Raw genomic sequence first — 113,036 nt, 5'->3', positions numbered from 1 at the left:
GGGGTGATCACAACCGGCGGCGGCCCGCCGGCCAGGGCGTGGGCCTTGCGGGCCTCGATCGCGACCAGCTCCGGGGAGACCGAGCCCGCCTCCAGGACCGCGCTCATCCCGGCGATGACCGCCTCGGAAGGCAAGCGGCGGTGCAGCAGCAGGACCTCGATCAGCGCGCGAGTGCCCTCCGCCCGGCCGTGGGCCTCCCGGGCGGCGGCCCAGAACGCGTCGTGGACCGGTGTGAACGAACCGTCCGCGCGGGCCGCCGCGAGACCGGTCGAGCCCTCCAGCGCGCCGGGCTTGGCCCGCAGGATCTCCAGGTAGTGGTCCAACAGGTCCCGGTAGCCGTAACGGCCGGGAAGTCTGGGGTGGCGGGCGACGATCTCGTGCCGGTCAAAGACCACGACCTCGTCCGCCCGCAGCGACACGCGCACATTGCGGCCGATGAACCGGGCCGGCACCGAGTAGTGGTTCTGCCGGATCGTGACCCGCGAGGAACGGTTGACCTTCGGCGTCGAGGTAAGCCCGACGTCGAACTCGTCCAGCGGGACCGGCCGCAGCAGCGGCTGTTCCTCGCGGAAGTCGAAGCCGACCGAGGTCGGTCGGTTGTCGATGTGCCGGGCATCCTGCTCGGCCTCGATCCGTTCGATGCGCTCGTTCAGGTCTGCGAGCGTGTCCACCTCGGGGACGGGGACCAGGTGGGTGCGGCGGAAGCGTCCGCCTTCCTGCTCAACACCGCCCTTCTCGTGGGCGCCCTCCTTGCCGGGCAGGCAGTAGAACGCGTCGAACCCGATCTTCCGTGAGTTCAGAGATTCTGAAGTGTCTGCCGGACGAACCCACGGAAGCTCAGGCGGTATTGCCGTATGGAGAGACCGAGTTCGGCCTGGAAGCAGTCCGGACTGGTGGGTCGGTGTCCGCGTGCTCAGCTCGTTGTCGGGCAACGCGTAGGGTGGCTCACCTCCATGGCAGCGGACGGCTGTGACGGTGCAGGCCACCCGCCCCGGCGTAGGCGTGGGTGGCCTGGTTGGATCGGCGCATGACGGATTGGTCGACGCTCAGTGACGCGTGTGGCTCGGCAGAGCATGTTCCAGCTCTGCTGGACCGGTTCGAAGCCGATCCGAGCGGTGTCTGGTCGGAACTGATGGATCACCTGTGCCCGCAGCTGGACACCGTCTTCTCGGCGAGTTTCGCGGCGCTACCCCGGCTTGCCGGCTTCGCATCGAGCGGTGGCGAGGAGGATCGCCGATGGGTGCTGCTGGCAGCTGGAGCGATCATGGCCTGCGCCCCCAGCGGTGACGAGGTGTTCGAGGTCTTCTCGACACCGATCGCAGACCTCCACCGGTTGACGGACCAGTGCCTTCGCGAGACCGCGGACGCGGAGAACTACATCTATCTGCTGCAGTCCCTGCTGTCCTTCGAAGGCGTCGAGATCTGGGATCGCTGCCTTGAGGGGCTGCAGACCGGCGAGTACGAGGTCGACTGCCCGTATTGCAGCGTCAACATGTTTATCGTGATCGGCGGCGACGACAACTTCGCTGCCAGTGACGATTACGACCTGCAAGAGGTGGAGAAGACACCTCTCCACCCATTGGCGGCGGATGAGCTGGAGGGCCAGGCGAAGCGCCTGCGAGACCGGGCCCTCGCGGACGGACAACAGCTCGTGGCGCGTGGCCTGGCATATCTGTTCGGGCAAGCGGACTGCCCAGACTGCGGGACCGTCTTCTCGGTTGCCGAGCGAGTCCTGGCACGCTGGCGCGTTGCGCCATAGCCAAGGATGTGTCCCTCAACCGCCGAAATGCGGTGCAAGACACGTCAGGAATCGGACACATTCACGCGTACGTGGCTGAGCACCTTCACCTGCACGCCGACAGTCGGCTCAGCGTCGTGCGGAGAACGGCATGGCGTCGGCCCATTCCCAGAACGCTCGGCCCTCCGCCACCTCGCGTTCCATGATCAAGAACAGTCGGGAGGCATCCGTATCGGGCGGGATGTCGACGGCGACGTGACGGTCACCGCTCCACTCACTCAGCAGTCCCGCCGTACCGATCTCGTTCTTGATGCGATCGACTGCCCCGTTCAGTTGTGCCGGGGCCAGGCCCGGGAGGAAGAGCAACCGCAGAACACGGTGGGAGGAGAGAGCGACCACCTCAGCGACCTCGTCAGCGTCCGACAGAACGACCTGGTCTCCGAAGACCAGCCCGTAGGTGCGAAACGGGATGCAGGCGATCGAGAAGGTCCCGTCGTCGAGAGGCTTCAGCCACAACTGCTCCTTCTGCCCGTCCAGCCCGAAGGGCGCCAGATCGGCATGGGCGATGTAGTTTCTCTGAGCGCGCCCGACCGGGTCGTCGTGGACGATGAACTCGATCACATGCTCTCCCTGGCTGATGTCGCTGCGATGACATGATGCCGCGCCGACTCGGTCGTGCTGCCAGCGGGGCGTCGAAGTGGCTGCTCAGGGCTTGCATCAGGTCTGTTCCGCGACGGACTCTGCGACCGCGGTGGTGTAGCGGAGGCTGGCCTTGGCGCTGAGGGCGAAGACGTGGGCGAGGTGGAGCGGGTCGGCTCCGGTGGCGGCGGCTTCTTCGAGGATTCGGTCCTGTCGGAGCCGGTCCAGGCTGACGGGGAGCCGATTGACCAGCCGGTCGAGCCAGAAATTGCCGACGGCCGTCTTGGTGGTGGCCGTGTTGCGGCTGACCAGGAGGCAATCCGCGGGTTCGCCTCGAACACGCCCGCCGCCTGTTCCTGACGTTGGAGGACATCACGCCGCTGGTGATCCTGGGAGTGGGGCTGACCGGCCGAAACGGGGAGACCATCAAGGAGCTTCCGGCCGAGCACCAGGTGCTGGACGGCAAGGCCGTCCAGGTCAGGCTGACCAAGCGCAGGCGCGGCCCAGATCACTGATTCACCTCGGCGCATTGGGAGATAGGCCCCGAGAGCCGGCAGCTGCACACTCCTGGAGGGTTCTACCTGCCGTTGCACGAGCTCTGCCGCCGTGGGCCGGGAGTTCAGCAGGACAGACATGGTCTGGTCGTGCCGGGCCAACGGCGACGTCCGCGGGAAGCTGGAACGGGGCGGCCACACCTACCCCTGGGGAACCGGGCTGGGCCGGGTCTCCCTGCACCTGAACAAGTGGGCGGCCCGGCCCGGACTTACGGGGGACGGGCAGCCGCTCGACCTGACCCTCAACCGCCTCAAGACCACCGTTGAGCGGCGTCACACCCGCGCGGGCCGGCGGGCACCTGCCGTCCTCGACCCGCACGAACACCCAGGACGTTCTGTTCGGCAGCTACCTGTCGGGCGATCCGACGGTCCGCGACTGGGCCGAGAGCGTGGTCGGGGAGGCGCTCGCCACGGCGGAGGATGCGGTGCGAACCGAGCACCAGCGCCTGCTTGAGGCCCAGGGCGGCCATCTGCACGTGATGGCGGGGCCGGCCGAGGCCGCCCGCCAGGACGTGGAGGCCGCCGCGGAGAAGGCCGGGATCTCCCCGCAGGCCGCCAAGGCGGCCTTGTCCGGTGACACGGACACCGCCTTCATGGCCTGCCAGGACATCGAGCACAGTCCCGTCACACCCGGCGGTGGAGCCTGCAAGGCGTCGTTCCTGGCCTGCTTCTCCTGCCGCAACGCGGTCGCCACGGAGGACCATCTGCCTGCCCTGCTGGCCCTGCAGGACGACCTGGCGGCCCGCTGGGAAGGCACGGACCGCGAGGCATGGTGGCGCCGCTACGGGCAGGCATGGGTGGCCATCGCCGAAGACATCATCCCGGCGTTCACCCCGGCGGAGAAGGCCCGGGCCGCGGCGCGCAAACCCACATCGACCCCGCTCGACCTGCTCGAAGGCCCGAAGGAGGACCAGTGACCACAGCTCTCGCCCCGCAACAACCACAGACCGTCCCCCTGGACACGCTGGTGTTCGCCACCAGGCCCCTGCGCGAGGGCTGGCAACTGGAGAACACCGCCCGGTTCGGCGACGACGAGTGGGACCTGTCGCCCGCACTGCTGCAGAAGCAGCAGAAGACCATCAAGCTGGCTTTCCACACCCTGCCTGCCGCCTACCGGCAGGTCGCCAAGGAGATATTCTACGCGATCTTGGCCCTCGAACCGCCGCCGGGAGAGGTCACGCTCGGCATCGTGTCGGCCCGCAGCCGGTTCAGCACGGTGAAGTACTTCCTGACCTGGCTTGAGAGCATAGGCAGCCCGCGCATGGACTCGCTCGACCTGGAGACGCTGGACAGGTTCCACCGCAAACTCATCAAGGAGACGACCGCCGGCCTGACGGCCCGCACCTCCAAGCGACGGGCCCTGCGGACGTTCTTCCTCTTCCGCCACCTGCTGCCCACAGACCACCTGGTGGTCGACCCGGCTGAACTGGAGGGCTGGAAAGACGATCCGATCGCCCACCGGAGGGCCCGGGAGAACACCACCGAGCGCATCCCCGAACCGGTACTGGCACCGGTGGTCACCTGGGCTCTGCGTCTGATCGACGACTTCGCCGAGGACATCCTGGCGGGACGGGACGAGTATCTGAGCCTCTTCAGGCGCTCGGACATCCGCCGCGACGGCCGGCTGGAACGCGGGGCAGGCACCAAGCGGCTGATCGCCGTTCTGGAGGACTTCCGGGTGAACAACCGGCCCCTGCCTCGAGCCGTCGTGGACTTCCGCGGAGAGGGCCGGGCTCGCGTCATGAAGCCGGTGGAGGTCAACTTCTCGCACCTGGCCCGGCTGGCGGACTGCGGCCGCGACACCGCCCACCGGGGGCTGCGGCACCTGGTCCAGGAGCTGGTGGCGGAGGTCGGCATCGACGACGACACCTACCTCAGTCACCAACCGTCCGCCCTGCTGGACGGGAAGCCCTGGATGGGGAAGATCCCCTTCCTGGAACTGCCCAAGCTGGCCCGGCTGCTGCACACCGCCTGCTACATCGTGATCGCTTACCTGTCGGGCATGCGCGACAGCGAGAACGGAGCGGAGTTGCATCCGATGCAGCACTCCGCAGGGTCCAGCAAACCGCGAATCCACAGGTGACAGGCGTCCGCTCCGCCATCCTCTCGCGTCCCGCAGGCGGTCTACCAGCGGCTCTTGCATCCAGCTGAAGTTGTCTCAACAATGTTGCACCTGACGCAACGGAGGCTGGAGTGGCAGAGGCTGCCGATTTGGCGGGTGCGGCTCACCTGATGCTCGTGGACGGGATCTCCCACCTGGACCCCGAGCCCGCGGTGTTCGAGGCGATGCTGGAGGGGTGGACCAAGCAGCAGCGGGCCCGATTCTTGAACTGGGACGGGACTATCAAGCCGCGGTTGTCGCTGGTCCGCCGGTTCGCCGAGTTCTCCGACCAGTACCCGTGGCAGTGGCAGTCGGCCGAGTTCGAGGCGTTCATCGACCACCTCCGGGCGAAGACGCCGACGTTCACGGTGTCGAGCGGCCGCAACTACCAGAACCACCTGCGGCTGTTCTGTGAGTTCATCACCGATCCGCGGTACGGCTGGATGTCCGTCTGCCAGGAGCGGTTCGGGCAGGTGCCGGTCCAGATCTTGCACGAGTGGAACACCGTCACCCACGTCAGCGAGTACGAGGGCGACCCGCGCCGCCGACCGCTGACCTACGACGAGATCCAGGACCTGTTCGACGCCGCCGACGGACGAGTCGAGGAGATCCGGAAGCGCGGCCGCAAGGGCGTGTTGACCGCGATGCGCGACTCCGCTCTGATCAAGACCTACTACGCCTACGGCATGCGGCGTCGGGAGAACGTCGGCCTCGACCTGGCCGACCTCCGGCGCAACCCGAAGGCCCCGCAGTACAAGCGCCACGGGGCGGTGTTCGTGCGCTGGGGCAAGTCCTCCAAGGGCAGCCCACCCAAGCGCCGCACCATCTTCACGGTCCCCGAGATGGACTGGATCGTCGACGACCTCGATCACTACCTGACCGAAGTCAGGCCCCGGTTCAACGCGGGGAAGCACCCCGCGATCTGGGTCACCGAGCGGTGCGGACGCCTGTCACGCCGCTCGGCGAACGAAGCCTTCGAAGCCGCCAAGCAGGCCGCCAGCCTGCCCGAAGAACTCGAATTGCACTGCCTGAGACATTCCTATATCACCCATTTGACCGAATTTGACTACCCGGAGCGGTTCATCCAAGACCAAGCCGGCCACGGCTACGCGAGCACGACGGCCCTCTACACCGGTGTCTCGGACGAGTACCGAAACCGGCTGCTGCACAAGAAGTTGGGCCAGCGATACCCCGGAATCTGGGAGGACCCGAAGTGATCAAGAAAATGGGCTACCGCTGGAGCCTGCGCAAGCTCATGGCCGACCGGGACATGTTCCAGACCAGTGACCTCGTGCCGCTGCTGGCCGAACGGGGCGTCAGCCTCTCGCGCGAGCAGGTCTTCCGCCTGGTCACACAGCCGCCGCAGCGGCTGTCGATGGACACCCTCGCGGCTCTGTGCGACATCCTCAGCTGCCAGCCCAACGACCTCATCGAGGTCCAGGTCGTCAACGAAGAGGTACGCAAGACCGCTGGCGGCGAGACACCGGGGCCGCTGCCGGCCGTGCGCCGGACCGCGATCCGACGGCCGGAGGGTCTGTGAACGCGTCCTCTCCGACTGCTCCGTCAACCGTCGCCCGGCTTGCCGCGCAGGCCGCCCGCATGGAGGCCGCGACGTCCGCCGCCATCGGCCAGCTCACCTCGATGCTGCCGTCGCTCGACGCCCAGGAGGCCGAGGCCGCGCTGGTGACCGCGGTCCCGATCCCCGTGCGCGGGGCGGCGAAGTTCCTGGAGGAAGTGGCCAGACATCTCGCCGCCCACCCTGACGCGTTGGCGTCGGACAGTTCGCTCTGCCCGCCGGTTCTGCTGCGGCTGATCCAGGTGCTGGACGAAGCCGGCCACCCTGTGGTCCGACCCGGGTGCGCTCACTGCGGCAAGGTTCGGACCGACCTGCGGGACCTGCGGGCTGAGGGACGGCTCTGTGGGACGTGTGGTGCCCGGAACCGTCTGGCGACTTGCGCACGCTGCCACCGAGATGGCCAGCGCGTCACCGCACGGCGCCCCGAAGGGCCGATCTGCGGCCGGTGTTACCGCACGGACCCCGCCACCTTCGAAGAGTGCGCCGGCTGCGGCCAGTTCCGGCACCCGGTGGTGCGACGGGACGACGGGCGCGGACTGTGCACCAAGTGCTGGAAGCGTCCGACGCACACCTGCGTGACCTGTGGAAAGACTGCCGCCGCCGCTCTCGTCGACGCCGACGGCGCGGTCTGCCACCTCTGCTACAACCGCCATCGCCGGCCACGGCGCCTCTGCGGCCGGTGCGGGCGGTTCAAGCGCATAGCCCGCAACGCACATGACGGGCAGCCGGACCTCTGCGACGGCTGCTACCAGGGCCCCGAAGCAACCTGCTCGATCTGCAGTCGCGTCCGCCCCTGCGCCAGCCGTGACGAGCAGGGGCAGCCGATCTGCGCCACCTGCTACCAGCGGCACCGCACCGGCGAGCCGTGCGCCCGCTGCGGCCGGATCAAGCCGAGCACCACCCGGTGGCCCATCGGCCCGGTCTGCCAGGTCTGCTACACCGCCGTGCTCCGGTCACCGGCCGAGTGCCCTCGCTGCTGCATGGTCCAGCCACTGATCGCACGAGACGACCACGGCGTCGAGGTATGCGGACCATGTGTCGGGTTCACCGCCGACTACACCTGCAAGCAGTGCGGCCGGGCCGGAAACCCCCACAGCTGCGGCCGATGCGCTCACTGCGTCCTCGCCGAGCGGGTCGACGCCCTACTGGCCGGGCCCGACGGCACGGTCGCCTCGCAGCTAAAGCCGCTCGCAACGGCGCTGGCAGCGGCCCCGTCACCCTTCCCGGCCATCCAGTGGATCAAGGAGAGCCCGAACACCAAGCTCCTTGCCCGACTGGTGACCGAAGGGCGCGAGCTCAGCCACGACTTGCTCGACGAGGACGATCGATGGCCGCTCCTCCAGCGCTGCCTGACCGACGAGGCCCTGCCCACGGACGTCCGAGCAGCCGGCGCGATCACCCTGCTGTTCGGCCCGTCCACCGAACGCCTCTGTCACCTGACACCCGAGCACCTCAAGGTCGGTGACAAGCACACCCACCTGGTCCTGGGCCGCCACCCCGTCGTGCTGCCCCCATTGCTCGCCGGCCTCCTTCGGCATCTCGCCGAACAGCCCCAGCTGAGGCCACAGCTATCGCGAGCCCATCCGGGCCCTCAGTGACTCTTCCCCGGCATGGTCCCCGGCAAGCCGATCTCGACGCACGGCATGACCCAGAAGCTGGGCCGCCACGGCATCCCGGTTCGCACCGCCCGCAACGCGGCGCTGGCGGCTCTCGCTGCCGATCTCCCCAGCCCGATCCTCGCCGACGTGACCGGCATGCACCGCCACACCGCACTCCGCTGGGTCGCCTACGCCAAACGCGACTGGGCCGAGTACCTCGCAGCACGGACCGAGGACCAGCAGGAAGGCAGACGATGACCGACTCGACCGGCCACAACGATGAGCGCTCGCTCCAAGAAGTGCTCGATTACCTGGTCAGGCACTTGAACGGCGCCCAACCGTTCGACATCCACCCCTGCGACGCGGTTCAAGCTATAAGCAGACGGAGCCCGAGATCTGCCGCGTCGAGGTCGGCGAGGACGCTGTTGCGCTCGGCCCACCGGCCGGAGTCGAGGTCGTCGCTCAGGCTTCGTACCGCCCGCTGCTCGGCCTCCGGCCCGACCCTCGTCCACACCGACATCGCACGGCGCACGTGATCCTCCAGATACGCCCCCGGTCGGCGCCAGTACGCCTCGAACAGGCCGTCAGCGCAGTCCCACGGGATGGGCACCGGCTCAGCGCGGGCGCCGATCGCGTCGGCCATACCGGCAAGCGAGGGAAATTCTGCGAGGACGGCGGCGAACTCGGGCAGGTAGTCGCGGGTGAGCCAGAACCGGTCCTGCCATCCGGGCTCGTCGGTGTCGAACGTGAGCACCACCACGCGGCGGGCCACACGGCGCATCTCGCGCAGCCCCGCTATCGGGTCCCCCCAGTGGTGAACGGTGGAGACGGCCATCGCGACGTCGAAGGAGTGGTCCTCGAACGGCAGGCTCTCCGCGGCGGCGGCCACGCACGGCGCCGAGCCGGCAGGCCGCTGCCCCCGCATGACCTCCGATGGCTCCACCGCGGTCACGTCGCGATCAGCAGGCTCGTAGGAGCCTGTGCCGGCCCCGACGTTCAGCACCGTCTGCGCGTCCCCGAGCGCGTCCCAGATCTGCGCGGCGATCCGCGGCTCGGTACACCGTGTGGCGATGTAGGCGCCGCCGATCGCGTCGTACAGCCGTGCACCGAGCATCTCCAGTTGCTCCTCCGGTGTCACCTTCAGTCCCTTCGCCCGTGCCTCAAGTTCCCTGTCGATGGCCGCCGCCATGGCCTCAGCGCGATCACGCCGCTCCAGCAGCAGGCCGCGCAGTCGGCGCAGGTGCGCGACCGCGTCGGTGGACGGGTCGCCGACCAGTTCCGCAACCTCCCGCAGCCCGAAGCCCAACCGCCGATAGGCCAGCACCTCCCGCAGCCGCTCCACGTCGCCCGCCGAATAGGCCCGGTACCCAGCCACAGTCCGCGCCGATGGTCGGACGAGTCCGATCTCGTCATAGTGATGCAGCGTTCGGACGCTCACGCCGGCGAGCTCGGCCACGCGCCCCACGGTCCAGTGATCCTCCACGGCACCGACTATGCAGCCTGACGCCACGTGAGGGTCAAGAACCTCACTCACGGCAGCAGGAGCCGACCGCGAAGCAACGGTCCGAGACGACTCATACGGCTTCACCTTCACGCCCGAGGGAGCCGCCCGTCGTTCGCCGAGCCCAGGCCTCACCGAATCCGAGATCAATCGAGGGAATAGTGCACGGTCGGAATAACCCCCTCCCGCCAGTAGTCAAACACATGCGCCGCGGCTGCCTGCGCACCGAGCGGGACGGCAGCGGCCTGATCGGCCGACGCCGGGTCACCAGCCAGGCGTTCAAGGGGCAGGGCACCCCGATGGGGGTCGAGACGACCTGGGTGGTCGCCGAGTCCGTCGCGAGGGCTATCGCCGTCGCCGAGCGCCTGCAGCCACCCCAGGAGGACTTGCTGTTCGCACCGTTGCCGACCGGCACCCAGTTCGCGCGGGCTCGCTCGCACGAGGCCCTGTCGAATCGGGAGACCAACGACCACATCGGCCGGCTCATCGACTGGGTGAACGAATACTGCAAGCAGCATGGCCGCGGCGACGGGATCCCGCTGGTGAACGGCCAGCGCTGGAAGCTGACCACACGGCAGTTCCGCCGCACGCTGGCCTGGTTCATCGCCCGCCGTCCGGGCGGGGCCATCGCCGGTGCGATCCAATACCGCCACCACAGCATCCAGATGTTCGAGGGCTACGCGGGCACCTCGCAGTCCGGGTTCCGCGCGGAGGTCGAGGGAGAGCGGGCGCTTGCCCGCGGTGAACACCTCGCGATGAAGGTCGAGCGGCACGAGCACACCCAACTCACCGGACCGTCCGCACAGGAGGCGGCCGACCGGCTGGAGGAGTTCGGCTCTCAACTGCGCTCTCGTGGCATCGTCCCCGACAACCAGGCCCAGTTCCGCCGACTGATCGCCAGGCACGACCCACACGTCTATCCGGGTGAGTTCGTCACCTGCGTCTGGCGGCCCGACCGGGCGCTCTGCCGCCACGAGGCGGCCCAGGCGGAAGGACCTGACCTGCCCGAATGCAAACCGCTGGACTGCCGCAACGTCGCCCTGGACGCGGAGAACGCGGCACGCTGGCGCGAGTTCTTCGCGAGGCTGGATGCCGCGCTGGCGGACGGGGCCACCCTGGCTCCCTACGTGAGGGCCAGGCTTCAGCAGCGGCGCGACGCTGTTGCCCGGTTTCTCGACAAGCACCAGTTGGAGGAGTCCGCGTGAAGACCGCTCAACCCACCCTCGCCGAGGTCCAGGCGGCCAAGGGCGAACTCCTCGCGAGGGCAGCCGAGGAAGGCCGTCGTCTGACGGTCGCCGAGCTGGCCGGGCACCTGGGCATGAAGCGGCCAACCTTCTACTCCAGGTTCCCCGAGATCGCGGCCGAGGTCGTCGGCGCCGCTGCTGAGGCGGGCCACAAGACCTCGGGCCGCCCGCGCAACGACCGGGCCGCCGAGTTGGAGACGAGGCTGACGCTGCTGCGACGCGAGCGCGATGACCTCCGCCGCCATCTCGACATCTACGCGGACCACATCCGGCGCCTGACCATGGAGAACGCCGGGCTTCGCCAGGAACTGGAGAGCCGAAGCGGTGTCACTGTCCTCTCGCAGCGTCGGCCGCAGTGACCCCGCCACGGGGGAGCCACCGTTGGCCGGCAGCGGCTTCGCCCGCAGCGGCCGACCGGAGCATCAGCTCCGGGGGCCGACTGACCGTCGAGGACCGCTTCGAGGAGTTGATGGCGCCGGGCTCGCTGGCGCCACCAACTGGCAACTACTCGTCCTGCTCGGGCTGGGCGGAGGCGTCGTCGTGAGGTTGTGTCCGGTCGTGACCGGTGTTCCGCCGGGCCGCAAGGACAGCGGTGATGAGCGCGGCCAGACCGGCGGCGGTGCTGCCGATCGCGGTGATCAGCTCGGTGACGTCGTGCATGAACAAGCGGTCCTTCTTGGAGACTCAAGGACCTGGTGGCCGACTACGCTGCAACGCTCCCTCGGGGCTTACGCAGCCGACCTCGGCCCTCGACGATGTGGACGGCGAGGGACCGCTCGGCGGACGGTCCCCGAGGGATCCGAGGGGCGGCGGTGATCAGCTGTCCGGGAGGGTCGTCCGGAGCGGGTCGCGGACCACTCGGATACTCCGGCGCCGCGGCGGCTTCGGTCTCCAGGTCCTCGTCGATGACGTGCCGCAGGAGATCGGTGATCCAGGACGGCACGACGGCCAGGAGGTTCATCAGGCGGAACAGCTGGATCGCGACGGTCGCCTCGGCCAGGAGACCGCTCGGGTCCTGCCCGTCGAGGGGCTTGATATCGGCCCGCTCGACGATGAGCGTCGGGGTCAGCTCGTCGAGTTCGTCCGGGTCGGCGGCGGACAGGACAGTCAAGGCCCACAGCGGGGCTCGGCTGACACGCCACAGACGCTCGCGGCCGGGGTGGTTCGCAGTGCGGGCGCCGCGAGCGCTGTCGATGCCGCTGACGGCCTCGGCGGTCCACTCAACTTCGTGGAACACGCTCATGGCGATGCTGGCCAGGTATGCGATCGCGGGCAATCTGGGCTGGTCACTCTCAGCGAGCGCCTGGATGTTGGCGGCCAGCTTTCGCATGACAGCGGCCAACCTGGTGGTTGGCGCGCATGCGGCGATGTCCAGTAGGAGACGGTGCATGGGCGCCGGGTCGAGATCCGCCGTCAGATGATCGACCTGCTCGGGTGATCCATACCGGAGCAAAGTCATGTTCTTGGTCATCTCGGCGGCGTCGACGGGCATGGCTAGGCGAAGCATCCGCTTCACCTGACTGACCGTGAGGTGCAGGGGAAGCGGGCTCTTGTGACGATATTGGCCGTCCGACTCCACGTTGGGAAGCTACAAGCTGAGCCCGCACCACGAGGTGATTTTCGGAAGAACACCGCGGCCGAGATGCCGATTGGGCTCAGGCTGTCATGGCCAGCTCCTTGCGGGTCCGGTGGAGGAACTCGGCGACGCGGGCCTCGCGCCGCCAAGGGGCAAGGGCGGTGTTGAACTCGCGGACGTAGTCCTTCGCCCTGCTGGACTGGACGCGGGCGAGGATGTCGACGGCCTGGTTGCCGAGCTCCAGGCCGTGGTCGAGGTCGTTCGCCTGGAGATGAGCGGTCCCGACGATCGCCAGGCGCATGCCAACCGAGCGGGTGAACACTCCGGTCGGCATGGCGGCGGCCTGCGCGTTCCAGGCCAGGGCGGCCTTGGGGTTCTTCAGGTCGCGGAAGATCTCGGCGGCGTCGGCGGAGAGCCGGGCGTGGTGATAGAAGTCGATCCAGGCGGGTTCGCCGGCGCCGTCGCGGGCCTGGTCGAGCAGGCTTTCGGAGGCGGCCAGCGCAGTTGAGGCGGCCTTGGCGTTGTTGTCGCGGGCATGGGCGCGGGCCTCGATGAGTTTGGTGAAGGCCAGCACCCTGGGGGCGGCCTGGCCCTTGGCCCGCTGGAAGGCGCCCTGGGTCATGTCGATGGCCTCGGAGGCGAAGCCCCGCAGCAGGGTCTGCATCGCCATCGTGGTGAGCACATAGCAGCCGAGCTCGACGTCGCGGCCGGCCCGCGCGAGGCGGAGGGCCTGGATGAAGTGCCGCTGGGCGGCGTCGTGCTGGCCGACGTCGAAGGCGGTCCAGCCGGCCAGGCGGGACAGCTCGGCGGTCACCGAGAACAGCTCGCGGCCCACGTCGTCGCTGAACGAGCCGTTCAGCAGCGGCACCGCCCGTTCCTGGAGGCAGGCGGTGACGGAGTTGGCCTTCCAGTTCCCGCCGCCGTATTTCGAGTCCCACCGCCGGGCGTCGGCGGCGGCCTCCCGCAGTTCGGCGATGTCGGCGGCGCCGACCCGGCCGCGGCCCCGGTGGGCGGCGTCGTCGTCTTCCGGGGTGACCAGCCAGCGGGTGACCGGGGTGGCGAACGCGGAGACGGCGAAGCCCGTCCCGGTCAGGAAGTCGCGGCGGTTCACAGTGCTCCAGAACGAAGTGGCGACGCGCACGGCGTCGGCGGGGTCTCGCGGGAAATCCAACCCCACCGCGGCGTCCGGCGTCTCGGCATCCGCCATACCGATCTCCGCCAACTGCACAGGCCGTCCCAGCCGTTCGCCGATCGCCTGGGCCAGCAGCTTGGACACCGGCCAGTCCGGGACCATGCCCCGGCGGCACCAGTTCGCGACGGAGGTATGGGTATATGTCGTGGTCAGCCCGGCTTCACGGGCGAGCTGGTTCACCCGCAGGGCCAGCGCTTTGTGGCTGGCCCCGTCACACTTTTCGATCATCCGGGCCAGCGCGTCGTTCGGCGGCTTGGCCCGGCGGGTGGTCGACGCCACAGCGTCCCCCTCTATCGGTCCCGCGCGGCTTGGCGCGGGGAGTCGTACGCGATTGGGCACGAGAAGTCGTACATCCGGCATCTGACGCCGGATCACCGAGGGTATTGCCTTCGCCGCTCGCGGTGAACCGCTTTCGCGAGTTGTGAGCCCCCTTGCGAGCCCTGCCCGGGCCCGGCCGGACGCGGTTGTCTGATGCCCCGGGCCTCCGCCGGGACCGGACCACAGACCTTCCGGCGGGGGCCTTCACCGATTCACGCTCGGGGGTGACAACCAGATGTGCGGAATCGCAGGACTGGCCGGCGCGGACGCCGCCCGCCACGAGACCACCGTCGCGGCGATGGGCCTGGCCCAGCACCACCGCGGACCGGACGGCACCCGGCACCTGATCTCGGCCGACGGCCAGGCGGTGCTGTCCATGAACACCCTGCTGATCGTCGATCAGACCGCTCAGCCCGGCCCCTACCGGGACCTGGCCAGCGGCATCGTCCTCACCTTCAACGGCGAGATCTACAACTACCGGCAGGTCGCGGCGGCCTGGGGCATCGACCTGGAGCCCGGCGACACGGACGCCCACCTGGTGCTGCGGGCCTGGGCCAAGCTCGGGCCCGGCTGCCTGGCCGGCCTGGACGGCATGTTCGCCATGGCCGTCTACGACCCGCGCGAGGGCCGGCTGTTCCTGGCCCGGGACCGGCTCGGGGAGAAGCCGCTCTACTGGCGCCTGGACGGCGGCCGGCTCGCGTTCGCCTCCGAGGTCACCACGCTGACCGGCTACGGCACCGCCCCGCTGGTCGTCCGCCCGGAGATGCTGTCCATCGAGACGCCGACCGGCGCCGACACCCCCTTCCAGGGCATCCAGCTGCTGCCGCCGGCCGGGCTGCTGGCCTTCGACGTCGCGACCGGCTCGCTGGTCCAGCGGACCTGGTGGCAGCTGGAGGGCTTGGAACCCTGGCAGGGCGACTACAAGACCGCGCTCGCCAGGTTCTCGACCCTGCTGGCCGACCGGATCCCGATGCGGGCGCCCAATTCGGACTTCGCGCTGCTGCTGTCGGGTGGGCTGGACTCCTCGGTGCTGGCCTACCTGATGCGCCCGCAGGTCTGCGTCACGGTCCGCTACCCCGGCCAGGACCGCCTGGACGAGTCCGCCATCGCGGCCGTCGTCGCCCGGGACATCGGCGCCGAGCTGGTCGTCATCGAGCCGACCGCCGCGGACTTCACCCGCACGCTCCCGGAGATCATGCACACGCTGGACTACCCCATGGGCAACGCCAGCACCTTCAGCGAGCACATGGCCTACCGGGCGGTCGCCGAACGCGGCATCCGGGTCGTGGCCGGCGGGCTGGGGCCGGACGAGTTCCTGATGGGCTACGTCCGTCACGCGCTCGTCCTGTTCGGCCCGCAGGCGGTGCTGGACGCCGGGCTGGACGCCTACCGGCCGCTGGCCTCCAAGCTCCTGGCCTCCACGGGGGAGCCGCTGGAGCCGGCCGAGGCGATCGTGAAGCTGGTCCTGCGCGGGCAAGACCCGGACGGCCGGCTCCACGAGCTGGTCTCCGATGCCCTCCGCCGGGCCGGCGGCGACCTGGCGCGGGGGCTGACGCTGGCGGACCTGGCCACGGCCTGGCGCCCGCTGGTGATGACCAGCGACAAGCTGGCCTCGGCGTTCGCGCTGGAGCGGCGCTCGCCCTACCTGGCCCGGGACCTGGTCGAGTTCTCCTACCGGCTGCCCGTCGAGCACAAGATCAGCGACCCGGCAGCGGGCAAGCGGATCCTGCGGGACGCCGCGAAGGCCCTGGGCCTGCCCCGGGAGGTCTGGGGCAGCCGGGACAAGCTCGGCTTCGCCTCCCCGGTCCCGAGCTGGCTGTCCGGCCCACTGGAGCCCTGGGCGACCGCCCAGATCAGCATGGCGCTGGACCAGGCGCCGCGCGGGCTGCAGCCGCTCCTGGCGGGCGGCCTTCGGCCGGGCGGGCGGTTCGACCGCACCCGGATGCAGGCCCTGATGGCCGCGGCCTGGTTCTCCGACCAGACCGTGGCGGCAGCCGCTTGACGGGCCGTCGGCTCACTACCGTGAGCGCATGGACTCCCAGACTCTCCCCACCAAGCCGTCCGCCGCCGAGCCGCGCGGAGCGGTCGCGATCATCACCAACCACCGCGGTGAACTCCTCCTGCACCTGCGCGACGACATCGACGGCATTGCCTGGCCCGGTCACTGGAGCCTCCTCGGAGGCGGCTGCGACCCCGGCGAGGACCCGCTCCTGGCGATCGACCGCGAGCTCGAAGAGGAAGCCGGCCTCAGCGTCGACAACCTCCACCGGCTCTTCGAGACCCGCGACGAGCACGGCTCCGGGCAGATCATCACGTTCTTCTCAGCCTACTGGGACGGCGACGAGACCGCGCTGCCGCTGACGGAAGGCGTCAAGCTCCAGTTCTTCGCCCCCGAGCACCTGCCCGTCCTGACCATCCCGCCGTTCATCCGCGACGGCATCCACCGCTACCTCGCCGCCCAGCCGGGCGCCTGACACCCCGTCCTCGAGGGGGGCCGGGGCACCCGGCCGGGCGGCACCCCGCCCCCTCGGAAGGACACGTTCGTGAAGCTCACCGTGATCGGCTGCGGCTACCTCGGCGCGACCCACGCCGCCGCGATGGCCGAACTCGGCCACCAGGTCCTCGGCATGGACACCGACACGTTCAAGGTCGAGGCGCTGAACAAGGGCCAGGCCCCGTTCGTCGAGCGCGGCCTGGACGACCTGCTCGCCAAGCACACCACCGCAGGCACCCTGCGGTTCACTGCCTCCTACGCCGAGGCCGCAGCCTTCGCCGACATCCACTTCCTGGGCGTCGGCACCCCGCAGCAGGACGGCAGCGGCGCCTACGACCTCACCCACCTGCACACCGCCGTCCGCCGCCTGGCCCCCCGGCTCGCCGACGGCGCGCTGATCATCGGCAAGTCGACCGTCCCGGTCGGCACCGTCGCCCAGCTGCGGCAGACCCTGGACGAGCACGTCCCGGCCGGGGTGAGCGTCCGCCTGGCCTGGTCGCCGGAGTTCCTGCGCGAGTCCTTCGCGGTCCTGGACACCCTGGAGCCGGACCGCATCGTGCTCGGCGTCGAGGACGGCGACACCAGCAGCGAGGCCGACTTTCGGGCCGTCTACTCCGACATCCTGGCCAAGGGCTCCCCGCTGATCGTCACCGGCATGGAGACCGCCGAGCTGATCAAGGGCGCCGCGAACGCCTTCCTCGCCACCAAAATCTCCTTCATCAACGCGATGGCCGAGCTCTGCGAGAAGACCGGCGCCGACGTCCAGCAGCTCGCCTTGGCTCTGGGCTATGACCAGCGGATCGGCGCCAAGGGCATGCGGCCCGGCCTCGGGTTCGGCGGCGGCTGCCTGCCCAAGGACCTGGCCGGGTTCACCCACCGCGCCGAGGAGCTCGGCGCCGACCAGGCCGCCACGTTGCTCCGCCAGGTCGACGTGATCAACCAGCGCCGGCGCGAGCACACCGTCGCCCTCGCCCGCGAGGTGCTCGGCGGCACCCTGGCCGGCAAGCGGATCGCCGTCTGGGGCGCCGCGTTCAAGGCCAACACCGACGACATCCGCGACTCCCCGGCCCTCACGGTCGCCGACGCGCTGCACCGGGCCGGCGCGGAGGTCACCGTCCACGACCCGGCCGCGATGGAGAACGCCCGCCGGGCCTACCCCCAGCTCGAGTACGCGGACGACCCGGCCTCGGCCGTCACCGGCGCCGCCCTGCTGCTGCACCTGACCGACTGGCCCCAGTACTCCGACGCCGACCCGGCCGACCTCACCCGGCACATCGCCGTCCCCAAGGTCATCGACGCCCGCGGCACCCTCAACGCGAACCGCTGGCGCGCGGCCGGCTGGACCTTCCGCGCCCTCGGCCGCTCCTGACCGCACCTCGGTCCACCCACAGACTCCCGGCCCGGCGCCGCACAGCACCGGGCCGGGCCCGGCACCACCCGAAAGAGGAGATCAAGGAGGAGCACCATGAGTGACACCCTCACCAGGTCGCGCGGCGCCGAGCTGCTGACCGGCGAGTTCTCCGAGTTCGCGGCCGACCTCGCCGCCGACGTCGCCAAGGAGAACCCCGGCTTCAGTGCCGACTACATCGGCCTGCTGGTCACGGCCTGGGCCGACTGGGCGACCCTCGTCGCCGACGACCCCTGGGCCGGTTACGCCCTCACCGTCGACATGGACGAGGTCTGGCACGCCGCCCTGCGGCGGACCCGCAAGAACTTCGCCTTCATGTCCCCCTGACCGGCGGCCGGTTCATCCACCACGAGCCCGCCGACGACTACGGCACCCCCGACAAGATCCGCGAGACCGTCGCCGCCCTCCAGGCGGCCGGCTACGGCGCCGCCCCCGAGGTCTACTCGGCCTCCGGCACCGCGGACTGCAGCGGATCCGACTGCCGCCCGGCCGCCCCCTGCCCCGGCAACGACGTCGGCCCGCGTTCGCGCCAACTGCCTGACCGACAGCTCGAGAGTGCCCCTGAGCCATCCGGACAGCTCAGGGGCACTCAGGTGGGCTGAGCCCGCGAGAACGATTCTCGAAGAAGATCGCTGGGTCGGTCCCCTCTCAGCCCTTCCAGTTGCTACCGACACCTACCCGACCTGGGGTGTCGGATCCGCCGCATGTCCCACCTCGAAGATCAACTCGGCTTACCCGGAGTTGGCTTGAAGCAACGCCCGAGCTGGCGTCAGATCCTGTTCTGCATATGTAGAGTTAGAGCTTGTGAGGACCCCATTTCGCATCACGTCGGCCACGCTCGACGTGCTCGAGGCGTTCCTGGTGTCCGACGAAGAGCTCCATGGCTTCGCGGTCGCCAAGGCCGCCGGCAAACCGACCGGCAGCATCTATCCGATCCTTGCCCGCCTCGAACAGGCGGGCTGGCTCGACAGTCACTGGGAGACGGAACACCCTGACGAGGGCCGTCCCCGCCGCCGCTTCTACTTCCTGACGCCCACCGGCGCCGAAGCTGCCCGCAGCATCGTGCTCGAACGCCGTGGGCAGCTCCCGAGCCAGGCAGCCGCTCAACCCCGCCCCAAGCCCGCCTTCGGGTTCCGGACGCGCTGGGCGGGCGCCTGGTGAACGACTTCTTAACCCAACTACTCATCCCCACCGTCCTCGGCATGGTCATTGGCGAGTTCACTGAAGTCTCCCCCTGGCTCGCACGACGGATCTTGCGGCTTGCAGCGCGCCGGCTGGGCAGTGCCGAAGCTACCGAGCGCTACGAGGCCGAGTGGGTCGCCTTGCTCAATGAGCGACCTGGCAAGCTGCTGAAGCTGTTCTGCGCGTCCTGGATCGCCCTCCGCGCGACCTGGACGCTGCGGGCCATCCATCGGCCCCTCGCCTCCGCTCCAGGAGCATCGAACCGGCAGGCGGAAGTTGCGCCCACCCCTGAGGAGCAACAGGCACGCTCCGCGACCGCCAGCGAGTCCGTCACCCCGCATCAGCGGCGCTTCTTTCCGTCCGCTCGTCAGCGACGCGCTCCCCAGGGCTACGTCTACCGTCGGGGACACCTGCGTCGCTCGCGGCGCCGGAACTCCCCAGTCCTGGCGGGGGCGATGGTCTGGATAAGCGTCATTGCCTTTCAGTCGAAGGGGGTAGTGGACTTCGCCGCCATCGGTGTCCTGCCGCCCTGCCTGGCACTGCCGGCCTGGTCCTACTCCGAGAGGACGATGAACAGGGTCCGCTCCCGCCTGGCTGCGGCATCGCTGCGGAAGGCGGACTGGTCCCTGGGCACCTTCCGGCTCCCCGCCGGAGCAGTCCGGCCGATCCGCGAGGCCCTGGCCAGGGGCGACGAGGTGCGTATCACCGACACCAAGCGAGGCGGCGACGCCACGGTGCGTGTCGTGGACGTCATCGGGGGCGGTCTCGCGTTCGTTGTCAGGCCCAAGCGCCACTCACAGCGCTGATCCAGGACAAGGGATGGGCTCCAGCACCGTGCTGGAGCCCATCCCTCGTCGTTGTTGCCGTCAGCGCGCCATCGAAGGCGCCAACTGGAGCAGACCCTCGCTGCCAGGATGGCGTCGGCTCTCAGGCTTGAGCCGTTCGGACGGTTCAGGGCGCTGCGGATCCCCAGACCAACATGCCCGCAGGAAGATGACCGAATGCCGACACGGCCCATTGTGCTGGGGCAGGCGCCCTCCAATTGGTCGCGGCAGCTGACATAGATGTCGCGCTGTCTGACCTTTTTACCCTGTTATGTCCCCTTCGGGGCTACACGGCACGGTTGCGAGCCTTCGAGCACCTGACCTTGAGAGCACTCGCATTCCCGGCCGAATTCGTCCTGACGGCCGAGAGGCCCCCAACGCTTCAGGTCGTTGAGCACGGCGCCGCCACACTCAGGCGTCCCCACCTGGAGAGCCCGGCCATGACCCCTGATGCCCCCGCACGCACGACGCTATGGTCCCTGAGGTCGCCAGAGATCGGCAGAATCCCCTGTCCGACCTGCGGGGCGAGACCTCGCCAGCAGTGCGTGACCTTGCGGGACCGACCGCTGACGGGTCATCACCGCAGCCGCATCACTCGCTACCTTGACATCCGCTTCGCTCTGCTCAGCCCGGCGCAGGAGGACCGGAAGGAGCGGCGGCTCGCGCCCGCCCTGACCGGCCCAGGACTGAGGATCGAGCGGGTTCCCGACCCTAACCCCTGGCGACTGCCGCTTCCAGACCTGGCAGACGTGATCAGCGCCAGCTTCATGGACCTCGTCAAGGTGGTGGTGGCCGAGTCATGCGGTGTCGAGCGCACCGGCCTCATTGATCTTCTCTATGGCCGGGACCGGATCTGCGAGTCGATCGACGCCCTCACCTACGGGCTCCATGACCTCCAACTGCGCAAGGAAGAGCACGTCCGGGCCGGCCTGGAGGAAGATCCCATTGTCGAGCGGTGGGACCATCAGACTCAGAGCGTTCGCCGCCGGCTCGGCGAGGCCAACGCAGAGCTGAAGCGCCAACGGGTGGCCGAACTGAGCCGCTACGGCCTCGTGTCGACCAACACCCCGCCGACCGACGATCCGGTCCGGTTCGCCAAGGGCCTGCTTGGCGAACTGTTCAGAGACGAACGAGCAGAGCTGATGGCGCAGGCCGCAGCCGCGGCCGGCTTGAGCCCGAACACCTCGATCCAGGTCGCCAACCAGTCGGAGAAGATCGGTTGGTGCATCGAGTGGGGGTCTTGAAAGCCCCGCTCACCCCCGAGGTCAGCACGGTCCTCGACATGGACGACGCCCAGTTCCGTCTGCGTGTCCTACGGGACGCCGGACGCCAGCAGGGACGCGACGACGTCCTCTGCCACCCGCTCGTGCTGCACCGGTGGCAGGACCAGCTTGAGGTACTTCGAAAGCAACTAGCGCCCGACCCTCAGAACCAGAGCCACCGCACGCTCGTCCCCCTGCCTCGGGCCGCCGCGCAACGCAGCCGACCTGACAACGCGGCACGTCGGCGCCTGTTCGCGAGCTTGGTCCAACGCACGCAGGAGAATGGCCGGCTGAAGCAGACCTTGTTCAATTCCATGACGATCGCCGAACGCTGCGATCCGGAGCACGAAGCCCTGATGCAGTTCGTCCAGCCGACCTACGACGAACTGGCCCGTCGGCACTCCCGCGTCTTCCGGCTGATTCGTGAGATGACCGCGCCCCACGAAACCCGCTACGGACGGTTCATCAGCTGCGACCCAAAGGAGCGCAGACGCCTCCGCAAGGAGATCATCGACCGCCTGCGGCAGCACCAGGATGCCGAAGGAGCTCGCCACTGAGACGACCTGCCCTGACTAGGGGCATTTCCAGTTTCAATGGGTTTCCAAGCAATGGAAACCGCACCAAACTGGAAACATTTCCTAGATCACATTCGATCCAGACGCTCTCCCCGCACTACGGAGAGTGAGAAGCGGTCCTGCCCTGACCCAGCCTCGTCGATCGGGGGACCGAGCACGGCTGCCGGAGACGCCGGGCAGGACAGATTGACATCTGACAGTTATTTGTACTGTCCATAACACGACCCAGAATCCCGTGAAGCTCATGCCGTGAACCTACGCCCACGGTACAAAGCCCCGACCGCGGTGGCGGCGAGCGCCACCCGGCGGGCCGTGATCGCATGTGCGGGCGGCCCTCGGGCGGGGTGGGGACGTGACGTCGGCGGCGGCCGGGTCAGGCGGCGGCGGTCGGGGCGGTGGTCGCGGCGGGGGTCGGGGCGGTGAAGGTCTCGCGCGGGCCGAAGTCGCTGTAGGTCACGGAGGTGACCGTGGTGACGGTCGACACGCGGGCGTCGGGGACCTTCATGGTCTGCCGCAGGGCCAGGACCCGGCCGCCCCGGTCGATCCAGATGTCGAAGTCGATGGCGGTGACCCCCTTCGCGCTCATCCGCTGGTGCTCCTTGGGGGCGAGGCTCTTGATCCGGTCGACCGTCAGGCGCCCGCCGAGGTGGTAGGCGGGCACGCCGTTCTTCTGCTCCATGCCCTTGCGGGCGGCGGGGCCGGACTCGGCGAGCGCCTTGGCGTAGGTGGTGGCGGTGTCGGACGCGGAGTCGTCGGAGGAGGTGCCCGAAGGAGTCCAGGTGCTTCCCGGCTTGGTCTTGTCGCGCATGAAGATGCCCTTGCCGGTGTTCACCACCTCCACCCAGAGCAGTGGCTCGTCGCTGCCGCCGACGAGCGTCTTGGTCTCCGTCCGGCTCTCGGTGACCGGGGTGTTGACGTTCGTCCGGCCGGTCGAGGTGATCGTGGACTGCTCACCGCCCGCGCCCGTCGCCACCACCGTCATGTTCATCGTCGCGGCGTACGGCGTCAGGTCGGGAGTGGTCAGTGCCTGGACGGGGTCGAACGCTCCCGAGGCGTCGACCGGCGCACCCGTGGCACTCGGGGCAGCCGTGGCAGTCGGCGTGACGCTCGCGGTCGCGCTGGGCGTGGCGGCCGGGGCGGACGTGGTCGCGCTGGGCGTGGGCGCCGGGGCGGGAGCGGACGTGGTCGTACTCGCGGCGGCCGAGGTGCCGGCCGCCATCGGGGCGGACTGCGTGTCGTCGTTGCAGGCGGCAACGGCCGACAGGGCGAGCAGCGAGGCGGCGGCGGTCAGGGTCGTGCGGCGGATCGTCAAAGTGGTCTCCGGTCGGCGGATTTCGTACGTGGACACACTTTCACGAAACATGCCCACCGATCGAAGGAATTTCCGCCCGGGCCCGTGCCGGAGGTGGAGGCGGGGGCGGGGGCGGGGCCCGGTGGGGGCGGGCCCCGCGGTGGGTGGGTCAGCCGATGCCTGTGGCCGAGAGGGCGGTGGTCCAGTTGGTGCGGATGGCGTTGCGGGCGGCGGCCAGGGTGATGACGCCGCCGCAGACGGCGTTCTTCAGCTTGGTCTCCACGCCGTCCTTGGTGGAGGAGTTCTTGGTGCCGTAGTGCGGCTCGGGCCACAGGTTGCCCGGGTCGCGGGGGGCTCCGCCGAGTTCGAGGGGGACGAGGTGGTCCTCCTCGTAGTCCGCCATGTTGGTGTCGCTGTAGCCGTAGTCGACGATGCCCTGGGCCTTGAGCGGGTTGGTGTAGGACGTCGGCGGGCGGACCGTGGCGGTCCAGCCCGCCACACATATCGTCGAGCCGATGGTGGCCTGGGTGACGGCGCCGTTGTACGAACCGGGCGTACAGCGCGGGTCGGGCAGCGGCAGGTAGGACTGCGAGCAGGTGGCGGCGTGCGCACTGCCCGTGCCGGCGACGAGCGCCGCGCCGGCCAGGGCGACCGCCGCGGTGGCGGAGACGAGACGTTGACGGGTCATCATGGAGCGTCTTCCCTTCAAGCCTGCGACCGGCCCCGCATATCGGGGATGTGCCCATGACAGCACCCGGCCGGGGCCGTCCGGCACCCACCGCGAGATGAACAACGGTCAACCGGCGCACGCGCGGACGGACCCCGGCCGGTCCGTCCCGGGGATGAGCCGCCGTTCCCACCGCAGACGGATGACCGCCCCGCTCGCCCCGGCGAAGCTTGAGCGGACACCACCGCCGCCCGGCAGCCCGCAGGCCCCACAGGAGACCCCGTGCGCGAACCGCCGCCCGCAACATGCCGTGTCACCGTCCACCTGCCCACCGACCTCGCCGAATGGCTCCACTGCTTCGCCGAGATCTCCCACCAGACCGACGACGACGTGGTCCGACGGCTCGTCGAGGCCGAGCGGGCCCGCGTCGAGGCGAACTGGGAACGGCCGGGGCCGGATGACGCCTGAACGAACGCGCACCGCCGAGGTGGTGAAGGGCGGCGTGAGTGAGGGCGGTGGGGGCGCGAGGCGTCATGCACGGCCGAGGGTCCTGAGCACGGTGGCCCGGGCGTCGAGGGCGTCCGTGAGTGCCGGGAACGGTGTCCCGGCGGGCAGGTCGGCGGCGAGCTGCCGGCAGATGCGCACGGCCGCGTCGGCGGCCCGCACCGCGTCCTCCACGTCGACGCCCGCCGCAGCCTGGATCACGGCGAGGTGTCGGAGCCCGAAGGCGTACCGCTCCATGGAGGCCGAGGGATCGGTGGCGGACTGGGTCCGGACCAGCTCCAACGCGCCCCGCAGCGCAGCGATCGCCTGATAGGTCCGGCCGGCCGCCGCCAGCCGCAGGCCGACCAGCATCACCCCGTCCAGCAGGAGCGGCCCGAAGGACTCCGGCTCGCGGGCGACGTTGCGTCTCATGGCGTCCACGGTCCGGACGGTCATCATCGCGGCCTCCAACGCCCTGCCGATGTCCACCAGGCAGGCACCGAGCAGGTCCGCCGAGTCCAGCAGCGCGGCCGCGTCGGCGGCCGTCCCGCCCTCGACCAGCCGCCGGCGGAGGGACACCGCCTCGGCGAGGTGCTCGACGGCCCTCTCCGGTTCGCCGGCGCGGGCGCGCCGACCGCCGGCGTCGTGCAGCGCGGCGGCCAGCTCCGGCAGCTGCGCCCCGCTCTCGCGCGCGGCCTCCCCCAGCACCACGATCCGCTCTTCCAGCGCCCCGACGGCCTCCTCCGGCCGGCCGGCGCGGGTGAGCCAGTGGTCGAGGGCGTACAGCGCGGTCGCGAAGTCGGGCAGGTGGGCCGGGTTGGCGGCCGCGAGGGGCCGCCAGAGGAGGATGGCCTCGCGCACGGGAGCGAGACCGTCCTCGGGCGTCGGAGGGTTCGTCGGAGGGTGCGTCCGCGCGGGCGTCTGCGACAGGCGGATGCTCAGATTGGTCAGCGACTTCGCCACGGCCGGCGCACGGAGCGGGTCACCGGCCGCCAGGCGCTCCCGGATCTCCAGCCCTTTGCGTGTCGCCTCCAGCGCCTCCTCGGGGCGGCGCAGTACGGCGAGGATGTTGCCGCGGTTGTCCCAGGCGCTGCCCAGGTGCGCCAGGTAGGCGGTGGGATTGATCCGGGCGAGCTCGTCGTAGAGCCCGACTGCCTCCTCCGTGAGCGCCAGGGCCTGCGCCGGATCGCCGCTCATCATCAGCCACTGGCCGCTGTTCAGCAGGGACATCGCCAGATCGGGCAGGTGCTGCGCCCGGTCGGCGCCGGTCAGCCTCCGGTGGATCCGAAGGGCCTCCCGGGCCAGGCCCACCCCGTGCGGCAGCTGCCCCGTCTCGGCCATAGCATTGCTCAGGTTGGTCAGCGCCCTCGCGAGCGCGGGCAGGTGCGCCTCTGGATCGCCGCCGGGCGGCTCCCGCAGCAGACCGGCCGCCTCCGTCGAAGCGGCCACCGCCTCGGCGGCGCGGCCCGTGCGCAGCAGTTGGACACCCAGGTTGTTCAAGACGTAGGCCAGAGCCACGGAATGGCCTACGGCGTCCTGCTCGGCCAGTCGGCGGTGGAGCTCGACGGCCTCCAGCATGGGTGCCGTCGCCTCTTCGAAGCGCCCGGTGGTGATGAGGAGGTCCGCGAGGCTGTTCAGCGCAGCCGCCAGAGCGGCCAGAGCGGTCGAGGTGGCCTGCGCCGAAGGCGCGGACGGCGCGGGGGGCGCGGAGCGGTCGACGGCGGCGAGCCGTCGACGCAGCTCGACCGCCTCCCGAGCCGGCGCCTCCGCCGCACCGAGCAGACCGGCGTTCGCGTAGCGCGAGGCCAGGGCGAACAGCAGGTCCGCCTCCTCCGCCGGGGAGACCGGGCCCTTGGCGAGCCGGTACCGGACCACTCGCCGCGTCACTGCCGCGACTCCCAGGTCAAGGTCGACGTGCCGGTGCCGGGGCAGCTGCGGAACGATCAATTCCAGTAAGCTGTCCGGTAGTTCGCTCAGCTCACAGAGCCGGCTCAGCGCCGCGCCCCCGGCCGCCGGTGCCAGGCCGGGCCACGTTGCCAGCAGCGGGACGAGATGACGGTCGATGACATGCGGCCAGCGGCGCGCCGCCTCGATCAGCACGGTGAGCGAATGGCGGGTGGCCGCAGGCGGGTCCGTGCCCTCGGCGTACCGCAGCAGCATGGCCGGGGCCACGGCCGCCCAGTCGTCCGTGGCGTGATACCGGTGCCGTTCCTCGAAGCCGGGCAGCGTCAGCGCGAGGAAGTCCTCCGCCAGCCGGTCGGGGGCCAGGCTCTCCAGCAGGCGGTCCGCCGTCTGCGGCGGATAGCAGTGAGCGTGGTCGCGCACCACCTGGTCCGCCTCGGCCGGCTCGGCTGCCCCGGTGCGTACCAGCGCCGCGGATGCCTCCGTCCCGGCCAGCGGCGGGGTCAGGGTGGCGACGTACACCGCGCGGCGCATCACCCGCTCCCGGGTCGGCACCGGGCCGCGCCCCTCGTCGTGGACCGAGCGCCAGTGGTCGTGCTCGCGGTCCAGGAGGTAAGAGGAGAGCCCGGCGAGGTCCCGGCCCGACGGGGGTTCGACGCCCCGCGCGGCCGCGTCCACGTCGACGAGCGCCTTCATGTGCGTGGTCAGCGTCAGGCCGTAGCGGGGCGCTTCCAACCCGTCCGGGACGGCCACCGCCGCGGAATCGGCCAGCCCGAAGACGGCTCCGAAGGCGTCCCGGGCCGAGGTGTAGGCCTCCGCGCGCGTCTGCGGGTCGTCGGGCAGGGCGGCCAGGCGGACGGCTTCGCTGTCCACGATGTCGAGCTTGCCCAGCTGATGGGCCAGCGCCTGCCACCAGTCCCCCGCCGGTCGGGAGAGCAGGAGGATGCGCAGCCGGTCGCGGGCCGCGTCGCGGTGCTGGCGGATCAGTGTGATCAGATCCGCCGTCGGCCAGCGCTCCGCGTAGTCGACGACCATGATCAGGCCGGGCGGGCGCACCGCCAGCGTCTCGTCCCCGCCACCTGCCGAGGCGACCTCGCTGCGGTGCCGGGCCTGGGCGACGGTCCAGCCGCCCCGGGCCGAACGGGCGGCGAACTCGGCCGCCAGCCGCGTCTTGCCCTGCCCTCCCTCGGCGTACAGGAGTCGCACGGACAGCCCGGGGACGCCGGCGTCCCGCCATCGTTCCAGGGCCCCCAGTTCCGGGCGCGGGGAGAAGGGCACGATCCGGTGGCGCGCGGTCAGCAGCCGGCTGGGCAGCCGCTCCAGGCCGCCGGGCCACGTCCCCCCGGGGTTCAGTGGGTACGGCTCGACCCGGTAGGGCGGGGTGTCGCGGTAGATGTAGTTGTACTGGTCGCCGCCGTGGACGGTGTTGATCGTGACCGTGCGCGCGAGGACGTTCTGGGTGAAGACCGTGCCGTCGCCCGATCCGTCGTTCATCCGCGGACTTCGCCCGCGACCGGGCCCTCGCCCTCGGCTCCGCGTCGGGAGTCCATGTAGTTGTTGACCTGGTTGCCGCCCACCACCGTGTTGACGACGGCGTGGCCCTCCGCGTTGATGGTCTGGATCCAGTTCCCCGACTCGCGCGGCAACCCGGTGTCGACCTGCGCGATCAGGGCCGCCAACTCGGCCACCACCGTGGGATCCGCGTCCACCAGCGCCTGCAGGCGCCGCCGCCACGGTCCGACGAGCTCCGCACGGATCGTGTCGGCCTGCTCCCCGGCCACCAGGGCCGCGTCACCGTCCAGTTGGCTCTCGATCGCGCCCGCGTCGTGCCCACGGCGCTGGAAGACCGATCCCACCCCCGTCCGGATCAGCTCCCAGATCCCGGTTCCCATCGCCGTGGCCAGCGAGTTGGCCGCGACCAACGCCACCGACTCCGCGTCCAGCGCGCTCTGAACGTCGGGCATCGTCTCCCCCTCCGGTCGCCGCCATGGGGTGGAACGGCGGCTTCGCTCCCCCAAATCATTATTCCATTCGGGGAGTTGCCGGGCGCGAGGTTCTCCGGTGTCGTGCGCCGGAGATTGACGCGCCGCGGTCCGCCCCGGCCGGCGCGGGGGCGAGGTAGCGGCGGCCGGTTACGGCGTGGTGGGGGCGCTGTCGCCGCGGGTCCGGACGGCGACGCCCAGCCGCCACGCCTCGATGTCGCGGTACCGGATCGGCCCCGGACCGCGGCCGATGTTGCTGCCGACGAGGTGCAGGCGTTCGGCCGACCATGTCCGGCCCGCGAAGACGGCGAGGCCCGCCGCGAGGCGCGGCACGCTGGTGGGATCGTCGCGGCGGGCGCGGGCCAGCGTCAGGTGGGGGTGGAGCGCGCGGTCCCTGAAGCCGATCCCGCAGGACCTGACCTGCTCCCGGACGTCGGCGGCGAGGGTGTGCAGTCCCTCCAGGTCCCCGTCGATCCCGCTCCACAGCAGACGCTGGTCGAAGTGGCCGCCGCCCCGCAGGCGCAGGGCCGGGGCGGGGTGCGACGCGGCGGTGCCGGCCAGCACGGACCGCAGCGGCGGCACGGCCGTGGAGGGCAGCTCGCCGAGGAAGGCCAGCGTGATGTGCCAGTCCTCGATGCGGTTCCACCGCAGCCCCGGGTACGCGGCGTAGGCGGGCTGCAGGGCCCGGGCCAGTTCGTCCTTGGCGTCGTCGGGCGGGGCCAGTGCCACGAAGACACGGAGGGTCGGGGGCTCGGGACCATCGTTCACGAGGGGAGGCTAGCCGAGGGCCGGCCGCCCCCGCGCGGGCGGGGCCGACGGGCGCGGCCGGCGGGCCCCGGCGCCGGTCCGGGGCAGGGCAGGGCAGGGCAGGGCAGCAGCGTGTTGTCCGCCAGCACGCCGCCCTGCAGCCCTGCCTGGCCCTGCGGGGCCACCCCCGTGGACTGCACCCGCCGCCCAGGAGTATCCGCCGCCCGTTCGTGCCCTGGCCCACTGAAGCCGCACCCGCCGGGTGCGCCGCGAGTGCCGGACGGCCGCGCAGCACCAGCGGCTGCCCGACTTCGCCGCCGGTAGCAGATCAGGTTGTTGTTCACCGGGGCCCGGTGCACATGGGCGTCCGGCTCGTCCGGGCGCACGGCCGCCCGGGCCGAGGGATCACCGCGGGCCGGAGCGGAAGGCCCGGCGGTAGGCCCCTGGTGTGGTGCCGAGGGTGCCGAGGAAGCGCCTGCGGAGATTGGTGGCGGAGGACAGTCCGACGCGGCGGGCCACGGTGTCCACCGGGAGATCGGAGGACTCCAGCAGTTCCCGGGCCGCCGCGATGCGCTGGGCGAGCAGCCAACGCCCCGGGCTGGTGCCGAGCTGCTCGACGAAGCGCCGGGCCAGGGTGCGGGCGGAGCAGCCGGCCCGGGCGGCCAGGTCCTCGACGGCCAGCGGTTCGTCGAGCCTGGTGGTCGCCCACTCGAGGAGCGGCGCGAGCGAACCGTCGATGTGGGCGGGGTGGGGCGGCGCGGCGTACTGCCGTTGCCCGCCCTCGCGGTGCGGCGGCATGACCATGTTCCGGGCCACCTGTGCGGCGTACCCGGCGCCCTGGTCGACGCGCACCAGGTGCAGGCACAGATCGATCCCGGCTCCGGAACCCGCACTGGTGGCCACGTCGCCGTGGTCCACGTACAGCACGTCGGGGTCGAGGCGGACGGCCGGGAAGCGCGCGGCGAAGTCGCTCGCCAGCGCCCAGTGCGTGGTCGCCGAGCGGCCGTCGAGCAAGCCGGCGTGGGCCAGGGCGAAGGCACCGGAGCAGATGCTGATCACACGTGCGCCGCGCTGGTGCGCGCTCCGCAGGGCCTCCACGACGGCAGGCGACGGGGGCTCGCCGATGGGAAGCCAGCCCGGGACGACCACGGTGTCCGCCCGGCCGAGGGCGTCCAGCCCCTCGGTGACGAGCAGGTCATAGCCGGCGCGCGTGGCGACCGGGCCCGGCTGCTCGGCGCACACACCGAACGCGTACCGGGTGGCCAACCCGCGCCGTTTGATGCCGAACACCTCGGCCGCGCAGGCGAGTTCGAAGGTCGACTGCGGCGCATGGACGAGTGCCGCGACACGGTGCATGGCAGAAAAGTACCGCAGGACGTCAATCCCGACACTGGGCGGGTCGGCGGCCGTCGACGAGGCTTGTCCCATGTCAACGGACGCACGGCGAACGGCACAGGTGACACAGACGGCGGGCGTGACCGCGCGCATGGGCGGGCAGGTGCCCGGCTACGCGTGGGCGGCCGTCCAGGACGCGCCCACGCGCGAACTCTTCCCCGGCATCCGGGCGCGGCCGCTGTGGAGCGGCGACGGCGGTGCGAAGGCGCACGTGCTGGAGATGGACCCGCACACCTGCTGGGAGGGTGTCGACGTCCACGACCCCGGGCCGGAGGAGGTCTTCGTGGTCTCCGGCGTCTTCAACGACGGCGAGCGGGACTATCCCGCGGGATCGTTCATCCACGCACCCGCCGGGTCGTCGCACGTCCCGCAGACGACGGAGGGCTGCACGCTCTTCGTCTTCTACCCCGAGGGGTAGCCGGCCCACGGCCCGGACGGCCAGGACGGCCCGGACGTCTCGACGGTGGGGTGGTGGGGAGGTGGTTCGGGAAGGGGCTGAGGGAAGAGCGTCGACCCCGACGGCGTGGCCGGGGCGCCGTCGGGGTCGGGGGTAGGGGGCGGCCTGCGCTTCGGTCAGGGAGGCGTCGGCGGCCCGGGCGGGGCGGGGCCCGCCCGGGTGGTCAGCTGAACCGGAAGAGGGCGGTGTGGGTGGTGCCGTCGGTCAGGCCGAGCGTGAACAGCCGGCAGGTCCCGGCGTAGGAGGACGAGGTCTTCCAGACGAAGGTGTAGGTGTCACCGGCCGGGTCGTAACGCAGGGCGCTGCCGCCCGGAGTGGCGGCGGGCGCGGGCGGGTCGAGCGGGGCGCCGGTGACGCAGTCGACGTTCCGTGCGGTGGGGTAGCCGCGGGCGATGACGTCCGGGCCGCGGTCGCCGCCGAGGCTGAACTTCATCGGGAACGCCCGGCCGGCGTGGCCCTGATTGACGGCGGGCGGGTCGGCGACCGGCGGTTGGAACCCTCCGAAGGGGTACGCGTAGGTGTACCGCGCCGCGACACCGGTGGCGCTGCTGCCGGCGGGGGTGGTCACCGTGACGTCCACGGTGCCGCCGACGCCTGCGGGTACGGTCGCCTTGACGGTGAAGTCGTCGACGACGGTGACGCCGGTGGCCGGCGTGGTGCCGAACCGGACCGACCTCGCACCCGCCAGGTGGGTACCGGTGATCGTGACGGTGCCGCCGCCCGCCGCCGGACCGTGACCGGCCCGCACCCCGGTGACGGTGGGCGCGACGGTGGCCGTGGCCACCGCGTAGGGGCTGCTCCCGGTGGCGGCGGTGCCGGTAACGGTGTTACCGGCGGTTTCGATCACCGACACCGTGTTGGAGCGGCTGTTGGTCACATAGACGGCGCCGCCGGCCGGATCGGCCATCACACCGACGGGCGTCGCACCGACGTCGACCGTGTCCGTGACGGTACCGGCCGCGGTGTCGATCACCGACACCGTATTGGCGTTCTGGTTCGTCACATAGGCGTGCGCGCCGTCCGGGGCGACCGACACTCCCCCGGGACCGGACCCGGTGGGGATGGTGCCGGTGATGGTGTTGGTGGCCGTGTCGATCACCGAGACGTTGCCGCTGTTGAAGTTCGCGGCGTAGGCGCGGGAGCCGTCCGGGGAGACCGCGACCGCCATCGGCATCCGGGCGTTCGCGCCCGCGATCGTGGCGCTGAGCGTATGGGCGGCCGTGTCGATCACCGAGACCGTGCCGCCGATCAGGTTGGCGACGTAGGCGCGCGTCCCGTCGGGGGTCACGGCGATGCCGAAGGGCTGGCTGCCGACCAGGACGGTCGCGGTGACCGTCCGGGTCGCGGTGTCGATGACGTCCACGCCGCCGGTGCCCGGGCTGACGTAGTGGCCGACGTAGGCGCGGGTGCCGTCGGGCGAGAACGCCACCGGTCCGGGCAGCCGGCCGACGGGGACGGTCGCGGCGACCGTGTTGGCGGCGGTGTCGATCACGGACACCGTGCTGCTGCCGTTGTTGACGACATAGGCCTGGGAGCCGTCCGGGGAGACCGCCACCCCCTGGGGCCCGGTGCCGACCGGGACGGTCGCGACGGCCGTGCCGGTCGACGGGTCGAACGCCGTCACCGAGCTCGACCGCAGGTTGGCGATGTAGACCAGCCGGTGCGCGGGGGCCGGGTCGGCCAGGTGCGCCCGGTCGGCCTGGGCGGCGGCGTGGGCCGACGACACCGGTACGACCGCGCCCAGGGCGCCGAGCGCGCCGGCCACCGAGGCGGCCAGTGCCCGGCGCCGTAACCGTCGAAGGCGGCCCGGGGATCCGGTCCGTCCGCTGGGGACCACTGTCATGCCATCCACCTCTCTGCACGACGGCGCGGGGCGGGCGGGGCAGACCCTGGTCACAGCAGGCCGCCACCCTCCGGTCGGCGTGCGCATCCTCTGACGGCGAACCCGGCCGGCCGCCGGGCCACCCCGGGAAGCTTGACCGCCCGCGCCGGACCACAACAGGGCGCGCGTGGACGGCGTGACGCACGCCGGGCGCACGACTGCTCCGTGCCTGTGCTCCCCGCCCGGCCCGCCATGCCGGGCCTCCGCCGACGCGGGCTACGCTGGGACCGCTGATTCCTCCGACGACGGTGAAGTGAGCGGCATGCGGCTGACGAAGGCACAGGACCGCGCGCTGAATCCGCGAAGGGCCAACGGATACGGACCGAGGTCGATTCCGAACGATCGGGACCGGGCCCTCCAAGAGGTCATGCGGGCCGCTTCCGGCCCCAGTCGACTGGCGGAGGTCCTCCCCCTCATGCATCCCGACGCCTCGGAGATTCTCGGGGCGTTCGCCGGGCGGATGGCCACGCTGGCCGTGCGCACCCAGGACGTGCAGGCCGCCCGCGACGGGCTGGCGGCCGTGCAACTGGCGATGGCCACCACCCAGGATGCCCGCGAGATCATCCCCCGCATGGCACTCCTGTACCGGGCGCTGGAGCTCATCGGCGCAGATCCCGCAGCGGAGTTCCGCACGGCCCACCAACCGCTTCCCGTCGCCCTGTCCCACGACCTCCCCGGGTTCGCCGCGAGGGACCCGGAGATCCGGTCGCTGCGGAGCATGCTGTACCACGAGGAGGGCGAAGGAGCCGACTTCCGGTTCGTTCGCGACCGGTAGCGAGATACCCAGAGCCTCGAACGGCGCGTGGGCTACGGCCGCCCTGCCAGCTCGCGCCGGTACCAGGTGCCCGGCTCACCGCCGAGGTCGGCGGGGTCCGCGGGGCCGGCCGGGACGAACCCGGCCTTGGTCAGCACCTTCCGGGACGCGGCATTGGCGTGGGTGGTGGCGGCCCGCAGTGTGCGCAGCCCGTGCCGGTCCGCCGCCAGCCGGCACAGCTCCCGGACGGTCGCCGTCGCCACGCCACGGCCGGCGACGTGCTGCGCGACCCGGTAGCCGAGGCCGGCGGCGCCGTCCTCGAGGTCGTACAGGTTGAACCGGCCCAGCACCGCGCCGTCCTCGGCGACCAGCACGTAGAAGGCGCAGATGCCGGCCTCCTGCTCGGCCAGCAGGGCGCTGTACCGGTCCGCGAAGTGCTCGTAGAACTCGTCGCCCCGGTCGGGAACGGAGGCGGCGAAGTGGGCGCGGTTCGCCAGCTCGAAGGCCAGCACGGCCGGGGCGAGGCCGGCGTTCAACTGCTTCAGCTCGGGCACGGCGCAACTCTATCCGGACGGGACGCCGGGGCCACCGGGGTTTTTCATCAGCGGCAGACCGCCCCGCACCGGGGCGTGGGCGGTGCCGGGGCCGGTCGGATGTGCGGCCGGCGTCGGCACCGCCCTCTCCGGGTGCGGGGTCAGCTCACGCAGGTGACGATGACCTGCCAGTAGCCGGGCGAGATCACCTCGTTCTCCTGGCCGCACTGGGCGTCGGTGTACCCGGCGGCGTGGGCGGCGGCCCAGGCGCGGGGGGCGGCGACGGCCGGGTTGGGGCCGTAGGCCTTGAAGTACCTGATCGTGGTGGCCGACGCGCTGGTGGCGGTACCGGCGAGGCCCAGCAGGGCCGCCGTGGTGAGGGCGACGGCGGCTGTGCGGCGGGGAAGCGAACCCATGGCTGTGCTCCACTTTCTCTGGTGGATCGAGGGGAGTCCGGGCACGTGCGGTGTGGTGGCAAGCAGGGACTGTAGCAACGGAGGTGAAGGACCGACAGGTGCGCGACAACTGCCATCGATCGGGAATCGTGAGCGAACGCCCGCGATGCGGCGGTCAGGCTCCGGAGGACTCGCGCACCGTCAGGTCCGGCAGCAGGTCCAGGTGGTGCACCGGCAGGGCGCTCCCGGTGGCGGTCAGCCGTCGTACCAGGAGGTCCACCGCGGCGGCGCCGACGGCGCGCTTGGGCGGGGCCACGGCGGTCAGCGGCGGGGCGCCGAGGGCGGCGAACACGTCGTCGTAGGCGACCAGGGCGAGGTCCTCGGGGACCCGTACCCCCCTGGTCCGCAGCAGCGGCAGCAGTTGCAGGGCGTCCTGGTCGTTGTGCACGAGTGCGGCCCCGACCCCGTCGGCGACCGCCTCGGCGAGCCGGTGGGCGACGTCGTCGACGCCGGCGGCCGGGGTGCGGACGTCGACGACGGGTTCGGCGGGCAGGTCGAGCGTGCGGCAGGCCTCGGCGTAGCCCAGGCGGACCTGGTGGGCCGTCCAGGTGTCGGTGCGGGCCGCCAGCGCCACCCGGCGGTGGCCGAGGGCGACGAGGTGGCACAGGGCGAGCAGGACGCCGTGCCGGTGGTCGGAGCCGACCGCGTCGAGGGCGGCGGCGGGGCTGCCGGGGGCCGGGCGGCGTTCCAGCAGGACGGCGGGGACCGGGAGTTCGGCCAGCCAGACGTGGTCCTCGGGACGGTCGGCGGCGGTCCAGTTCGGGGCGAGCAGCAGGCCCTGGACACCGGAGGCGAGGAGCTGGTCGACCTGGACGCGGTCGGCGCTGGCCTCGTACGAGGAGATGCCGAGGACCAGGTGGACGCCGGCCTCGGCGGCGGCGGTGCGCGCGCCGGCGATCACCTCGTCGAAGTACTGCACGACGGCGGGGACGAGCAGGCCCAGGGTGGGGGCCTCGGCGGGGCGGACCGGTTCGGGGGCGGGGGTGGCCGTGGGGCCGCCGAACGAGACGGAGCCGTGCGTGCGGCGCAGCAGACCGGCGTCGGCGAGGGTCGCGACGTCCCGGCGGACGGTGACGGCGGGCAGGCCCAGCCGCTCGGCGAGGTCCACCACCCGGACGGTGCCCAGGCCGCGCACCGTGTCGAGGATGCGGGCACGACGATCGTCCGCCGGGATCGGCATGGCACTCCCTGTCGGTGGACCGGTCTGTCGAAGTGGACAGGAACCTACCACTCGGTCACCGGACGGGCGGACGGGCGGCCCGTGCCTGGTCCCCGCGCAGGCGGACGGCCCCGCGGGCGCGGGCCGGAGGGGCCGGCGCGCGCCCGCGGGGCGACAGGGGGTCAGGAGCCGTAGCGCTCCTCGGGGACGACGGGGCCGAGGTCGGGGCCCTCGACCAGTGCGACGTGGTCGCCGGGGCTGTGGAGTTCGAGGATCAGCAGTTCGTTGGCGCCGGCCCGCCAGAGCGGCGCCGGGGCGTAGAGGGTGCGCTGCGGGCCGAGGTCCCAGTAGCGGCCGAGCGCGAACCCGTTCAGCCAGACCATGCCCTTGGTGAATCCGGGCAGGGCGAGGAAGCCGTCGGCGGGGGTGTCGACGGTCAGTTCGGCGCGGTGGAAGGCGGGCCCGTCGGCGGTGGAGGGCGCGCCGAGGGCGAGGGTCGTCGGGTCGTCGAGCGGCAGCGGGCGCACCTCCCAGCCGAACTGGTACTGCCGGTCGACCCGGACGCCGCCGGTGATGCCCTTGGGGTCGTGCAGCAGTGGGCCGTAGTTGATCCGGCCCAGGTTCTCGACGAGCAGGTCGAGCACGGCGCCGCCCTCGGGGACCCGCAGCGGGAGCGCCTGCTCGGGGTGGTTGCGGTCGAGGACGCCGAGGGGTTCGCCGTCGAGGAAGACCTGGGCGCGGTCGGCGAGGCCGTCCACCCGCAGCTCGCCGTGGGCGAGTGGGCCGCGCAGGCGGGTGCGGTAGTGGATGAGGCCGAGGTTCTGGCCGAGTTCCTCCATCGGGCGGGGCTCGGGGAGGTGGTGCGCGGTGGAGAGCTCACCGAGGGCGCCGCGGTCGCCCAGCAGCGGGCGGCTCGCGGTGACGGGGGCGGTGCGGGGGGCGAGGCGTGCGGGCAGCGGCGGCAGCGGGTGGGGGTTGGGGCCGAGGTGGCGTTCGATCACCGCGCGGAAGAGGTGGAACTTCTCGGTGAGTTCGCCGGCCTCGCCGACCGGGGCGTCGTAGTCGTAGCTGGTGACGTCCGGCTGATAGGTGGTGCCGTCGTGGTTGGCGCCGTTCCACCAGCCGAAGTTGGTGCCGCCGTGGCCCATGTACATGTTGACCGAGGCGCCGGCGGCGAACTGGGCGTCGAGCACCTCGGCGGCGTCCCGGGCGTCGCGCACGTGGTGCGGCGTGCCCCAGTGGTCGAACCAGCCGCACCAGTACTCCATGGTGACCAGCGGGCCGGCCGGCTGGTGGCGGCGCAGGCAGGCGAGGGACTCCTCGGGGCGGGAGCCGAAGGTGCCGGTGGTGAGGAGTCCGGGCACCCGGCCGCCGAGCTGGAAGCCGTCCTCGGCGCCGTCGGCGGTGAACAGCAGGACGTCGACGCCACGGGTGACCAGGGCGTCCCTCAGGTGTTCGAGGTAGGCGGTGTCGTTGCCGTAGCTGCCGTACTCGTTCTCCACGGCGACGGCGACCACCGGGCCGCCGTGGGAGGAGAGCAGCGGGAGCAGCACGGGCACCAGGTGGTCGAACCAGGCCTCCACGGCGGCGAGGAAGGGCGGGTCCAGGCGGCGCAGCCGCATCGCGGGGTCGGCGAGCAGCCAGCCGGGCAGGCCGCCGAACTCCCACTCGGCGCAGATGTAGGGGCCGGGGCGGACGATGACGTCGAGGCCGAGGTCGCCGGCGGCGCGGACGAAGGCGGCGAGGTCGCGGTCGCCGGTGAAGTCGGCGCGGTCGGGCGTGGGCTGGTGGAAGTTCCAGGCGACGTAGGTCTCGACGGTGTTGACGCCCATGGCCCGCAGCCGGGTGAGGCGGTCGGTCCACTGTTCGGGGCGGATGCGGAAGTAGTGGACGGCGGCGGAGACGATCCGGTGCGGACGTCCGTCGCGCAGGAAGGTGTCGCCGTCGGTGGTGAGGGCGGGGTGGGGGGCCTGGTGGGCCATCGGGTCCTCCGCGGGAGGGGAGCGGGAGTGAGGGGCGTGGGACCTCGGGTGGGTCCGGGTGGGTCCGGGCGCACGGCTGCGCGGGTGGCTGCGGGCGGGTCGGCGGCGGCCACCGGGGTCACCCTAGGAGTTCGGCGATCGCACGGTCAATCGATCGGCGATCATCGGCATTATTGATCAATTTTCGATCGAACGATACTCTTCGATCGGAATATCATCGGCAGACCGCTTCCGGGCGACGCTTCCGCGGGCACGACAGAGGGAGGCCGGGATGGCCATTTCGGGGGAAGAGCGCCGCAGGCTGATCGTGTCGGCCGTCGGCGAGCTCGGCGGGCGGGTGCGCCTCACGGAGCTGGCCGACCGGCTGGGCATCCCGGCCGTGACGGTCCGCCGTGACGTCGCCGCGCTCGCCGACGCCGGCCGGCTCTCCCGCTCGCACGGCTTCGTCTCCCTGGATCGCCCGGACGCCGCCGGAGCGCCGATCGCCCCCGGCCCCGGAGCGGGCCGCGCCCTCGGCCTGCTGGTGCCCTCGGTCGGCTCCTACTTCGACGAGGTGATCGCCGGTGCCCGGGCCGCCGCCGCGGCCGCCGGTGCCCGACTGGTCCTGGGCATCGCCCCGTACGGCGCGGGCGGCGACCGGCTGCAGACCGAGCGCCTGCTGGAGTCCGGCGCCGAGGGCCTGCTGCTGGCCCCGGGGCTGGTCCCCGGCCGGGCGGCCGAGGACTACGCCTGGCTGGACACCCTGCCGGTGCCCGCCGTCCTGGTGGAGCGCCGCTCCCCCACCCCGGACGGCCCCGGCTCCGGGCTGGACGCCGTGGCCTCCGACCACCGCCACGGGGTGCTGAGCGCCCTGCGCCACCTGGCCGGGCTCGGCCACGGGAGCGTGCTGCTGGCCGCCCGGGGCGACTCCTGGACGGCCGCCGAGGTGCGGGCCGGGTACCGGGAGGGCACCCGGCTGCTCGGGCTGCCCGACCTGCCGGCGCTGGACACGCTCGGGCCCGGCAACGTGCCGGCCGACCCCGAGCCGCTGGTGGCGCGGATCGCCGAGGCCGTGCGGTCCGGAACCCGGGCGGTGCTCGTCCACAACGACCAGGACGCGCTGCGGCTGCCGCCGCTGCTGCGCGCGCACGGTCTGTCGGTGCCCGCGGACGTGGCGCTGGTCGCCTACGACGACGTCTTCGCCGCGCTCGCCGCGCCCCCGCTGACCGCCGTCGCCCCGCCCAAGCGCGCGGTGGGCGCGGCGGCGGTCGATCTGCTGCTGCGCCGGCTGGCGGCCGGCGCCGAACTGCCGGTGCACCGCACGGCGCTGCTCCCGGTGCTGCACGTGCGCGCCTCCTGCGGGGCCGAGCAGGCGGCGGCACGAACGGGCGCCGCGCCCCTGGGGTGAGGGGCGCGGCGCCCGCCGCGGAGCTTCGCCGTCGACCGGCCGATCCGGCGAGTCCGGCAGCCCTGCAGCCCGAAGGCCCGGCCGGTCCGGCTACCCCGGCAGCAGCGCGGACAGGTGTCGCGCCCCCGGGCCCAGCCGCGGCGCGAGGGGCGCGGCACGCGGGTGCCAGGGGGCCTCGTACTCCCAGGCCGCCCAGGAGCCGGGCGGCAGCAGGCGCAGGCAGTCGGCGATCGGCAGCACGCCCGCGCCGAGCGCCAGCGGGGTGAGGTCGTCCGCCGAGGCGACGTCCTTGACCTGCACGTACCCCAGGTGGGGGCCGAGCGCCCGATGGGTCTGCGCCGGGGTCTCACCGGCGAGCCAGGTGTGCAGCAGGTCCCAGAGCGCGCCGACGGCGGGGTGGTCCACCCGGTCGAGCAGCGGTGCCAGCGCGGCGCCGGCGCGGTGCGAGTCGTGGGTCTCGACGAGGATCCGCACGCCGAGGGCCGCCGCCCGCGGGGCCGCCGCGCGCAGCCTGCGGACCGCGCGCTCGTCGGCCTCGGCCGCCGCTCCGGGGCCGCCGTGCGGGAAGACCCGCAGGTACCGGCAGCCGAGGTCGGCGGCCAGCCGCAGGTGGGCGGTCAGCGCGGCGAGCACCGGCGCGTCCGGCCCGGGGGCGGCGACGCCGACGTAGGAGGCGAGGGTCAGCGGGAGCAGGCCGGCCCGGGCCAGTAGCCGGGCGGTGCGTCGGCGCTCCTCCGCGTCCAGCCCGAGGCGGACCGGCTGGTCGTCGGCGCAGCGCAGTTCGAGGCCGTGCCAGCCGTGCTCGGCGGCGAGGGCGGCGGCCCGGTCGAGCGGGAGCCCGGGCAGGCCGAGGGTGGCGAGGGCGAGGGGCACGGCGCTTCAGTCCTGTGCGGCGGGGTGGACGGTGACCGCGCCGGGCGCCAGCCGGATCCGCAGGGCCGGGGCGCCGGCGGGGCGCACGGTCAGGACGACGGCCGCCGGGTCGCGCTCGTCCGGGCGGGCCTCCAGGGTGACGGCGTCGGCGAGGGCGGGCGGGTGCTCGGCGGCGGTGAGCCGGGCGGCGCAGGCGAACAGGGCGGGGCCGTCGGCGGGCAGTTCCCCGGTGAGCCGGGGCAGTGCCGCCTCGGGGCCGAAGGCGGTGCCGCCGGGGACCCGTTGGCTGTCGGCGGCGGTGAAGCCGTGCAGGGCGCGCAGCTCGGAGGCCAGCCGGCCGTCCGCGCGGACGCCGGCGGCGGCGTGCTGTGCGGCGGCGGCGTCGGTGCTGAGGGGCCGCCCGGTACCGGCGACGGCGGGCTGCTCGGTGCGCCGGCCCGCGACGGCCCAGCCGGTCTGGGTGACCGGGGTGCCGGCCGGCCCGCCGGTCACCAGGTGGGCGCGGACCTCCTCGGCGCCGTGGGCCAGGGTGAGCGAGGTGACGGTGACCCCGGGCAGTTCACGGCCGCCGACGCGGGGGTGCCAGCGGGAGGCGGCCCAGCCGGACCCGGTGCCCAGGGGGTGGATGCGCCCGCGTTCGGTGGGTCCGGCGTCGGTCAGCAGGGCGAGGTGGTTGTCGGCGGGTCCGTCGAGGGACGGCCCGGTGGCGGTGGAGTGGGCGAGCCGCGCGTACTGCGGGTCGTCGGGGCCCACGGCGTCCGCGGGCTGGTCGTCGCTGCCGTGGTTGTGCAGCCGGACCAGGCCGTCGGCGGCGGTGGACTGCACCAGCCAGCCGGGTCCGGACAGGGCGAGGACGGTGTCGCGCCGCTCGGCGGGCGCGAGGTCCTCGGGTGCGGTCCACACCGGGTGGCCGGGCGGGAGCAGCAGACCGAGGAAGGCGCTGCCGGCCCAGTACGGGGAGGCCGGGCCGGAGTAGGGCTGGACGAGCCGCAGGTCCGGTCCGTGCCAGCCGAGGGTGAGCAGGCCCCGCTCGTCGACGGCGCCGCGGTCGAGGAAGTGGCGCAAGGCGCCGGAGGCGAGGCGGCGGGTGGTGCCGGGGGCGAGCGGGGTGTGGCCGGTGAGGGCCCCGGCCCAGAGCGGGGCGGTGGCGGCGAAGCGGTAGGTGAGCGAGCGGCCCTGGTGGACGGGCGCGCCGTCGGCCCCGAAGGTGTGCGCGTAGCCGGCCAGGTGGGCGGCGAGGCGTTCGCCGTACACGGCGCGCAGGGCCCGGTCGTCGGCGAGGTGGGCGTGCAGGACGGGGTAGAGGTGCAGGGCCCAGCCGTTGTAGTGGTCGAAGGCGCGGGGGCGGCCGTCGGTGTACCAGCCGTCGCCGAGGTACCAGCGGTCGATGTTCTCCAGTCCGCGGCGGACCGCGGCGCGGGCCTCGCGCTCGGCGATGCCGGCCTCGGCGAGGAAGCCGCCGACGGACATCGGGAAGAGCCACCAGTTGTTGTCGTTGGGCGCGCGGTGCAGGGCGTCGGCCAGCCAGCGGCCGACCCGGTCGCGGACGGGTCCGGGCAGCCGGTCCCAGAGCCAGGGGCGGGTGAGGCGCAGCGCGAAGGCGATGGAGGCGGCCTCGACCATGGCCTGGCCCCGGTCGGTGATCAGCGGCCAGGACTCGAGGTCGCCGTCGGCGAGGTCGCGTTCGCCGGTGGGGGTGCGGGTGCCGGCGTCGAGTCCGGCGGCGTAGTGCGCCAGCAGGCCGTGCGGGTCGGCGCCGCCCGCGCCGGCCACCCGCAGGGCGGCGGGCAGGAAGGTGCGGGCGAAGCCCTCCAGGCCGTCCGAGCGCCGTCCGGACCAGCTCGGGCGGGGGCCGGGCAGGTCGATCAGCGCCCCGGCGGGGCCGGCGTACGGGCGGACCGCGGTCAGCAGGGCGTCGGCCACCGCCTCCCAGTGCTCCCTGGTCCAGCCGGTGTGCGGGCTGAGGTCGCGGTCCTCCGGGGGCAGGCGCATGAGGTCCTCCGTGATCGGGTGGTGAGCCGGAATCTAGGCAGCGCCTGATCATTCGTCAAGCCGGGGCGATCAAATGAGCGGCTTGATCGGATTGTGACCTTGCCGTCGAGGTGGCCGATTGCCCCGATTTTCCGGCATTTCCGGTGCTCACAGGGGTGCCGCCGGGCGCCGGTCAGGCCGATCAGGTCGGATCATTTGATCCAAATCTCTTGACTCCGATCGCCGACCTGCTCAGGATGACAGCCAATCGCCCCCACCCTCTGCGGGTTCCGGTCGGAGCCGACCGTTCCGCAGCCCGCGCACCCTCGCCCTAAGGAGCCCACCGATGCGCTCGACCCCCCTCTCCCGGCGCAGAGCCCTCCGCCTCGCCGCCGCGGCCACCGCCACCGCGCTCGGCGTCACCGTGCTCGCCGCCTGCGGCAGCAGCGGCGACGGGGCCGGGTCCGCCGCCGCCACGGACGACGGCAAGCCGGTCAGCCTGACGTTCTGGGGCTGGGCGAAGGGCACCAAGGACGTGGTCGCCGCGTTCAACGCGAGCCACCCGAACATCCAGGTCACCTTCGAGGAGATCCCTGCGGGCGCGGCCGGCGGCTACGCCAAGATCTCCAACGCGGTCAAGGCCGGCAACGCCCCCGACGTCTTCAACATCGAGTACCCGCAGCTGCCGGACTTCGTCAGCCAGGGCGCCGTCCAGGACATCGGCAAGCTCGTCGGCGCCGACCTCAAGGCCAAGTACCTGCCGCAGGCCGTCGAACTCACCTCGCTCGGCGGCCGGACCTGGGCCCTGCCGCTGGACGCCGCCCCCCAGGTCTTCTACTACCGCAAGGACCTCTTCGCCAAGGCCGGCATCACCGTCCCCAGGACCTGGGAGGAGTTCCGCACCGCCGCGCAGCAGCTGAAGGCCGCCCAGCCCGACACCCGCATCGCCACCTTCTTCCCCGACGACCCGACCACCTTCGAGGCGATGGCCTGGCAGAACGGCGCCCACTGGTTCACCGCCGCCGACGAGTCCTGGAAGGCCGACCTGACCGGGCCGGAGACCCGCAAGGTCTCCGAGTACTGGCAGAAGCTGGCCGACGAGGACCTGGTGCGGGTCATGCCGTCCTTCAGCCAGCAGTGGACCGCCTCCCTGCAGAAGGGCGAGACGGCCGGCTACCTCGGCGCCACCTGGGGCGGCGGCGTCCTGAAGGCCAACGTCGGCACCACCCCCGAGGTCAACGGCACCTGGGCGGCCGCGCCGCTGCCCAGCTGGGACGGCACCCCCGCCAGCGGCATGCTCGGCGGCACCACCTTCGCGGTGTCCAAGGACAGCAAGAAGGCCAAGGCCGCCGTCGAGTTCGCCACCTGGGCGACCACCACCGCCGACGGCTTCAAGGCCCGGATCTCCTCCGGCACCTCCTCCGCCTACCCGGCCGCCACCGAGCTGGTGCCGGTCGCCAAGCAGGCCTTCAACACCGACTTCTACGGCGGCCAGGACCTCTACGCCCTCTACTCCGACGCCGCCAAGTCCATCAAGCAGGGCTGGACCTGGGGACCGGCGATGGGCGTCACCAACGGCTCGCTGAAGGACTCCTTCGGCAAGGTCGCCGGCAAGAGCGGCACCATCGACGAGGCGCTCACCACCGCGCAGCAGGCCACCGTCGCCGAGTTCAAGAACCGCGGACTGAAGGTCGCCCAGTGACCTCCGGCACCCATCCCGGCCGTACCGCCCGCGTCGCCGGCCGGCGACGCGGGCGGTACGGGGCGCCCGCCGTGCTGCTCGCCCCCTTCCTCCTGCTCTTCACCGCGTGCACGCTGATCCCGATCGGCTACGCGATCCGGCTCAGCCTGTTCACCGAACACCGCTCCGGCCTCGGCTTCGGCGACGCCGAGACGGTCTTCACCGGGCTCGGCAACTACACCCGGGCGCTGAGCGACGAGGCGTTCCGCGGCGGCTTCCTGACCGCCGCCCAGTACTGCCTGATCTACATCCCGCTGATGACCGGCCTGGCGCTCGTGCTGGCCCTGCTGCTGGACTCCACGCTGGCCCGCGCCCGGCGCTTCTTCCAGCTGACGCTGTTCATCCCGCACGCCGTACCCGGCATCATCGCCGCCCTGCTGTGGATGTACCTCTACACCCCCGGCATCAGCCCCGTGCTCGACGCGCTGGAGTCCCTGGGCACCCAGCCCGACCCGCTCGGCCACCCGCTGCCCGCCGTGGTCAACATGGCGCTGTGGCAGTGGACCGGCTACAACCTGGTCATCTTCTACGCCGCCCTGCAGGCCATCGACCGCTCGGTGCTGGAGGCCGCCGTCGTCGACGGCGCCGGACCGCTGCGCACCGCCCTGAGCATCAAGGTGCCGCTGATCCGGCCGTCGATCGCCATGGTCGGCCTGTTCACCGTCATCGGCTCGCTCCAGCTGTTCACCGAGCCGATGATCCTCTACGGCACCTCCCCGGGCGTCACCTCCTCCTGGACCCCCAACATGTACGCCTACACGGCCGCCTTCGAGCGCCACGACTACGGGCTCGCCGCCTCCGCCTCGGTGCTGCTGGCCCTCGCCGCGGCGGGACTCTCCTTCGCCGTCACCCGGCTCACCCGGGGCCGCTCCGACCGCCGGCGGGAGGCCGACGCATGACCACCACCGCCACCCGCCCCGCCGACGCCCCGCCGCGCCGCCCGGACCGCGCCAACCGCCCGCGCCGCCCCTGGACGCTCTCCAAGGCCGCCGTCAACGGCACCCTGGTCCTGGCCACCGTCTACACCCTGTGGCCGCTCGGCTGGCTGCTCACGGCCTCCGCCAAGAACACCGCCGACCTGCTCGGCGGGAACGCCCTGGGCGCCGACAACTTCCGGCTCGGGCAGAACCTGCACGACCTGGCCACCACCGGCGACGGCATCTACTTCCGCTGGTACCTCAACTCGCTGCTGTACGCCGGGATCGGCTCCGTGCTGTGCGCACTGGTGTGCGTCGCGGCCGGCTACGCCTTCCACGTCTACCGCTTCCCCGGCAAGGAGAAGCTGTTCGGCCTGGTGCTGCTGGGCGTGCTGGTGCCCACCACCGCGCTCGCCCTGCCGATGTACCTGCTGGCCTCCGAGCTCGGCATCGTCAACACCTTCTGGGCGGTCTTCCTGCCCTCGCTGGTCAACCCCTTCGGCGTCTACCTGGCCCGGGTGTTCTGCGCCGGCTACGTGCCGAACGAGGTCCTGGAGGCCGCCCGGATGGACGGCGCCGGGGAGCTGCGGACCTTCTGGTCGATCGGGCTGCGGATGGTGATGCCCGGCTTCGTGACCGTGCTGCTGTTCCAGTTCACCGCCATCTGGAACAACTTCTTCCTGCCACTGGTGATGCTCTCCGACAGCAAGCTGTTCCCGGTCAGCCTCGGCCTGTTCAGCTGGAACGCCCAGACCAAGGCCTTCCCCGAGTACTACCCGCTGGTCATCACCGGCTCGCTGCTCGCCGTCGTGCCGCTCGTGCTCGCGTTCGTGCTGCTCCAGCGGCACTGGAAGGCCGGCCTGACCGCAGGGAGCGTCAAGTGAACCCGAACCCCGCCACCGCCGCGGACACCGCCGCCGCGACCGCGTCCGCCCCTACGCCCGACCGGGAGACCACCGTGCCAGACGGCCGGCCCGCCTGCCGCCCCCGCGCCGTCCTCGCCATGCACCGCGAGCTCGCCGGCCGCCTGATCGACCCGCACACGATGGCCCGGCTCACCGCGCTGGCCGACCTCGACCCGGCGCTCGTCCTGGACGACTTCACCACCCCCGAGGCCCGCGCCGCGCTCGCCGACGCCGAGGTGATCGTCTCCAGCTGGGGCTGCCCGCCGATCGACGAAGAGGTGCTGGCCGCCGCCCCGCGGCTGAGCGCCGTGATCCACGCCGCCGGCTCGGTCAAGCACCACGTCACCGAGGCCTGCTGGCGCCGCGGCCTGCAGGTCACCTCGGCGGCCTGGGCCAACGCCCTGCCGGTCGCCGAGTACACCGTCGCCGTCGTACTGCTCGCCAACAAGCGGCTGCTGCCGATCCGCGAGGAGTACCGCAGCCGCCGCGCCCCGTACGACTGGCAGCTGGCGTACGCCACGGCTGGCAACTACCGGCGCACCGTCGGCATCGTCGGCGCCTCCCGGATCGGCCGGCGGGTGCTGGAACTGCTGCGCCCGCACGACCTGGACCTGCTGCTGCACGACCCGTACGTCGACCCCGCCGAGGCCGCCCGGCTCGGCGCGCGCTCCGTCGGCCTGGACGAACTCTGCGCCGCCTCCGACGTGGTGAGCGTGCACGCCCCCGAACTCCCGGCCACCCGGCACCTGATCGACGGCCGCCGGCTCGCCCTGATGGCTGACGGGACCACCCTGGTCAACACCTCGCGCGGCTCCCTGGTCGACCAGGAGGCGCTGGTGCGCGAGGTCGCCTCCGGGCGCCTCGGCGCCGTCATCGACGTCACCGAGCCCGAGGTGCTGCCCGCCGACTCCCCGCTCTACGACCTGCCGAACGTCTTCCTCACCCCCCACGTGGCCGGCTCGCTCGGCGGTGAGCTGCACCGGATGGCCGCCGCCGCCGCGGACGAGCTCGCCCGCTACACCGCCGGGCAGCCCTTCGCCCACCCCGTCCTCGCCGAGGACGTCCACCGCACCGCGTGATCGCGCGCCGCGCCCCTGTGCCGCGCGGCCCCCTCACCACACGCACCGCCGCACGTGCCTCGCCACGCGCCCCGTCACGCGTGCCCCCGCACTACGCGCTCCCCGCACCAGCAACGAATCGGAGAACCCCCATGTCCCGCAGGGTGATCGGCATCGTCATGAACGGCGTGACCGGCCGGATGGGCTACCGCCAGCACCTGGTCCGCTCCATCCTCGCCATCCGCGAGCAGGGCGGCCTGCCGCTCGGCGACGGCGAGACGCTGTGGCCCGAGCCGATCCTGGTCGGCCGCAACGCCGACAAGCTCAAGGACCTCGCCGACCGGCACGGCCTCACCCACTGGACCACCTCCCTCGACGAGGCCCTCGCCCACCCGCTCGCCGAGATCTACTTCGACGCCCAGGTCACCCCCGCCCGGGAGACCGCGCTGCGCACGGCGATCGCCGCCGGCAAGCACATCTACACCGAGAAGCCCACCGCCGAGTCGCTGGAGGCCGCGCTCGACCTCGCCCGGCTCGCCCGCGAGGCCGGCGTGTGCAACGGCGCCGTGCAGGACAAGCTCTTCCTCCCCGGCCTGCGCAAGCTCAAGCGGCTGGTGGACGGCGGCTTCTTCGGCCGGATCCTCTCCGTGCGCGGCGAGTTCGGCTACTGGGTCTTCGAGGGCGACTGGCAGCAGGCCCAGCGGCCGTCCTGGAACTACCGCGCCGAGGACGGCGGCGGCATGGTCCTCGACATGTTCCCGCACTGGCGCTACGTGCTGGACGGCATCATCGCCCCGGTCCGCTCGGTGTACGCCCACACCGCCACCCACATCCCGGAGCGGACGGACGAGCGCGGGCAGGTCTACCGGGCCACCGCCGACGACGCCGCGTACGGCGTCTTCGAGCTGGAGGGCGGCATCACCGCCCAGATCAACTCCTCCTGGGCGGTCCGGGTGGACCGCGACGAGCTGGTGGAGTTCCAGGTGGACGGCACCGAGGGCAGCGCGGTCGCCGGCCTGCGCGAGTGCCGCTTCCAGCACCGCGCGGCCACCCCCAAGCCGGTCTGGAACCCGGACCTGCCGGTGACCGAGCCGTTCCGCGCGCAGTGGCAGCGGGTGCCGGACAACGAGGAGTTCGACAACGGCTTCAAGGCGCAGTGGGAGCTGTTCCTGCGCCACGTGACCACCGGCTCCCCGTACCACTGGGACCTGCTGGAGGGCGCCAAGGGCGTGCAGCTCGCCGAGCTCGGCCTGCGCTCCGCCCGCGAGGGGCGCCGGCTGGACGTTCCCGAGCTGTCCCTGTGACGGCCCGCCGGCCGCACCCCGGCCGGCCGCCCCGCACCCGGCCGCCGGGGAACCGACCGCCCCGCAGCCGCCCGCCGACGAGACGAATGCGCTGACACCATGACCGAGATCGACCTGCCCGGCCACGGCCGGATCCGGCTGCGCGAGCCCGCCGTGCTGCCCGCCTCCCCCGACGCCGCCCGCTCGCGGACGGCCTTCGCCGCCGCCCACGTGGTCGCCGACCCGCTGGGCGACAACGCCCCCGGTGCACCCGCCGCCGTCGACTGGGACTCCACTCTCGCCTTCCGCCGGCACCTGTGGTCGCTGGGCCTGGGCGTGGCCGACGCGATGGACACCGCCCAGCGCGGCATGGGCCTCGACTGGCCGGCCACCCGCGAGCTGATCACCCGCTCCGGGGCCGCGGCCCGCGCCTGCGGCGGCCGGCTGGCCTGCGGCGTCGGCACCGACCAGCTCGCCCCCGGCGCCCACGCGCCGGCCGCCGTCCGCGCCGCCTACGAGGAGCAGCTGACCGTGGTCCAGGAGGCCGGCGCGCAGCCGATCCTGATGGCCAGCCGCGCCCTGGCCGCCGCCGCGCGCGGCCCGGAGGACTACCTGGAGGTGTACGGCGGGCTGATCGCCGGCTCCGACCGGCCGGTGCTGCTGCACTGGCTCGGCGAGATGTTCGACCCGGCGCTGTCCGGCTACTGGGGCTCCGCCGACCTGGACGAGGCCACCGCCACCGTGCTGGAGCTGATCGGCGCGCACGCCGACCGGATCGAGGGCATCAAGGTCTCCCTGCTGGACGCCGACCGGGAGATCGCGCTGCGCCGCGCGCTGCCGCCCGGCGTGCGGATGTACACCGGTGACGACTTCCACTACCCCGAGCTGATCCGCGGCGACGAACGCGGCCACAGCCACGCCCTGCTGGGCGTCTTCGACCCGATCGCGGCCATCGCCGCGGCGGCGCTGCGGGCACTCGACGAGGGCGACCTCGACCGCTACGAGGAGCTGTTCGCACCGACCGTGCCGCTGGCCCGGCACCTGTTCGCCGCGCCGACCTTCCACTACAAGACCGGCGTGGTCTTCCTCGCCTGGCTGGCGGGCCACCAGGACCACTTCACCATGGTCGGCGGTGCGCAGAGCGGGCGTTCGCTGCCCCACCTGGTGGAGCTGTTCCGGCTCGCGGACGCGGCCGGGGTGCTCCCCGACCCGGATCTCGCGGCCGACCGGATGCGCCGGCTGCTCGCGGTCGCGGGGGTGGCGGCATGAGCGGCTCCCCCGCGGTGACCGGCCTCGACCGGCTGTCGCTCAACCAGATCACCACCAAGGGCTGGAGCCTGCCGGAGGCCGTGCGGGGCTGTGCGGACGCCGGCATCCCGGCCATCGGGCTGTGGCGCGACAAGGTCGCCGAGACCGGCCTGGCCCGCTCCGCGAAGCTGTGCCGGGACGCCGGGCTCGCCGTCAGCAGCCTCTGCCGGGGCGGTTTCCTGACCGCCGACGGGCCCGAGCAGCGCCGGGCCGCGCTCGCCGACAACCTGCTGGCCATCGAGGAGGCCGCCGAACTCGGCACCGACACCCTGGTGCTGGTCGTCGGCGGCCTGCCGGCGGGCAGCCGCGACCTGGTCGGCGCGCGCGCCGCCGTCGCCGACCTGCTCGCCGAACTCGCGCCGCACGCGGGCGACTTCGGCGTTCGGCTGGCGATCGAGCCGCTGCACCCGATGTTCTGCGCCGACCGCGCGGTGGTCTCCACCCTGGGCCAGGCGCTCGACCTCGCCGCCCCGCACCCCGCCCGGCAGGTCGGCGTGGTCGTCGACAGCTACCACGTCTGGTGGGACCCTGCGCTGCCCGAGCAGATCGCCCGCGCCGGGCGGGAGGGCCGGATCGCCTCCTACCAGGTGTGCGACTGGACCCTGCCGCTGCCCGCCGACGCCCTGCTCGGCCGCGGCCACGTGGGCGACGGCCACATCGACTTCCGCGCCCTCACCGGCCTGGTCACCGCCGCCGGGTACGAGGGCTGGATCGAGGTCGAGATCTTCAACCAGGAGATCTGGGACACCCCGGGCGAGCTGACGCTGCGCACCCTGATCGAGCGCCACCTCACCCATCTGGCCTCGCCGTGAGGGTGGTCGTCGCGCCCGACTCCTTCAAGGGCACCGTCGGCGCGCGGGACGCCGCCCTCGCCCTGGCCGCCGGCTGGCGCTCGGTGCGGCCGGACGACGAGCTGCTGATCCGTCCGATGGCCGACGGCGGGGAGGGCACACTCGACGCACTCGCGGCGGCCCTGCCCGGCGCCGTCCTGCACCCGGTCCCCGGCTGCACCGGCCCCGACGGGCGGCCGGTCACCGGACGCTTCGCACTGCTGCCGGACGGCACCGCGCTGGTCGAACTGGCCGACACCGGCGGCCTGCCGCTGCTCGGCGGCGCCCTCGCCCCGCTCACCGCCGGCACCCGCGGCACCGGCGAGACCATCGCCGCCGCGCTGGACGCCGGTGCGCGGCAGGTGACCGTCGCGCTCGGCGGCTCCGCGTCCACCGACGGCGGTGCCGGGCTGCTGGCCGCCCTCGGCCTGCGGCTGCTGGACGACACCGGCGCCGACCTCCCGGACGGCGGCGGCGCCCTCCCCCGGGCCGTCCGGCTCGACCGCACCGCCCTGCGCGCCGCACCGGCGGGCGGTGTCCGGGTGCTGACCGACGTCACCAATCCGCTGCTCGGCCCCGGCGGAGCGGCCGCGGTGTACGGGCCGCAGAAGGGCGCCGACCAGGACGGGACCGCCCTGCTGGAGGCAGGGCTGCGCCGCTTCGCCGCACTGCTCGGGGGCGACCCGGACCTCCCCGGATCGGGCGCGGCCGGCGGCACCGCCTACGGCCTGGTGACCGCCTGGGGCGCCCAGGTGGTCCCCGGTGCGGCGGCGGTGGCCGGGCTCACCGGACTCGACGAGGCCCTCGCCGGGGCCGGCCTGGTGATCACCGGTGAGGGCCGGTTCGACGGCACCAGCCTGCTCGGCAAGGCGGTCGGCGAGGTCCTCACCCGCGCGCGGCGGGCCGACGTCCCCGCCCGGGTCGTCGCCGGCGAGTCCGCCGACCCCGCCGCGCTCACCCTCACGGAGCTGTCCGGCGACCCGGCCGACGCCCGCCACCGGGCCGCCCACTGGCTCACCACCGCCGGCGCCCACCTGGCCCGCACCCACGCCGCCGGTTGACCTCTTGCCCCGGCCCGGGAACCACCACGTGCTCCCCGGGCCGGGGCAACGCCTCACCCACGCTCCGCCGCCGTCCCGGCCCGGGCCCTCGCCGGCGAGGCCACCGACCCCGGCACACTCACCCGCACGGAACTGTCCGACGACCCGGCCGACGCCCTCCACCGCGCGACCCACCGGCTCACCATCACCGGCACCCACCTGGTTCGCCCACCGGCACCCCTCCCCCGGCGGAGCACAGGAGCGGGAAGCGGCAGCGGAGGGCCGTGGCCGAGGCCAGCAGTGACCGCAGTGGCCCGCGCCCGGTCACACCGGACGGAAGCGCAGGGCCTGCCCGGGCCGGGTCTGGGCGGCGAGCGGGAGATCGTCCTCGTGCACGGTCGCGACGACGGGGTAGCCGCCGGTCACCGGGTGGTCGGCGAGGAAGAGGATCGGCTGCCCGTCCGGCGGCACCTGGAGCGCGCCCGGAACCGCGGCCTCGGAGGGGAGTTCGCCCGGGCGGGCGCGGCGCAGCGCGGCCCCGGTCAACCGCATGCCCACCCGGTCGCTCCGGTCGGTGACGCGGTAGGGCCGGGCGCACAGAGTGGCGAGGGACCCGGGCGTGAACCAGTCGTCGCGGGGGCCGAGCAGGATCCGCAGGACGGGTTCGGCGGGCAGCGCGCGCTGGGGGGCGAAGTCCGCCGCGGGCCAGCCGGCCGTGAGGTCCCCGACCGGCAGGAGGTCGCCGGCGGCGAGCCGGGCGGGACCGATTCCGGACAGCGTGTCGGTGGATCGCGAGCCGAGGACGGGCGGCACGGCCACGCCGCCGCGTACGGCGAGGTAGACCCGCAGGCCCTCGTACGGGACGCCGATGGTCAGCCGGCTGCCGGGGGCGAGCCCGACCGGGGCGTTGAGGTCGACGGCGCGGGCGTCGGCGTGGGCGGGGCAGGGCGCGCCGGTGAGGGCGATGGTGGCGTGGTGGTCGAAGTCCAGCACGAGCCCGCCCAAGGGCGCCTCGACGGCCGCGGCCCCCTCCCGGTTGCCGACGAGCCGGTTGGCCAGGCTCAGGCTGCGGCGGTCGGCGGCGCCCGAGCGGCCGACCCCGAGCGCGGCGTGGCCGGGGCGGCCCAGGTCCTGGACGGTGGCTCCGAAGCCCGGGTGGATCACTCGTACACGGCGCGTGGGTGCTGTGGGGCTGCCCGTCATCAGGTCCTCCGTGAGGTGCTGGTGGGTCGGTGGGTGGCCGAGGCCCGCAGGGCCCGCCGCAGGCCCCCGGGGGTCCCCGTCCCCGGAGCGGCCGGCTCCGGGGACGGGTCCGCCGTGGCGGGTCGCGTCACGGGCGGCGTGGCGGGGCCTGCGGGTCCGGCGGGCCGGCCGGCGTGAAGCGGACGGTCGTGCCGGGTGTGAGCGGAGTCGGCGGGTGGGCCCCGGGATTCCACAGCGACACGCCGGTGGTGCCGAGCAGGTGCCAGCCGCCGGGGGACTCGCGGGGGTAGACGCCGGTGAACTCGTCGGCCACGGCGACCGAGCCCGCGGGGACCCGGGTGCGCGGGACGGTGCGGCGCGGAACCCTGAGGGCGGGGTCGGCCCCCGTCAGGTAGGCGAATCCGGGCGCGAATCCGCAGAACGCCACCCGGTAGGTGGCGGCGCAGTGGCGGGCGATCACCTGGGGGACCGTCAGACCGCAGAGACCGGCGACCTCCGCCAGGTCCGCGCCGTCGTAGCGGACCGGGATCTCGACGGTCACCCCCGCCCCGTTGGCGCCCGCGGTGGTGGAGGCCCCCGGGTCGACCGTGCGCAGGTCGACGGTGCGCAGGGCCGCGGTGAGGCGGGCCCGGTCGGTGGTCCGGGGGTCGTAGCGCAGCAGGACGGTGCGGGCGGCGGGAACGAGTTCCCGCACCCCGGGCAGTGGGTCGCGCAGCAGCGCGGTGTGCAGCCGGGCCGCCTGGTCGAGGTCGCGGACCTCGACCAGCAGGGCCCGGCTGCCGTACCGGAGGATCTCCATGAGGACGGTTCAGCCCCTCTCGGCGAGCAGGTAGTCACGGTCGAACCGGTCGGTCACGAACATGTGCCCCGGCGCGTGGGTGATCGCGAAGGGCGGACGGGAGGCCATCAGGGCCGACTGCGGCGTGACGCCGCAGGCCCAGAACACCGGCACGTCGTCGGGCCCGATCACGGTCGGGTCGCCGAAGTCGGGGCGCCCCAGGTCGGCGATGCCGAGCTCGGCGTTGGAGCGGTCCCCCGGCTCGCCGACGGCCACCGGTGCCCCGTGCACGGCCGGCATCCGGGCGGTGATCGCCTGCGCGTCGGCGACCAGGTCGCGGGGGACGGGACGCATGGAGACCACCATCGGGCCGTGCAGCCGTCCGGCGGGCGCGCACGGCCGGGTGGTGCGGTACATCGCGACGTTGCGGCCCTCGGTGACGTGGCGCAGCGGTATGCCGGCGTCCAGCAGCGCGGACTCGAAGGTGAAGGAGCAGCCGATGAGGAAGGTGACGAGGTCGTCGCGCCAGTGCGCGGAGACCTCGGTGTGCTCCTGGTACCGGCCGTCGTGCCACACCCGGTAGCGGGGCAGGTCGGTGGCCAGGTCCGCGCCGGGGGCCAGGGCGCTGGTGCGGGCGCCGGGAGCGGTCTGTTCGAGGACGGGACAGGGGGCGGGGTTGAGTGCGGCGAAGCGGGCCACGTCGGCGGCCCAGTCCACGGGCACGCTGATCAGGTTCGCCTGGGTGCGGCCCAGGCACCAGCCGGCCGTGGGCACCGCGGTGCCGGCCCGGAACAGTCCGCGGGCGCGGGCGGGTGCGAGGGTGGCGTGGTTCTCGGTCATGGGAGGGATCTCCTTCGTCGGCGGGGCGGGGTTTCTCGACAGGGGAATGCCGGGGCGGTTCGGCGGGGTGTGTCGCGCGGGGTCGGTTGCGCGGGGGAAGCGCGGGGGAAGCGCGGGGGGGGTAGCGCGGGGGCGGCGACCGGCGGGTCAGCGCGCAGAGGGGTCCAGCAGGCCGGAGAGTGTGGTCATCGGCGACAGGGGTCCGAGGACCGCGGCCATGCCGACCCCGCGGTCGCCGAGCCGCACCCCCACCGCCAGGTGGCGGGCGGGCCCCGGCCCGCGGCTGACCGACAGGCTCAGGCCGCGGGCACCGGCAGCGCGGTAGCGTCCGGCGAACAGCGAGAGGGGTCCGGTCACGAGCAGCCGGCCTCCGAGGGTGAGCACCACGGCGGTCGCGGCGACGGCCAGTCGTAGGAAGGGATGGAGGTCCAGCCCCGCGTCGATCACCGCCGCGGACAACGCGGCCACGACCGGCGAGCGGTCGTACCGGGCGGTGCGCTGAGGTCGGCGGGTACGTCTCCGAGCCGGGCGGCCCTGTCGCGATCGTGGCATGATCTTCCCCCAACTGCGGTGTGGTGAAGGCTCTTTCGTCATCGACAGTGGCAGCCTCCCGAATCGGCCCGCAAGGCATCGTCGGCACCCGATCCACTTTGCCGGAAGGAGGACGATCCACCAGGAGGATTGTTGAACAATTGCATTGCACCTCCTGGGACCTGACGGGACGTCGCCCGAGGTGGTACGAAGGTGCGACACAGGTGAAGAGCCGGGAGGGGCGCCGTGGACAACGCCATGGACCGCGAAGCGGGCAGTGCGGTCGAGGACTGGGCCGAGGAACTCGCCCAGGCGGGCTGGAGCAGCAAGGCCGAACACATCGCGTCGATCCTGCGCAGGCGGATCTCCGAGGGGAAACACCTGCCCGACAAGCGGCTGCCCGAGGACACGATCAGCCAGGGACTGAAGGTCTCCCGCAACACCCTGCGCGAGGCGTTCCGCCTGCTGGCGCACGAGGGGATCGTCGAACACCGGCACGGCCGGGGCGTGTTCGTCCGCCGGCTGACCGTGGCCGACGTGACCGACCTGTACCGGCTGCGGCGGGTGGTGCAGCCGGCCTCCATCAGGGACCTGAAGGGCCGGGCCGTCGACCTCGGTCAGGCCCGGGCGGCCGTCGAAGAGTCCGAGGCGGCCGGGCCGGAGGCCGACTGGAGGGTCCTGGGCACCGCCAACCTGCGGTTCCACCTGGCGCTCACGGCGCTGGCCGGCAGCCGCCGCCTGGACGAGCTGATGAGCCGGGTACTGGCCGAACTGCGTCTCGTGTTCTACGCGATGTCGGACCTCCGCGAGTTCCACGTCGTCTACGGCGCGCGCAACCGGAGGATCCTGGAGCTGATCGAGGCGGGGGCCTTCACGAAGGCGGCCAACGAGATGACCTCCTACCTGCGGGACGCCGAGCGCGATCTGGTCGAGCGGTACGTCGCGGCCGCGTGACACCCGGTCCGCCGCCGTCGCGGTGGGCCTCCCGCCGCCCACCGCCGCCGGCTGCCATACTCCGCAGATGGGCAACACGGACGACGACCCGGGGAAACCCGTCGCGGCGGCCGGAAGGCACCGCGGCGAGCCGCACGAGGCGGGCGGCCTGGGCGGCCGGCTGAACTGGCTCCGCGCCGCGGTGCTGGGGGCCAATGACGGGGTGGTGTCGACGGCCGGGCTCGTGGTGGGCGTGGCGGGCGCGCAGGCCACGTCGAGCGAACTCCTGACCGCCGGTCTGGCCGGGCTGCTGGCCGGATCGCTGTCGATGGCCGCCGGGGAGTACGTCTCGGTCAGCACCCAGCGGGACTCCGAGCGGGCGGCGCTGGCGCAGGAGCGACGCGAGCTCGCCACCGCGCCCCAGGAGGAGCTCGACGAGCTGACCGGCCTGTACGTCGCCAAGGGCCTGACGCCCCAGCTGGCACGGCAGGTCGCGGTGGAACTGACGGCACACGACCCGTTGGCCGCACACGCCGAGGTCGAGCTGGGCATCGACCCCGAGGAGCTCACCAACCCGTGGCACGCCGCCGGGGCCAGCTTCGCGGCGTTCACGGTCGGCGCCCTGCTGCCGCTGCTGGCCATCGTGCTGCCGCCGGCCGACGCACGGATCGCGGTGACCGTGGCCTCCGTGCTCGTGGCCCTCGCCGCGTGCGGCTGGGGTTCCGCACGCCTCGGCAGGGCGCCCGTCCGGCCCGCCGTCCTGCGCAACGTCGCCGGCGGCGCCCTGGCCATGGCGATCACCTACGCGGCCGGAGCCCTGCTGCACGCCTCCACACTCTGAGATCGCGTGGTCCGGAACACTCCGTCCCCTCCGGAGTTCAGTACTCGTTCTTGATGACGAAGAACGATCCGCGGATGGTGCCGGCGAGCTTCGACTTCTGCCGTGCGAACTTGAACCGTGGGGCGAGTTCCTCGGGGACCTCCATCCCGTCGGAGAGCTTGAACCCGACCGCCCGCTTCCCGGAATCGTCCACGGTGTACATCACGTTGACCGACAGGCCGCTCTCGTAGAAGACGTAGGCCATCCGGATGTTCTCGACCTGGAACGCGGTGGCTTCCAGCGGCCTGGACGCGATGACGATCTCGCGTTCCTCCCGGAGGATGCGGTGCACCCAGTCGACGACCTCCGCGGCGTCCTCCGCGCGTTCCACCGTGAAGACGTGGTCGTACTTGTTCTTGAAGTAGCGGGCCTCGTTGGCGCGGAGCCCGGCGAGCGCTTCCGCGACGGGTGACGACTCCAGGCCCACGGTCGACACGGTGGCGAAATCCACGGTGTAGGTCATGACGGACTCCCTCTCAACGGCCTCGACGGCATCAACGGCGCCGCGGGCCACGGAGCGGCCCGTTCGGGGTGTGCCTCTGCACCGGTCCGGCGACGGCGGGGGCGTCGATCGTAACAATCCGCCGCCTCCCGTCCCGGGAACGGCCGGACGGCGTGTCCCCCGCGGCGGGGCCGGCCCCGGCCGGCGCGTCGGCACCGGTCCCGGTCCCGGTCCCGCGGTGGAGGGCTTCCCGCTTCTCACACACCCGTGACGCCGTCGACGCACTCCCGGATCAGGTCGGCGTGACCGTTGCCTCCGCCATGTGCTGGACCAGGCCCAGCAGGGTCATCGAGGACGGCGGCATGGCGGCCGGCCGCAGCCGGCGGTCGTCGAGCCCGTCGCACGGTGGAAGTCCAGCCAGCTCTCCAGCACGGCGCGTTCATCGGCCCGCAGGGGCGGGACGGCGGCGGGGCCGCGCCGTCACCGTCGGCGCGGTTGGCCGTTGACCGTACGGCGGGCGAGCGGCACCGGTAGCGTCTGCGGTATGGGAACGACCGAACGCCTTTGGGCGGCAGTGGTGTTGACGATCTCCTGCCTGGCAGTGAGCGGCTGCTCCGGGGGCAGCACCCCGGCCGCGGACACGGCCTCGGGCTCGGCGGGGAGCACGACAGGGAGCGCGGCGGAGGACATCGAGGCCGGCGAGTTCGCGTCCGGCCACCTCCGGAACATCGTCGAGTCGGTGTACATCTCCGGAACCGCGGGGCTGCGCGGCGGCCAGGTGTTCCGTCCCGAGCCGGGAAAGCCGCTGACCCTCTCGCCCTGCCGGCTGGAGCAGCCGCAGGTCGGCGTGCAGATCGCCGACAAGGACCGCGCAGGGGTTCCGGCCGTGCCCGTTCCGGCGCTCTACGAGTTGCGGGTCCCCGCCGAGGCCGACGGTCTGTGGGTGAGCGTGTACGTGCTCGCGCGCGATGCGGACAAGACCAAAGTGCTCACCGACCTGGTGACGGCCGGCCGCGCGTGCGAACCGCGCAAGGTCACGAGCACCGACCACCCCGCGACGGCGACCGCGCCGGCACTTTCCACGGCGCCGGTGCTGACCACCGCGGGGATCACCTCGGGACCGGACGGCCCCGGCGTGGCCGTGCTCAGCAGGTCGGCCCCCGCCACCTCGGCCGCCACCACCCCGCCGAGGACCCCGGGCTGGACCATCGGTCCGGACGGGAGGCTCGCGCCCGACGGCGATCTGCTGGCCGCCTCCAAGCCCGGCCCGGCGCCCGTGGACTACGGCGAGGCGGTGTTCTACGGCACCAGCGGCCGCGTCCTGGTCGAAGTGGTCAAGGTCGGCAAGAACCACGTCTCGACGAGCGCGTCCGAAACCCCCGCCGCCGAGGAGGCGTATCCGGCCGCGCAGCGGGCCCTCGCGGCGCTGCTCGGCGGCTTCAAGGGTCTGCCGGACTGACCCGGCATCCGCCGGAAGCGGAGTATCCAATTCCTTGACAGGCCATGTGACTTATCACACCATGAACAGAGGTCGCCCCGAGCCCCGGACGACCACCCCCACACCGAAGGAGACAGACATGCGGAAGATGACGATCCGTAAGTCCGGCACCGTCGCGCTGACCGGCAACACCCGCCGGCTCTGGTTCGAGTGGTGCTGGTAACTCCGGCGCACCACCACTGACACCGGTGGCGTGCCGGGCGTTCCAGGAGCCCCGGCGCGCCACCAGGCGGCCGCCGTCCCGGAAGCGACAGCCACCGACGGCCACCCGCAGCCCGCAGCGGGCGCGGCGGGCCCGTCGGCGCGAGGAGGAGTGAGTCGAGCATGCGGCACGTCTGGCTGGAGGCACCCCGGCCCCGGGACCGGCGCGCGGCGGCCGCCGGAGCCGAAGGGCTCCTGGGCACCTTCGACTGCCGGGTCTGGCAACGCGGCCCCTACGGCGGAGTCGGTGAGTTCGTCCGCCGCCTCGTCCTCGACCAGGGGCACTCCCCACTGGTGGCCCGCCACCAGGTCGAACTCCTCTGCGCGGTAAGGGACTTGAAGCCAGCGATGCCGTGGGCCACCGAGGCCGTCGCGGCCCTGGACGTCGCGGACGTCCAGATCAGGTTCCACCCGGCCCGGCGCACCCGCCATCTCGCCTACGGGACCGGCGAGTTCGTCGCGGCCTGGGCGGCGGAGCGCAGGGCGCCGGCCGCCGTCGTGCTCGACCGGCTGGACCAGGCGGACGCCACCACCGTCGAACTCGTCGACGTCCTGCTGCGGCGCGTCGACCCGTCCCGGCTGAGGCTGTACGTCGGTGGCGCCTCACTGCCCGACGCGCTCGCGGAGACCGTCGCCGAGTTCGCCCGGCCCCTCACCGTCGCCCCGTCCGGGCCGGCCACCGAGGACGCCGCCCCGGCCCACGACCCCGCCTGGCACGACGAGCGCGCCGACGAACTGGCCGCCACCGGCGACTGGTCCTGGCAACTGGGCGCGATCCCCTACCACCGCGAACGCGGCACCCGCCCGGCCACCGACGGTGTCGACGCGCTGCGCACCGCCCTCGGCTCGGCCCTGAACAGCGGCTTCTACGAGCACGCGGTCCGGCTGGCCGAGCGCGGCCTGCCGCTGGTCACCCCGTCGGCGAACACCCGGAACTGGTGGGCCTTCACCACCATGCTGGCCACCGCGCTGACCGCCCTGGACCGCCCGGCGGAGGCGCTCGCGCTCTACGACCACGCCCGCCAGGTCACCGACGAACCGAGGATCCACCTGTCCGCCGCCTACTCCACCGCCATGCTGCACGCCCGCCACCTTCCGGCGCCCGCCCGGGACCTGGCCGCCGCCCGCACCTGGCTGGAGCGCGCCCTCACGCTCGCCGGACAGATCGACGACCCGCGCGAGCGCGCCGTCACCACCGTCTTCCACCGCCAGGGCCTGGCCCTGCTGGACAGCCGGGCCGGTGACCACGCGGCGGCGCTGCGGACGGTCGAGGAGGGCATCGCGAGGCTCGCCGAGACCCTGGCGCCCGGCGAACGCCCCCAGGACCGCGCCCGGCTGGTGCACAACCGGGCCCAACTGCACCTCGCGCTGGGCGATCCGGACCGCGCGCTCGCCGATCTCGACGCGGTGATCGCGCAGGACCCGCAGAACGCCGAGTACTACGTCGACCGGGCCGCCCTCCACCGGGCCACCGGGCGGCCGGACGATGCGATCGCCGACTACGGCACCGCGATCCGCCTCGGTCCGCACCTTCCCGAGGCGTACTACAACCGCGCCGAGACCCACACCGACCTGGGCCGGACGCAGGCAGCCCTGGCCGACCTCGACCGGACCCTGCGGATCGCACCCGACCACCTCGACGCGCTGGTCAACCGGGCCGGCCTGTACCTGGACAGCGGCGAACCCGACCTCGCCGAGCGCGACGCGAACGCGGGCCTGAGCCTGTCCCCCGGCCAGCCCCACCTGCTGTGCGTGCTCGGCCTGGTCGAGTCCGAACGCGGCCGCCTCCCCGAGGCCGAGGCCCTGCTCACCCAGGCCGTCGAGCGCGCCCCCGAACTGCCGACCGCGTGGGCCAACCGCGCGGCGGTCCGCTTCGAACGAGGCGACGTCCCCGGCGCCGTCGGCGACCTGGACCGCGCCATCGCCCTGGACCCCGACCCCCTCGCCCTCTACAACCGAGGGCTGGCCCACCGTCGGCTCGGCAACCGGTCCGCCGCCGTCGAGGACTTCACCCGCGCACTTGCCGCCGCCCCCGGCCCGGACCCCGAGCTGCGGGCCGAACTGCGCGCCGAGCTGGCCCGGGAACGGGCCTGCTGAACCCCACCCCGGGCCGACCACGGGCCGGCCCCGGGACGCCGCTGCTCAGCCGCTACTCGATGGGGCCGATCAGCCAGTTCCCCGGTGCGTTCTCGTCGGTGCTCAGGTAGAACTCGGTGATGGCCGTCCTGAACTCCTCGTGGCTGATCGCCCCGTTGCCGTCCCGGTCGAGCCGCCGGAAGGCGTCCCCCGAGTGCTCGGGCGGGATTCCCAGGGCGCTGTACATGCGCACGTACTCGTCCTGGCTCAGCTCCCCGTCACCGTTGGTGTCCAACGCGCGCATCAGGGCGTCGGCGATCGCCAGCACCGCCGTCCCGAAGTGCTCCGGAGCCGTGACGTTGACCTCCATGACGTCGAGGAACTCCTTGCGGGTGATCCTCCCGTCCCCGTCGGCGTCCCCGTGCGCGAGCAGCACCCGCCACCACTCCTCGAACGCCTCCCGCATCGCCGAGGCGTTCTCCCGGTCGTCCTCCGCCGCCAGCCCGCCGAAGAGATCCCCCATCGCCCGGAAGTCGTCCTGCGTGAGCAGGCCGTCACCACCCTGGTCGAACCAGTCGAAGAGCATGGTGAACTTCTGCTTCTTCACCTTGGCCGGCATGCCTTCTCCCTCGCTCCCGCCCGACGGCGCAGCCCGCCGCTCCACCCAGGCTCCCGACGCACGTTAGGTCGAAGGCGAACGGCGGGGCCATCACCCGGGGGGAAGTTCACACCTTCGATGGAACAGCGCTCCGTCGACGCATGATCCGGGCACCGGTCCCCGTCGGTTTCATGGTGCAACTGTTCCTGTGCCTGACCGCCGGCATGGTTGCGTACTTCGTGATTCAGCCGTAGGAGCGGGGAGGAGCCGTGCGAACCCCCTGGGACGGTTCGTCCACAGCTGGGCCGAGGATGGAACCGAAACGGACAAAGTAGGATGAATAAACTCCTGCGCTATGCGCGGATAGATCCATAAATGATCCATTTTGCCCGATTCATCTCCCGCTTCACATGCACGGAGCCACCCTCATGGACAATCTGTCCACCGCCGACACCGGCGGCGCCGTAGAGACACGCGGTATCGAGCCCGTCCCGGACCACGAGCGCCGGGGCAGGGTCCGCGAGCTCTTCCCGACCTGGGTCGCGGCCAACATCAGCGTCCTGCTTCTCACCATGGGTGCGGCCCTGGTGGTGTTCAACCGGTTGAACTTCTGGCAGGTCCTGGTCGTCGCCGCGTGCGCCGCACTCGTCTCCTTCGGCCTGGTCGGCGTGGTGTCGGTCTCCGGGAAGTGGGGCGGCGCCCCCGGTGCCACGCTCTCCCGGGCCACCTTCGGGGTGCGCGGCAACCTCTTTCCCGGCGCGATCCTTTGGATCGCCCGGTTCGGCTGGGAGACGATCAATGCCGTCACCGGCGCCTACGCCGTGCTGACCGTCCTCGACCTGCTGTTCGGTGTGAGGAGCAACACCGCGCTGATCGTGGTCACGCTCGTCGCCTTCGTCGCCGCCACCTTCCTGGTCTCCGGGCTGGGCCGCAAGGCGCTGAACATCTGCAACACCTGGTCGACGTACCTCTTCGGCGTGTTCAGCGTCCTGGTGCTGGGCTACCTGATCGCGACCATGCCCTGGAGCGACGTCTTCGCCAAGCCCGCGGGGACCACCGCGATGATGATCGCCGGCATCGGGACCATCGCCGCCGGCGGCATCAGCTGGGTCCCCACCGGCCCGGACTTCGCCCGCTACCTGCCGCACTCCGCCTCCGGCCGGAAGATCGTCGGCGTGACGGTCTCCGGTGCCGGCCTGGTGATGGTGCCGATGGTGCTGATGGGCGCCGTGATGGCGGTGGCCTCCCCCGGGCTGGCCGACGCCGCGGACCCGGTCTCCTTCCTCGGCGACCTGCTGCCGACCTGGCTGGCCGTGCCGTACCTGCTGACCGCGATCGTGGGCATGCTGCTGATCAACAGCCTCTCCATGTACTCGGCCGGCTTCACCGCGCAGACCATGGGCGTGAAGCTGCCGCGTGCCATGGCCGTCAGCATCAACGCCGTGATCTCGCTGGTCGCCGGCCTGCTGCTGATGCTGGTCGCCAAGAGCTTCCTGGGCTCCTTCATCACCTTCCTGATCCTGCTCGCCGTCTCCTTCTCGGCCTGGATCGGCGTCTACGCGGTGGACATGTTCCGGCGCCGCAGGCGCGCGGTGCGCTACGACGCCGATGCGCTGATGGACACCAGCAGGAACAGCCGCTACTGGTACACGGGCGGCTTCTGCTGGCAGGCCATGGTGTCCTGGGTGCTCGCGCTGCTGACCGGGCTCGCCTTCACCAAGTGCGACTGGTTCGCCGGCCCGCTGTCCGGTACGCCCATCGGCCGGTACGGGCTCGCCTGGGCGGCGACCATCGTGATCTCCGCCGCGATCATGGCCGTGCTCCCCACGCCCCGGGAGAAGACCCCGGCCGCCGGGTCGGACACCGAGCCGTTCACCGAGCCGGCCGCCGACCTCCAGGCGGAGCGGAGCGAGGCGGTCACCGTCTGACCTCGGACACCCCCGGACCGCCCGGCAGCAGCCTCGACCGAGCCTGCGACCGGGCGGTCCGGTTTTCTCACGTGTGCGCAGCGCCCACTGCGGCGGGGTCAGGCCAGCGGGCGGCAGAGCAGGGCGTCCGGGACGCCGTAGTGGAGCCACTTCCAGGTGTAGGCGACGCCCGCGACGTACTCGGTGTCGGCACACTGGCCCTTGTAGTGCCCCGGGGCCCAGTCACTGGCGGTGGAGCCGCCGGCGGCCGGGCGGTTGTCGCCGTGGTCGAACCAGACGGTCCGGCCGGTGCGGGGCAGCGGGGTGGCGGACGGGGCGCAGAGCAGCGCGGACATGGCGTTCCGGTTGACGCTGTAGCCGACGGCGAAGGTGCCGGCGGGGCACTGGAGCTTGTCGTAGCCCGGAGCCCAGTCACCCTCGGTGACGTAGCGCTGGTCGGCGACGGTGACCCAGGTGCCGCTGCCGGTGGCGGGCGAGCCGGCGTCGGTGCACAGGCCGCGGCTGTCGCTCCGGCCGAGGCCGGCCAGGCGCTGGCCGTCGGGGCAGTTGCCCTTGCGGTTGCCGCTGCTCCAGTCCGGCAGGGCCAGCATGCGACCGGAGACGTTCTGGTCGCCGTGGTCGAGGTCGAGCATGTTCCAGTGGTTCACCGGCGCGACCCGGCCGCGGTACGAGGGCGCGTCGAGCAGCTTGTTCCAGTCGGCGGCCCGCCAGTCGCCCGGGTCGCCGAGCCCGAGCCGCCGGCCGTCGGCGTCGTAGGAGAGCAGGGCCCAGTTGTCGTTCGGGACGCCGCCGCTCTGCCAGCCGACCAGCGGCCAGACCGCGAAGTCGGTGTCGTTGGCGGCGAGGATGTCGGTGAAGCGGTCGAACCAGCCCTGTTCCGCGGTGTTCGTGGAGCCCCGTCCGGCGGCGCCGAACTCGCTGATCCACACGGGCGCGGTGAAGTGCTGGCCTGAGCGGGTGACGAAGAGCGCCTCCTCGTCCACCACGCGCGCGAGCTGCTCGGGCGTGAAGTCCTGGTAGCGCGGGTCGTTCGTGGCACCCGCGCCGCCGGCCGCGCCGGTGTTGGCCGGGCCGGTGTAGGCGTAGAAGTGCGCGGCGTAGACCAGCTTGTCGGACCGGACGAGCGTGTTCGACAGGGTGGCGACCGGGGCGAGCACCGGCCGGCCGTGGGAGAACCCGGCGGCGGGGATGCCGTACCAGTTGATCCCCTCCATGATCACCAGCATGTCCGGGTCGGCCCGCAGGATCCGGTTGCCGGCCTCCTCGAAGGCGGCGTACGCGTCGTGGCCGTCGCCCATCCCCCAGTTGGGGTCGTCCCAGACGTCCCGGCGGACCTCGTTGCGCAGGTCGGCGCCGACGACGCGCTTGTCGGCCTCGTAGCGGTTCACCATGAACAGCCAGTCGTCCTCCCACTGCTGGGTCGTCTGGCCGCTGTTCCACCGCTCGTTGCCGTCCAGGCCGCAGCAGAACCGGTAGCCGGTGGTGTGGTTGTTGAGGATCACCGCGAAGCCGTCGGCGGTCAGCGCGGCGACGACGGCGTCGTACACCTGGAGCGGGGTCCTGCCCCTGAGCTGCGGGTTGGCGGTGACGGCGGCGTCCGGGACCGGGGTGGTGTCGTGGATCATCGCGTTGGCGAACGGGAGCCGGACGCTGTTCAGGCCCAGGCCGTGGAGGTCCGCGAGAATCCGGCCGATCGGCGCCCGGTCCAGACCGAGCGGGATGTTGTACGACACCTGGCGGGCCTGGTTGTTCGCCGGGTCCGTGGTCGAGCCGTTGCCCTCCCAAGTTCCCTGGGCTCCGGCCCAGTTGCCCGCCTTCAGCTTGAACCGGTCGCCGTTCGCGTCGACGATGTAGCGGCCTCGGGTGCTCAACGGGCCGGTCCAGGAGGCAGCGAGCGCGGCGCCGTCCAGGACCGGTGTGGCGGGCGCGGGGGCGGGCGCGGGGGCGGGCGCGGCGGCGTACGGGGCCGCGGCCGGAAGCGCGGTGGCCGGGGCGGTGGCCGCCGTCCCGGCGAGGAGGGCCGCTGCCGCGACGGCGGCCGCGACGCATCGGGGCCGGATCCGCGGCACGCGGGCCGGACTGCTGGGGTTCACGAGGTCTCCATGGGTGGAGCGGGGGGCAGGGAGTGCTGACGGTACGTCTGACCGGCACCCGGGAACAGGGGAGCCGCCCGGCGAGCCAAGCCTGCCCGACCGGTCGGATCAATCCGGGGCCGTCCCCATTCATTGCCGGACGGCGGGCGGAAAGAATAGGTAGTCCGATACGCCCGACGGTGCACACGGAAATCGGGCCTCGGCATCATCTCACCGTTGCGTACCCGAATGTGACTACTGGTCGGATCGCCCGAATTCGCCTCGTCGGAGCATCCGGGACCGAATCGCCCGGCGCGCCGCATTAACCGCAGGGGAAAAGCCCGTTCCCGAATCGTGAAATCTCGGTAAGGGCAATCCGAGAACCGTGCGAACCGGTCAGCGGCGCCCTGGGCGGCTGCTAAGTTACCCGTCGGTCAGGAGCGGCGTGCGGCTGCTCCGGGCCGTCGTGCCCCACCGCAAGTCACCACTGCTCCAGCACCGTTGACCGGAAGGGACCCTCCACGTGACCGTGCGCAAGCTGACCCTGTCAGCAGCCGCGACAACCACCGTGCTCCTCCTCTGCGGCACCGTCCTGAACGGGGCGGCGGTGGCATCGGCCGCCGCCGTCACCACGACCACGGCGGCCACTGTGGCCGCCGTGAACACCGTGGACCCCGCTTCGCCCGCGTCGCCCGGCGTGCCGGCGACCCTGGCACCCCCGAGCTCCGACAGCGCCTCCGACACCACCGAGACGGCCGCGGCCACGGTGGCGAACCCGGCGCAGGGCAGCGCGCCGGCCACCGCCACGACCGCCCCCGGCCTCACGCTCTCCGCGTACGACGCGAGCACCGGCACCGCCGAACTCGCACCGGTCGCGGCCGATGCGCAGTCACCGTCCGGCCCGGCCGCGACCCCCGGCGCCGCCGAGGCCGCCGCGGCCGCCGTCCGGCCCGGGCAGCTGATCGACAGCCCGCCCACCGCGGCGGCGCCGCACGGCGCGCTGGTCGCCGTCACCGGCGTGCAGCCGACCACCGACGGCAAGGTGGCCGTCACCACCCGCCCGGCCACGCTCCCCGAGCTGCTCGGTGCGACCAGCACCAGCCTGCAAAGCGCCGTCAGCCCCAGCGCGTTCCAGGTCCAGCCGCAGATCGGCGGCGTCCAGGTCACCACCGACCTCGGCGCCACCGCCGGCCGGGGCTCCGTCTCCGGCAGCCTGGGCCTCAGCGCCGACACCACCGTCCCGCTGCCGAACGGCTCCTCGGCGCGGCTCTCCGGCTCGGTCTCGCTCACCCCGGCCGTCGACTTCTCCTACCGGGGCGGCCTCGGCCTGATCGACCCCCAGCAGGCGCGGATCGGCTTCAGCCTGGGCGCCCACGCCGACTGGCACGTCAGCGCGGACCTCACGGCGAGCGCCACGGGCATCCGGATACCGCTGGCCACGTACAGCGCCAGTCCCGTGGTGATGGTGGGCCCGCTGCCCGTCGTCATCAACCTGAAGTTCACCCTCTCCGCCGACATCGCCGCCGACGGCACCGTCACCCTCGACGCCGAGCAGGCCTACGACGGCCAGTGGGGCGTCCACTCCGACTACGTCAAGGGCCCGGGCTGGACCACCACCACCGACCCCGGGACCTCCACCGTCACCCCGCTGCGCCTCAACCTCAAGGGTTCCGCCTCGGCGAAGGCCGGCCTGCTCGCCGAGGGCTCCATCGCCCTGTACGACACCATCGGCGTGAAGGCCTCGATCGAGCCGTACCTGCGGGCCGCCGTCAGCGGCTCGGTCGTCCTCGGCGGCGCCGGCGGCACGCCGGAGGTCAACGGCACGGCCGCGCTCTACGGCGGAATCGACATCAACGGGGCGCTGACGGCGCGGCTCGCCGTGCTCGGCACGCCGATCCTCTCGGCCGATCTGCCCTTCCTCGCCTTCCACCGCGAATGGCTGCTCACTTCGGCGAGCACCGGCCCGAACCCGCCGCGCCTGGTGGACTGGACCGCGCTCAGCTCCGGTCTGGGCGACGACCAGCACTCCGTCCACCTGAGGACCCGGCCGGACTGGGACCCGTACGCCCTCAAGGCCTCCTGCCCGGACGGCAGCCGGCTGATCGGACTCAGCCACGGCGGCGACGACGGCCTGTGCACCGACGCCACGAAGGCGGACCTCTGGGACGCCGGCCACGCGTTCGTCGTCGACCACGGCGGCACCTATGTGACCACCGACTGGGCGCCGGGCTATACGAAGGCCCAGTGCCCCGCCGGATCCTTCGTGTCCGGATACGGCCGCAACGGCCGGACGATGAGCGTGTTGTGCGCCAAGTCGGCGACTCCGCTGGGCACTTCGAGCCGCACGGTCTGGTTCGACAAGGGCGACGACCGCCCCGCGGTGGCGGGCGGCGGTGACTTCGCGTACGGCTTCGCCAAGGGCCAGTGCGCCAACGACGAGTTCATCGCGGGCGTGGCCTACAGCCAGCCCTGGTGGCAGCTGTGGGCGGCGCGGCCGTACGCGCTGCTCTGCCAGAAGCTCGCCTGAGCACCGCCTGAGCGCCTCCGCTCGGTCGAGCGGAGCGGTCCGGCCCCGAGCGATCGGGGCCGGACCGCAGGCGGACCCCCGGCCGACGCGATGCCACATGCTCTCGTCGAGCGGATTCACCCGCCCGGTCGGCCTGGGACACCGCGAGACGCTACCGCCGCCCGTCGCCGAGGCGGCCCTGGCCGACGCCCTCGGTTTGTTCGGCAACCTCGGCTGGCTGTCGCCGGCCCGGCTGGTCGACGCCAACGCCGACCTCGCCCCTCTGCTTACGGCGCCGAGGCTGCAGGGCCTGGATCTCTCCCAGGCGGTGGTCCAGGACCTGACCGTGCTCGCCGGCCTCCCGCAGCTGCGCTACGTGGCGCTCACCGGCGGCCAGTGGGCCGTCCTGCTGGACGGGGGCAAGGTGCCGCCCACTCCGGCCGCCGCCCGGCTGGCCGGGCGCGACGTGCCCCGGGCCGAGGCGCTGGCCTGGGAGAAGCCGCTCGGGCTGCCCGCCGGGGCGCCCTTTGCCGTCTCCGGGACGCTCGCCGCGGACGGTGGCGCCGACCGCGCCGAATGACACCGCGACGAGTCGGATGACGGCCGGGGCGGGCCGCTTCCGGCGACGGCCCGACTCCGGTGTGGGGTAAGCAGGTTGACGTATTATTCGCCACCGAACGCGCCCGGGCGTTGACCGCGGGGCGCACCGGGGATTGGCTTGCCCGGAAAGCCCGCCACCGGGAGGGAGCCCGGCCGGGCGAGCAGAGGGGAAGACCTCATGACACGTACCACCCGGACGATCCGCAACCGGTGGCGGGCGGGCGGCGGTCTGCTGGCCGCGGCCACGCTGGTCGCCGCGACCGCCGCCACCGCGATCGCTGCCCCGGCCCAAGCCGGCCCGGTGCCACGCGGCACCGTCCAGGTCAGCATCGGGTTCAACGGCGCCGTGCCGGACGGCCAGTCCTCCAGCCGGGGCGTCAGCGCCGACGGCCGCTACGCCCTGTTCACCTCCTGGGCCACCAACCTGGTGGAGCAGCCCGGGAAGAGCTGGCGTGACGCCTTCGTGACGGACCTGCGCACCGGCCGCACCGAGCGCGTCAACCTGTCCGACTCGGGCGAGCCGCTGGCCGGTTTCACCGACTACGTCGCGATCAACGCCAACGGCCGCTACGTCGCCTTCGACAGCGACGCCGAGGGCGTGGTGCCCGGCGCGCGGGTGGCGGGACGCGACGAGGTGTACGTCCGCGACCGCTGGACGGGGCGCACCGAGCTGATCAGCGGCAGCCTGGCCAACACCGACACCGACCAGTACCACGCCTCGTACGCGCCGTCGATCAGCGCGGACGGCCGGTACGTGGCCTTCGTGTCCTCCCGGACCGACCTGGATCCGACGGTGGTGGACACCGAGCCCTCGCTGAACAGGCCGTACACCTGGAAGTACAACGTCTACCTGACCGACCGCCGGACCCACACCACCCGGCTGGTCTCCCGCGACGCGAACGGCAAGCCGGGCGAGAGCCTCTCGCTGCACCCGACGATCAGCGCGGACGGCCGCACCATCGGCTTCTCCTCGCTGTCCCAGCTGCTGCCGGAGGAGCAGGCCCCCGGCCTCGCCGCGGCGTCGGCCGCCGCCTCGGCCTCGTCCACCGCGTCCGCCGACACGGAGCTCACCCCGAGCGCCGCCGAGGCCGCGCGGCGCAGCACCCCGCAGGGCCCGGCGGAGACGGTCCTCTCCCACCCGACGTCCGCCGTCTACTACACGTACGACGTGCGCTCCGGGAAGCTGACCCCGGTGAGCGCGGGCCTCGACGGCACGCTGGGCTACTCAAGCTTCGACGCGACGATCAGTCCGGACGGGCGGCGCGCGATCTACACCCTGCCCGAGCCCGGCGGCTCGACCAGCGGTCACCGCTACCACACGGTGCTCCACGTCCGGGACCTGAGGACGGGCACGGTGACGAAGGTCAGCGGCGGCCTGCCGGGCACCAGCTCGGTCGGTTCCTCCGACCACGGCGCGATCACCGCCGACAACCGCTGGGTCTACTTCGAGTCGGCGGCCGACAACCTGGTGCCCGGCCCGCAGCACCCGGGCTGGGACGTCTACCGCCAGGACCTGCGCACCGGCCGCACCGAGCGGGTGTCCACCGCGCCGGACGGCTCGCTCGGCAACGGCTCGTCGACGGCGCCCTTCGTGGACGCCGCCGGCCGCGCGGTGGTGTTCGGTTCGACCAGCGGCAACCTGGTGGCCGGCACCGACGCCCCGCCGACCGAGAACTCGCAGGCCTTCGCCGCGTTCGTCGGGCGCCACCGGGGTGGCGGCGGCGACGACCAGGGCGAGAACGAGGACGGCTGACCGGTTGCCGTGCCCCGGCGTGCGTGCACGCCGGGGCACGGCCTGGGGCGGCGGCGTGCGCGGTGCGGTGGGGGTGTGTGCGACCGGCTCCGCTCCCCCGGACGGGGCCGTGCGGGGGACGGCGGGTGGCCGCGCGGCACCGTCCGGGGCGGGACAACCACCTGGTTCGACGGTTCAGGCCCGGCCAAACCGGCGCGCGAGAGCCCGGCGGCGAGCCCGGTGCGACACCGGGCGCCCGGCCTCCGGCCTTGGCAGGGATCACCCGAACGGCGGACGCTCGGTGCGCAGCCGATCCGGCTGACCCCGTCCACCAGCCCCAGGAGGGCCACCCATGCCGTTCCCGCGTGCCCGCATCGCCGCCGTCGCCGTCCTGCTCGTCGCCGGAGCCACCGCCGTGGCCGTCCCGGCCCAGGGTGCCGACGGCCACCGTGCCCTGAGCCGCTTCGACGACGGCAGCTTCGAGACGCCCAAGGCCCCGGCGAACAACTTCGTCGAGCTGAACGCCGGTCAGACCATCGGTCCGTGGACCGTCATCGCCGGCAGCGTCGACCTGACCGGCGCCGGCTTCTGGCAGGTCGCCGAGGGCGACCAGGCGGTGGACCTCAACGGCAACACCACCGGCACCATCGCCCAGAGCTTCACCACCGTCCCGGGCACCCTCTACTCCGTCACCTACGCGCTGGCCGGCAACCCGGCCGGGGGAAACCCCGTGCGGACCGGCCGGGCGCTGATCGACGGCCAGAACTTCCAGGACTTCTCCTTCGACGTCACCGGCAAGACCAGGACCGCCATGGGCTACGTGGGACGCCAGTTCAGCTTCGTCGCGCAGAACACGTCCACCACCCTGAGCTTCGCCAGCACCGTCGCCGGGGCGTTCGGCCCGGTCATCGACAACGTCCAGGTGAAGGAGTGCAAGCCCTGTTCCGGGTGACCGGCCCGGTCCGTCGCTGACGGGCCACCGTTCGACCTGTCCCGCGACCTGATCCGCGACCGGGCCCTGCCGAGGGCCCGGTCGCGGGCGTGTCGGCCGCTCTGCCCGTCCCCCGGACGGGGGCGGTCAGCGGGTGGCGGGGGTGCGGATGGCGAGGATGGCCATGTCGTCGTGGCCGTCGCTGGGGTGGTGGTCGGCGAGGGCGCGGACGAGGTCGTCCAGGGGGTCGGCGGCGTGCGCGGCGGCGAGGGCGGCGAGGGCGTCCAGGCCCTCGTCGATGGAGCGGGCGGGGTCCTCGACGAGGCCGTCGGTGAAGAGGACGACGGTGCTGCCGACGGGCAGGGGGTGGGTGTGGTCGGGGCGGTCGACGGCGACGTCGACGCCCAGCGGGATGCCGGGTTCGCCCTCCAGGTACCAGGCGCGGCCGTCGGGGGTGAGCACGAGGGGCGGCAGGTGGCCGGCGGTGCTCCAGTGGAGGATCCAGCCGTCGGCGACGGGTTCGATCCGGGCCAGGCACGCGGTGGTGACGGGCAGGTCGGTGATGGCGTGCACGGTGTGGTCGAGCTGGGTCAGCACCGAGCTGGGCGGGGTCCGGCGGTCGTAGAGCAGCGCGCGGAGCATGTTGCGGGCCTGGGCCATGGCTGCGGCGGCGTGCAGGTCGTGGCCGACCACGTCGCCGATGACGGCCACGCAGGCCCGGTCGGGCAGCACGGCGGCGTCGTACCAGTCGCCGCCCACGCCGGCCGGCTCGGCGGCGGTGCGGTAGACGGCGGCGCCGGAGAACGGGGCCAGGTCCGGCAGCGTGGGCAGCAGCAGCCGCTGGAACTGCTCCGCGCTGTCGCGCATGTAGCCGAACAGGCGGGCGTTCTCGATGGCGATGCCGGCCGCGCCCGCGAGGGCTCGGACGATCTCCTCGTCGTCCTCGTCGAACGGCCGGCCGTCGACGCGCTCGGAGAGGTAGAGGTCCCCGTAGATCTCGCCGCGGACGGTGATCGCCACGCCCAGCAGCGTGCGCATCGGCGGATGGCCGGGCGGGAAGCCGACCGACGCCGGGTGGGAGGGGATGTCGTCCACCCGCAGGGGTCCGGGGTGACGGATCAGGTGGCCGAGCACGCCGCGCCCGTGCGGGAAGTCGATCCCGGCGAGGGCCGCGCGCTCCTCGGGTGTCAGACCCGCGGTGATGAACTGCTCCAGCCGGTCGCCGGAGGGGCCGAGCACGCCGAGGGCGCCGTAGCGGGCGCCGGCGAGGTCCATGGCCGTCGTGACGATGCGGTGGAGCACCACGGGCAGCTCCAGGTCGCCGCTGATGGCCAGCACCGCCGACAACAGGCCCTGCCACCGGTTCTTCGCCCTGGCCAGCGCGTGCAGCTGCAGGGCGACGCCCTCCAGCCGGCCGCCCGGCTCCAGCCGGTCCCCCGCTCCCGGTGGCCCGGCCGGCTCCGCTTCGGCGTTCACGACATCACCTCGCTCATCACCACCCACGCTACGCACGGCGGTGCCACCCGGGCGGGTGCATGCGCCCGCCCGGGGCACACGGATCGACCGTGCGGGCCCCGGCGGGTCGGTCGGCCGGGTCAGCCGACCGGGCCGGACCAGGTGACGTGCTTCAGCACGGAGCCGTGGTTGAACTCGACGGAGAACGACTCGCCCGCGGTGTTCGGCACGGCGTAGGCGGTCAGGCTGGTGACCTCCTGGCCGACGGCGAGCGACCCGGTGGGGACCTGCATCCGCGAGCTTCCGTCGATCAGCACGAGGAGGAGGCCGCCGTTGGCGTCCCGGACGAAGGGCAGGCCCGCCCCCTCCAGTGCGAGGTTCGCCGAGCCGGTGTTGACGATGGTGATCCTCACCTGGACGAACCTGGAGTTCTTGGGGGCCCGGAAGACCGTCTCGTCCGGGACGTAGCGCTCCGGCTTGCCCATGGTGACCTTCAGGCCGTCCGGGTAGGTGTAGGACTGCCCGAACGACAGGCGCCGGGCCTTCTCGTCCGCGGCCGCCTTCTCGCGCTCGGCCTCCAGCCGCTTGCGCTCGGCCTCGATCCGTTCGCGCTCCTTGGCCGCCCGTTCCTCGGCCTCCCTCATCGCGGCGTCGTAGCGGGCCTGGTCGGCCTCCTCCGCCGCCTTGCGCTCCTTCTCGACCGCGCGCACCTCCGACACCACGAACACTCCGGCGCCGGTCGAGACCAGCAGGCCCAGCACACCCAGGATCACGCCCGCGAGCGCCATCCCGCGGTTGGTCGCGATGCCCTTGCGCACCTGCACCAGGCCGACGGCGCCGAGGATCACGGCCAGCAGGGCCGGCAGCCAGGACAGCCAGAACAGGAGGACGGCCAGGCTGAGCACCAGGCCGACGACCCCGACGACCATGGCCGCGATGCCCACGCCGTTGCGCGGCGGCGGCGCCGGCATCGGGTACGGGAACGGGCCCCAGTACGGCGCACCCGGGGTCGGGGGCACCGGGGACCAGCCCTGGCCCGGGACCCCGCCCGGCGCGGCGCCGGCGCGGTCGCTCGGGTCCGGGCCCGGCGGCGCCCAGGGGTTGGCGCCGGCAGCCTCCTCGGCGGGCTTGGGACTGTCGGACGGGGCGGGGAGGGTCATCCGGGTTCCTTCGAGAAATGGTGGGACGAGGCACGGCCGGCCACCTCCGGCGGGTGATCAACATACCGGTGCCCGGTGGCGTTTCCGCCACCGGGCACCGGCCGAGGACGGCAGGAGGGGCGACGGGGGGGGTGACGGAGGGAGCGGATACGGCCATTTCCATCGAACCCTCAAACCAGATGCTCTTCATGCGATCTGACTTGCAGTGCCACTTATTGGCCGTGCACAGAACACAATGGCGAGGTCTTCGTCAACCGCGGCCCCGTCCTCCTCTCCAGCGCGCAGGTGCCCGGCTTCACCCCGGGCCAGACGGTCACCCTGCGAGTCGTCACCCGCGGCTCAGTGCTCGACGTGTACGCGGGCGCCAAGAAGCTGATCACGGTCAACGACCCGGGCTACCCCGTCGGCAACATCGGCCTCGCCACCGGTGGCGCCGCCCGCTTCGACAACGTCCGGCTCAACCCCGGCAGCGACCCCGCCGAGGCCGCCGACGTCTCCCCCACCAGCAGTTACGAGTCCGACGGCTGGAGCGCAGCCGCCTGACCGACGGCCGCCGGGGCCTGCCGACCGGCACCCGGCTGAGCACCGACCAGTTCGGTGACCACTACCTGCAGCTCGGCGAGGTCGCCGTCTCCTGACCCGCCGCGCTCAGAGCGCGGTGCGGTAGGCCTCCAGTCGCTCGGCCACCTCCTCGGGGTGGCCGAGCATCGGGCAGTGGTCGCCGGGCATCTCGTCCGGCTCGAAACCGAGGCGCTCGACGACCAGGCGCCGCATGAACCCGGCGGGGAAGAAGCGGTCGTCGGCGGAGAGCAGGAACCTGGTCGGCACGTCCGGCCAGGAGGCCGCCGGCCATGGCCGTCCGAACGGGGTGGGCGCCTGCCGCCGCTGGTGGTCGGCCAGGAACGCGGCGGCCAGCTCCGGCGGGGTGTCGTGCAGCACGAGGGAGGACGCGTCCTCCTCGGTCCCGGGTACGACACCCCGCAGCAGGTCGGCCTCGGCCCGCGCGGCCGGGTAGCCGGTCTCGGCCCACCACGCGCCGGGCGACTCGCCCGGCGCCGGGACCTGGGCCTGGAGCATCACCAGCAGGTCCACCGGGACCCGCTCGCACACCAGCGGGCCGGTGAACCCGCCGAAGGAGTGGGCCACGACGACCAGACCGGTGCGGTCGCCGATCGCCTCGACGACGGTGTCCGCGTACTCCTGGAGCCCGGCCGACTCGTCCTCGCACGGCAGGTCCGGGGCCACCACCTGGTGGCCCCGGGCGCGCAGTTCGGCGGAGAGCGGCCCCCAGTACCAGGAGTCGACCGCCGCCGCGTGGATCAGTACGTAGGTCGCCATCGGACGCATACCTCCCGGATCGTCGATACGGCCGCAGCCTAGACCCGGGCACCGACAACGAGGTCCGGGCGGAGTCAGGGCCGGGGCGAAGCCTGGTCCTGGACCCGCCCCTGCAGCGCCCTGGACAGGTCCGCGACGCAGGCGGCGAGCTGTCCGGTCGTCAACTTCGCCGGGTCACCGCCGCATTCGCCCGCCGGTACGGCCGGGGGCGCGGTCGCGGACGAGGACGAGGACGCGGACGGAGCCGGAGTGGCGGACGGGCTCGCGGAGGGGCTCGGGGACGCGGACGGCTGGCCGCCCGGCGGGGTGATGCTGCCGTTCAGCGACACCAGGTTGGGCGTCACCCCGGCGTCGCCCGACAGGTCGATGTAGTCCTGGGTCTGCCCGTTGAAGTCCACGAAGCCGCGCCACTTGTCCCGGCCGAACGGGATGATCTCCTGCAGCGCCCCGTCCTTCCCGGCGCTGATGGTGATCGACGTCTGCTGCGCCATGTACGTCACCATCCGGCCGGCCAGCACGTCCAGGTTCACCGGCGGCTCGTCGTCCCCGCGCACGTACACGTGCAGGTCGCCCAGGCCCCCGCCGACCCGGTCGGCCTGCAGCACCGCGAAGGCCACCACCAGTTGCGAGGAGCTCTCGCGGGGCACCAGCGGGGTCACGTAGTACAGGTGGCCGTCGGCCTTGGAGCGCAGCAGGAACTCGCCCGGGTTGGTGGCGTTGGTGGCCGCCGAGGTGTGGTCGTAGCCGAAGCCCCGGTCGTCCTTGGCGCCGCGCCCGCCGAGCCACTGCACCTCGTGGATCTGCGAGCGGACCACCGAGGCCGGGTACACCGCTCCCGGCAGTTCGCCCGGGGCCACCTCCGCCCGGTAGGTGACGTCCGGGCGGCCGTCCGACGAGCCGCGCAGCACCAGCACACCGGCCGGCTCCAGCACCGTGCGCTGCCGGAAGCCGGTCTGCCGGGCCACCGAGATCACCACCACCGGCCGGGCGGTGCGGGGGTCGGTGCCGTCGCAGTAGCCCCAGATGTCCTGGTCGCTGTAGACCAGGTCCGGGAAGCGCTCGGCGAGCAGGTTGCGCAGACTGACGGCGCCCGTCCCGCCGAAGGCCCGGCCGAAGGCGTGGTCGCCGCGGAAGGCGCAGCTGACGACGGAGTTCGAGCGGCCGTCCCAGACGGCGACGCCCTCCATCGGCTGCTCGCCGGAGCCGTCCAGGACCGCCGTCCACACGCCGCCGCCCGCCGAGCCGTCGGGCAGGTAGTGCAGGCTGTGTCCCAGCAGGTTGATCCCGGAGGTCAGGCCGGCGCTGTCGGTGAGCGCCTTGGTCGCCGCCGCGTAGGAGGCGGTGCGCGCCTCGAAGTCGAAGTCCGGCATCGGCGCGGTCTTCACGCAGGCGGGCACGTCCGCGGTGCCGAGCAGGTCGCAGCGGGTGCCGTCGCCCGGGCGGGTGTGCTCGGTGACCGGCAGCACCGAGCGCGGGGTGCCCGCGCCGGAGGCCGGGACGTCGAGCACGGTCGCCGCCGCGTAGAAGCGGCCCGCGTCCTTGTCGTCGTCCCACAGTCCGGTGCCGGCGCGCACCAGCGAGCCGGCCACCGCCAGCACCACGACCGCCACCGCCAGGCGCGTCCGCCGGCCGTGGAGGGCCGCCCCGGCCTCCTCCGCGATGTGCACGACCGCCCACACCGTGCCGCACAGGCCCACGGCGATCCAGAACCAGAACAGCGGCGCGGCGTCCAGCGGGCCGCCGTTCGGGAAGAACTCCCGCTCGATCAGCAGTACATAGCTCTGGTCCTGTTGTCCGAAGCCGCCGAAGGCGAAGTGCTTGACCAGCCACACCAGCAGCGCGACCAGTGGCATCCACAGCCACCAGACGGCCAGTGCGACGGCACCGCTCCGTATCGCATGGGCTGCACGCTTCGTCACACGACCCCCAGTTCCGCGCCCCGGTCCTTCGTCCCGCCCCCGCCTCTTCCCGCCCCACCCGTCCGTCAACCGCGCAGATGGTGGTTGTTCAGTCGGAGTTGGGGCGCCGTTCCCGGTGGTCGGGCTTCCCTCGTACAGGGGACGGCGCGGCGGGGTGCCCGGTTCCCCGCGGGACGGCACCGGAATCGCTCACCACGGCGCGGGCCGGCCCACCCTGGTGCGGTGGGCCGGCCCGCGCGGTGTGCGGGTCGGGCTAGTGGCGCTGGGTCCGCCGGTGCCGCAGGCGGCCCGCGAGCTTCGTCGCGGCGCGCAGGGCCAGGCCGATCACCGGTGCGAGCAGCAGGGTGCACCAGGTGCGGGCGGTGGCGTCGGCGGTCAGCCGGTCGGCGAGCAGGAACGCGGCGAGGAACGACGGGGCGAGCCAGGCCCCGTTCGCCGCGGCGAGGCGCAGCGGGCTCGCGCCCCGCGCCGGCGGTTCCTGCCCGGGTGTCACACGAACCTCCGGACCACGCCGATCACCTTGTCGATGATCTTCTGGGAGACGCCGCGGTCGAAGACGAAGCCGGCCAGGCAGCCGGCCACGGCCCAGACGATGCGCTGCTTCCAGTTGCCGCTGCCGAACAGCACGCCGGCGCAGGCGCCGCCGGCGCAGTTGCCGATGTGCAGCGCCCACGGCGCGAGGAACGGGACCCAGGCGGCCACGGCCGCGGTCACGGCCAGCTGGACGGCGCGGGAGACGGCGGCCTTGAGCGCGGCCTTCAGCCAGCCGGGCATCCGGCCGTTGAGGTCGGTGCAGTTGACCGGGTCGGCGTTGCAGTAGTCGTAGGCGTTGGCGCTCGCGCCCTGGACCGGGTCCGGGGACAGGAAGCGGCCGGTGGCCGGGTTGTAGAGGCGCACGCCCATCAGGGTGAGCGCGCCGGGGGTCTCGTCGGAGCGCTGCTTGTCGCCGAGCCAGGCGTAGCGGGCGCCGGGCTGGCCGGCCCGCGGCTGGCCGTACTCGTCGTAGTCGAGCACGGTCGGCGCGACGGCGGTGTCCAGCGGCAGGCGCAGGGTGATGTCGCCGTGCAGGTTGGCGAGTTGCAGCACGCCGCCGCCGGTCCTGGTGGTGGTGGCGGCCAGGGTGCCGGTGGGGCCGGTGACGTTGCGGGTCAGGTTGCCCGCGGTGTCCTCGGTGGTCCAGCGGGGGGTGTCGGTGTCGGAGCCGTAGTGGTTGGTCCTGGTGCCGGTCTGGGTCCAGGTGCCGGCGTTGTTGGCCTCGGTGGTCCAGGCGCGGAAGCGCTGGGCCGAGTCGAGGGTCCAGGTCTGCCGGTTGTTGCCGCTGGTCTGCTGCTGCACCAGGTCGGTGGTGAAGTACGCGACGGTGCTGCCGGGCAGCGCGGTGGTGCGGCCGAACGCGTCGTAGGTGTAACCGGGGTTGACCAGGCGGTCGGCGGTGTCGTAGCCGCTGGTCTGGCTGCTGCCTCCGGTGGTGGTGCAGGTCTGGCCGCGGGCGGCGTCGGCGGTGGCCAGGCCGGTGCGGTTGGTGTTGCGGTCGAAGGTGTAGGTGCGGGTGGTGCAGACGGCGTCGGTCGAGGTGTCCTGGACCTGGACGAGCCGGCCGGCCCGGTCGTAGCTGTAGGTCTGGGCCGCGGTGACGCCGGGGGTGCCGGTGTGGGTGGCCCGCTGGCCGTGGACGGTCTCGGTGATGCCGTCGGAGACCAGGACGGCGCCGTCGCCGTCACGGGTGTAGACGCGGCTGACGGTGGTGCCGGCCGGGTCCTTGGTATCGGTCTGGGTGTAACCGCCGGGCAGGCCCTGGGTGAGCGGCGTGCCGTCCGCGTCGTAGCGGGCGGTGAAGGTGCCGGCGACGGAGTCCGTCACCGAGGTGGCCAGGCCGCGCGGGTCGACGGCGGTGTCGTAGGTGTAGGTGGTGGTGGACGGGGCGGTGTCGGTGACCTTGGTGGGACGGTTGAGGGCGTCGTACTCCGTGGTGGTGACGGCGCCGTCCGCGTCGGTGTAGGAGATCAGCCGGCCCAGCTCGTCGTAGCCCTTGGTGATCGTGCCGCCGGTGGCGGAGGTCTGCTGGGTGACGGCGCCGGTGCCCGGGTGGTAGGTCGTGGTGGTGGCCGGGACGGCGGTGCCGAGGCCGTCGGCGACGGTGACGGTGGTCGGACGGCCGGCCGCGTCGGTGTCGGTCACGGTGGTCCGGGTGACGCCGTTGGCGGTCTCGGTGGTCCGGGTGGCCTGACCGAACTGCCCGTACTGGGTGGTCCGGACGGGCAGCTGCGCGGGGTTGGAGCCGCCGCCGGTGACGGCCGCGGCGGGCCCGGTCTGGCAGACGAGGTCGGCCCACTCGGGGCGGTTGGCGCAGACGCCGGTGCCGTCGGCGGTGTAGTAGCTGGTCCAGGCGGTGCCCGCGTCGGCGCCGGTGGAGGCCGGCTGCTGGGTGGAGACCATCCGGCCCTGGGCGTCGTAGCCGGTGGTGGTGGTCAGGGCGAGGCCGCCGCTGTCCTTGGTCTGCGCGGTGGGCACGCCCAGCGCCCAGTTGTAGGTGCTGCGGTCCTGGCGGGCCTCGGTGAGCAGGTCGGGCCAGGCGCGCAGGCGGGCGCCGGTGGTGGTGAGGGTGACCTGGTTCTTGATCTTGGCGGTGCCGTCGGTCGGCCGGCCCTCGTCGTAGGTCTTCACGGTGTGCTGACGGGCGGGCAGCTGGGTGCCGGCCTTGGCCAGGACCGTGCCGCCGGAGACCGCGTCGGCGGCGAGGGTGATGCGGTGCAGCGGGTTGTCGACCTCCGTCTCCTGCTGCCCGTCCGCGCTGTAGACGCTGCTGCTCGACAGCAGCTGGGCGCGCTCGGCGGACGGCAGGGTGTCGATGCCGAGGTCGGCGAGCCGGGCCTTGGCCGCGGGGGTGCCGCCGAGGGCGAGCTCGCGGTTGGCCGCGGTCAGGCTGCGGACCTGGTGGCCCTGCTTGTCGTGCTCGGTGGTGGTGACGTGGTGGCCCGGGGTGAGCTGGTTGACCTGGCGGCCGGAGGCGTTCAGGTAGCCGACGGTCGCCCTGGTGTAGTCACCGGCGCCCAGGTCGGCGCCGTTGTTGGAGGCCGGGACCTGGTCGGCCGGGAACACCGCGGTGGCGTCGGTCGGCAGGTCCCGCTGGCCCCACGCGGCGGCGGCGGAGGCGCCGAGGTCCTCGGGCGCCTTGGCGCCGGTGAGCGGGACGCCGTAGACGACGGTGGTGGTGGCGGTGCCGTTCACGGTGCCGGTGGTGCCGGGGGCGAGCGTGTCGTGCCAGGCCTTCGTCAGCATGCCGGGGCCGGCGGCCGGGTTGGAGGCGACGGTGCCGTACGCCAGCGAGGTGGCGCGGGTGCCGCTCAGCTGGACGGAGGCGAGCAGGCCGTCGTCGGCGCCCTGGGTGTAGTAGGTGTACTGGTTCTGGCTGCTCTGGCCGAGCCGCGGGTCCCAGGTCTGGCGCAGCCGGCCGGCGGAGTCGTAGCGGTAGACCGCGACGTCGGTGGCGGTGGCGGCGGCGGCCCCGGGGGCGGTGCTCCACAGCTTGATGGCGCTGACCTGCCCGGCGACGTCACCGAACTCGCTCGCGCCGTTGACACCCGTGGCGGTGGTGGTGGCGGCGTAGACGAACTGCAGGACGCGGCAGCCCTTGGCGGTCGGGTTCGCGGCGCAGACGGCCGGGGTGACCGCGGAGGTCGGCGCGATGACGAGCTTCGGCCGGGTCAGGGTCTTGCCGCCGACCACGGTGGCCTCGGAGACGACCGTGGTGGTGGTGTTGGCGCGCCCGTCCAGCAGGGTGGAGGTGACGGTCCAGGTGGCGGCGGCCGGGTCGGCCTTGCCGAACGCGGTGACGGTGCCCTCGGCGCCGGACAGGGTGAAGCCGCCGGCGAAGGAGCCGGCCAGGGTGAGGTCCTCGCTGCCCGGCTCGGGCGCCCAGCCGTTGCCCGCCGCGTTCGAGGTGAAGGAGACGGCCGAGCCGTCGGCCGCCATCACGCTGAGCGAGGTGTTGGAGGTCCTGCGGATCTCGGTGTACTCCGAGGAGGAGAGGTTCGAGGACACGCTGGACACCCAGTTGGGGCCGAAGATCGCCGCCTGGCCCTCCTGGCCGGCGGCGGCCCGCGGGTCGCGCGAGGAGTGGGTGCGGCCGACCGTCATGCCGAACAGCGACACGTCGGTGGCCGGGACCCGGAGGTCGCCGGTGAGCAGGTTCAGCGCGCCCGGGCCGACGTTCTCCGTCGCGGCGTCGTCGGCCTTGCGGTCGACCACGACCCGGACCGGCTCCGAGGAGACGGCCGCGGAGGCGGGACCGGTGAAGTCGGCGCGCAGCTGGACGGTTCCGTCCGGGGTCACGGTGGAGGTGGCGTTCCAGGTCAGCGCGGGGCTCTTGCCCGCAGTGAGGGCCACCGGCCAGGCGGTGAGCGCGGTGCCGCCGGCGGTGACGTCGCCGGCCGGGACCGGGGTCCAGGCGTCGGCGTCGGAGCGCCGCCAGGAGAAGGACACCTTGTCGTACTTGGCGGCGTCGGCCTCGGCGGCCAGCGGCAGGCGCGCGGCGGTGCGGGTGCCGTCGTTCGGCGCGGTGACGCCGCCGGCGCCGACCTGGAAGGTGTAGGACAGGGCCTCGGACTTGTTCTCCGCCCGGTCCACCGCCCGCACCTGGAGGGTGTTGGTGCCGGCCTTGGCCGGGGTCACGGTGAAGTTGACCGGCGCGGCGGAGCCGTTGGTCGCGACCTTGGTCCAGGTCGCGCCGTCGAGCGACCACTCCAGGGCGTTCTGGTCGCCCGCGGGCGGGGTCGCGGTGAAGGTGCCGGGCCGGCCGGCGCCCTTGACCCACTGGCCCGACGGGTAGTCGGCCGAGGAGAGCGCGGCGGGCGCCGACGGGGCGGAGGTGTCGACCGTGAAGGTGGCCCAGGCCGACCAGTTGTTGTTGTAGTGCAGGCCGTCGTACGGCGAGGTGCGGAACTTGTAGGTCTTGCCGTTGGTCAGCACGCCGGCCGGGACCGTGACGGAGGCCGGGGCGCCGCTGGGCACGTACGGGGAGACCAGGACGTTGCCCACCTGGGTGTCGGTGGCGGCGTCGAAGATCTGGAAGGTGCCGTCGACCTTGTCGTTGTTGGGGTCGACGAAGGTGTCGCGCAGGGTCGGGGTGGCCGAGTTGACCCACCAGGTGCCGGCGGTGTCCTTGTAGAACGGGGAGCCGGCCTGCTGGTCGGTGCCGGTGCGCGGGCGGTAGTTGTACGTCACCGTCAGCTTCGGCACGTTGCTCGCGGCGTTGGCGGAGTTCACCTCCTTCCAGTACTTGGTGTTGGTCTCGTCGGGGGCGCGCAGGCCCATGCCCGAGGTGGCGTTCTTCGCCGAGGTCCAGGTCTGCACCAGGTTGGTGACGTCGGCGGTGATCCAGCCGTCGCCGCCGCAGGCGTCCCGGCCCTTGGTCTCGGTGCCGGTGGCCTTCTTGGAGTTCCAGGACGGCTGGGCGGTCCACCGCGAGGCGGTGGAGGCGAGGCCGGTGTCCCAGATGTCCCACGCGTAGGGCAGGCAGTCGCTGTTGCCGGAGTGGAAGTTGTACAGCGACAGGGAGGCGTTGGTGATCAGCGCGTCCGCGATCGGCGCGGTGTTCCAGTTGATGAAGGAGCGGGCCTGGCGGGAGGAGCCGTCGGCGTTCTTGGTGCCGGAGTTGCCCCAGTAGATCTCGGTGTCGGCCGACCAGTCGACCGTCTCGCCCTGCTGCACCCGGGTGTCGAAGGCGTTGCCGAGCGCCGTGGTGGACGGGTCGACCGTGACCGGGTAGCGGGTGTTCGGGTCGGCCAGGAAGGCGGCGTCCGGGGTGAAGACGAGGTCGATGCCGTTGCCGTGCTGGACGACCTTCAGGTCGACCTTGGCCTGGCGCGGGTGCTCGCTGGACCCGGGGACGGTGGTGGCGTCCCACATCACCGGGGCCGGCAGCACCGCCTTCTTCTCACCGGACTTCTTGTCGGTGAACAGCACGCTGCCGTCCGGCTGGGCCTCGGCCTTCAGGCCGTCGGCGCGCAGCGGCATCGTGTACGAGAAGCCCGCGGCGGTCGGGCGCTGCTTCAGTACCGTGTACTGCTCGAAGCCGGTGCGGGTGGCCTCGACGACCAGGTCGGCCGCGCCGTCGGCGATGGCGTCCCGGTAGGTGGCCCTGGTGCCGTCCAGGACGGGCTTGGGCAGGCCGCCCTTCCACTGGAGTTCGACCTGCTCGTCGCCCTGACCGAGGGTCACCAGGGTGCGGGCCTGCTCGGCCGCGCCCTGCGCCTCGGCCAGGGACTTCGCGCGGGTGCCGCCGGCACCGGCGAGCCGCAGCGCGTTCGGGTGGGCCTTGGGCGCCACCGACCCGTCGGCGGCGGCCTGCAGGCCGAGGTCGACGTCCACCCACTGGCCGTCGCGCTGGAAGCGGACCGGGCCGGCGAACAGCTCCGTGGTAAGCGAACCGTCCTTGTTGACCCAGGTCGTCGACGTCTCGGTGCGCTCGGAGAGCGCCTCCACCCGCTGTCCGGAGAGCCGGGCGGCGATCCGCGCCGACGGAACGTCCGCGGCGGAGCCGGCCCACCGGTCCGTCCCCTGGCCGGCCGGGGCGGCGGTCGGCGAGGCGGCGAGCGCCGCCTCGGACCCGGCCAGCAGCGACACGGCCACGGCGAGCGCGAGCGTCCCGCTCAGCGCCCGCATGCCCACGGGCGCGCGGCGCCCGGGCCGTGCGGGTATGTCCCTCTTCATATCGACTCCTTGACTTACCGTCACTCGACGGTGCGCTCGGAGCTTAGGAGGGGCCGGAACGATCAAAATTGACCAAACGGCGTCAAATGATCACCGGCCGACGCGATTGTTCGACCAGGATTCATTTGCTCGTGATCATGAAGCGGCGGGATCGGCCCGGAGGGATCCGTTCCCGCGATTCTTGACGGAACTTGCCAACCCCGGTCACCCCTTGCGGCACTCATTGACCGGAGCATGACGTCGTGTGAGGGTTCGAGCACCCGAGCGCGGACGGCCCGCACGGCCGTCCCCGAAACACGGCCCTGCGGTGCGCCATCAGCCATGCCTTCCGCGGTCGAGGACCCCCACGTTGCTAGGAGCCTCGATGAAACGCAGTGCCACCGCGGGCCGGTTGCTGACCGCCGCGACCACCCTGACCGTGCTGGCCGGCACGATGGCCGCCACCGCGGGCCCGGCCACCGCCGCGGCCACCCCCGCGCCGCCCAGCGCGCTGGCCGCCGCCGTCAACGCCGCCGACCTGGCGGCCTCGGCGGGCCTGGACGCCCTGGCCAAGGGCCCGGACGAGACCTACGAGCGCCAGTCCGTCACCCCCTGGGTCGGCGGCCTCTACTCGGTCTCCTACGAGCGCACCTACAAGGGCCTGCCCGTCGTCGGCGGCGACGCCGTCGTGCTCGCCGACGGCCAGGGCAAGGTCCGCGGCGCCCAGTCCGCCTCCACCGGCCGGATCGGGGGCGCCACCAGCGCCAGGATCAGCGCCCAGAAGGCCGAGAAGACCGCCCGCACCAAGCTGGCCCGGGTCGACTCCGTCGAGTCGCGCCGCCTCGTCGTGCGCGTCAAGGACGGCGACAACGGCCGGCTCGCCTGGGAGACCGTGCTCACCGGCAGCAACGGCAGCGCCCCGAGCACCCTGCACGTCTTCGTCGACGCCACCTCGGGCGAGGTCGTCGACAGCTACGACGACGCGCGCGCCGGAACGCTCAACTCCAAGTGGAACGGCCCGAACCCGACCATCAACACCACGGGTTCCGGCAGCTCCTACTCGCTGCGCGACCCCAGCCGCCCCGGCCTGAGCTGCGCCGACAACGCCACCGGCCAGGTCTTCACCAAGTCCTCCGACTCCTGGGGCACCGGCAGCCCCACCAGCAAGGAGACCGGCTGCGGCGACGCCATGTTCGCGGCCCAGAAGGAATGGGACATGCTCCGCGACTGGCTCGGTCGCAACGGGCACAACGGCAACGGCGGCAGCTGGCCGATCAAGGTCGGCCTCAACGACGTCAACGCCTACTGGGACGGCTCGTCCATCTCCATCGGCCACAGCAACGCCAACGAGTGGATCTCCTCGATCGACGTCGTCGGCCACGAGTTCGGCCACGGCATCGACCAGTTCACCCCCGGCGGCGCCAACAACGAGGCCGGCCTGGGCGAGGGCACCGGCGACATCTTCGGCGCGCTGACCGAGGCCTACGCCAACCAGCCCGCCCCGTACGACAGCCCGGACTACCTCGTCGGCGAGATGATCAACCTCGTCGGCAGCGGCCCGATCCGCAACATGTACAACCCCTCGCTCGTCAGCAACAACCCCAACTGCTACTCGGCCTCGATCCCCAACACCGAGGTGCACGCGGCCGCCGGCCCGCTGAACCACTGGTTCTACCTGATCGCCGAGGGCTCCAACCCCGGCGGCGGCAAGCCCACCAGCCCCACCTGCAACAACTCCACCGTCACCGGCGTCGGCATCAAGGACGCCGGCCGGATCTTCTACGGCGGCATGCTGCTCAAGACCAGCGGCATGACCCTCAAGCGCTACCGCACCACCACCCTGACCGCCGCCAAGCAGCTCGACTCCACCTGCAACCTGTTCAACCGCACCAAGGCCGCCTGGGACGCCGTCAGCGTCCCCGCCCAGACCGGCGACCCGACCTGCACCAACAACGGCGGCGACGACTTCTCGCTCGCGCTGAACCCGTCGTCCGCCTCGGTCAAGCCCGGCGCCTCGACCACGGCGACCGTCAACACCGCCGTCACCTCGGGCAACGCGCAGACCGTCGCCCTGACCGCCTCCGGCCTCCCGGCCGGCGTCACCGCGGCCTTCAGCCCGTCGTCGGTCCAGTCCGGTGCCTCCGCCACCCTGACGCTGTCGGCCTCGTCGAGCGCCACGGCCGGCACCTACCAGATCACCGTCACCGGCACCGCCGGTGCCACCGTCCACACCAGCCAGTTCAACCTGACGGTCGGTGACGGCACGCCCAACCCCGGCGGTGGCACCTGGGCCGCCGGAACCACCTACAAGGCCGGCGACATCGTGACCTACAACGGGGTCAGCTACCGCTGCCTCCAGGGCCACACCGCCTACGTCGGCTGGGAGCCGCCGAACGTCCCGGCGCTCTGGCAGGCCGTGTGACCGGCAGGCGCTGACGCCCGCTGAAACCGCCGCGCCGCGGTCCGTCGAGGGGACGGACCGCGGCGCAGCTGTGTGCGGGGCCGGGGTGGATCAGTTGTACCACCACTCCTGGTTGCTCCTGCTCGCGCAGTCCCACAGCTGGACCGCGTCGCCGCGGCCCCAGTCGTAGATGTCCAGGCACTGGCCGGTGACCATGGGCAGGGGGTAGGAGCCGGGGAACTGGGCGTTGATGAGGTGCCAGGGGCCACCCGTCGTGGACAGGATCCAGGTCTGCGTCTTGCTGTTGTCGCACGGGAGCTGGACGACCTGCTGCCCCCGGCCGCGCCAGCCGTCGATGCACTTGCCGCTGGCGTTGCTCTGGATCTGGTAGCCGTTGCTGACGCTGTTGAACGAGACGTTCCAGGACTGGTTGCTGCCGCCGTGACAGCCCCACATCTGGATCCACGGCCCGTTGCCCCAGTCCCAGACGTCCAGGCACTTGCCGGCGGCGTCGGGGCTGTTGCTCACGAGTGTGAAGGTCCGGGCGAACGTGCCGGCCGACACGCTCGCCGCCGGGCTCGCCGCGAGGGTGCTGCCGGACACCGCGGGTGCCGTGGTCGCCGCGGGCTGCCCGACCGCGGCCGCAGGTCCTGCGCACAGCGCCAGTGCCGCCGCCGCGGCGCCGATGGTCGCGCCAACTCGTCTGAGTACGTTCGTCATTGGGGCCCTTCCGCCGGAGTGGTTCAGACCAGTGACGGTAGGGGTACGGCGAGGCCCGCGCACAGTCGAGTACCAGCCGTTCCGATCATGGCCGAGTTCCGGTACGGACGGATGGCGCGGGAGCGGCGGCGTCAGCGGCGGAAGGTGGTCCGGTAGTCCGCCGGGGAGGTGCCGACGTGGCGGTGGAAGGCCGCGCGGAAGGCCGCGGGGCTGCCCAGGCCGCTGAGCCGGGCGACCTGTTCGACCGGGGCCGCGGTCGTCTCCAGGAGTTCGCGGGCCCAGTCGATGCGGGCGGCGGTCAGCCAGGCCATCGGCGAGGTGTCCGTCTCCTGCTGGAAGCGCCGGATGAAGGTGCGCCGCGACATGTGGGCGCGGCGGGCCAGCTCGTCCACGCTGTGGCGCGCCGCGAGGTTGTCGAGCATCCAGGCGCGGACCGGGGCGAGCTCGTCGCCACGGTCGGCGGGCCGGAAGCGCTCGATGAACTGCGCCTGGTCGCCGGGCCGTTGGGGCGGGGCGACGAGTGCCCGGGCGCGGTCGTTGGCGGCGGCGGCGCCGTGGTCGCGGCGGATGACGTGCAGGCACAGGTCGATGCCGGCGGTCACGCCCGCCGAGGTGAGGATGTCGCCGTCGTCGACGAAGAGCCGGTTGGGACGGACGTCGATCCGGGGGTAGCGGCGCTGCAGTTCGGCGGCGTCCCGCCAGTGGGTCGTCGCGGGCCGGCCGTCCAGCAGCCCGGCGGCGGCCAGTGTGAACGCCCCGGTGCAGATCGACACCAGCCGCGCTCCGCGGGCGTGCGCCGAGCGGATCCCCGACAGCACCGTGGCGGGAGGCGGGGCCTGCGGCTCCACGTAGCCGGGGACGACGACGGTGTCGGCGTCCCGCAGCGCCTCCAGCCCGGCGGGTGCGGTGACGGTGAACCCGCCGCTGCTGACCGGCCCGGCCGCCGGGTCGACGCAGACGGTGACCCGGTAGTGCGGGTCACTGCCGAAGACCTGCGCCGGTATGCCCAGGTCGAGCGGGAGCACCCCCGGGAGCGCCAGCACCGCGACCCGGTGCCCTGCTGTGGCCGACATGGCACGATCCTAGCGGCACCCGTCCCGCGTGCCACTGTCGGGGGTCGGCGGCGGGTTCGTAGCCTGCGCCCATGGACATCTCACTCGACCTGCCGACCGGCCCCCTGGCCGAAGCCGTCCTCGCCACCGTGCGGGCCTCCGAGGCTCCCCCGGTGGCCAATCACAGCGTGCGCAGCTTCCTCTTCGCCGAGATCCTCGCCGCCCACGAGGGGTGCCTGGAGGACGCGGCGTACGACCGCGACCTGCTGTTCGCCGCCACCGTGCTGCACGATCTGGGCGCGGGTGACCTGGCGCCGGGCGCGGCCCGCTTCGAGGTGGAGGGCGCGGACCTGGCGGCGGAACTGCTGCGCCGGCACGACGTTCCCGAGGGGGACGTCGACCGGGTCTGGGAGGCGATCGCCCTGCACACCTCCCCCGGCATCGCCGAGCGCCGCGGCCTGCTGTGCCACCTCACCCGTGAGGGTGTGGGCGCCGACTTCGGGCGCAACGCCGCGATCTTCGCCCCCTGGGAGAAGCGGATCCACGCCGCCCATCCCCGGCTGTCCATGGTCCGCGCCCTCGTCGACGCGATCGTGGAGCGGGCCGCCCGGTCGGACGCCGCCTCGGTGCGGTACTCCCTCGGCGGCGAACTGCTGCGGGAGCGCCGGGCCGACGGGGTGACCGGGCTGGAGCGCGCCGCGGCCTCCTGCCCCTGGGGGGAGTGACCGGCGGCCGGCGGACCGGCGCGCGCCGCCCGGCCGGTCGCGTGCCGCCCGTCGGGGGCGACCCGTCGCCGGGAGCCGGGTACGGTGACGTCCGGTGATGATCGACGGAGAGGCAGTGAACGGATGACCCTGGAGGAAGGCCGCCGCGTCAGGCTCGCCGAGGACCTCGGGATCGGTGAGGCGCTCGCCGGGGAGCCGGCGGCCGTCGTCGGGTTCCTCGCGCTGGGAGCCGGGATCGAGGGCACCGTCGAGCGGGTCCACGGGGAACTCCCGGAGAGCGACGAGGTCCGCGAGTACCAGCGGCTGAAGGCGCTGCTCGACGACTACGGGCACACCATGCCGGTGGCGAGCCGTGAACGGCTGGAGGCGGAGGTCGCCGAGCTGGAGCCGCAGTGGGCCGCGTACCGGGGGCGGGGCCGGCGGGTGACGGTGCGGGTCCGGTGGGACAACGGCTTCGTCCTCGACGAGCTGCACCAGGACGTCCTCACCCTGCTGTGACGCCGGGCGCGCCCGCCCCCGGCCGGTGGTGCGGCGGCGCGGCGGCTCAGCCGAGGTCGAACTCCGCGACGACCGGAAGGTGGTCGGATGCCAGGTGCGCGCGCTCGTCGTCGACCACCGTGAACTCCCGGCACCGGGCGGCGAGTTCGGGTGTGGCGAGCAGGTAGTCCAGCCGGGCGGAGCCGCCGGGGGCCTCCTCGGCGCTCGGCAGGCGGCTGGGATAGGTCGGCCGCGGGGCGCCGGATTCGAGGTCCGTCCAGCCCCGGGCGGCCAGCAGTTCGGCGGGCCCGGTGTCCACCCGGCCGTCGGCGGTGGTGGTCCGCAGCCGGAACGTCCTGGCCAGCGCCTCGTGCGTGCCGGGGAGTTCGGCCGCGGAGAGACTGTTCAGGTCGCCCATCACCACCGAGTGCGGGGTGAACGACGCGGCGCCGGCGACGGTCTCCGCCTCCGCCAGCCGGAAAACGGGCGAGAACGGGTGGAGGTGGGTCATCACGAAGGCGACCTCGCCGAGGCCCGTGCGCAGCACCACCTCCACCATGCCGTTGTACATCCCGGCCGACTGGGTGCCGGTCCGGACCACCTCCAGGCCCGGCCGGTGGAGCAGCGCCACGTGGTTGCCGCTGGGGGCCCGGTTGAGGACGCCGGTCAGGCCGAGGGCCCGGGCGAAGTGCCCGAACGTCCCGTCCGTGTCGAAGCCCGCGCACTCGCACAGGCCGAGCACGTCGGGGCGCTGCTCGCGGATCACCGAGAGCAGTGCCTCGGTGCGCCGCTGCCCGCCGTCCAGGATGTTGTAGGCCATGACGCGCACGGTGGGTCCTCCCGGTGTGGTGGGTCGAAGGGGGCGGTTCATGAGCGGCCGATCACGGGCGGCACCATCCCCAGGTGCCGCTCGGTGGGCGCCCGCAGGAAGTCCAGGTCGCAGCCCTGCGGGGCCTGGGTGACGTGCCGCCGGTACAGGGCGGGCCAGCCGCGCAGGTGCGGGGAGGGCGGCGGCGACCAGGCGGCGCGGCGGCGGGCCAGCTCCCGCGCCGGGACGTCCAGGTCGAGCCGCCCGGCCGGGACGTCGACCACGACGGTGTCGCCGGTGCGGACGAGGGCCAGCGGCCCGCCGACGGCGGACTCGGGGGCGGCGTGCAGGAAGACGGTGCCGAAGCCGGTGCCGCTCATCCGCCCGTCGGTGACCCGGACCATGTCGCGCACCCCCTGCGCCGCCAGCTTGGCGGGGACCGGGACCATGCCCCACTCGGGCATGCCGGGCACGCCGACCGGTCCGCAGCCCGTGAGCACCAGGACCGTCGCGGCGGTGACGTCGAGGCCCGGGTCGTCGATCCGCGCCCGCATGTCCTGGTAGGAGGTGAAGACCAGCGCCGGACCGCGGTGGACGAGCAGTTCGGGTCCGGCGGCCGAGACCTTGATCACCGCGCCGTCCGGGGCCAGGGAGCCCCGGACGACCGCGAAGGCGCCGCCGCGGCGCAGCGGATCGGTGAGCGGCCGCAGGACCCCGGAGGGCCGGGGCGCGTCGGCGGCGGCCTCGCCGAGGGAGCCGCCGGCCACGGTCGGCGCGCCCTGGTCGAGCAGCGGGCCGAGTTCGCGGACCAGGGCCGGGACGCCGCCGGCCGCGTGCAGGTCCTGGACGAGGCCGGCGCCGGACGGCTCGACGTCGGCGAGCACCGGCACGTCCGGGCGGACGAAGTCCTCCGGCGCGAGGTCCAGGGCCAGCCGTCCGGCGATCGCCGCCAGGTGGATGATCGCGTTGGTGGAGCCGCCGACGGCGTTCAGCATCGCGATGGCGTTGCGGAACGCCGCCGGGGTGAGGACCGCCGACGGGGTCAGGCCCTCGCGGACGAGTTCGACGGCCCGTCGGCCGGCCCGTTCGGCCAGGACCGCCGCGGCCGGGTCGCCGGCCGGGACGGTCGCCGAGCCGGGCAGGGCCATGCCGAGCGTCTCGGCGAGGACCGCCATGGTGGAGGCGGTGCCCATGGTGTTGCAGGCGCCCAGGCCGCAGGAGAGGCAGCGTTCCACCTCCGCCCAGCCGGCGTCGTCGAGCCGCCCGGCGCGGTGGTCCTCCCAGAGCCGCCACAGGTCGGTGCCGGTGCCGAGCCGGCGGCCGCGGTACACGGCCGCCGGGCGGGCGCCGCCGGTGACCAGGACGGCCGGCAGGTCGGCACTGGCGGCGCCCATCAGGGCGCCGGGGACGGTCTTGTCGCAGTTGGCGAGCAGGACGACGCCGTCGAGCGGGTTGGCCCGCAGGGTTTCCTCGACCTCCATGGCGAGGAGGTTGCGGTAGAGCATCGCGGTGGGCTTCATCAGGTCCTCGCCCAGCGACATGACGGGGAAGCGCACCGCGATGCCGCCCGCGGCGGTGATGCCCCGGCGGACGGCGTCGACCAGTGCGGCCAGCGGCAGGTTGCAGGGGTTGAGGTCGCTCGCGGAGTCGGCGATGCCGATCACCGGGCGGTGGTCGTCGGCGTCCATCGCGACGCCGGTCGAGCGCATCGCGACGCGGTGCAGGACGGCGACCTCGTCCTCGCCCGCGAACCACTCCCGGCTCCTCGGCGTGCGCGGGTCCGCGCCCGGTCGTCGGTGCTCGCTCACGGCTCGGGCACCCCCAGACCCTCGGCGCCGGGCGAGGACTGGACGAGGGGCAGGCCCGAGCGGTCGATCCACTCCCGGGCGACGGCGGCCCGGTGGACCTTGGCCGCCGCGATGGCGGCGGCGTCGGCCGCCAGGTGCTCGCCGGCCGGGTAGAGGTTGCGCGCGTTGCGCAGCCCGAACTTGACGTACAGCGGCGCGCCCACCGGCACCAGTTCGGCGGCCTCGTGCCCGCGCACCACCCCGGCGAGCCAGTCGGGGGACTCGACGTAGAGGTCGATCGGCAGCGTGGTCGCCGCGCGCAGTTCGGCCAGCTGCCCGAGGGTGATGTCGCAGGGCACGTTGACGGTGTGGGCGCCGAGCCGGGCGAGCTGGCGGATCGCCACGGGGTTGGACGGCGCGATCAGCACGGAGGCCTTCCAGACCACCGAGGCCGGGATCTCCCCGGTCCTCTGGAGGCCGTCGAGCACCTCCAGCAGTCCGAGGTCGGAGACCAGGAAGCCCCGGATGCCCTGCTCGACGGCGCGCAGCACGTCCTCGACGGCGTGGCGCAGCTGGCGGGTGCCGCGCAGCTGGCCGGCGAGCGCGGCGCCGTCCGCCGAGCGGGAGTGGTTGCCGGTGTCGTAGCCCTCGCGCGGGCCGACGAACAGGGAGACCTCCAGGCCCCGGTCGGCGCCGATCCGGGCCAGTTCGGCGAGTTCGGCCCGGGTGAGCAGCATCGCGCCGCTGCCCTGCGAGACGCGGTTGACCGTGACGCCGAGGGCGTCGGCCGCGGCGAGGGTGGCCCGCAGTACGTCCGGGCCCTCGACGCTGGGGATCTCCACCCGGTAGTGGGCGCCGTCGGGGAAGCGGAGTTCGCTGGGCGGCGGGACGGGTTCGGCACTCAGTCCGAGTCCGGCGACGATGTCGGTACTCCTCATGCGCTTCCTTTCACGTCAAGGTCATCTTCTATGCCCTGTTCTGCGTCGCAGAACCTGGTTTTCTGAGGCGATCGAGAGCCAAGCAGTACGGCTCACCGATCATCAAGCATGATGTGCCGAATGACAGACCATCGTTCGCCAACACCGAACAGAGGAGACCGACCGTGCGAGCCCTCCGCGTCGACCGCCCCCGCTCCGTCGCCCTCGCCGAGCAGCCCGCCCCCGCGCCGGGCGCCGGCGACCTGCTGGTCCGCCCCCGCGCGGTCGGGCTCTGCGGCACCGACCTGGAGCTGATCGACGGCGCCGTCGACCCCGCCTACGTCCGCTACCCGCTGGTGCTCGGCCACGAGTGGTCCGGCGTGCTGGCGGACGGGACCGCGGTGGTCGGCGAGGGCGTCGTCCCCTGCGGCGCCTGCGCCGCCTGCGCGCGCGGGGCGACCAACCTGTGCGCGACGTACGACGAGCTCGGCTTCACCCGCCCCGGCGCCGCGGCCGACCAACTGGCCGTCCCCGCCCGGCTGGTGCACCGGCTGGCGCCCGGGGTCGACCTCGCCGAGGCAGCCCTGGTCGAGCCGATGGCCGTGGTGCTGCGCGGTCTGCGCCGGGCCGCACCCGAGCCGGGCGGGCGCGCGCTGGTCGTCGGCGACGGCACGATCGGCCTGCTGGCCGCCCATCTGCTGCGGCTCTGGTCGCCCGCCGAGGTCACCGTGCTCGGCCGGCGCCCGAAGCAGGCGGGCCTCGCGGCGGCGGCCGGTGCGGACCGGTTCACCCTCGACGCCCGGGAGGCGGGCGGCGGCCACGACCTCGTGGTCGAGGCGGCCGGCGCGCCGGAGGCGGTGCGGACCGCGCTCGGCGCGGCCGGGCGCGGCGGACGGGTCCTGCTGCTCGGGCTGGCGGGCGCCGGCCGCACCGCCGCCCTGCCGATCGACGACACGGTCAACGGGGACCTCACCGTGCTCGGCAGCTTCGCCTACACCTCGGAGGTCTGGCGGGAGACGGTGCGGCTGCTGAACGCCGGCGAGGTCGCACCGGGCTTCGTGATCACCCACCGCTTCCCGCTCGCCGAGGCCCGCCGGGCGCTGGCCGTCCTGCGCGGCTGCGACGGGCCCCGGGGGAAGGTGCAGCTGACCCTGCCGTAGCCGAGGGCCCTGCCGTGGCGCCGGACCCTGCCGTAGCCGAGGGCCCTGCCGTGGCGCCGGGCCGGCCCGGCGTGCCCGGCTCACCCGACCGCCCGGCGCAGCGCGGCGGCGATGCCCGGAGCGGCGGCCAGCACCAGCTCCCCGTCCGGCGGGCCGCCGTCCGGCCCCGCCACGACGGCGCCCGCCTCCCGGGCGATCAGCGCGCCCGCCGCGTGGTCCCACGGCCCGAGGCCGCGCTCGTAGTAGCCGTCGAGCCGCCCCGCCGCGACCGCGCACAGGTCCGCGCAGGCCGAGCCGCTCATCCGGATGTCCCGTACCACCGGGGCGAGTTCGGCGAGCACGGCGAGCTGCCCGGCGCGGGCCGCGCGGTCGTACGCCAGGCCGGTGGAGACCAGCGCCCGCGACAGCGCCGTCTCGCCGCTCGCCCGCAGCGGCCGGCCGTCCAGGGTCGCGCCCCTCCCCCGGGCGGCGGCGAACACCTCCCCGCCGGGGAGGGTCACCACCGCACCGGCCTCGGCCGTCCACCCGCCCGCCCCGGCCGTCCAGGTGTCCGGCGGGCCGCTCACCACCGCCACGCTCACCGCGCACGGGGCGGACCCGTACAGGAAGTTGACCGTGCCGTCGAGCGGGTCGACGATCCAGGTCAGTCCGCTGCTCCCGGGACGGTGGCCGCTCTCCTCGCCCAGGAAGCCGTCGAGCGGCCGCGCGGCCAGCAGCGCGTCGCGGATCAGCGCCTCGGCCCCGCGGTCGACGGCGGTCACCACGTCCAGCTCCGAGGACTTGGTCGCGACCACACGGGCCCCGCCCGCGCGGCGCCGGACGAACGCGGCACCCTCGCGTGCGAGCTCGGTCGCCAGGGTCAGCAGGTCCACGGGCCCTCCTAGAATGTTTGGCAGGGAAGAATCAGGTTCCACAAGACAGCACAGAACGGGGACGGCGATGGCGGACGGCACGGCGAGCGGCGAGAAGCGCACCTACGCGGTGGGCAGCGTGGTCCGGGCGCTGCGCCTGGTGGACCTGGTCGCCGAGGGACCGGCCGAGGGCGTCACGCTGACCGAGCTCACCCGCGGCCTCGGCACCTCCAAGTCCACCGCGTACTCGCTGGCCCGCACCATGGTCGACGCCGGCTACCTGCGCGACGTGCAGCCCGGCCCGCGCTACCGGCTCGGCATGGCGCTGGTGCGGCTCGGCGACCGGGCGTCGGCCGCGCACCCGCTGGCGGACGTGGTCAAGCCGGTGCTGAACGAGCTCAGCCGGCAGACCGGGATGACCGCGCGCGCCGCGATCAACGACGACGGCTACCCGATGTTCATCGCCCGGGTCGACGCCGCGGGCACCGTGCGCTTCCACACCCCGCTCGGGGTGCGCGAACTGCCGCACACCTCCGCCGCCGGCAAGGTGATCCTCTCCCTGCTGCCGGCCGCGGTGACCGAGCGGATCGCCGAGGAGACGGGCCTGCCTCCGCGCACCCGCAAGACGATCACCTCGGCGGCCGAGCTGCGGGCCGAGCTCGACCTCACCCGGGGGCGCGGCTACGGCGTGGACGACGAGGAGGACTCCGACGGCGTGCTGTGCGTCGCCGCGCCCGTCTTCGACCACACCGGGACGGTCCTCGGCGCGCTGTCCGTCACCGGGCTCAAGGGGGACCAGTCGGTGCGGCAGATCACCGAGCTGGGCGGGGTGCTGACCGAGGCCGCCGACCGGATCACCCGCACGCTCGGCGGCCACCGGGCCCTCTGAGCACCGGCCGCGGGCGTACGGCCCCGGGCCCGGCCGGGTGCCGGACCCGGCAGCCGGTCCGGGGCGCGGTCGGGCTCCGGGTACGGGGCCCGGGGCCACTACTTGATCCCCGAGCGCAGGAAGCTGTTGATGAACTGCCGCTGCCCGATCAGGAAGAGCGCGAGCAGCGGCGCCGTGACGATCACCGTCCCGGCCGCCATCCTGGGCACGTCGATGCCCGTCTCCGGGGCCAGGAAGCGGACCAGGCCGACCGTCACCGGGCGCGTCTCGTCCGACACCGCAACGATCAGCGGCCAGAGGAAGTTGTTCCACTGCGTCGAGATCGAGACCAGCGCGTACGCGACGATGCTCGGCCGGGCCGCCGGCACGAACACCTTCCACAGGATGCCGATCCGCGAGACCCCCTCGATCCGGGCCGCCTCCACCAGCTCGTCCGGCACCCCGAGGAAGGCCTGCCGCAGGAAGAACACGCAGAACGCGCTGGCCACATAGGGCAGTCCGACCCCCGGGAGGGTGTCGAGCAGCCCGAGGGCGGCGATCGTCCGGTAGTTCTCCGACATCAGGACCTCGGGGAAGATCATGAGCTGGATCAGCACGAAGCCGAACAGCGGCCCCCGCAGCGGGAACGCGAACCGGGCGAAGGCGTAGGCGGCGAGCACGCCCACCACGAGCTGGGCGGCGGTGATCCCGGTGACCAGCAGTGCGGTGTTCAGGTAGTAGCGGCCGAACGGCGCGGCCCGCCAGGCCGCGGAGAGGTCGGCGGTCCCCGACTCGAAGGCGCGGACGAAGACGTAGAGCAGCGGGGCCGTCCAGAGCAGGCCGGCCAGCCACGCGAGCGCCGTCTCGACCCGGTCGGGCCAGCTGACGATGCGGTCCACGGGGGCTCCTAGCGGTAGTGGATCCGGCGGTCCAGCAGTCGGATCTGCAGGACGGCCAGGGCGACCAGGACACCGATCACCAGCAGCGCGATCGCGGCGCCGTACTGCGGCCAGTGCTGGGAGAAGGTCACCCGGTAGAGGTAGTAGAGGAGGAGGTTGCTGGCGTTGTCCGGCCCGCCCTGGGTCATCACGAAGACGAAGTCGACCATCTTGATGCTGTCGGCGAGTGCCACGATCGCGGCGAACAGGGTGGTCGGCATCAGCAGCGGGAAGGTCACCCGGCGGAAGTGGGCGAACCGTCCGGTGCCCTCCAGCCGGGAGGCCTCGTCCAGTTCGGGGTCGATGGCCTGGAGGCCGGCCAGGTAGAAGATCATGAAGAAGCCGGCCTCCTTCCAGACCATCATCACCATCAGCGAGGGCAGCACCAGGGCGGTGTCACCGAGCCAGTCCGGCCCGGTCACCCCGAAGCGGGCGAGCAGTTCGTTGATCACACCGATGTTGGGCTGGTAGAAGTACAGCCAGATCACGGCGATCGCGACCACCGGCAGGATCGCCGGGGCGAACACGCCGGCCCGCAGCAGCGCCTTGCCCCGCAGGGCGCGCTGCAGCAGGACGGCGAGCAGCATCGCGAGGGCGAGGGAGACCGGGACGGTCAGCGCCGAGAACAGCAGGTTGTTCAGCAGGGCCTTGCGGAAGACCTCGTCCTCGGCCAGGAAGCGGTAGTTGTCCAGGGTGGGCCCCTCGTCCCGGCGGTCGTACAGGCTGCTGACGACCGTCGAGACGAGCGGCTTCACCGTGAACAGGGCGAGGAAGGTGAACGCGGGCACCAGCAGCGCGTACGCGAACACCTGGTCCGGGACCCTGCGCGGCGAGGTGCGGGACCTCACCGGTGGGTCTTCAGGATCGCGTCGATGTCCGACTGGGCCTTGTCCAGCGCCTGGCGCGGGTCGGCGCCCTTGAGCAGCACGGACTGCAGCGCGGGGGCGAGCGTCTGGTAGACCACCCGGTCGCGGTCGACCGTGGCCATCTCGGGGACGGCGTCGGCGACGGCGTCGTGCGGGGCCTTCGCCTGCGGGTGCTGGGCGAGGTAGCCGCGCATCGCCTCGGTGTTCCAGGCGGCATCGGAGGTGGCGATGTAGCCGGACTTGGCGGAGACGTCCGCGGCCCGCTCCGGGGTGGTGAGGAACTTCGCCAGCGTGACGGCGGCCTCCTTCTGCTTCTTGGAGACACCCGCGTCGAAGAGCATCAGGCTGCCGCCGCCGGTGGGCGCGCCCTTGCCGGCGCCCGCCGGGAGCGCCGAGACGCCCCAGTCGAAGCCCGCCTTCTCCTGGATCGAGCCGATCCGGCCGGAGGTCGTCCAGAGGATGCCGGTGGTGCCGGCCAGGAAGTCGTCGGTGGAGGTGCCCCAGGCGACCTCGGTGGTCGGGGCGATCTTCTGGGCGCCGAGCGAGGCCCAGGACTCCAGGGCCTTGACGTTCTGCGGCGAGTTGACGGTGACCTTGGTGCCCGTCCGGTCGCTGATCGCGCCGTCGCCGCCGGCCTGCTGGACGAGCGCCTGGTAGAGCCAGTACGCCGTCCCGGTGGAGGTCGGGATGAACAGGCCCCACTTGGCGCCCGCGCCGCTCTGCACGGCCTTGGCGTCGGCGATCAGCTCGTCCCAGGTGGCCGGCGGCTTCTCGGGGTCGAGCCCGGCCTTCTTGAAGTAGTCCTTGTTCCAGTACTGGACGATGGTGGAGCGGGCGAAGGGGATGCCCCAGACCTGGCCGTCCGCGCCGACCGAGTTGGACATGAACTGCGGGTAGAAGGAGTCCTTCCACTGCTTGTCGGCGTCCGTGGTCAGGAACGGGTTCCAGGCCGTCACGGCCTTGCGCTCGACCAGGTCGTGCATGAAGGACTGGTCCATGATCGCCAGCGCGGGCGCCTTCTTGGCGTCGATCGCGGTGTTGACGGCCGCCAGCGTCTGGTCGTAGTCACCGGAGTAGACGCCCTTGACCTTGATCTCGGGGTGCTCCTTGGCGAAGTCCTTGAGGTAGCCGTCGATCAGGGTGCTGAGGGTGCCGACCTGGTCGGGGTAGTAGAAGTCGATGCTGACGGCGCCGTCCTTCGCGCCGTCACCGCCCGAACCGCCCGAGGCCGAGGAACAGCCGGCGATCGCGGTCAGCGCGAGCGTCGCTGCGGCGAGCGCTCGGGTGCGGGGAGAGAGGGCCACGGAGATCTCCTGACGGGTCTGTGCTTCGGTGCTTGGTGCGTGGTGCTTCTCGGTGCTTGGTGCTTCTCGGTGCGTGGTGATTGGTGCTTGGTGCTTGGTGCTTCTCGGTGCGCGGGTGGGGCTTCGGGCCGCTGGGCACGGGGTTCAGCCCACGACGCCGACGAGGCGGCGGGCGTCGAGGCGGGCACCGGTGCGGCGGTCGAAGAGGTGGCAGGCGGAGAACCGGGCGCCCAGCCGGTCGCCGCCGGGGCGGTGCTCGTCGGCGCGGACCCTCACCTGGACGGTCCGGGTGCCGACGCGGAAGGCGATCAGCCGGTCGGCGCCCAGCAGTTCGTCCCTGATCCGGACGGCCGGCAGGGTGAGCTCGCCCGGGCCCGGCACCAGGTCCTCGGGGCGGACGCCGAGCACGAGTTCCTCGGGCAGCTCGTCCGGCAGGCCCTTGAGCAGGGCGGACGCCTCGATCCGGACCGCGTCGTCGCCGCCCCCGCCCTTGCCCTCGCCCTTGCCGTCACCCTGGTCGAGGACCAGCCAGGCGCCGTCCCGGCGGACGTCGAGCAGGTTCATCGGCGGGGAACCGATGAAGGAGGCGACCCGGACGGAGGCCGGGCGGGCGTACAGCTCCTCGGGGGCGGCGATCTGGTCGATGCCGCCCTCCCGCATGACGATCACCCGGTCGGCCATGGTCATCGCCTCGACCTGGTCGTGGGTCACGTACAGGACGGTCAGCCCGAGCCGCTGCTGGAGTTCGCGCAGCTCGGTACGCATGTCGGCGCGCAGCCGGGCGTCCAGGTTGGACAGCGGCTCGTCCATCAGGACGAGCTCGGCCCCGCTGACCATGGCCCGGCCGAGGGCGACCCGCTGGCGCTGGCCGCCGGAGAGCTGGGCCGGGCGGCGGTTGAGCTGCTCCGTCAGCCGCAGCTGGCGGGCCGCCTCCGCCAGTCGGGCGTTCCGCTCGGCCCTGGGCACCCGGCGGGACTTGAGGCCGAACAGGATGTTCTCGGCGACGGAGAGGTGCGGGAAGAGCGCGTAGTTCTGGAAGACCATCGCCAGCCCCCGGTCGGCGGCGGGCACCCGGTTGACGGAGCGTCCGCCGATCCTCAGGTCGCCCTCGTCGGCGCGTTCCAGGCCGGCCACGATCCGCAGGGTGGTGGACTTGCCGCAGCCGCTCGGGCCCAGCAGGGCGGCGAACTCGCCGCTCGGCACGGTGAAGTCGATCCCGGTCAGCGCCTGGTGCCGGACTCCCCTGGCGCCCTGATAGGTCTTCGAGATCCGCTCCAGTACCACGTCGGGCATTCCCGCCCACCCCTCACGATCCGCAAAGTGCTCTGCGATGTTCCGACATGTTCTGCGATTCCGAACATCGATCTGCTTTCCTGAACATGGTGGCGCGCCACCCGGTCGTCGCGGCGGCGCGCCGATGACCTGCCGATGAAATCCGGGCGGCCGCTCGGAGCGGCCGGACCCGGACCGGTCAACTGGTCCTGGTGTAGTGCTGGAGGTAGAGGAAGATCGACTTCCAGCCCGAGCCGACGTGCACGATGTGCAGCTGGCCACCGGAGGGGCCGAGGTCCCAGGCCGCGATGCCCTGCACCTCGTCGCCCGGCTCCGCGTCCTGGTGGAACTCGTAGGAGACCTGACCGGTGTTCGGGTCGATCGAGTAGACGGACTTGCCGCTGTCGTCGACCGACGCGTAGAGCTTGTTCTGCCAGACGGCCGCGCCCTGGATCCGGCTCAGCGGCTGGGACAGGGTGATGGTCCGCCGCACCGGGAGGGTGCTGCCGGCCGGCAGGGTGAGCAGGTCGGCCAGGCTGTAGGCGATCAGGGTGTTGGTGCCGTTGGCGGCGTTCTGCGTCCACGGCGCGGTGTAGACCAGGCCGGCGGCCCCGTCCACGGCCACCCACGGCACACCGCCGGGCATCTTGTCGAGCGGCAGCTGAACGTAGCGGCCGGTGTAGCTGAGGTCGCTCGCGTTGTAGAGCGCCAGCAGGGGGTGCTGGTAGTTGTTCTTGCCGTCCTCCAGCGGGGCGATCACATAGCCGCCGTAGTACTCCAGGTCGCCGATGTGGTCGCTCTTGAACGGGGAGCTGAGCGACGACGGGATCGGGAACGCCGAGGAGGCGACCTCGCTGTCGTTGGAGATGGTCGCCTTCACCATCCCGCCGGGACCGGCGTAGTAGAAGTACGTGCCGTCGGTCGCCACGCCCTGGCCGCGCTCCAGGGCGTTGAATCCGGTCCACCGGTAGTACTGCGCGGTGCGCGTCCACGTCGCGGCCTGCGCGGGGGTGGCCGCCGCGACGGCCACGGCCGCCACGACGGCGGCGCTGATGCTGATCCTGCCCAACTTCTTCACAGCCGATCACCTCTGCCTGTTCGGGGGGTGCTGGTGCTCGATGTCGTTCGACGCCGTGCTCGTCGGCGATACCTCGGGAGCCTTGAGGTTCGGTATAGCAGAACCTTGTTCCCCATCGCCAACAGGATTACAACAGGGCCGGTGAGACAGGGTCAACGAGCGGGAGGTGAACGTCTGCGGTACGACGGAAGGCCCCGGGTGCTGCCGCCTCCTCGGTGAGGAGTCGGCAGCACCCGGGGCCTTCGGGAGCCGGTGGGGCGGGCAGCCCTGACGGGCGGGGGATCAGAGATCGGGCTCGGTGCGGGACCGGCTGCGGCTCCCGGGCAGGAGGCGATCGCAGTACGCTGGACGACCGGCTCGTTTCGGACGGGAGGCGACAGTGGCGGCGACGGCTCGGTCCAACCATGAACTGCAGACGATGGGCGACCTGTTCGCACCGCCGGGCGAGCCGGGGCCGCCCGAGGTGCGCGAGCGGGCGCGGCGGACGGTGGCGGCGCGGGCCCGGAACGCCGAGGACTGCCGGCTGCTGTTGGACGCCCTGGGGTTGCTCGAACCCGGCGATCCGGCCGGGGAGTCCGGGCGATAGGCCCGCCATCGCCCGAGGGCCTGTCGACAAACTGACAGGCCCTCGGGAACGGTTGGGGTCAGAACTCCGTGGGGATCAGAACTCCGTCGAGGTCGGGGCGGCGGCGATCGGAGTGCCGAAGTGGTGGTAGCCGTCCTGCGTGTTGATGTCCCGTGACCGGCGTCGGTGACCACGGCCCGCGAGGTGGGCGGTCAGGTCGTCCGGGGGCGAGGACGGCCGGCGGAACGGCGGCGCCGCCCTCCGCGGGCACGGTGAACCGGGGCGCGTGGCACCCGAAAGGGCGGGATCGCCGCGGGCCCGGCTTCGGGGCCGCCGCCGGTGGGCAGTCTCCCGGGCGGACGGTCGGCCGCGAGGAGGAGGACGGGATGAGCCAGGACGAGACCGTGGGGACGGAACGGACCGGAGACGGCGGCGGCGAGGACGGTCTGCGGCGCTCCGCCGCGTTCCTCGTCGACGAGGCCCTCGGCTTCCTGTTCCCCGCGGCCCTGCGCGCCGCCGCCGACGTCGGTGTGGCCGACCACCTGGCGGACGGCCCCGCCACCCCCGCCGAACTCGCCGCCGCGACCGGCACCGACACCCGCAACCTCTACCGCGTGCTGCGGCTGCTCGCCACCCGGGGTGTGGTGTCCGAGGACGCGCAGGGCCGCTTCACCCTCACCGACGCCGGCCAGGCGCTGCGCGGCGACGTCCCGTACTCGGTGCGGACGGCCGTCCAGATGCTCACCGACCGCACCATGTGGCGCCCCGCCGGGGAGCTGACGCACTGTCTGACCGAGGGCACCACCGCGTTCGAGAACATCTTCGGGATGCCGTTCTTCGACCACTTCGCCAAGGACGAGCGCACCGCCGCCGTCTTCCACGTGGGCATGGCGGCGATGTCCGACCAGGAGAACGCGCCCATCGCGGCCGCCCCCGACTTCCCTCCGAGCGGCACGGTGGTGGACGTCGGCGGCGGCCACGGCGGTCTGCTGCTGGAGGTGCTGCGCCGCAACCCGGGCCTGGAGGGCGTCCTCTACGACCGCTCCCACGTCCTCGCCGGGAACCGGCTGGGCGCGCACCCGGAGATCACGGGCCGCTGGACGCTCCAGGAGGGTGACTTCTTCGCCGCCGTGCCCGCCGGCGACGTCCTGATGCTCAAGCGGATCACGCACGACTGGGACGACGACGCGTGCGTGACCCTGCTCGGCCACTGCGCGCGTGCGCTGCGCCCCGGCGGCCGGGTGCTGGTGCTGGACGCCGTGGTCCCCCCGGGCAACGAGCCCCACCAGTCCAAGGACCTGGACCTGATGATGATGGCCTCGCTGACCGGTCGCGAGCGCAGCGCGGGCGACTTCGCGGAGCTCTTCGCGCGGGCCGGACTGCGGCTGTCCCGGGTGATCCCCACGCCGACCGTGCTGTCGGTGGTCGAGGCGGTCGCGGCCTGATGCTTCCCTGACCCCTCGTCGGCTGTCCGGGCAGCGGTCCGGGCGGCCCTACGCGCGTGTCACCCCGGCCGCCGGGAGGCGGCCGGGGTGACGGGGCGCGGGCCTTGGGGTATCCGGGCCCGCGAATGCGCGGGTGGGTCAGTCCTCGGTGGGGCGACGGCGGCGGGAGACCACCACGAGCGCCGCACCGGCGGCGACGGCCGCGGCGGCAACGCCGGCCTCGGTGCCGAGGCCCTCGGCTCCGGTGGCGGCGAGCTGCCCGGGGCGGGCGGCGACGGTACCGGTGGTGGTGGCGCGGGTGGTGGGTGCGTAGCGGGTGCCGGTACCGGAACCGGTGCTGCCGACCGCGGCCTGAACGACCTGGCCGGCCGGGGCGGTCGGGCCGGGCGTGGCGGTGGCGGTGTCCTGCGGTGCCGGGGAGGCGGCCGGCGCCTGCTCGGTGGGCTGAGCGGAGGGCTGAGCGGTGGGCTGGCCACCGGCCTTCGCGGCGGCCTCGTCCTTGGCGCGGGCCGCGTCCCAGCCGTACTCCAGGAAGCCCAGGACGGCCTGGTCGCTGCCCTCCAGGGCCGCGAGGGCGGCCTGCCGGACCGCCGGGCCGCCGCTCTCGGCGATCTGCGAGACCCTCACCCGGTGGTCGCTCATGCGCACCGCCGCCAGCTCGGACTCCAGGAAGCTGCGCAGGCCGGCGGCGTCGCGGTCGAGCGCCTTCCGGGCGGCGCTGCGGGTGTGCGGGCCGGTCTGCGGGTCGGCGACGATCCGCTCGATCTCGGCGTGGTCGTCCTCGGCGCGGGCCGCGAACTGGCCCTCCTTGAGGAACTTGACGATGTCCGCGTAGGTGCCGTTGATGGCCTCACGCGCGGCCTTCTGCACGGCGGGCCCGCCCTTGGCAAGGATCTGGGTGACCTCGACGCGGTCGTCACCGGCGCGCACCTCGGCGAGTTCGACCTCGATGAAGTGCCGCAGCGCGGTGGTGGTCCCGGCGTCCAGGGCCTTCTGGGCGGCCACCCGCAGGCGTCCGCTGGTCTGCGGATCGGCGAGGATGCGTTCGATCTCGTTGCGGTCGTCCTCGGCGCGGGCCGTGAACTGGCCCTCCTTGAGGAAGGCGATCAGGGCCTCGTGGGTGTTCGCGGTCACCGCGGCCACCGCGGCCCGCTTCACGGCCGGGCCGCCGACGGCGAGGGCCTGGAAGACCTTCACCCGGTCGTCGATGTAGCGGGCATTCTCCAGGCCCTCCGCCAGGTAGTGCCGCAGGGCCTCGGCCGTTCCGACGTCGAGGGCCTTCTGAGCCTCCTCCCGGACCGATATTCCGCTGTCCTCGTCCGCGAGGATCCGCTCGATCTCGGCGCGGTCGAGTTCCTCCTGGGTCACGCCGCCCTCGGCGGCGGCCGTCCGGGGCCCGGGGGCGCCGCCGGGCTGGGAGGCCTCAGCAGTGTCGGGCTGGGAGGCCTCGGCGGTGTCGGGCCCGGCGACGCCGGCCGGCTGGGGAGTGTCGGCGGCCACGGCCGACGACGGGAAGAGAACGGCAGGGGCGAGGACCGCGGCCGCGACGACGGCGGTGACCCGAGGAAGCTTCATCCGGCAGAACCTGCTCTGTACGAAGAGTCTGTGAACGCACGAAGCATAGAGCGTCCGGGCCGATCGTCACATCCCCTTCTTGTCAGGGGAGTCCGGCGGAGTCGGCCGTCCACCGCCGGACGGCCACGGACGGCCACGGACGGGCAGACTTGGCCCATGGGCCAGGATGACGAGGAGCGGCGGCCGGTGCCCGCCGAGCTGCGCGGATACCTGGGGGAGGTCGTCCGCCGGGTGCGGGCGGTGTGCGGGGCGCGGCTGGTGAGCGTGGTGGCGGTCGGGTCGGTGGCGCTCGGCGACTACCGGCACGGCCGCAGCGACGTGGACGTCGTGGTGGTCGTCGAACCGGGCCTGCCGGCGGCGGCCCTGCGGCGGCTGGCCGGGGAGCTGGCCCATCCGGGGCTGCCCTGTCCGGCGGCCGGGCTGGAACTGGTGGTCCACGACGCGGAGTTCGCCGGGCGGTCGGCGGGCGGCCCGGGGTTCCTGCTGAACCTCGACACCGGGCCGCTGCTGGCGGAGCGCGCCGACCTGGACGGTGCCGGGGCGGCGGCGTTCTGGTTCGTCATCGACCGCTCGATCGCGCACCGGGCCGGGATCACCCTGTGGGGCGCGCCGGCGCGCCAGGTGATCGCGGAGCCCGCGTCCGCCGACCTGTTCGCCGCACTGCGCGCCGCCGTGCGCGAGCACGCCGACGGGCCGGGGCACCGCGCGGAGGACCGGGTGCTCAACGGCTGCCGGGCGGTGGTCTTCTGCCGCTCCGGCGGATGGTCGGCCAAGCGGGCGGCGGCCCGGGAGACCGCAGCGGCCGAACCCCGGTTCCGGGCGCTGCTGGAGGCCGCGGTGCGCGGCTACGAGCGGCCACGGGCGGCGGCCGGGGCGGCGCTGCCGGACGCGGAGGTGCGGGCGTTCCTGGCCTGGGCGGCCGAGCGGGTGGCGGAGGCGGGCGGGTGAGACCGGCGGCTAGGCTTCAGGCGGCAAGGCTCAGCGGCGAGGCTCAGGCGGCGACGGGGCGCGTGGCCGCGAGCAGCTGGTCGAGGGTCACCAGGCGGTAGCCGCGTGCGCGCAGCCCGGTGATGACGGCGGGCAGCGCGGCGACGGTCTGCGAGCGGTCCTCACCGCCGTCGTGCATCAGGATCACCGAGCCGGGGCGGACCTGGCTCAGGATCCGGTCGGCGATGACCTCGGGGCCGGGCCGCGACCAGTCCTTGGCGTCGACGTCCCAGAGCACCGTGACGAGGCCCAACCCGTCGACCGCACGGAGCAGTTCGGGGCTGCGCCCGCCGTACGGGGGGCGCAGCCAGCGGACCGGGCGGTCGTCGCCGCAGGCCTCGGCGAGCACGTCACGGGTGTGGCCGAGCTGGCGGGCGAGGCCGATCGGGCCCAGGTCGGGCAGGTAGGCGTGGGACCAGGTGTGGTTGCCCAGGGTCTGGCCCGCGTCGGCGATCCGACGCACCACGGCGGGGTGGGCCAGGGCGTTCAGGCCGATGCAGAAGAAGGCGGCCGGGGCGTCGTGGCGGTGCAGTACGTCCAGCACCCGCGGGGTGAACTCCGGGTGCGGGCCGTCGTCGAAGGTCAGCGCCACCAGCGGTCCGGCGTCCTCACGTCCGGTCAACAGCCGTCCTCGGGAGGCGAGTTCGCTCTCGACCGGCGCGCTGGCCCGATCCGCGGCCGCGATCTCCTCCTCGCGGCCGCTCATCGTCCAGGCCGCGGCGGGCAGCGCCGCCAGGGCCTCGGCACGGGAGCGGCCGAGCGCGGCGAGCGCCTCCGCCGTCGCACCGCCGTCCGCGAGGAGCGGTGGGTCGGCGCGCAGCACGGGCACCCCGGCGGCCGTGAGGGAGGCGTCCATGACGCCGTTGGCGCTGTCGACGACCACGGTGAGGCCGTCCGGGGTTCGGGCCGCCAGTTCGATCAACCGGGCCACCGGCCGTTCCACGCCGCAGTGTTCGAACACCTCGACCGCCCCCGGCACGGCGATCCGGTAGCCCTCACGCGTCACACCCACACCCGCGAACCGCACCGCGCTGCCCTCCCTGGGAACGATCGAGGCCGACGGGACGGCTCCGGGCACCACGCGGGGTCCCGCCCCCACAGGCGTCCCCGACGGCAGGCAGCCCAGATCATACGGACGCCCGCCCGCCAGGACGATAGGGCGGAACGGAATGAATCCGATGACACCGGCGCGTGATTGACGCCGAGACAGGAAACGACAGGACAGGACACGAAAGGTCGCGACGGGGAGCGGCCGGGTGAGCCGGGGTGCTCTCCCTAAAGTGGGGCCATGACCGATCCGCAGCCGACCTCGCCCTTCCACGCCGCCAACGCCGATCCCGCGGTCACCGGCCGGTTGGTCGCCGCGCTGGACGCGCAGGCCGCCAACGCCGGTGTGCGGCGGCTGCGCGCGTGGGCGCACGAACGGCTGGCGGCGGCCCCCGGCGAGCGGGTGCTGGACGTCGGGTCCGGCACCGGTTCGGAGACGCGGGTGCTCGCCGCGGCGGTCGGGCCGGGCGGCAGCGCGATCGGCCTGGAGCCCAACCCCGGACTGCGTGCCCTCGCCGAGCGGCGCGCCGCCGAGGCCGGGAGCGCGGCCCGCTTCCTGGACGGCGACGCGCTCGCGCTGCCGCTGCCGGACGCGGACCTGGACGCGGTGCGGTGCGAGCGGGTCCTGCAGCACCTGACGGATCCCGCGCGGGCCGTCGCGGAGATCGCCCGGGTCCTGCGGCCCGGCGGCCGGGTCACCCTGCTGGACACCGACTGGGCCACCTTCATCCTCCACCCCGCCTCCCCCGGCGTCCGGTCCGCGCTGGCCACGGTCGTCCGGGACGCCGCCGCCACCCCCGACGCCGGGCGCCGGCTCGCCGGCTGGCTGGCGGAGGCCGGGCTGACCGTCGATGCGATCGGCTCCGACGTCCTGCTGCACGACCCACGGTCCGTCACCTGGCCCCTGGTGCGGGGGCTCGGCGCGGCGGCCGTCGGGCGGGGCCTGATGAGCGTGGAGCAGCGCGACCGGCTCTACGAGGACCTGACGGCCGCCGCCGAGCGGGGCGCCTTCCACCTGTCGGTGACGATGTTCGCGGTCGCCGCCCACCGGCCGCGCTGACGGCACCGCGCCACCGCTCCCCGGGGAGCACCGGACGCCGGCGCTCCTGGCGGGGCCGACGGCCGCCGCGGGTGGTCGGCCCCGGGGCAGAGAGGGGCGTCCGGGCTACTCCTCGGCCCCGGATCCGGCGGTCGGCCGCCGGGCGGGGAGCCGGCGGGTGAACAGGACGGCGGCGGCGGTGATGCCCGTGCACGCGAGGACCGCGGCCTTGAGTCCGTTGATCTGTGCGTCCTGGTAGCTCTCCACCACGGCCGCGGCCTCCTCCGGCGGTATCCCGGGCTGCGCCGCCAGCGCCGCCGCCACCTGGTCGGCGGGCACGAAGGACAGCCCCGCCTCCACCCGGACCCCGGCCTGCTCGGCGACGGCGGCGGAGACCCGGGGGTCGCTCTCGATCCGGCTGGTGACGGACGTCGCCAGGGCGCCGATCAGGATCGCGCCGATCAGCGCCGTCCCGAGCGAGGAGCCGAGGTTCTGGGCCGTGTACTGCAGCCCGCCCGCCTCGCTGCGCTCCTCCTGCCGCACGCTGGACTGCACCGTGTTGCCCAGCTGGGAGGCGAGCATCCCCATGCCGATGCCGAGCAGTGCCATCGCCCCGGCGAACGAGCCGCCGCGCAGCTCCGGTCCGATGACGGTGATCAGCCACAGGGTGGCGGCGACCAGGACCAGCAGCCCGGCCCGGACGATGGTGCGGGTCGAGGCGAACCGCAGCAGCAGGGAGCCGGACATCGAGGCCGCGAGCATGGTGATGGACACCGGCAGCAGCCGCAGGCCGGTCTGGAAGGCGTCCAGGCCCTGGACGACCTGGAGGTAGAGCGGGATGACGAAGAACAGGCCCAGCAGGACGGTGTTCTGGTTGAACAGGGTCGCCAGGCCCGAGCGCAGCGTCCGGTTGTCGAACAGGGCGAGCGAGACCAGCGGGTCGAGGCCCTTGGCCTCCCGGCGGCGTTCGTGCAGGGCGAACGCGTAGATCAGCGCGCCCCCGAACGCCACCGCGAACAGCGTCGGGGCGAAGCCGAGGACGGTGAACGGCGGGTTGCGGGGCTGGACCCAGCCCCAGGTGCCGCTCTGCAGCACCGCGAGCACCATCGCGGCGAGGCCGGCGGCGGACAGCACCACGCCCGCCACGTCCAGCCGGGGGCGCCGCTCCGGTGGTGGCTGCGGCGGCACCCAGCGCATCAGGAACAGGATCACGACGACCAGGACCACCTCCCCGGCGAACACCAGCCGCCAGGTCAGGTAGGTGGTGACCCAGCCGCCGAGCAGCGGCCCCACCGCGATGCCGGCACCCGCGAGTCCGCCGACGACGCCGTAGGCCACGGCGCGGTCGCGGCCCCGGTAGGTGCCGGCCACCAGCGCCGCCAGCGCGGGCAGGACCAGGGCCGCGCCCAGTCCCTCGATGACCGACCACCCCAGCGCGAGCACACCCACCGTCGGGGCCACCGCGGTCAGCCCCGATCCGACCGCGTACACGACGAGCCCGACCACGAAGACCCGGCGCCGCCCGTACATGTCGCCGAGCCTGCCGCCGGTCAGCATGAAGGAGGCCATGACCAGGGTGTAGAGGGTGATGACGGCCTGGATCGCGGTCACCTCGGTGTCGAAGTCCTCGACCAGCTGGCTGATCGACACGTTCATCACCGAGGCGTCGAGCACCATGAGGAACTGGGCCGTCCCGAGCACGACCAGGGTCTTCCAGCGGTTCATCACGTCACCACCACGTCACCCGCCTCGCCGCCGCGCGCCCAGCACGCGGTCAGCTGCCGAGGATCCGGGCCTTCTGGGCGGCGAACTCCTCCTCGGTGAGGACGCCCTGGTCCTTGAGCGCCGCCAGGTCCTTGAGCTGGTCCAGCTTGTCCTCCATGGTCGGCGCGGCGGGCGGTGCGGCGGCCGGCGGGGGCGGGGGCGCGGCGGGCTCGGCGTAGGAGCCGGCCTGCGGGGCGTCCTGCTGCGCCCAGCGGCCGGCCTGGCGGCGGGAGACCCGGTTGGAGACGGCGGTGGCCGTTCCGGCGACCACCGCGGTACGGGCGACTCCGCGGAGCAGTCCGGGCATGGCTTCCTCCTGGGGTGAGGGGGGGTGAGGGAGGGGTGGGGCTCAGCTCGCGGCGTCGAGCCGGTCGAGCGAGTCCAGCACCGTCAGCAGGTCCTGGACCGGGACCCGCCCGCCGGCGACGAGGCGCGCGTCCTCCCGGCGCAGCGCGGACACCAGCGGCGCCGCCCAGCGGTTCTCGTAGAGGAGGACGGCGGCGGAGTCGCCCGGTTCCAGCAGTGCGCCGGCCTCGGCGACGTCGGACTCGCCGAGCACGCCGGAGGAGGCGCCCTCGAAGACGGTCAGGTCGAGACGGCCCTCGCCGGTCACATCGGCCAGTTCGGCGCCGACCACCGTGCCGTCCGTGTCCTTGCGGACGAAGGTCAGGTCGAGGATGCGGATGATGCCGCGGTCGACCAGGTCGACGAGCAGGGGCAGTCCCTCGCCGGTGAAGTGGCTTCCGGGGAACGCGATGACCAGGTAGTCGATGGGGCCCAGGTCGTCGAGCTCGCCGCGGGTGTCGGGTTCGCTGCTCACGTCGGCTCCTGTCGGAGGAGGGCCGGCCGACGGCGTCGGCCGGGAGCCGGCCCCGGACGCTGCGGTGAAGCCGACCCTCGGCGAAGTTAACCCGCCGGGCCCGCTCTCCGGCTCACCTGTTCGGGGTGACCCGAGCCGTGACCCGGGCGCTCCCTCCGCCGGGGGGAGCGCCTCACCCCTGTGGGGTAACCCTGCTCGCCGTCCGCCCGGCGGGGGCCTTGGCTGGTGTCCACGGCGACCGTCCGCTCGGTGCCGTCGTTCCGCCCCGGACCGCCCAGAGCGAGGAGCCGCCCGCATGCCACCGGACGAGTCCAGCACACCGCAGCCCGACCGCCCGGAGCCCGTCCGCCCGGACGCGGGCGAGCTGGAGGCGCTCCACCACCGGGTCGCCCAGCTGGAGGCCGAGGCCCGGCGCGGGCCGCAGCACCACCGGCTGCGCACCACCGGCGCGACCGTCCTGGTGATCGTGGCCTCGGTGCTGTCGCTGCTCGCGGTGATCGCGGTCTGGACCCACGACGAGATCACCGACACCGACCGGTTCGTCGCCACCATGGCGCCGCTGGCCCACAACCCCGATGTGCAGAACGCCCTCGCCAACCGGATCACCGATGCCGCGACGGAGCAGATCGACGTCAAGGCCGTGGTCAACGACCTCTCCCAGGCCGCCGCCGAGCAGGGCGTGCCGCCCCGGCTCGCCCAGCTGCTGGGCGGGCTGACCGGTCCCCTGGAGGGGGCGCTGACCGACCTCGTGCACGGCGCCGCCACCCGGGTGGTCACCAGTGACGCCTTCGCCACCGTGTGGGAGGACGCCGTACGGGCCGCGCACGGCACCATGGTCAAGGCCCTGACCGGCCAGGGCGGCGGCGCGGTGGAACTGAAGAACGACGAGGTCGTGATCGACATCGGGCCGATGGTGGAACGCGTCAAGACGGAGCTGGTCAACGCCGGTTTCGCGCCCGCCGCCAAGATCCCGGAGGTGCACACCTCGTTCGTGGTGTTCTCCTCGCCCGACCTCGCCAAGATCAAGGGCTGGTTCCGGCTCCTGCAGATCCTCGGCTGGTGGCTGCCGGTCATCACGGTCCTGATCGCCGCGGCCGGCGTGCTGACCGCCTTCAACCGCCGCCGCGCACTCGTCGGCGCCGCGCTCGGCATCGGGGCCGCCATGCTGCTGCTCGGCATCGCCCTGGCGGTCTTCCGCTCCTACTTCCTGGACCACCTGCCCGCGGACGCCTCGCAGGCCGCCGCCGGCGCCGTCTACGACGCCCTGGTGCACTACCTGCGCGTCGGCGTACGGATGATCGGCTTCCTGGCGGTGGTCGTCGCACTCGGGGCGTTCTTCATCGGTCCCTCGCGCGCCGCCGTGACCATCCGCTCGGTGACCGGGCACGGGGTCGCGGCGCTGCGGTCCTCCGCCGACGCGGCGGGGTTCCGGGCCGGGCCGGTGGAGCGCTTCGTCCGCCGCTGGAAGCGCTGGCTGGGCGTGCTGATCCTGGTCGTCGCCGCCGTGGTCTTCGTCCTGTGGGACCACCCGACCGGGATGGTGGTGTTCTGGTTCGCGGTGGTCGTGCTGGCGGCCTTCGCCCTGCGCGAGTTCTTCGCCCCCGCCCACCCGGTCACCCCCGCGCCCCCGTCCCCCGCGCCGACGCCCCCCGCGCCGGCCGGGGCGGGGGACGGGGAGCGGTGACGGTTTGCCGCGTCACTCCAGGACGAGCGCCTTGGCGCGCTGGTACTCCTCCTCCGTGATCGAGCCGTCGCGCTTCAGCTCCGCGAGCCTGGCCAGCTCCTCGGCCGCGCTGGCCGGCTTGGTCTCCGTCGCGGCCGCGTCACGCACGTAGGTGCGGAACTCCGCCTCGGCCTCCTTCGCGCGCGCCATCTCGCGCATCCCCATGCCCTTCCCGCGCGCGATGAGATAGATGAACACACCCAGGAACGGCAGGATGATCAGCAGCACGCACCAGCCCGCCTTGCCCCAGCCGTTCACGGAGTCGTCCCGGAACAGGTCGCCGAAGACCCGGAACAGGAGCATGAACCAGAGGATCCAGAGGAAGATCCACATGGTCGTGAGGAAGATGTTCAAGAGCGGATAGCTGTCCATCGCCCGCCTCCGGAGGAGAAGCCGAACCCCCTCGCGCCCACCGTCGCCCACCCCGCCCGCCCGCGCACCACCCCTGACGGGTGAGCCGGGTGTCAGTCGGCGGGGGTGCGGAGGGCGCGGGCGAGGGCGGCGGCGGTTCGGCGGACGTCGGCTTCGGTGGTGCGCCAGTTGCTGAAGGCGGCGCGCAGGGCGGGGACGCCGGCGTAGTGGGTGGGGGTCAGGAACGCCTCGTCGGCCACGGCGGCGGCCAGGGCGGCGAGGCGTTCGGCGTCGGGGTCCTCGGCCAGGGTGAAGCAGACGACGTTCAGCCGGACCGGGGCCAGCAGCCGCAGGCCCGGTGTGGCCGCGACGGCCTCCCCCAGTACGCGGGCGCCGGTCACGCAGCGCTCGACGATCTCCCGGTGGCCGTCCCGGCCGTAGGCGCGCAGGGTGAACCAGGCGGCGAGGGCGCGCAGCCGGTGGGAGTTCTCCGGGGTGAGGTGCACCAGGTCGGGGTGCTCGCCGAGCGGGCCCAGGTAGGCGGCCGCGTTGCGGAACACCTCGGCCTGGAGGTCGGGGCGCCGGGTGAACTGCACGGCGCTGTCGTACGGCACGTTGAGCCATTTGTGCAGGTCGACGCAGATCGAGTCGGCCCGGTCCAGGCCGGCCACCAGGTCGGCGTGCTCGGGGACCAGGGCGGCGAAGGCGCCGAACGCGGCGTCCACGTGCAGCCAGCAGCCGTAGCGGTCGCGCAGGTCGGCCAGCGCCCGCAGGTCGTCGAAGTCCACCGTGTTGACCGTGCCGGCGTTGGCCACCAGCACGCAGGGGCCGTCGGCCTCGGCCAGCGCCCGCTCCAGCGCGGCCGGATCCACCGCCTCCCGCCCGGGCAGCACGGGCACCGGTACCAGGGCGGCCCGGCCCAGGCCCAGCACGGACAGGGCCTTGGCGACGCTGGAGTGCGCGCTGCCCGACAGCACCCGCACCCGGCCGAGCGCGCCGGTGCCGTCCCGCGCCACGTCCACACCGAGGCGTTCGCCGAGCCATTGGCGGGCGACAGCCAGGCCGACCGTGTTGGACATGGTCGCGCCGCTGACGAAGGTGCCGCTGTGCGCGGCGGAGAGCCCGAACAGTTCGCGCAGCCAGCCGACCGTCTCCCGCTCCAGCTGCTGGCCGGCGCCGTCCAGCGAGGAGTTGGAGTTCTGGTCGGCGGCGGCGGTCAGCCAGTCGCCCGCCAGCGCGGCCGGGGTCGCGCCGCCGGTGACGAACCCGAAGTAGCGCGGCCCGGCCGCGGCCGAGAGCCTCGGCTCCCAGCGCTCGGCGAACTCGGCCAGCGCCACCCGCAGACCACCGCCCCGGTCGACCAGCGGCGTCCGGGCGGGCGGGTCGGCCGGCGGGACCACC

Annotated in this window: 101 protein-coding genes and 3 pseudogenes (2 of these 104 cut by a window edge); 53 read left to right on the top strand and 51 right to left on the bottom strand. The window is 73.2% G+C overall.

Features of this window, described 5'->3' with window-relative positions:
- A protein-coding gene (locus ABZW10_RS13420; protein ID WP_355363596.1) for a hypothetical protein crosses the window boundary here: on the bottom strand, positions 1 to 671 show its 5' portion. Its footprint begins 166 nt before the window's first position; 671 of the gene's 837 nt are visible here — the first part of the coding sequence; its start codon is at positions 669 to 671; its stop codon lies off the left edge, out of view.
- A 356-nt stretch (positions 672 to 1,027) separates the two neighbouring features.
- Here ABZW10_RS13420 and ABZW10_RS13415 point away from each other — a divergent pair, with 356 nt between their 5' ends.
- A complete protein-coding gene (locus ABZW10_RS13415; RefSeq protein ID WP_355363594.1) occupies positions 1,028 to 1,759 on the top strand; it encodes a hypothetical protein in 732 nt (243 codons plus the stop codon).
- 108 nt (positions 1,760 to 1,867) lie between these two features.
- Here the strand turns inward: ABZW10_RS13415 and ABZW10_RS13410 are convergent, their stop codons facing one another.
- A complete protein-coding gene (locus tag ABZW10_RS13410) occupies positions 1,868 to 2,359 on the bottom strand; it encodes a DUF4265 domain-containing protein (RefSeq protein ID WP_355363592.1) in 492 nt (163 codons plus the stop codon).
- Positions 2,360 to 2,530: 171 nt separating this feature from the next.
- On the opposite strand from ABZW10_RS13410, the gene ABZW10_RS13405 reads away from it, so the two are divergent.
- The 8 genes from ABZW10_RS13405 to ABZW10_RS13370 all read left to right on the top strand — a co-directional run bounded on the left by ABZW10_RS13405 (position 2,531) and on the right by ABZW10_RS13370 (position 8,464).
- Positions 2,531 to 2,737 (top strand): hypothetical protein, encoded by a 207-nt coding sequence (locus ABZW10_RS13405; RefSeq protein ID WP_355363590.1) that lies wholly within the window; start codon positions 2,531 to 2,533, stop codon positions 2,735 to 2,737.
- Positions 2,738 to 2,760: 23 nt separating this feature from the next.
- Positions 2,761 to 2,892, top strand: coding sequence for a hypothetical protein (locus ABZW10_RS13400; protein WP_355363589.1), 132 nt, complete (start codon positions 2,761 to 2,763; stop codon positions 2,890 to 2,892).
- A 302-nt stretch (positions 2,893 to 3,194) separates the two neighbouring features.
- Entirely contained in the window at positions 3,195 to 3,848 is a 654-nt protein-coding gene (locus ABZW10_RS13395) for a hypothetical protein (protein ID WP_355363587.1), read from the top strand.
- Entirely contained in the window at positions 3,845 to 5,014 is a 1,170-nt protein-coding gene (locus ABZW10_RS13390) for a hypothetical protein (protein WP_355363585.1), read from the top strand. Before ABZW10_RS13395 ends, ABZW10_RS13390 begins: the two co-directional genes overlap by 4 nt.
- 110 nt (positions 5,015 to 5,124) lie before the next feature.
- Complete coding sequence (locus ABZW10_RS13385) at positions 5,125 to 6,249, top strand: tyrosine-type recombinase/integrase (RefSeq protein WP_355363583.1); 1,125 nt, start codon at positions 5,125 to 5,127, stop codon at positions 6,247 to 6,249.
- Positions 6,246 to 6,572, top strand: a complete 327-nt coding sequence (locus tag ABZW10_RS13380) for a helix-turn-helix transcriptional regulator (RefSeq protein ID WP_355363581.1) — start codon at positions 6,246 to 6,248, stop codon at positions 6,570 to 6,572. Before ABZW10_RS13385 ends, ABZW10_RS13380 begins: the two co-directional genes overlap by 4 nt.
- Before the next feature lie 59 nt (positions 6,573 to 6,631).
- A complete protein-coding gene (locus ABZW10_RS13375; protein ID WP_355363579.1) occupies positions 6,632 to 8,206 on the top strand; it encodes a hypothetical protein in 1,575 nt (524 codons plus the stop codon).
- Between the two features lie 45 nt (positions 8,207 to 8,251).
- The gene (locus ABZW10_RS13370; protein ID WP_355363577.1) at positions 8,252 to 8,464 is read left to right on the top strand and encodes a hypothetical protein; all 213 of its coding nucleotides are present in this window, start codon (positions 8,252 to 8,254) and stop codon (positions 8,462 to 8,464) included.
- A 109-nt stretch (positions 8,465 to 8,573) separates the two neighbouring features.
- Here ABZW10_RS13370 and ABZW10_RS13365 read toward each other — a convergent pair whose 3' ends face one another.
- The gene (locus tag ABZW10_RS13365) at positions 8,574 to 9,671 is read right to left on the bottom strand and encodes a MerR family transcriptional regulator (RefSeq protein WP_355363650.1); all 1,098 of its coding nucleotides are present in this window, start codon (positions 9,669 to 9,671) and stop codon (positions 8,574 to 8,576) included.
- A 239-nt stretch (positions 9,672 to 9,910) separates the two neighbouring features.
- Between ABZW10_RS13365 and ABZW10_RS13360 the strand changes: the two genes are divergently transcribed.
- Positions 9,911 to 10,912, top strand: a complete 1,002-nt coding sequence (locus ABZW10_RS13360) for a hypothetical protein (protein ID WP_355363575.1) — start codon at positions 9,911 to 9,913, stop codon at positions 10,910 to 10,912.
- On the top strand, positions 10,909 to 11,310 hold the full coding sequence (locus tag ABZW10_RS13355) for a hypothetical protein (RefSeq protein ID WP_355363573.1): 402 nt from the start codon (positions 10,909 to 10,911) through the stop codon (positions 11,308 to 11,310). Before ABZW10_RS13360 ends, ABZW10_RS13355 begins: the two co-directional genes overlap by 4 nt.
- Positions 11,311 to 11,455: 145 nt before the next feature.
- Here the strand turns inward: ABZW10_RS13355 and ABZW10_RS13350 are convergent, their stop codons facing one another.
- From ABZW10_RS13350 to ABZW10_RS13340, 3 genes are all read right to left on the bottom strand, one after another.
- Positions 11,456 to 11,611, bottom strand: coding sequence for a hypothetical protein (locus ABZW10_RS13350; protein WP_355363571.1), 156 nt, complete (start codon positions 11,609 to 11,611; stop codon positions 11,456 to 11,458).
- Between the two features lie 43 nt (positions 11,612 to 11,654).
- The gene (locus ABZW10_RS13345) at positions 11,655 to 12,530 is read right to left on the bottom strand and encodes a hypothetical protein (protein ID WP_355363569.1); all 876 of its coding nucleotides are present in this window, start codon (positions 12,528 to 12,530) and stop codon (positions 11,655 to 11,657) included.
- 76 nt (positions 12,531 to 12,606) lie between these two features.
- Positions 12,607 to 13,998 (bottom strand): sporulation protein, encoded by a 1,392-nt coding sequence (locus tag ABZW10_RS13340; RefSeq protein ID WP_355363567.1) that lies wholly within the window; start codon positions 13,996 to 13,998, stop codon positions 12,607 to 12,609.
- Between the two features lie 274 nt (positions 13,999 to 14,272).
- On the opposite strand from ABZW10_RS13340, the gene ABZW10_RS13335 reads away from it, so the two are divergent.
- The 8 genes from ABZW10_RS13335 (at position 14,273) to ABZW10_RS13300 (ending at position 21,764) form a co-directional block, all read left to right on the top strand.
- Positions 14,273 to 16,039 carry an asparagine synthase-related protein gene (locus tag ABZW10_RS13335; protein ID WP_355363565.1) on the top strand — a complete coding sequence of 589 codons (1,767 nt, stop codon included), beginning with the start codon at positions 14,273 to 14,275 and terminating at the stop codon, positions 16,037 to 16,039.
- Positions 16,040 to 16,067: 28 nt separating this feature from the next.
- Positions 16,068 to 16,511 carry an NUDIX domain-containing protein gene (locus tag ABZW10_RS13330; protein ID WP_355363563.1) on the top strand — a complete coding sequence of 148 codons (444 nt, stop codon included), beginning with the start codon at positions 16,068 to 16,070 and terminating at the stop codon, positions 16,509 to 16,511.
- Between the two features lie 69 nt (positions 16,512 to 16,580).
- The gene (locus tag ABZW10_RS13325; protein ID WP_355363561.1) at positions 16,581 to 17,900 is read left to right on the top strand and encodes a UDP-glucose/GDP-mannose dehydrogenase family protein; all 1,320 of its coding nucleotides are present in this window, start codon (positions 16,581 to 16,583) and stop codon (positions 17,898 to 17,900) included.
- A gap of 96 nt (positions 17,901 to 17,996) precedes the next feature.
- Positions 17,997 to 18,266, top strand: a complete 270-nt coding sequence (locus tag ABZW10_RS13320; protein ID WP_355363559.1) for a hypothetical protein — start codon at positions 17,997 to 17,999, stop codon at positions 18,264 to 18,266.
- Positions 18,267 to 18,743: 477 nt separating this feature from the next.
- Positions 18,744 to 19,100 (top strand): PadR family transcriptional regulator, encoded by a 357-nt coding sequence (locus ABZW10_RS13315; RefSeq protein ID WP_355363557.1) that lies wholly within the window; start codon positions 18,744 to 18,746, stop codon positions 19,098 to 19,100.
- Positions 19,097 to 19,927, top strand: a complete 831-nt coding sequence (locus tag ABZW10_RS13310) for a hypothetical protein (RefSeq protein WP_355363555.1) — start codon at positions 19,097 to 19,099, stop codon at positions 19,925 to 19,927. Before ABZW10_RS13315 ends, ABZW10_RS13310 begins: the two co-directional genes overlap by 4 nt.
- A gap of 563 nt (positions 19,928 to 20,490) precedes the next feature.
- On the top strand, positions 20,491 to 21,189 hold the full coding sequence (locus tag ABZW10_RS13305; protein WP_355363553.1) for a hypothetical protein: 699 nt from the start codon (positions 20,491 to 20,493) through the stop codon (positions 21,187 to 21,189).
- Positions 21,190 to 21,227: 38 nt separating this feature from the next.
- A complete protein-coding gene (locus tag ABZW10_RS13300; protein ID WP_355363551.1) occupies positions 21,228 to 21,764 on the top strand; it encodes a hypothetical protein in 537 nt (178 codons plus the stop codon).
- A 391-nt stretch (positions 21,765 to 22,155) separates the two neighbouring features.
- Here ABZW10_RS13300 and ABZW10_RS13295 read toward each other — a convergent pair whose 3' ends face one another.
- Both ABZW10_RS13295 and ABZW10_RS13290 read right to left on the bottom strand, forming a co-directional pair.
- A complete protein-coding gene (locus tag ABZW10_RS13295) occupies positions 22,156 to 23,130 on the bottom strand; it encodes a hypothetical protein (protein ID WP_355363549.1) in 975 nt (324 codons plus the stop codon).
- A gap of 112 nt (positions 23,131 to 23,242) precedes the next feature.
- The gene (locus ABZW10_RS13290) at positions 23,243 to 23,764 is read right to left on the bottom strand and encodes a hypothetical protein (protein WP_355363547.1); all 522 of its coding nucleotides are present in this window, start codon (positions 23,762 to 23,764) and stop codon (positions 23,243 to 23,245) included.
- Positions 23,765 to 24,022: 258 nt separating this feature from the next.
- Here ABZW10_RS13290 and ABZW10_RS13285 point away from each other — a divergent pair, with 258 nt between their 5' ends.
- A complete protein-coding gene (locus ABZW10_RS13285) occupies positions 24,023 to 24,208 on the top strand; it encodes a hypothetical protein (protein ID WP_355363545.1) in 186 nt (61 codons plus the stop codon).
- 63 nt (positions 24,209 to 24,271) lie between these two features.
- Here the strand turns inward: ABZW10_RS13285 and ABZW10_RS13280 are convergent, their stop codons facing one another.
- From ABZW10_RS13280 to ABZW10_RS13265, 4 genes are all read right to left on the bottom strand, one after another.
- Positions 24,272 to 27,619 (bottom strand): tetratricopeptide repeat protein, encoded by a 3,348-nt coding sequence (locus tag ABZW10_RS13280; RefSeq protein ID WP_355363543.1) that lies wholly within the window; start codon positions 27,617 to 27,619, stop codon positions 24,272 to 24,274.
- Positions 27,616 to 28,089, bottom strand: a complete 474-nt coding sequence (locus ABZW10_RS13275; RefSeq protein WP_355363541.1) for a hypothetical protein — start codon at positions 28,087 to 28,089, stop codon at positions 27,616 to 27,618. Before ABZW10_RS13275 ends, ABZW10_RS13280 begins: the two co-directional genes overlap by 4 nt.
- Positions 28,090 to 28,257: 168 nt before the next feature.
- Positions 28,258 to 28,875 carry an RNA 2',3'-cyclic phosphodiesterase gene (gene thpR, locus ABZW10_RS13270; RefSeq protein WP_355363539.1) on the bottom strand — a complete coding sequence of 206 codons (618 nt, stop codon included), beginning with the start codon at positions 28,873 to 28,875 and terminating at the stop codon, positions 28,258 to 28,260.
- A 384-nt stretch (positions 28,876 to 29,259) separates the two neighbouring features.
- Positions 29,260 to 30,210, bottom strand: a complete 951-nt coding sequence (locus tag ABZW10_RS13265; protein WP_355363537.1) for a helix-turn-helix domain-containing protein — start codon at positions 30,208 to 30,210, stop codon at positions 29,260 to 29,262.
- 130 nt (positions 30,211 to 30,340) lie between these two features.
- Between ABZW10_RS13265 and ABZW10_RS13260 the strand changes: the two genes are divergently transcribed.
- Entirely contained in the window at positions 30,341 to 30,667 is a 327-nt protein-coding gene (locus ABZW10_RS13260; protein ID WP_355363648.1) for a cupin domain-containing protein, read from the top strand.
- Between the two features lie 202 nt (positions 30,668 to 30,869).
- On the opposite strand, the gene ABZW10_RS13255 is transcribed toward ABZW10_RS13260, so the two are convergent.
- Positions 30,870 to 32,549, bottom strand: coding sequence for a PxKF domain-containing protein (locus ABZW10_RS13255; protein ID WP_355363535.1), 1,680 nt, complete (start codon positions 32,547 to 32,549; stop codon positions 30,870 to 30,872).
- Positions 32,550 to 32,850: 301 nt separating this feature from the next.
- On the opposite strand from ABZW10_RS13255, the gene ABZW10_RS13250 reads away from it, so the two are divergent.
- Positions 32,851 to 33,363 carry a hypothetical protein gene (locus ABZW10_RS13250; protein WP_355363533.1) on the top strand — a complete coding sequence of 171 codons (513 nt, stop codon included), beginning with the start codon at positions 32,851 to 32,853 and terminating at the stop codon, positions 33,361 to 33,363.
- 32 nt (positions 33,364 to 33,395) lie between these two features.
- On the opposite strand, the gene ABZW10_RS13245 is transcribed toward ABZW10_RS13250, so the two are convergent.
- The 4 genes from ABZW10_RS13245 to ABZW10_RS13230 all read right to left on the bottom strand — a co-directional run bounded on the left by ABZW10_RS13245 (position 33,396) and on the right by ABZW10_RS13230 (position 37,471).
- Positions 33,396 to 33,896, bottom strand: coding sequence for a GNAT family N-acetyltransferase (locus ABZW10_RS13245; protein ID WP_355363531.1), 501 nt, complete (start codon positions 33,894 to 33,896; stop codon positions 33,396 to 33,398).
- A gap of 140 nt (positions 33,897 to 34,036) precedes the next feature.
- A complete protein-coding gene (locus ABZW10_RS13240; protein WP_355363529.1) occupies positions 34,037 to 34,291 on the bottom strand; it encodes a hypothetical protein in 255 nt (84 codons plus the stop codon).
- A gap of 154 nt (positions 34,292 to 34,445) precedes the next feature.
- On the bottom strand, positions 34,446 to 35,510 hold the full coding sequence (locus ABZW10_RS13235; RefSeq protein WP_355363527.1) for a substrate-binding domain-containing protein: 1,065 nt from the start codon (positions 35,508 to 35,510) through the stop codon (positions 34,446 to 34,448).
- A 161-nt stretch (positions 35,511 to 35,671) separates the two neighbouring features.
- The gene (locus ABZW10_RS13230) at positions 35,672 to 37,471 is read right to left on the bottom strand and encodes a beta-galactosidase family protein (protein ID WP_355363525.1); all 1,800 of its coding nucleotides are present in this window, start codon (positions 37,469 to 37,471) and stop codon (positions 35,672 to 35,674) included.
- A 271-nt stretch (positions 37,472 to 37,742) separates the two neighbouring features.
- Here ABZW10_RS13230 and ABZW10_RS13225 point away from each other — a divergent pair, with 271 nt between their 5' ends.
- Positions 37,743 to 38,858, top strand: a complete 1,116-nt coding sequence (locus ABZW10_RS13225; RefSeq protein WP_355363523.1) for a substrate-binding domain-containing protein — start codon at positions 37,743 to 37,745, stop codon at positions 38,856 to 38,858.
- A 90-nt stretch (positions 38,859 to 38,948) separates the two neighbouring features.
- On the opposite strand, the gene ABZW10_RS13220 is transcribed toward ABZW10_RS13225, so the two are convergent.
- The gene (locus ABZW10_RS13220; RefSeq protein ID WP_355363521.1) at positions 38,949 to 39,731 is read right to left on the bottom strand and encodes a sugar phosphate isomerase/epimerase; all 783 of its coding nucleotides are present in this window, start codon (positions 39,729 to 39,731) and stop codon (positions 38,949 to 38,951) included.
- Positions 39,732 to 39,737: 6 nt separating this feature from the next.
- Positions 39,738 to 41,723: a DUF2264 domain-containing protein gene (locus tag ABZW10_RS13215; RefSeq protein ID WP_355363519.1), complete on the bottom strand. Its 1,986-nt coding sequence runs from the start codon at positions 41,721 to 41,723 to the stop codon at positions 39,738 to 39,740.
- Between the two features lie 325 nt (positions 41,724 to 42,048).
- Here ABZW10_RS13215 and ABZW10_RS13210 point away from each other — a divergent pair, with 325 nt between their 5' ends.
- The 8 genes from ABZW10_RS13210 (at position 42,049) to ABZW10_RS13175 (ending at position 50,805) form a co-directional block, all read left to right on the top strand.
- Positions 42,049 to 43,404, top strand: coding sequence for a sugar ABC transporter substrate-binding protein (locus tag ABZW10_RS13210; RefSeq protein WP_355363517.1), 1,356 nt, complete (start codon positions 42,049 to 42,051; stop codon positions 43,402 to 43,404).
- 71 nt (positions 43,405 to 43,475) lie between these two features.
- The gene (locus tag ABZW10_RS13205; protein ID WP_355363646.1) at positions 43,476 to 44,342 is read left to right on the top strand and encodes a sugar ABC transporter permease; all 867 of its coding nucleotides are present in this window, start codon (positions 43,476 to 43,478) and stop codon (positions 44,340 to 44,342) included.
- Positions 44,339 to 45,244: a carbohydrate ABC transporter permease gene (locus ABZW10_RS13200; RefSeq protein WP_355363515.1), complete on the top strand. Its 906-nt coding sequence runs from the start codon at positions 44,339 to 44,341 to the stop codon at positions 45,242 to 45,244. The genes ABZW10_RS13205 and ABZW10_RS13200 overlap by 4 nt, the downstream gene beginning before the upstream one ends.
- A 119-nt stretch (positions 45,245 to 45,363) precedes the next feature.
- Positions 45,364 to 46,344: a hydroxyacid dehydrogenase gene (locus tag ABZW10_RS13195; RefSeq protein ID WP_355363644.1), complete on the top strand. Its 981-nt coding sequence runs from the start codon at positions 45,364 to 45,366 to the stop codon at positions 46,342 to 46,344.
- Between the two features lie 131 nt (positions 46,345 to 46,475).
- The gene (locus ABZW10_RS13190; RefSeq protein WP_355363513.1) at positions 46,476 to 47,627 is read left to right on the top strand and encodes a Gfo/Idh/MocA family oxidoreductase; all 1,152 of its coding nucleotides are present in this window, start codon (positions 46,476 to 46,478) and stop codon (positions 47,625 to 47,627) included.
- Positions 47,628 to 47,726: 99 nt separating this feature from the next.
- Complete coding sequence (locus ABZW10_RS13185; RefSeq protein ID WP_355363511.1) at positions 47,727 to 48,875, top strand: dihydrodipicolinate synthase family protein; 1,149 nt, start codon at positions 47,727 to 47,729, stop codon at positions 48,873 to 48,875.
- On the top strand, positions 48,872 to 49,726 hold the full coding sequence (locus tag ABZW10_RS13180; RefSeq protein WP_355363509.1) for a sugar phosphate isomerase/epimerase family protein: 855 nt from the start codon (positions 48,872 to 48,874) through the stop codon (positions 49,724 to 49,726). The genes ABZW10_RS13185 and ABZW10_RS13180 overlap by 4 nt, the downstream gene beginning before the upstream one ends.
- Positions 49,723 to 50,805: a glycerate kinase gene (locus tag ABZW10_RS13175; RefSeq protein WP_355363507.1), complete on the top strand. Its 1,083-nt coding sequence runs from the start codon at positions 49,723 to 49,725 to the stop codon at positions 50,803 to 50,805. Before ABZW10_RS13180 ends, ABZW10_RS13175 begins: the two co-directional genes overlap by 4 nt.
- A gap of 303 nt (positions 50,806 to 51,108) precedes the next feature.
- On the opposite strand, the gene ABZW10_RS13170 is transcribed toward ABZW10_RS13175, so the two are convergent.
- From ABZW10_RS13170 to ABZW10_RS13155, 4 genes are all read right to left on the bottom strand, one after another.
- A complete protein-coding gene (locus ABZW10_RS13170) occupies positions 51,109 to 51,987 on the bottom strand; it encodes a biotin-dependent carboxyltransferase family protein (protein ID WP_355363505.1) in 879 nt (292 codons plus the stop codon).
- Positions 51,988 to 52,114: 127 nt separating this feature from the next.
- Positions 52,115 to 52,786, bottom strand: a complete 672-nt coding sequence (locus ABZW10_RS13165) for an allophanate hydrolase subunit 1 (RefSeq protein WP_355363503.1) — start codon at positions 52,784 to 52,786, stop codon at positions 52,115 to 52,117.
- 9 nt (positions 52,787 to 52,795) lie between these two features.
- Positions 52,796 to 53,605: a putative hydro-lyase gene (locus ABZW10_RS13160; RefSeq protein ID WP_355363501.1), complete on the bottom strand. Its 810-nt coding sequence runs from the start codon at positions 53,603 to 53,605 to the stop codon at positions 52,796 to 52,798.
- 147 nt (positions 53,606 to 53,752) lie between these two features.
- Entirely contained in the window at positions 53,753 to 54,073 is a 321-nt protein-coding gene (locus tag ABZW10_RS13155) for a hypothetical protein (RefSeq protein ID WP_355363499.1), read from the bottom strand.
- Between the two features lie 309 nt (positions 54,074 to 54,382).
- On the opposite strand from ABZW10_RS13155, the gene ABZW10_RS13150 reads away from it, so the two are divergent.
- Entirely contained in the window at positions 54,383 to 55,090 is a 708-nt protein-coding gene (locus ABZW10_RS13150; RefSeq protein ID WP_355363497.1) for a GntR family transcriptional regulator, read from the top strand.
- Between the two features lie 67 nt (positions 55,091 to 55,157).
- The gene (locus ABZW10_RS13145; RefSeq protein WP_355363495.1) at positions 55,158 to 55,910 is read left to right on the top strand and encodes a VIT family protein; all 753 of its coding nucleotides are present in this window, start codon (positions 55,158 to 55,160) and stop codon (positions 55,908 to 55,910) included.
- A 37-nt stretch (positions 55,911 to 55,947) separates the two neighbouring features.
- Here ABZW10_RS13145 and ABZW10_RS13140 read toward each other — a convergent pair whose 3' ends face one another.
- Positions 55,948 to 56,412: a phage tail protein gene (locus tag ABZW10_RS13140; RefSeq protein WP_355363493.1), complete on the bottom strand. Its 465-nt coding sequence runs from the start codon at positions 56,410 to 56,412 to the stop codon at positions 55,948 to 55,950.
- Positions 56,413 to 56,704: 292 nt separating this feature from the next.
- Positions 56,705 to 56,844 (bottom strand): annotated as a pseudogene (locus tag ABZW10_RS13135) (DUF664 domain-containing protein); the annotation flags it as partial.
- Between the two features lie 91 nt (positions 56,845 to 56,935).
- On the opposite strand from ABZW10_RS13135, the gene ABZW10_RS13130 reads away from it, so the two are divergent.
- From ABZW10_RS13130 to ABZW10_RS13120, 3 genes are all read left to right on the top strand, one after another.
- Positions 56,936 to 57,850 carry a hypothetical protein gene (locus ABZW10_RS13130; protein ID WP_355363491.1) on the top strand — a complete coding sequence of 305 codons (915 nt, stop codon included), beginning with the start codon at positions 56,936 to 56,938 and terminating at the stop codon, positions 57,848 to 57,850.
- A gap of 61 nt (positions 57,851 to 57,911) precedes the next feature.
- Complete coding sequence (locus tag ABZW10_RS13125; protein ID WP_355363489.1) at positions 57,912 to 58,052, top strand: hypothetical protein; 141 nt, start codon at positions 57,912 to 57,914, stop codon at positions 58,050 to 58,052.
- Positions 58,053 to 58,213: 161 nt separating this feature from the next.
- The gene (locus ABZW10_RS13120; protein WP_355363487.1) at positions 58,214 to 60,187 is read left to right on the top strand and encodes a tetratricopeptide repeat protein; all 1,974 of its coding nucleotides are present in this window, start codon (positions 58,214 to 58,216) and stop codon (positions 60,185 to 60,187) included.
- Positions 60,188 to 60,239: 52 nt separating this feature from the next.
- Here ABZW10_RS13120 and ABZW10_RS13115 read toward each other — a convergent pair whose 3' ends face one another.
- Entirely contained in the window at positions 60,240 to 60,785 is a 546-nt protein-coding gene (locus ABZW10_RS13115) for an EF-hand domain-containing protein (protein ID WP_355363485.1), read from the bottom strand.
- A 407-nt stretch (positions 60,786 to 61,192) separates the two neighbouring features.
- Here ABZW10_RS13115 and ABZW10_RS13110 point away from each other — a divergent pair, with 407 nt between their 5' ends.
- The gene (locus tag ABZW10_RS13110) at positions 61,193 to 62,692 is read left to right on the top strand and encodes a cytosine permease (RefSeq protein WP_355363483.1); all 1,500 of its coding nucleotides are present in this window, start codon (positions 61,193 to 61,195) and stop codon (positions 62,690 to 62,692) included.
- Between the two features lie 98 nt (positions 62,693 to 62,790).
- Here ABZW10_RS13110 and ABZW10_RS13105 read toward each other — a convergent pair whose 3' ends face one another.
- Positions 62,791 to 64,785: a cellulase family glycosylhydrolase gene (locus ABZW10_RS13105; RefSeq protein ID WP_355363481.1), complete on the bottom strand. Its 1,995-nt coding sequence runs from the start codon at positions 64,783 to 64,785 to the stop codon at positions 62,791 to 62,793.
- 502 nt (positions 64,786 to 65,287) lie between these two features.
- Between ABZW10_RS13105 and ABZW10_RS13100 the strand changes: the two genes are divergently transcribed.
- From ABZW10_RS13100 to ABZW10_RS13085, 4 genes are all read left to right on the top strand, one after another.
- Entirely contained in the window at positions 65,288 to 67,291 is a 2,004-nt protein-coding gene (locus tag ABZW10_RS13100) for a hypothetical protein (RefSeq protein WP_355363479.1), read from the top strand.
- A 97-nt stretch (positions 67,292 to 67,388) separates the two neighbouring features.
- Positions 67,389 to 67,850: a hypothetical protein gene (locus tag ABZW10_RS13095; protein ID WP_355363477.1), complete on the top strand. Its 462-nt coding sequence runs from the start codon at positions 67,389 to 67,391 to the stop codon at positions 67,848 to 67,850.
- A gap of 198 nt (positions 67,851 to 68,048) precedes the next feature.
- A complete protein-coding gene (locus ABZW10_RS13090) occupies positions 68,049 to 69,623 on the top strand; it encodes a hypothetical protein (protein ID WP_355363475.1) in 1,575 nt (524 codons plus the stop codon).
- 331 nt (positions 69,624 to 69,954) lie between these two features.
- Positions 69,955 to 70,554 (top strand): choice-of-anchor C family protein, encoded by a 600-nt coding sequence (locus ABZW10_RS13085; protein WP_355363473.1) that lies wholly within the window; start codon positions 69,955 to 69,957, stop codon positions 70,552 to 70,554.
- 126 nt (positions 70,555 to 70,680) lie between these two features.
- Here ABZW10_RS13085 and ABZW10_RS13080 read toward each other — a convergent pair whose 3' ends face one another.
- Complete coding sequence (locus ABZW10_RS13080) at positions 70,681 to 71,961, bottom strand: GAF domain-containing SpoIIE family protein phosphatase (RefSeq protein WP_355363642.1); 1,281 nt, start codon at positions 71,959 to 71,961, stop codon at positions 70,681 to 70,683.
- Positions 71,962 to 72,128: 167 nt separating this feature from the next.
- Positions 72,129 to 73,148 carry a DUF4190 domain-containing protein gene (locus ABZW10_RS13075; RefSeq protein WP_355363471.1) on the bottom strand — a complete coding sequence of 340 codons (1,020 nt, stop codon included), beginning with the start codon at positions 73,146 to 73,148 and terminating at the stop codon, positions 72,129 to 72,131.
- A gap of 285 nt (positions 73,149 to 73,433) precedes the next feature.
- Here ABZW10_RS13075 and ABZW10_RS13070 point away from each other — a divergent pair, with 285 nt between their 5' ends.
- Positions 73,434 to 73,691 carry a hypothetical protein gene (locus tag ABZW10_RS13070; protein ID WP_355363469.1) on the top strand — a complete coding sequence of 86 codons (258 nt, stop codon included), beginning with the start codon at positions 73,434 to 73,436 and terminating at the stop codon, positions 73,689 to 73,691.
- Between the two features lie 105 nt (positions 73,692 to 73,796).
- Here ABZW10_RS13070 and ABZW10_RS13065 read toward each other — a convergent pair whose 3' ends face one another.
- The 4 genes from ABZW10_RS13065 to ABZW10_RS13050 form a co-directional block, all read right to left on the bottom strand.
- A complete protein-coding gene (locus tag ABZW10_RS13065; RefSeq protein WP_355363467.1) occupies positions 73,797 to 74,486 on the bottom strand; it encodes an alpha/beta hydrolase in 690 nt (229 codons plus the stop codon).
- A gap of 74 nt (positions 74,487 to 74,560) precedes the next feature.
- Positions 74,561 to 76,405 carry a hypothetical protein gene (locus ABZW10_RS13060; RefSeq protein ID WP_355363465.1) on the bottom strand — a complete coding sequence of 615 codons (1,845 nt, stop codon included), beginning with the start codon at positions 76,403 to 76,405 and terminating at the stop codon, positions 74,561 to 74,563.
- 253 nt (positions 76,406 to 76,658) lie between these two features.
- Positions 76,659 to 76,898, bottom strand: coding sequence for a hypothetical protein (locus tag ABZW10_RS13055; protein ID WP_355363463.1), 240 nt, complete (start codon positions 76,896 to 76,898; stop codon positions 76,659 to 76,661).
- Positions 76,895 to 83,116: a DNRLRE domain-containing protein gene (locus ABZW10_RS13050; RefSeq protein WP_355363461.1), complete on the bottom strand. Its 6,222-nt coding sequence runs from the start codon at positions 83,114 to 83,116 to the stop codon at positions 76,895 to 76,897. Before ABZW10_RS13050 ends, ABZW10_RS13055 begins: the two co-directional genes overlap by 4 nt.
- A gap of 394 nt (positions 83,117 to 83,510) precedes the next feature.
- Between ABZW10_RS13050 and ABZW10_RS13045 the strand changes: the two are divergent.
- Positions 83,511 to 85,376 (top strand): annotated as a pseudogene (locus ABZW10_RS13045) (M4 family metallopeptidase); the annotation flags it as partial.
- 15 nt (positions 85,377 to 85,391) lie between these two features.
- Positions 85,392 to 85,517 (top strand): annotated as a pseudogene (locus ABZW10_RS13040) (carbohydrate-binding protein); the annotation flags it as partial.
- A 90-nt stretch (positions 85,518 to 85,607) separates the two neighbouring features.
- On the opposite strand, the gene ABZW10_RS13035 reads toward ABZW10_RS13040, so the two are convergent.
- Both ABZW10_RS13035 and ABZW10_RS13030 read right to left on the bottom strand, forming a co-directional pair.
- Complete coding sequence (locus ABZW10_RS13035) at positions 85,608 to 86,216, bottom strand: RICIN domain-containing protein (RefSeq protein WP_355363459.1); 609 nt, start codon at positions 86,214 to 86,216, stop codon at positions 85,608 to 85,610.
- 131 nt (positions 86,217 to 86,347) lie between these two features.
- On the bottom strand, positions 86,348 to 87,289 hold the full coding sequence (locus ABZW10_RS13030) for a helix-turn-helix domain-containing protein (protein ID WP_355363457.1): 942 nt from the start codon (positions 87,287 to 87,289) through the stop codon (positions 86,348 to 86,350).
- 71 nt (positions 87,290 to 87,360) lie between these two features.
- On the opposite strand from ABZW10_RS13030, the gene ABZW10_RS13025 reads away from it, so the two are divergent.
- The gene (locus tag ABZW10_RS13025; protein WP_355363455.1) at positions 87,361 to 87,993 is read left to right on the top strand and encodes an HD domain-containing protein; all 633 of its coding nucleotides are present in this window, start codon (positions 87,361 to 87,363) and stop codon (positions 87,991 to 87,993) included.
- Between the two features lie 123 nt (positions 87,994 to 88,116).
- Positions 88,117 to 88,491 (top strand): hypothetical protein, encoded by a 375-nt coding sequence (locus ABZW10_RS13020; protein WP_355363453.1) that lies wholly within the window; start codon positions 88,117 to 88,119, stop codon positions 88,489 to 88,491.
- Between the two features lie 46 nt (positions 88,492 to 88,537).
- Here the strand turns inward: ABZW10_RS13020 and ABZW10_RS13015 are convergent, their stop codons facing one another.
- From ABZW10_RS13015 to ABZW10_RS13005, 3 genes are read right to left on the bottom strand one after another with little or no spacing between them, the layout of a single operon-like run.
- Entirely contained in the window at positions 88,538 to 89,290 is a 753-nt protein-coding gene (locus ABZW10_RS13015) for an endonuclease/exonuclease/phosphatase family protein (RefSeq protein WP_355363452.1), read from the bottom strand.
- A gap of 47 nt (positions 89,291 to 89,337) precedes the next feature.
- Entirely contained in the window at positions 89,338 to 91,086 is a 1,749-nt protein-coding gene (locus ABZW10_RS13010; protein ID WP_355363450.1) for a dihydroxy-acid dehydratase, read from the bottom strand.
- Positions 91,083 to 92,003: a hypothetical protein gene (locus ABZW10_RS13005; protein WP_355363448.1), complete on the bottom strand. Its 921-nt coding sequence runs from the start codon at positions 92,001 to 92,003 to the stop codon at positions 91,083 to 91,085. Before ABZW10_RS13005 ends, ABZW10_RS13010 begins: the two co-directional genes overlap by 4 nt.
- A gap of 164 nt (positions 92,004 to 92,167) precedes the next feature.
- On the opposite strand from ABZW10_RS13005, the gene ABZW10_RS13000 reads away from it, so the two are divergent.
- Positions 92,168 to 93,142 (top strand): alcohol dehydrogenase catalytic domain-containing protein, encoded by a 975-nt coding sequence (locus tag ABZW10_RS13000; protein ID WP_355363446.1) that lies wholly within the window; start codon positions 92,168 to 92,170, stop codon positions 93,140 to 93,142.
- Positions 93,143 to 93,222: 80 nt separating this feature from the next.
- Here the strand turns inward: ABZW10_RS13000 and ABZW10_RS12995 are convergent, their stop codons facing one another.
- A complete protein-coding gene (locus tag ABZW10_RS12995; protein WP_355363444.1) occupies positions 93,223 to 94,014 on the bottom strand; it encodes an inositol monophosphatase family protein in 792 nt (263 codons plus the stop codon).
- A gap of 67 nt (positions 94,015 to 94,081) precedes the next feature.
- Between ABZW10_RS12995 and ABZW10_RS12990 the strand changes: the two genes are divergently transcribed.
- On the top strand, positions 94,082 to 94,882 hold the full coding sequence (locus ABZW10_RS12990) for an IclR family transcriptional regulator (RefSeq protein ID WP_355363442.1): 801 nt from the start codon (positions 94,082 to 94,084) through the stop codon (positions 94,880 to 94,882).
- Positions 94,883 to 94,980: 98 nt separating this feature from the next.
- Here ABZW10_RS12990 and ABZW10_RS12985 read toward each other — a convergent pair whose 3' ends face one another.
- From ABZW10_RS12985 to ABZW10_RS12965, 5 genes are all read right to left on the bottom strand, one after another.
- Positions 94,981 to 95,760, bottom strand: a complete 780-nt coding sequence (locus ABZW10_RS12985) for a carbohydrate ABC transporter permease (RefSeq protein ID WP_355363440.1) — start codon at positions 95,758 to 95,760, stop codon at positions 94,981 to 94,983.
- Between the two features lie 8 nt (positions 95,761 to 95,768).
- Entirely contained in the window at positions 95,769 to 96,647 is an 879-nt protein-coding gene (locus ABZW10_RS12980; protein ID WP_355363438.1) for a sugar ABC transporter permease, read from the bottom strand.
- On the bottom strand, positions 96,644 to 97,969 hold the full coding sequence (locus ABZW10_RS12975) for an ABC transporter substrate-binding protein (RefSeq protein WP_355363436.1): 1,326 nt from the start codon (positions 97,967 to 97,969) through the stop codon (positions 96,644 to 96,646). Before ABZW10_RS12975 ends, ABZW10_RS12980 begins: the two co-directional genes overlap by 4 nt.
- Positions 97,970 to 98,113: 144 nt before the next feature.
- Positions 98,114 to 99,262: an ATP-binding cassette domain-containing protein gene (locus tag ABZW10_RS12970; protein ID WP_355363434.1), complete on the bottom strand. Its 1,149-nt coding sequence runs from the start codon at positions 99,260 to 99,262 to the stop codon at positions 98,114 to 98,116.
- A 178-nt stretch (positions 99,263 to 99,440) separates the two neighbouring features.
- The gene (locus ABZW10_RS12965) at positions 99,441 to 100,319 is read right to left on the bottom strand and encodes a hypothetical protein (RefSeq protein ID WP_355363432.1); all 879 of its coding nucleotides are present in this window, start codon (positions 100,317 to 100,319) and stop codon (positions 99,441 to 99,443) included.
- Positions 100,320 to 100,737: 418 nt separating this feature from the next.
- On the opposite strand from ABZW10_RS12965, the gene ABZW10_RS12960 reads away from it, so the two are divergent.
- Both ABZW10_RS12960 and ABZW10_RS12955 read left to right on the top strand, forming a co-directional pair.
- Positions 100,738 to 100,905: a hypothetical protein gene (locus ABZW10_RS12960; protein ID WP_355363431.1), complete on the top strand. Its 168-nt coding sequence runs from the start codon at positions 100,738 to 100,740 to the stop codon at positions 100,903 to 100,905.
- A 365-nt stretch (positions 100,906 to 101,270) separates the two neighbouring features.
- The gene (locus ABZW10_RS12955) at positions 101,271 to 102,329 is read left to right on the top strand and encodes a methyltransferase (protein ID WP_355363429.1); all 1,059 of its coding nucleotides are present in this window, start codon (positions 101,271 to 101,273) and stop codon (positions 102,327 to 102,329) included.
- Between the two features lie 138 nt (positions 102,330 to 102,467).
- Here the strand turns inward: ABZW10_RS12955 and ABZW10_RS12950 are convergent, their stop codons facing one another.
- Positions 102,468 to 103,904 carry a hypothetical protein gene (locus ABZW10_RS12950; protein ID WP_355363427.1) on the bottom strand — a complete coding sequence of 479 codons (1,437 nt, stop codon included), beginning with the start codon at positions 103,902 to 103,904 and terminating at the stop codon, positions 102,468 to 102,470.
- A gap of 156 nt (positions 103,905 to 104,060) precedes the next feature.
- On the opposite strand from ABZW10_RS12950, the gene ABZW10_RS12945 reads away from it, so the two are divergent.
- Positions 104,061 to 104,852 carry a nucleotidyltransferase domain-containing protein gene (locus tag ABZW10_RS12945; RefSeq protein WP_355363425.1) on the top strand — a complete coding sequence of 264 codons (792 nt, stop codon included), beginning with the start codon at positions 104,061 to 104,063 and terminating at the stop codon, positions 104,850 to 104,852.
- Positions 104,853 to 104,895: 43 nt separating this feature from the next.
- Here the strand turns inward: ABZW10_RS12945 and ABZW10_RS12940 are convergent, their stop codons facing one another.
- The gene (locus ABZW10_RS12940) at positions 104,896 to 105,903 is read right to left on the bottom strand and encodes a polysaccharide deacetylase family protein (RefSeq protein WP_355363423.1); all 1,008 of its coding nucleotides are present in this window, start codon (positions 105,901 to 105,903) and stop codon (positions 104,896 to 104,898) included.
- A gap of 276 nt (positions 105,904 to 106,179) precedes the next feature.
- Here ABZW10_RS12940 and ABZW10_RS12935 point away from each other — a divergent pair, with 276 nt between their 5' ends.
- Positions 106,180 to 106,998, top strand: coding sequence for a methyltransferase domain-containing protein (locus tag ABZW10_RS12935; protein WP_355363421.1), 819 nt, complete (start codon positions 106,180 to 106,182; stop codon positions 106,996 to 106,998).
- Positions 106,999 to 107,103: 105 nt separating this feature from the next.
- Here the strand turns inward: ABZW10_RS12935 and ABZW10_RS12930 are convergent, their stop codons facing one another.
- Genes ABZW10_RS12930 through ABZW10_RS12920 form a run of 3 tightly spaced genes read right to left on the bottom strand, consistent with a single transcriptional unit; the run spans position 107,104 to position 109,561 of the window.
- Positions 107,104 to 108,702, bottom strand: coding sequence for an MFS transporter (locus ABZW10_RS12930; protein WP_355363419.1), 1,599 nt, complete (start codon positions 108,700 to 108,702; stop codon positions 107,104 to 107,106).
- 49 nt (positions 108,703 to 108,751) lie between these two features.
- Positions 108,752 to 109,048 carry an SHOCT domain-containing protein gene (locus ABZW10_RS12925; RefSeq protein WP_355363417.1) on the bottom strand — a complete coding sequence of 99 codons (297 nt, stop codon included), beginning with the start codon at positions 109,046 to 109,048 and terminating at the stop codon, positions 108,752 to 108,754.
- A 42-nt stretch (positions 109,049 to 109,090) separates the two neighbouring features.
- On the bottom strand, positions 109,091 to 109,561 hold the full coding sequence (locus ABZW10_RS12920) for a DUF6325 family protein (RefSeq protein ID WP_355363415.1): 471 nt from the start codon (positions 109,559 to 109,561) through the stop codon (positions 109,091 to 109,093).
- 295 nt (positions 109,562 to 109,856) lie between these two features.
- Here ABZW10_RS12920 and ABZW10_RS12915 point away from each other — a divergent pair, with 295 nt between their 5' ends.
- On the top strand, positions 109,857 to 111,245 hold the full coding sequence (locus ABZW10_RS12915) for a hypothetical protein (RefSeq protein ID WP_355363413.1): 1,389 nt from the start codon (positions 109,857 to 109,859) through the stop codon (positions 111,243 to 111,245).
- A 12-nt stretch (positions 111,246 to 111,257) separates the two neighbouring features.
- Here ABZW10_RS12915 and ABZW10_RS12910 read toward each other — a convergent pair whose 3' ends face one another.
- Together ABZW10_RS12910 and ABZW10_RS12905 are read right to left on the bottom strand one after the other, a co-directional pair.
- Positions 111,258 to 111,656, bottom strand: coding sequence for a PLDc N-terminal domain-containing protein (locus tag ABZW10_RS12910; RefSeq protein WP_355363411.1), 399 nt, complete (start codon positions 111,654 to 111,656; stop codon positions 111,258 to 111,260).
- A 92-nt stretch (positions 111,657 to 111,748) separates the two neighbouring features.
- A protein-coding gene (locus tag ABZW10_RS12905; RefSeq protein WP_355363409.1) for a pyridoxal-dependent decarboxylase crosses the window boundary here: on the bottom strand, positions 111,749 to 113,036 show its 3' portion. The gene runs 101 nt beyond the window's last position; 1,288 of the gene's 1,389 nt are visible here — the last part of the coding sequence; the start codon falls outside the window, past its right edge; it ends in the stop codon at positions 111,749 to 111,751.

This window comes from Kitasatospora sp. NPDC004723, from assembly GCF_040609255.1.
In the GTDB taxonomy this organism is placed as follows: domain Bacteria; phylum Actinomycetota; class Actinomycetes; order Streptomycetales; family Streptomycetaceae; genus Kitasatospora.
Note: the sequence above shows the minus strand (reverse complement) of the source record. Positions and strands in the feature narration are given on the sequence as shown.

Excerpts from the sequence above, each read along its gene's own strand:
- ABZW10_RS13125 (WP_355363489.1), top strand. The coding sequence starts at position 57,912 with ATGAACAGAGGTCGCCCCGAGCCCCGGACGACCACCCCCACACCGAAG.
- ABZW10_RS13300 (WP_355363551.1), top strand. The coding sequence starts at position 21,228 with ATGGACGACGCCCAGTTCCGTCTGCGTGTCCTACGGGACGCCGGACGC.
- ABZW10_RS13370 (WP_355363577.1), top strand. The coding sequence starts at position 8,252 with ATGACCCAGAAGCTGGGCCGCCACGGCATCCCGGTTCGCACCGCCCGC.
- ABZW10_RS12950 (WP_355363427.1), bottom strand. The coding sequence starts at position 103,904 with ATGAAGCTTCCTCGGGTCACCGCCGTCGTCGCGGCCGCGGTCCTCGCC.
- ABZW10_RS13255 (WP_355363535.1), bottom strand. The coding sequence starts at position 32,549 with ATGACAGTGGTCCCCAGCGGACGGACCGGATCCCCGGGCCGCCTTCGA.
- ABZW10_RS13035 (WP_355363459.1), bottom strand. The coding sequence starts at position 86,216 with ATGACGAACGTACTCAGACGAGTTGGCGCGACCATCGGCGCCGCGGCG.
- ABZW10_RS13200 (WP_355363515.1), top strand. The coding sequence starts at position 44,339 with ATGACCACCACCGCCACCCGCCCCGCCGACGCCCCGCCGCGCCGCCCG.
- ABZW10_RS13110 (WP_355363483.1), top strand. The coding sequence starts at position 61,193 with ATGGACAATCTGTCCACCGCCGACACCGGCGGCGCCGTAGAGACACGC.
- ABZW10_RS13140 (WP_355363493.1), bottom strand. The coding sequence starts at position 56,412 with ATGACCTACACCGTGGATTTCGCCACCGTGTCGACCGTGGGCCTGGAG.
- ABZW10_RS12990 (WP_355363442.1), top strand. The coding sequence starts at position 94,082 with ATGGCGGACGGCACGGCGAGCGGCGAGAAGCGCACCTACGCGGTGGGC.
- ABZW10_RS13350 (WP_355363571.1), bottom strand. The coding sequence starts at position 11,611 with ATGCACGACGTCACCGAGCTGATCACCGCGATCGGCAGCACCGCCGCC.
- ABZW10_RS12910 (WP_355363411.1), bottom strand. The coding sequence starts at position 111,656 with ATGGACAGCTATCCGCTCTTGAACATCTTCCTCACGACCATGTGGATC.
- ABZW10_RS13240 (WP_355363529.1), bottom strand. The coding sequence starts at position 34,291 with ATGGGTTCGCTTCCCCGCCGCACAGCCGCCGTCGCCCTCACCACGGCG.
- ABZW10_RS13075 (WP_355363471.1), bottom strand. The coding sequence starts at position 73,148 with ATGACCCTCCCCGCCCCGTCCGACAGTCCCAAGCCCGCCGAGGAGGCT.
- ABZW10_RS13005 (WP_355363448.1), bottom strand. The coding sequence starts at position 92,003 with ATGAGGAGTACCGACATCGTCGCCGGACTCGGACTGAGTGCCGAACCC.
- ABZW10_RS13280 (WP_355363543.1), bottom strand. The coding sequence starts at position 27,619 with ATGAACGACGGATCGGGCGACGGCACGGTCTTCACCCAGAACGTCCTC.
- ABZW10_RS13180 (WP_355363509.1), top strand. The coding sequence starts at position 48,872 with ATGAGCGGCTCCCCCGCGGTGACCGGCCTCGACCGGCTGTCGCTCAAC.
- ABZW10_RS13130 (WP_355363491.1), top strand. The coding sequence starts at position 56,936 with ATGGGAACGACCGAACGCCTTTGGGCGGCAGTGGTGTTGACGATCTCC.
- ABZW10_RS13415 (WP_355363594.1), top strand. The coding sequence starts at position 1,028 with ATGACGGATTGGTCGACGCTCAGTGACGCGTGTGGCTCGGCAGAGCAT.
- ABZW10_RS13025 (WP_355363455.1), top strand. The coding sequence starts at position 87,361 with ATGGACATCTCACTCGACCTGCCGACCGGCCCCCTGGCCGAAGCCGTC.
- ABZW10_RS12945 (WP_355363425.1), top strand. The coding sequence starts at position 104,061 with ATGGGCCAGGATGACGAGGAGCGGCGGCCGGTGCCCGCCGAGCTGCGC.
- ABZW10_RS13115 (WP_355363485.1), bottom strand. The coding sequence starts at position 60,785 with ATGCCGGCCAAGGTGAAGAAGCAGAAGTTCACCATGCTCTTCGACTGG.
- ABZW10_RS13235 (WP_355363527.1), bottom strand. The coding sequence starts at position 35,510 with ATGCCGATCCCGGCGGACGATCGTCGTGCCCGCATCCTCGACACGGTG.
- ABZW10_RS13170 (WP_355363505.1), bottom strand. The coding sequence starts at position 51,987 with ATGACGGGCAGCCCCACAGCACCCACGCGCCGTGTACGAGTGATCCAC.
- ABZW10_RS13360 (WP_355363575.1), top strand. The coding sequence starts at position 9,911 with ATGCGCCGCGGCTGCCTGCGCACCGAGCGGGACGGCAGCGGCCTGATC.
- ABZW10_RS13275 (WP_355363541.1), bottom strand. The coding sequence starts at position 28,089 with ATGCCCGACGTTCAGAGCGCGCTGGACGCGGAGTCGGTGGCGTTGGTC.
- ABZW10_RS13015 (WP_355363452.1), bottom strand. The coding sequence starts at position 89,290 with ATGGCCTACAACATCCTGGACGGCGGGCAGCGGCGCACCGAGGCACTG.
- ABZW10_RS13190 (WP_355363513.1), top strand. The coding sequence starts at position 46,476 with ATGTCCCGCAGGGTGATCGGCATCGTCATGAACGGCGTGACCGGCCGG.
- ABZW10_RS12935 (WP_355363421.1), top strand. The coding sequence starts at position 106,180 with ATGACCGATCCGCAGCCGACCTCGCCCTTCCACGCCGCCAACGCCGAT.
- ABZW10_RS12955 (WP_355363429.1), top strand. The coding sequence starts at position 101,271 with ATGAGCCAGGACGAGACCGTGGGGACGGAACGGACCGGAGACGGCGGC.
- ABZW10_RS12970 (WP_355363434.1), bottom strand. The coding sequence starts at position 99,262 with ATGCCCGACGTGGTACTGGAGCGGATCTCGAAGACCTATCAGGGCGCC.
- ABZW10_RS13050 (WP_355363461.1), bottom strand. The coding sequence starts at position 83,116 with ATGAAGAGGGACATACCCGCACGGCCCGGGCGCCGCGCGCCCGTGGGC.
- ABZW10_RS13230 (WP_355363525.1), bottom strand. The coding sequence starts at position 37,471 with ATGGCCCACCAGGCCCCCCACCCCGCCCTCACCACCGACGGCGACACC.
- ABZW10_RS13225 (WP_355363523.1), top strand. The coding sequence starts at position 37,743 with ATGGCCATTTCGGGGGAAGAGCGCCGCAGGCTGATCGTGTCGGCCGTC.
- ABZW10_RS13020 (WP_355363453.1), top strand. The coding sequence starts at position 88,117 with ATGACCCTGGAGGAAGGCCGCCGCGTCAGGCTCGCCGAGGACCTCGGG.
- ABZW10_RS13335 (WP_355363565.1), top strand. The coding sequence starts at position 14,273 with ATGTGCGGAATCGCAGGACTGGCCGGCGCGGACGCCGCCCGCCACGAG.
- ABZW10_RS13265 (WP_355363537.1), bottom strand. The coding sequence starts at position 30,210 with ATGCACCGTGTCGCGGCACTCGTCCATGCGCCGCAGTCGACCTTCGAA.
- ABZW10_RS13195 (WP_355363644.1), top strand. The coding sequence starts at position 45,364 with ATGCACCGCGAGCTCGCCGGCCGCCTGATCGACCCGCACACGATGGCC.
- ABZW10_RS13065 (WP_355363467.1), bottom strand. The coding sequence starts at position 74,486 with ATGGCGACCTACGTACTGATCCACGCGGCGGCGGTCGACTCCTGGTAC.
- ABZW10_RS12960 (WP_355363431.1), top strand. The coding sequence starts at position 100,738 with ATGGGCGACCTGTTCGCACCGCCGGGCGAGCCGGGGCCGCCCGAGGTG.
- ABZW10_RS13250 (WP_355363533.1), top strand. The coding sequence starts at position 32,851 with ATGCGGCTGACGAAGGCACAGGACCGCGCGCTGAATCCGCGAAGGGCC.
- ABZW10_RS13160 (WP_355363501.1), bottom strand. The coding sequence starts at position 53,605 with ATGACCGAGAACCACGCCACCCTCGCACCCGCCCGCGCCCGCGGACTG.
- ABZW10_RS13210 (WP_355363517.1), top strand. The coding sequence starts at position 42,049 with ATGCGCTCGACCCCCCTCTCCCGGCGCAGAGCCCTCCGCCTCGCCGCC.
- ABZW10_RS13375 (WP_355363579.1), top strand. The coding sequence starts at position 6,632 with ATGGAGGCCGCGACGTCCGCCGCCATCGGCCAGCTCACCTCGATGCTG.
- ABZW10_RS13030 (WP_355363457.1), bottom strand. The coding sequence starts at position 87,289 with ATGTCGGCCACAGCAGGGCACCGGGTCGCGGTGCTGGCGCTCCCGGGG.
- ABZW10_RS13260 (WP_355363648.1), top strand. The coding sequence starts at position 30,341 with ATGGGCGGGCAGGTGCCCGGCTACGCGTGGGCGGCCGTCCAGGACGCG.
- ABZW10_RS13290 (WP_355363547.1), bottom strand. The coding sequence starts at position 23,764 with ATGATGACCCGTCAACGTCTCGTCTCCGCCACCGCGGCGGTCGCCCTG.
- ABZW10_RS13215 (WP_355363519.1), bottom strand. The coding sequence starts at position 41,723 with ATGCGCCTGCCCCCGGAGGACCGCGACCTCAGCCCGCACACCGGCTGG.
- ABZW10_RS13090 (WP_355363475.1), top strand. The coding sequence starts at position 68,049 with ATGACACGTACCACCCGGACGATCCGCAACCGGTGGCGGGCGGGCGGC.
- ABZW10_RS13095 (WP_355363477.1), top strand. The coding sequence starts at position 67,389 with ATGCTCTCGTCGAGCGGATTCACCCGCCCGGTCGGCCTGGGACACCGC.
- ABZW10_RS12930 (WP_355363419.1), bottom strand. The coding sequence starts at position 108,702 with ATGAACCGCTGGAAGACCCTGGTCGTGCTCGGGACGGCCCAGTTCCTC.
- ABZW10_RS12915 (WP_355363413.1), top strand. The coding sequence starts at position 109,857 with ATGCCACCGGACGAGTCCAGCACACCGCAGCCCGACCGCCCGGAGCCC.
- ABZW10_RS13185 (WP_355363511.1), top strand. The coding sequence starts at position 47,727 with ATGACCGAGATCGACCTGCCCGGCCACGGCCGGATCCGGCTGCGCGAG.
- ABZW10_RS13145 (WP_355363495.1), top strand. The coding sequence starts at position 55,158 with ATGGGCAACACGGACGACGACCCGGGGAAACCCGTCGCGGCGGCCGGA.
- ABZW10_RS13165 (WP_355363503.1), bottom strand. The coding sequence starts at position 52,786 with ATGGAGATCCTCCGGTACGGCAGCCGGGCCCTGCTGGTCGAGGTCCGC.
- ABZW10_RS13320 (WP_355363559.1), top strand. The coding sequence starts at position 17,997 with ATGAGTGACACCCTCACCAGGTCGCGCGGCGCCGAGCTGCTGACCGGC.
- ABZW10_RS12925 (WP_355363417.1), bottom strand. The coding sequence starts at position 109,048 with ATGCCCGGACTGCTCCGCGGAGTCGCCCGTACCGCGGTGGTCGCCGGA.
- ABZW10_RS13085 (WP_355363473.1), top strand. The coding sequence starts at position 69,955 with ATGCCGTTCCCGCGTGCCCGCATCGCCGCCGTCGCCGTCCTGCTCGTC.
- ABZW10_RS13330 (WP_355363563.1), top strand. The coding sequence starts at position 16,068 with ATGGACTCCCAGACTCTCCCCACCAAGCCGTCCGCCGCCGAGCCGCGC.
- ABZW10_RS13120 (WP_355363487.1), top strand. The coding sequence starts at position 58,214 with ATGCGGCACGTCTGGCTGGAGGCACCCCGGCCCCGGGACCGGCGCGCG.